This window comes from Salmonella sp. SAL04162 (assembly GCF_046551535.1).
GTDB lineage: Bacteria > Pseudomonadota > Gammaproteobacteria > Enterobacterales > Enterobacteriaceae > Salmonella > Salmonella enterica.
Window position 1 is genome coordinate 1 of record NZ_JBGDVX010000001.1, and the last position, 115,343, is coordinate 115,343.

A 115,343-nucleotide genomic window follows, 5' to 3' on the forward strand; every position below is an offset into this window, starting at 1 on the left:
GATAACCGCCGCGGCGGGGAGCTGCTGCGCCGGCTGGTGAGCCGCGACCACACGGATATCCGGGTGTTAAGCCTGTACGCGTTCAGCGCCTTTGAGCAGCAGCGCTTTGATGAGGCGGTGGCGGCCTGGGAGATGATGCTGAAGTTACTGCCGGCGGGTGACGCCCGGCGGGCGGTGATAGAGCGCAGTATCCGGCTGGCGCAGGAGAAATAATGCCCTGACGGCCCGGTGGCGTGGCGCCATCGGGCCTGACTTGTTACTGCATTCCGCGTGTTTGTAAAAATAGAATGGTCGCCGCGACGCGCGAGCGCACGTTTAGCTTGCGAAGCAGATTACGAATGTGCACCTTAACCGTCTGCTCAGAAATATTCAGTACTGACGCAATCTGTTTGTTAGAAAGCCCCTGCGCCAGCTCATGCAAGACATCTAACTCTCGTTCGGTCAGGATACTAAAGGGATCTTCCTGCGCGCCAAACCGTTCGCGCTCACGCAGATATTCATTGACCCGATAGCTAAAGACTTTACCGCCGTTAGCGCCTTTGCGAATGGCCTCCAGCAGCACTTCCGGATCGCTATCTTTGAGCAGATAACCGTCGGCGCCGGCGTCGATCAGCGCGTAGATGTCGCTGGCGGAATCCGAGACGGTAAGAATAATAATTTGCGCCGTCACACCATCCCGGCGTAGCGCGTTCAGGGTATCTAACCCGCTCAGACCTTTCATATTCAGATCCAGCAGGATCAGATCGGGCTCAATGCGATTCGCCAGATCGATCGCACTCGCCCCGTCACCCGCTTCGGCAACGACATAAAAAGCCGGGTCCAGTTCCAGTAATTGACGAATACCTCGCCGCATAAGTGGATGGTCGTCCACAATAAGCACCTGAAAAGGTGTTACTTCAGGCATGCTATATCTCCTGAGTTTTATTAGAATGATTATTGTTTTCAGCGCGGAAATCGTCCAGATTTGCCACATTGTCAAGCGCGTAAATTTTACCCTAATTAGTGCATGGGTAAGTAGTAAAACCTGTGACAGGCGAGTAATTAGCTGAACGATAGAAAGGATAAAACAACCCGTTGTGAGAGAAAACAGAATACTCCCTGAGGTTGAATACTGGTCTGGACGCTTTTTTCGGACAATGTGACATAACAGAAGTATGGCATATGTAGCTGCGCCCTTGCACCCGTAAGCCCAGACTATCTTTACTGGCAGGAAATTCCTTATTAAAAGTCATAGTGTCTAAAGTTTGTCATTATTAACAAATTATTTTAATTGAATTTATTTATTGTTTTATTAATGTCAATGAAATACATCTGAGCAGAACGAATAAACCGCGACATCTGTTAAATTAAATATCAAGTCAATAGTAGAGATATTTTTATGCGATAAAGAGATTCTGACGATATTCTTATCATAAATGAAAATGTGGTCAGGAATGAGAGTCGTTCACTTATAACTTATCCTGGATGTGCCTGAACAACACTCGCGGCGTTTTGAGCACCCATTGGGGCGACTCAAGGGGAAAGCGTAGTGAGTATGTTTTGATTTCTGCACACAGCCCATGTCCAGCCTGTTTGCATCAAAAATGCTGGTTGGAGTAATTATGAAAATAATATTAATACTGGATGCTATATCAGCCGTTTCTGTGAGCGTAAGTGTGGCGTAGAAAATTTTAAATATATTAGTCGGTTAAAAATAGCTATTGACATTGAAATGGTGATGGAGTGTATATGAAGAGAATATTTATATATATATTATTACTTTGTGCATTCGCATGTTCTGCTAATGATAATGTTTTTTTTGGTAAGGGAAACAAACATCAGATCTCTTTTGCTGGGGGAGAAAGTATAAGGAGAGGAGGGGTTGAGCACTTATATACGGCTTTTCTGACATACAGTGAACCCAGCGATTTTTTCTTTTTACAGGCAAGAAATAATCTGGAGTTAGGAGGATTTAAGGCTAAGGGGAACGATGATTGCAGTAAACATTCTGGCAGCGTTCCCTGCAATAAATATAACCAGGGCGTATTGGGTATCTCGAAGGATGTGGCGCTGGTTCATTTCGCTGGTATCTATACCGGTATTGGTCTGGGGGCTTATATAAAATCTAAGTCGCGAGATGATATGCGTGTCAATTCTGCATTTACCTTTGGGGAAAAAGCGTTTCTTGGTTGGAACTTTGGGGCTTTTTCTACAGAAGCTTATATTCGGCATTTCTCGAATGGATCACTCACGGATAAAAATTCAGGGCATAATTTTGTAGGTGCTTCAATTAGTTATAATTTCTAAAGTTGAATAACAATTAGCGAGTTGCTGGCTGAAGGAGTAATTAATCACGGTACGTTGTCTACAAAAACGTGTTGTGACTAGCCGATCGTTATCGGCCCTATGGCGACAGGGAGGCTAATTGTTAGTGACAAAGAAGTGGTAAGCCATTTACCTTACCAGAACGTTTTATTATTGCTGCGACAGATTGCTTACTCATTTACCTGCCACTGCGAACATTTCTTCCAGCATAGGGTGTAGATGCGCTTTTTCTGTTTTAGTACAAACATGGTTTACGTTATTTGCCTGCATTGACTTTACTGTGACCACTGCACAGGAAAGATGTCCGATCAGTTCATGCAAAATCAGGTCATGCAAAATAACGTCTCTGGCATCAGCTAACTTTTTAATTGCAGGCATAAAAAAACCAGCCCTGAGAGGCTGGTTTTTAAGGGGAATTTTGGTCGGCACGAGAGGATTTGAACCTCCGACCCCCGACACCCCATGACGGTGCGCTACCAGGCTGCGCTACGTGCCGACTTGTGGGTGCTAATACTACCTCTTTCCAACGCGAATGCAAGGGGAAACGGTGCTAACTGATTTATAATTAATCAGTTAGCGATAAAACGTTTCTCTTCTGTTAGCACTTGCAGCAGCAGACTGAGCTGCGGCTTCTGATCTTTGATCTTCTCGCCGTGTAAGTCATAGGTCTGATAATGACCGTTATTATTGAGCACCAGGGTCATTTGCGGCGTCGTGATTGCCAGCGTACTGCCATCTGCCGCCGTTACCCAGTTATGGCGACGTGGAACGGTAAAGATGTCCTGGCCCTGTGAATATTCGTTCGCTGGCGTGCTGACATGTAACAGGCGTTGCATCAACGTGGTCATTACATCGGTATGATCGGTAAGCGCATTAATACGCTGCGCAGGCGTCCCCGGCCAGTGGATCACCAGCGGTACTTGCAGATGACCTTGCGACCAGTCGAAGCGATTTTCTTCCGGCGTCAACGGTATGCCGCGTCCTGCGGTAATGATCACGACGGTATTGTCGAATTTACCGGCCTCTCGCAGCGCGTTCAGAACCCGATTGATTTGCGCATCCACGTCGCTGGCGGCGCTGGCGTAACGCTTAACAAAATTCTTCTGATTACTGTCATCAATGTTAGTACCGTTAAACGATACCCATGAGAACCAGCGGTTATCTTCCTGTGCGTAGCGCCCAAGCCAGTCTATCCACTGGCTGGCCGTTTGCGCATCAGACTGCGTCTGCGCTGCCGGCATCGAGAAATCGGACAGTAATGCCTGACGGTAAAGCGGGCTGGCGAAACCATCCGAAGAAAACAGTCCCAGTTGGTAGCCTTGCTGATTCAACGCGGTAATGAGCGCCGCAGGGGTTCTGGTGGATAACACGCCATCCATATAGCCTGGCGATATGCCATAGAACAGGCCGAAAATACCGTTATCAGTGGTATTCCCTGAACTCATATGACGGGTGAAGTCGATATTTTGTTCGGCAAATGTAGCCAGCTCCGGCATCTGCTTCTCAAAGCGAGAATAGTTCAGGCCGTCTACGGTAATGAGCAGCACATTCTGACCGGTGCCCATATCGCGATAGTGCAAATTGCTGAGCGGGTACTGTACGGAGACCGCTTCCGGATTGCCTTGCTCTACCAGACGGCGCTGATATTCCTGCGCATCCAGCAGACCGTGTTTTTCAAGAAAACGTCGCGCCGTCATCGGATAAGAGAGCGGCAGGTTTGCCCGCTGCATGGTAATCGGCCGGTAAAAATTAGCGTCTGCCCAGATGTAGATAAGATGCGATGCAATAAAGGAGACGAAAAAGAATGCCGCAAGCGGCCTTGCGAAATGGCGGCGGCGCGTGAGACTGCGCAGCTTTTGCCAACTCCATGTCGCAAATAGCATCTCAATCAATAAGATAACCGGCACGCTAATAAACATAAGCTGCCAGTCGCGCGCCGTTTCGTTCTGGTCAGGGTTGATGACCAGCTCCCAGACAATGGGGTTAAGATGCAGGTGAAAACGGGTAAAGACTTCGCTGTCGATAAGCAACAACGTCATACCCGCGGTCGCCAGAATGGCTGATAAAAACCGCATCAGCCGCTGGGACATCACGATAAACGTGAGCGGAAAAAGAATAAGCAAATAGGTGGCGAACACCAGAAAGCTAAAGTGCCCGACAATGCTCAGGTAGGAGTATATGCGACCCGCAAGCGTTGTCGGCCAGTCGGCGACAAACAGGTAACGGCTGCCGAGCAACGTAGCCAACAGTATATTGAACAGAGCGAACCAGTGCCCCCAGCTAACCATCTGGGAGACTTTTTCACGGTAGCGCTGACGATGAGTTACCATACCTGTCGCTTGTTTCTCCGGAGTCGGCTTTTTAGTGCGCGTTGTCTTCGCTAATCGAAGACTGCAAGGCGCGGGCAAAAGAGTTCGCAATCGCCTGGCGTTGAGCCGGCGCAACGCTGGTGTTGATAAGGTTGGTGACCATATTTCCCAGCACCATCAGGGAAAGATCGGTCGGCGCCTTATGTTTTTCCAGTACACTGAGCAGTTCGCTCAGCAGTTGTTCAACATGTTCATCACTATAGCGGGAGAGTTGTGGCATAAATCAAAATCTGTTTGTTCATGAAAGGGCAACATATTACCGTAGCAACAGTTTTTTTTCTGCATTTTTATCCCCTAAATCATTCGCGTTACGGATAACGCCTGAAATGGCAGGGCGATTGCTTGCGTCTTCCGGCAGGCGGTGGTTGAATACCGCCCGGTCTTAAAGGAGAGTTTATCATGAGTCTGGATATCAACCAGATTGCCCTGCACCAGCTTATCAAGCGCGATGAGCAAAATCTTGAGCTGGTCTTGCGCGATTCATTGCTGGAGCCGACAACCACCGTTGTCGAGATGGTGGCTGAACTGCATCGGGTCTATAGCGCCAAGAATAAGGCGTATGGCCTGTTTAATGAAGAGAGTGAACTGGCGCAAGCGCTGCGGTTGCAACGTCAGGGGGAAGAAGATTTTCTTGCCTTTAGCCGGGCGGCGACCGGACGCCTGCGTGACGAACTGGCGAAATATCCCTTTGCGGACGGCGGCATTGTATTGTTCTGCCATTATCGCTACCTGGCGGTGGAGTATCTGCTGGTTACGGTACTGAACAACCTGAGTAGTATGCGGGTCAATGAAAATCTGGACATTAACCCGACGCATTATCTTGATATCAACCATGCGGATATCGTGGCACGTATCGATCTTACCGAGTGGGAAACTAATCCGCAATCGACCCGCTATCTGACGTTCCTGAAAGGTCGGGTAGGGCGCAAGGTCGCTGACTTCTTTATGGATTTCCTCGGCGCCAGCGAAGGGTTGAACGCCAAAGCGCAGAATCGCGGCCTGTTGCAGGCAGTGGATGATTTCACCGCAGAAGCGCAGTTGGATAAAGCAGAACGTCAGAACGTGCGCCAGCAGGTGTACAGCTACTGCAACGAGCAGTTACAAGCCGGGGAAGAGATTGAGCTGGAATCGCTGTCTAAAGAGCTTTCCGGCGTCAGTGAAGTCAGCTTCAGCGAATTTACCGCCGAAAAAGGCTATGAGCTGGAAGAGAGCTTCCCGGCAGATCGCAGTACGCTGCGCCAGCTAACCAAATATGCCGGCAGCGGCGGCGGGTTAACGATTAACTTTGATGCGATGCTACTGGGCGAGCGGATTTTCTGGGACCCGGCGACCGATACCCTGACTATCAAAGGGACGCCGCCGAATTTGCGCGATCAGTTGCAGCGACGCACGTCGGGCGGGAAATAAAGTCGCTTGCCGGATGGGGGAGGAAACGCCTTATCCGGCAAGTGTGATTCATCTTTACCGCGAACTAAATTCCATAAAAAAACCCCGCCGGGGCGGGGTTTTTCTTCAACTTCCAGGCGATTACGCGCGAACGAAGTCGATGTGAGTCAGCTTCGGTTTGTAAGCGTGACGCTGTACAGCCTGAGCTTTAACTTTGACTTCTTTACCGTCAACAACGAGGGTCAGAACTTCGCTGTAGAATTCAGCTTTAGCTTGCATGTTCATCACCTGGTCGTGGTCCAGTTCGATAGCAATCGGGGCTTCAGAACCGCCGTAGATGATTGCCGGGAACTTGTTAGCGGCGCGCAGGCGGCGGCTCGCACCCTTACCCTGCTCTTTACGTACTTCTGCGTTGATAGTAAACATTCAAATCTCTCTTTAATAATTCCTGCTACAGGCGACCCAGCAACAGGTAAGTGATCTGCTTTGCGTATGCAAAGGCGGGCGGGATTCTATACTCAAATCGCCGTTACATCAATGAAAAGTACAATTAACCACGTAATTCGTGCGCCCGGCGGAAGCGGCCTTCATAGTCGAACACTTTTTCACGCATCTGCCAGTACTGGCCTTTCATCCGCGCGACCACAAAGTCGGGATGCCGCAACAGCGCCTGCTGCGCGACAATATCCGCCGCCGTGATCCAGCGTAAAGGAACGCCGGGCGTGCGGGTATGCGGGCGAATAAATAGCTGTTCGAAAGCGGTACGCTGGGCGGGCGTGTGCAAGCGGAAGCGCTCACTGACATCCGCGCCGTCCTCGTCATAGTAAGTGATTTTCAGCCATTCGCCTTTCTCATCCTGCCCATGCTGCATCGTCATTCCGCTACAGCGCAGGACTAACGCATCCTTGAGCCTGAGCGCCGCTTTTAACATATCGTCCGGGTCGACCAGAATGGCGTCACATTCCCGGCAGCGTCGGGCGGCAATATCGTTTTCGGCATTACACTGCGGGCAGTTTTTGAAGCGAAAGCGAAAATCGCACTGCTCGCGATGGCCGTCGTCATCGTCAAACCAGCCCTGGCAGCGACGGCCAAAGTGTTCAATCAGCGTGCCGTCGGCATTGGTTTTCCCCCAGAAGGTGTTGGCAAAGCCGCAGGCCGGGCAAAATACCTGGACAGGGACGTTATCGCTTTTTCCCTTCGGGCTACCGACCTCCGGGGCATACAGGTCGTGCGGGTTGCCTGCGTAATCAAGAATCAGGCAATCGGTCTTTCCCGGCGCAAGGCGCAGACCACGCCCGACAATTTGTTGGTAAAGACTAACTGACTCGGTGGGACGTAGAATCGCGATGAGATCAACGTGTGGGGCGTCAAAGCCGGTGGTCAGCACCGAGACGTTAACCAGATAGCGAAAACGCTGCGCCTTGAAATTATCAATCAGCGCGTCGCGCTCGGGCCCTGGCGTATCGCCGGTAATCAGCGCCGCGTCGTCCGCCGGAAGCAGACCGACAATCTCTTTCGCATGTTCGACCGTGGCGGCGAAAATCATCACGCCTTTGCGCGTTTGCGCAAATTCCATAATCTGGCTGATGATGTGCGGCGTAATCCGCTGCTGCTTTTTCAGCTCGCGGTTCAGGTCGGCTTCGCTGAACAGCCCATTGCTTTGGGCCTGCAGGCGGCTGAAATCGTATTGGACCACTGGCATATCAAGCCGCTCAGGCGGCGTCAGATAGCCGTGTTTAATCATATAGCGCAGCGGCAGTTCATAAATACAGTCGCGAAACAGCGCGTTGTCGTTGCCGCGCACCATACCGTGGTAATGAAATTGATAAATCCAGCCTTTTCCGAGGCGGAAGGGCGTGGCGGTGAGCCCAAGCAGACGTAAGTGAGGATTAACTTTACTCAGGTGAGTGAGGATTTGCTGATACTGACTGTCTTCATCGTCACCGATGCGGTGGCATTCATCGACAATCAACAGCGAAAACTCCTCCTGGAAGGCGTCAAGATTACGCGCCACCGACTGTACGCTGCCGAACACGACTTTGCCCTGACTCTCTTTACGTTTGAGTCCGGCGGCGAAAATATCCGCTTCCAGCCCCAGCGCGCAATATTTGGCGTGGTTCTGCGCGACCAGCTCTTTCACATGCGCCAGCACCAGTACCCGTCCGCGGGCGACGCGCGCCAGTTCGGCGATCACCAGGCTTTTACCCGCGCCGGTCGGCAGAACAATCACGGCGGGCGTACGGTGGCGGCGAAAGTGGCTGAGCGTGGCGTCTACGGCTTCTTGCTGGTAGGGGCGGAGTGTAAAAATCATGGTCTCACTACGTTAAACGGTTCCGGGAATAGTATGCCATGAATCATTTCCCTTGAGGGATATAGTTAGCCCGCTATACTGAGCGGATAGCAATTCCCTTTTTTCGGGTAGAATGCCCGATTTCCGTATTATTACAGGCTAAATCACACACATGCGACTTGATAAATTTATCGCTCAGCAGCTTGGCGTCAGCCGCGCTATTGCCGGGCGTGAAATTCGTGGTAACCGCGTTACCGTCGATGGCGACATCATTAAAAATGCGGCCTTCAAACTGCTCCCGGAACATGCGGTTGCGTATGACGGCAATCCCTTAGCGCAGCAACACGGGCCACGCTATTTTATGCTTAACAAGCCGCAGGGATACGTTTGTTCAACCGATGATCCCGATCATCCAACGGTGCTGTATTTCCTGGATGAGCCGGTGGCGTATAAGCTGCATGCCGCAGGACGTCTGGATATCGATACTACCGGTCTGGTGTTAATGACAGATGACGGTCAGTGGTCGCACCGTATTACGTCGCCGCGCCATCACTGTGAAAAAACCTATCTGGTGACCCTGGAGTCGCCGGTGGCCGACGATACGGCAGCGCAATTTGCGAAAGGCGTGCAGTTGCATAATGAAAAAGATCTCACTAAACCCGCTACGCTGGAGGTGATAACGCCTGTGCAGGTCCGTCTGACCATCAGCGAAGGCCGTTATCATCAGGTGAAGCGGATGTTTGCCGCAGTAGGCAATCGCGTTGTGGAACTGCACCGCGAACGGATTGGCGCCATTACGCTGGATGAGAATCTGGCTCCCGGCGAGTACCGCCCGTTGACTGAAGAAGAAATCGCCAGCGTCGGCTAACTATCTCGTTAAACTCAGGAGTTCGATGTGACCACCCGGCAGCACTCTTCCTTTGCCATTGTCTTTATCCTTGGCCTGTTGGCCATGTTAATGCCGCTGTCGATTGATATGTATCTTCCAGCGCTGCCGGTGATTTCTGCGCAATTCGGCGTGCCTGCCGGTAGCGCGCAGATGACGCTCAGCACCTATATTCTGGGGTTTGCGCTGGGGCAGCTTATCTATGGACCGATGGCGGATAGCCTCGGGCGTAAGCCGGTCATCCTGGGCGGGACGCTGGTATTTGCCGCGGCGGCGGTCGCCTGTGCGTTGGCGCAGACTATCGATCAACTGATCGTGATGCGTTTTTTCCACGGTTTGGCGGCCGCGGCGGCAAGCGTCGTCATCAATGCGCTGATGCGGGATATTTATCCAAAGGAAGAGTTTTCGCGCATGATGTCATTTGTCATGCTGGTCACTACGATAGCGCCGTTAATGGCGCCCATTGTCGGCGGCTGGGTGTTGGTATGGTTAAGCTGGCACTATATCTTCTGGATACTGGCCATTGCGGCGATTCTGGCGTCAGTCATGATCTTTGCTTTGATTAAAGAGACGCTGCCCGTTGAACGGCGTCAGCCTTTTCATATTCGTACCACAATAGGTAACTTTGCCGCGTTGTTTCGCCACAAACGCGTACTGAGCTATATGCTGGCGAGCGGGTTTAGTTTTGCCGGTATGTTCTCTTTTTTGAGCGCGGGGCCGTTTGTTTATATCGAAATTAATCATGTTCCGCCGCAGGATTTCGGCTACTACTTCGCGTTGAACATCGTATTTCTGTTTGTGATGACGATTATCAACAGCCGTTTTGTCAGACGGGTAGGGGCGCTAAACATGTTTCGGGCCGGGCTATGGATTCAGTTTGCGATGGCGGTGTGGATGGTTTTCAGCGCGCTGATGGGCATTGGATTCTGGGCGCTGGTGGTCGGCGTTGCGGCGTTTGTCGGCTGTGTGTCGATGGTTTCGTCCAATGCGATGGCGGTCATTTTGGATGAGTTTCCGCATATGGCCGGAACGGCGTCTTCGTTGGCGGGCACTTTCCGCTTTGGTATTGGCGCTATCGTCGGCGCGTTGCTGTCGCTGGCTACCTTTACCAGTGCGTGGCCGATGATCTGGTCGATTGCGCTTTGCGCCGCCTGTTCCATTCTGTTTTATCTCTACGCCAGCCGTCCCAAAAAACGGTGACGGGCGCGCTGTCCCTCAATGGCGCCGAAGAATGCGCAGGCGGCGTTGGGGGACGCTATCCGCTAGACGATGGCAAAGCCAAACGGCTTTCATAGTTGATGTATATCAATTACCAATTCATCATTTTCCTCCTTTATGTTTATTTTATGTAAAATCCATTTATGTAAAAAGTCACATCATTGTAGTTAAAAAGGTTGAGTTAGATCGCAGAAACGGGTACATATAGCCCGCCGCTATCTCCGCGTCGGTAAAACTATTTTAACTCCCGCTTGCTGTAGAGCCACTGACGGAGAGTAGGGCGTTAGCAATCTGTTTAAGGACGGGTTGTCAATGATGTGTTAATATAAATGTAAGTAAATTGTGAAGTAATTGTGCTTCCGGGGAAAGAAAGTGAATACATTACAGCTCTCAATTGTTCACCGTCTGCCGCAAAACTATCGCTGGTCGGCGGGTTTTGCGGGGTCAAAGGTTGAACCGATTCCGCAAAACGGGCAGAGCACCGAGAATAGTCTGGTGGCGCTTAAACTGTTGAGTCCGGCAGGCGATAGCGCGTGGTCAGTGATGCATAAGCTCAGCCAGGCGCTAAGCGATATTGAAGTTCCTTGCTCCGTGCTGGAGTGCGAAGGGGAACCGTGCCTGTTCGTTAATCGTCAGGATGAGTTTGCCGCCACCTGTCGGCTGAAAAATTTCGGCGTAGCGATAGCGGAACCTTTTTCTAACAATAATCCTTTTTAGGCGTCAGCTTAACGCGAGTAGCTGACGTGTATAGGCCTGTTGCGGTGCGGTAAACACGCGCTCGCATTGCCCCTGTTCAACCACCTCCCCCTGTCGCAGCACGATAACCTGATGGCACAGCGCGCGTACTACATGCAGATCGTGGCTAATGAAGATATAGGCCAGACGGTGCTTTTGCTGGAGCGATTTCAGGAGGGCAAGAATCTGCGCCTGAACGGTTTTATCCAGCGATGAGGTCGGTTCATCCAGAATAATAAGCGAAGGTTTTAAAATCAGTGCCCTGGCGACGGCGATACGTTGACGCTGGCCGCCGGAAAACTCAGCGGGGTAACGATGCCGCGTTTCCGGGTCCAGGCCGACTTCCATCATGACCGCTTTCACCTGCTGTTCGCGCTGCGCGCCTGAAAGCGTAGGCTGGTGGACGCGCAGGCCTTCTTCGATAATTTGCAACACGTTTAAACGCGGGTTTAGCGATGAGTTCGGGTCCTGGAATACGACCTGGATACGGTGGCGAACAGGTAAAAGCTGGCGGCGGTTTAACGTATCCAGCGATTGACCGTCAAACACGATGCGGCCTTCGGAGCGGATAAGCCGTAACAGCGCCAGACCGGTGGTGCTTTTTCCCGATCCTGACTCGCCGACCAGACCCAGCGTTTCGCCTGGATGCAGGGTGAAACTGATATTGTTAACCACCACATTATGATCCACGACGCGCTTCAGAATGCCTTTGCGGATCGGGAAGGCGACGCGCAGCCTGTCCACTTCCAGCAACGGCGTCTGCCCGGCGGGGAGCGGAACCGGATCGCCTGTGGGTTCGCTGTTGAGTAGTTTTTGCGTGTACGGATGGGTCGGCGCGGAGAGCAGCGTGTCGGCGCGTTGGTTCTCTACGCACTTGCCGTGTTGCATTACCGCCACTGAATCCGCCAGTTTTTTTACAATGCTGAGGTTATGGGTGATAAACAGCAATCCCATATTGAGCTCGCGCTGGAGTTCCCGCAGTAGAGATAAAATCTGCGCCTGTACGGAGACGTCGAGGGCGGTGGTCGGCTCATCGGCGATCAGTAATTCCGGCCGTGTTAACAGCGCCATGGCTATCATGACGCGCTGGCGTTCGCCGCCGGAAAGCTGATGCGGATAATCGCGCAGACGCTGGCTCGCCTGGCGGATACCGACCCGATCCAGACAACCGATCATCTCCGCCCTTGCCGCCTCCCGACGCATTCCCCGATGGAGCGACAGCACTTCATAGAGCTGTTTTTCCAGCGTATGCAGCGGGTTAAGTGAAACCATCGGTTCCTGAAAAATCATGGCGATTTTATTGCCGCGCACGCCGCGTAGCGTCTGCTCGCTGGCATGAAGCAATGATTCGCCGTGAAAGCGAATATCGCCGGAGAGGTAGACGGCGGGAGGGGTAGGCAAAAGACGCAGAATGGAAAGCGCCGTCACGCTTTTTCCTGACCCGGACTCGCCGACCAGCGCCAGCGTTTCCCCGGCGTTCACCTGTAACGAAATGGCGTTAACGACAGGACGTACGTGCTGTTGCTGACGGAAACCTACCGATAAATTTTCAATCGCAAGCAATGGAGATGTCATCTTATACCGCCTTAGCAGGATCAAAGGCGTCGCGTACCGCTTCGCCGATAAAAATCAGCAGCGATAGCAGAATGGCGACAGACAGAAAGGCGGCGATCCCCAGCCAGGGAGCCTGTAAGTTGTTTTTCCCCTGTAAAAGAAGTTCGCCGAGAGAAGGGGAGCCAAGCGGCAGACCAAATCCCAGAAAATCCAGCGACGTCAGGGTGGTGATGGAGCTACATAAAATGAACGGTAAAAATGTCAGGGTAGCGACCATCGCATTAGGCAACATATGGCGCAGGATAATGTCACGATCGCTGACGCCAAGCGCCTGCGCGGCGCGGATATAGTCAAAATTGCGGGTCCGTAAAAACTCGGCGCGCACCACGCCCACCAGACTCATCCAGCCAAACAGTACGGTTATGGCCAGCAGCCACCAGAAGTTAGGCTGCACTACGCTGGAAAGTAAAATAATCAGGAACAGGGTCGGCATCCCCGACCAGACTTCGATGAGACGTTGCCCCCATAAATCGACTTTGCCGCCATAATAGCCCTGTAGCGCGCCCGCCAGTACGCCCATGACGCTGGAGCAAATCGTTAACATCAGGCCGAATAAAATAGAAATGCGGGTGCCGTACAGGATGCGGGCGAAAACGTCGCCGCCATTCGCATCGGTGCCCAGCCAGTTTTTCGCCGAAGGCGGGGAGGGGAAAGGCTGCGTGGTGGCAAAATTAATGGTATTGGCACCAAAGCGTACGGGGGCCCACAACACCCAGCCCCGATTCTCAAGCTGCCGTTGTAGCCAGGGGTCCTGATAATCTGCCGTTGTCGCCAGCGGGCCGCCGAAATCGCGCTCGCTGTAATTTTTTACCAGCGGAAAATACCACTGGCCTTCATAGCGCACCAGCAATGGCTTATCGTTAGCAATCAGTTCCGCGCATAAGCTCAGGCTGAACACGATCAGAAAAATCCATAGTGACCAGTAGCCCCGGCGATTATGGCGGAAACGCGCCCAGCGGGCCTGATTGACCGGGCTTAATCGCGGCATTATCGTCCCTCAAAATCAATGCGTGGATCGACCAGCGTATAGCTGATATCGCTCAGGATATTCAGTAATAAGCCAATCAGGGTAAAGATATAAAGCGTGCCGAACATCACCGGATAGTCGCGCGAAACGGTTGCTTCATAACCCAGCAGCCCCAGGCCGTTGAGCGAGAACATGACTTCAATTAGCAGCGAGCCGGTGAAAAACATACTGATAAAAGTGGCGGGAAACCCGGCGATCACCAGCAGCATGGCGTTACGAAAAACATGTTTCCAGAGAATGTTTTTTTCACTCACGCCTTTAGCGCGAGCGGTAACGACATACTGTTTACGCACCTCGTCGAGAAACGAATTTTTCGTCAGCATCGTCAGGGCGGCAAAACCGCCGATGACGGTCGCCAGCACCGGCAGCGTAATATGCCACAAATAATCGGTGATTTTCTGGTACCACGGTAATGTGTCAAAGTTGGCGGAGACCAGGCCACGTAGCGGAAAAATATCGTAGTAGCTGCCGCCGGCAAAAAAGACGATTAATAAAATAGCAAACAGAAAGGCGGGGATCGCATAACCGATAATGATAAACGCGCTGCTCCACACATCAAAGCGACTGCCGTTATGGACGGCTTTGCGAATCCCCAGCGGGATAGACACCAGATAAATAATCAGCGTGCTCCATAATCCCAGGGTAATGGAGACGGGAAGGCTATCTTTGATCAGCGTTAGTACGGATGCGCTGCGAAACAGACTGTCGCCGAAGTCAAAAGAGAGATAGTCCCGTAGCATCTTGAAATAACGCTCATGCAGCGGTTTGTCGAAGCCGTAGCGATGGGTGATCTCCGCGATCACCTCCGGATCGAGTCCCCGGCCGCCGCGATAATGGCTGTCGCTGATATTGCCGACGCCGGTTTGCGCATGACTGGCGCGAACGCCTTCGCCGCTGGCGCCGGGCAACGCGCCGCCCTGGCCAAATTCAATCGCGGCAATCGCTTGATCGACAGGGCCGCCGGGAGCGATCTGCACGATAAAAAAGTTAATGGTAATAATGGCCCATAGCGTGGGGATCACCAGTAACAGACGGCGGATAAGATAGGCGCCCATTGATTCTTACTACCTCCTGGCTGCCGGTAGTTTGGCGGCTTTGTTGACATCATACCACCAGGTATCTAACCCGATGGTATATACCGGGCGAATCGCCGGATGGGAGAATTTATCCCACCAGGCGAGCCTGTCTTGCGCCATATACCACATCGGCAGCATGTAATAGTTCCAGGTCAGCACGCGATCCAGCGCCCGTCCCAGCGGCACCAGTTTCGCTTTATCACCCTGCGCTGCGATAATTTGCGCGATCAGTTTATCCACCACCGGGCTTTGTACGCCGGGAGCGTTATAACTGGAGTTAATGTATTCCGACGCCCATGAGATTTGTAGATCGGAGCTGGGCCAGGGCATCGCCCGCCATAGCCTCGGCATCATGTCATAGTCGCGGCTACGCATCCGGTTGGTGAGTTGAGAATTATCAACCTGACGGATAGTCATCGTAATGCCCAGACGCTGAAGATTATGCTGGAAGGGCAGAACCCACTGACTATTACTGCTGGCAGGAAGGAGAAGTTCAAACATCAGAGGCTTACCGGTGACGCTATTGACCCGTTGCTGTCCGTTGATCACCCATCCGGCCTGCGTCAACAAGGCGTCAGCTTTAAGAAGATTTTCGCGATCGTAGCCGTCGCCGTTAGAGACCGGCGGCTGATAGATCTGAGTGAAGACTTCAGGAGGAAGATCTTTTTTCATCGGCGCGAGTAATACCAGCTCATCGGCGTCAGGATAATTTCTGGCGGCGTACTCGGTATTCTGGAAGTAACTGTTGGTTCGGCTCCAGGCATTATAGAACAGCGCTTTATTCATCCACTCAAAATCGAAGGCCAGGGTGACAGCTTCACGTACCCGCCGGTCTTTAAATACCGGGCGCTGAATATTAAAAGCCAGCCAGCGTGTGTCCTGCGCCGACTCGTTTTTCTGCTCTTCTTTAATGATGTAATGATTATCGAAATTTTTACCGATGTAGCGCGTTGCCCAGTTTTTAGCGTCGTTTTCCAGCCGTAGATCAAATGCGCCCGCTTTAAACGCCTCGAAAGCGACATTGTCATCAAGGTAGTAATCGTAGCGGATAGTGTCGAGGTTAAAACGTCCACGATTGACCGGCAGATTAGCCGCCCAGTAGTTTTTGACGCGTGAATAGACAATGTACTGGCCCATTTTCCACTGAGTAATCCGGTATGGCCCGCTGGCTAAGGGTGGCGTTGAAAGCGGATCGCTGAGTTTGTGATTTTTCCAGAATTTTTCGGGCATGATCGGTAGTGAAAACAGACTAAGCATGTCTTCTTTGCCAGGCTTCGCCAGCTCAATTCGCACGGTTAAAGGCGCAATCGCCTTCACGGTAGTACCTTTATAGACCAGACGGAACTGCGGTACGCCTTCGGTCATAAACTTATGAAAGGTAAAGGCCACATCGCGGGCGGTAATGGGCGTGCCATCGTGAAAACGAGCGCGGGGATTAATCGAGATTTCCACCCAGGAATAGTCGGCGGCATAGCGGGCATGGTCGGCAATCAGCGGATAATAGCTTCCGGGTTCATCATCTGAGGTGGTAAAAAGCGTATCGTAAAGGGCTTCGGTACGTACGCCGGGATTGCCGCGCAGCGAATAGCGATTGAAATTATCGAACGTACCAATGGCGGAAAGTGTCATCTGACCGCCTTTCGGCGCAGCAGGATTCACATAATCAAAGTGATCAAAGTTAAAAGCATACTTAGGTTCGCCGAGTACGGCGAAAGCGTAGCTTTCTTTGATTTCCTGGGCCTGGGCGCCAGCGCTAACCAGTGCGACAAGCAGAAGCATTACGCGCGCAATCATCTGAAGGCGGTTTCCTTATCGTATTGCCCGCTGCAAACCGGCAGGCGTTTCGCTGAATAATAAGTGACGTTGCGTCTGATGTGAATCCGTTAAAACCGTAAGGGGACTACCATTCAGGCACGGAAGGCGCCGACATCCACAGCACGAAATCTTTTAGGGGTAAAGGACGGCTAATCCAGTACCCTTGCAAGTAATTAACACCGTGATCGCGTAGCCAACGGGCCTGCTCCGGCGTTTCAACACCCTCGGCCACCGTCAGCATATTCAGGCGTCTGGAGAGCGTCAGCACGGTATCCAGAACCGGAGACGTGACGGTTTCCGTGCCGATCGCCTGGATAAAGCCGCGATCGATTTTCAGATAATCTAAAGTAAATCGCTCCAGATAAATCAGGGCGCTATGGCCTGTACCGAAATCATCTATAGCGATTTCAAACCCGGCGGAATGCAGCCATTCGAACAGTTTGGCCGCTTCATACTGCTGGAGCATATCGCGTTCAGTGATTTCCAGCACGATATGAAAATGGTGCGCGGGCAGGGCGTCCCTGAGCCGGTGCATATCCTCTTTAAAACTGTCGCTGTACAGATGTTCCGGCGCGATATTAATGCCAAATTTGGCACCGACGGGCATCACCTTCTGTAGCGTGGGCGCGTCGCGGGCGATCAGCTCGAACAGATGCTGCGTTAACGGTACGATAAGTTGTTGCGCTTCGGCATAGTGGATAAAGGCATCCGGCGGAATCTCGCCTGCCGTAGGGTGACGCCAGCGCAGTAAGACTTCAAGCCCGGTGACGCTCAGCGTACGAGTATCGACGACGGGCTGATAAACCACATAAAACTGCTCGTGTTTGATCGCCGTTAAAATCTCTTTGCCCGGTCGCGTCCGGAGGGCATAGATAAAGTAACAGATAAACCCTGCTACGATGCCGCTAATGCAGCCCAGCATCAACGCATACCACAAGTCATTGTAGGTCCAGCTATCGGCATAAAGCTGTATTTTAAGCGGCAGGCCGTTGATAGTTGCCTGTCGTGATGGCGTGCCCGGCAGCTCCGCGACGGTCAGCAGACGCGAAGAAAAAGTCGACAGCGCGGTATTGCCGACAATCAGCGCGATGCCGTTAAAATCGTCCTGGCGCGTGGTATAGAGTAAGTAGGGCGTCAGGTTAATATTCAGCGATGTGAATACGCCGCTGTCATTTAATAATGGGTTCCGATACCAAATCACCATTGTCGGTTTGTTGGGCATCATTGGCGTGCCGGGCAGAATCGCCATAGCAACGTCTTTGCGGATATCTATATCCGGCACCAGTTGCTGAAGCGGCATATTCATGGCGCCAGTGGCGGAAGAGCAGAACACTTTTTTATCTTTAATCAATAAGAAGGCGCGGACATTAAGGCTAAAAGCGGCTCTTGAGGTGAGTTCTGCGCCAACCTGCTGACAGGTGTTGATCGTCAACGGCTGAAGAATATCGGTGGTGGCTTTCAGGTCGGCGAAATAGCTGGCCAGGTAATGTTGTACATCAGAAAGGAGCGTATTGTATTTAACATCCCGTTTATGCCACGACAGGAAAAATTGCAGGCTACCAATAAGTAATGCTGCTGCCATCCCCGTAATGATACAGGTAAGCAGGATTTTCCGACCGGAAGAGGAGTCGCGTGTAAGCATAATTCCTGGTGTGACCTGAAAAGGCGGATGCCGGTTAATCTGGTTGATTTATAAGACTATAGCCTGGATTACCCCGGATAGTCATGCTTTTCTGTGATGCGCAGGAAAGCGTATTGTCGCAGTAGGCGTTGGGGGAAACGACCTGAATGCCTGATGGCACTATGTTTATCAGGCCTACGTTCGTGTGTGGTAGGCTGGATAAGAGGCCACACGTCGCTATTCGGCAAAACGGGTTCAGAAGGGATAATAAGCAAAAGCACTGCCGAAGCAGTGCTTTTTATGTCGTCTCATCAGGTAAGCCAAGGGAGGTGCTGCCTGATGAAGATTAACTGCGGCTCAGAACTCGACGTGCTTCATTGTAGCGTTTTTTCCAGTACGGTTCGTTCATACTGGAGATAATGACGCCGCTACTGGTAGACGCATGGACAAACTGGTTATTGCCGATATAAATACCGACATGACGACCAGTGGAACCGGCGCGGAACAGAACCAGATCGCCCGTACGCAGGTTATTGCGTGAAACTGCTTTGCCCATTTCCTGCTGTTCATAGGTTGAACGCGGAAGCTCTAAACCAAACTGTTCACGGAAGGTGCGCTGTACAAAGCTGGAACAGTCGACGCCTTTCTTAGTGCTGCCGCCCAGGCGGTAACGCACGCCTTTCCAGTCAGCATACTGATCCATAATCCGCGACTTAACGTCGAGGTTACGCACCATATTTTCAAATTCATCCTGAGAGGCTTGCAGTGAAGAGCTATCGCTATTGCCCACAGCATGCGTCTCAGAATGCATATTCTTTGCGGTATTGGTGGTTGTGCTACAAGCAGAAAGCAGAACCGCAACTGCAATCGCAGGAATCCCGCGCAAAATATATCTCAAAATCGGTTGAGATTTGACCATGTTGTTTGTTTTCCCTTGAAGTCCTTAACGATAAATATCGTTATAAAAATGCCAAACGTGATGAGACTAATTACCTGCACAGCTTGAGACAATTCTTTGTGCACAAATCTGTGGCGGAACGCACAAATTTATTCGCAATGAGAATAATTATCTGGCGAGGCAAAACGAGTTTGAGATTACCCGATTGTTGCTGTCATTGCGAGCGATTTCGCGTGATTTTTTATAAGAATTTATGATACGAAAAGTGAACTATCAGCACGGGTCAAATTAAGCGCAGATCGTTTAAAAATCGTGCAACCTGTTCATTTTGCAGAGGAATAATATGACCGAAAAATGATGGGCTGGGGGAATATCATCATAAATTACCTTCAACGATGTAAAACTATCGCTGAAGGTAATGTTAATTACATGGGTTATTTGTTTAAAATTTGTTTATTTCCGCCCGGGAGATAATTCTCAAAAAGCGCTATCGCCCGGTCGCTGAGCGGGGTCATCAGCCACCAGGGGAGGCCAATCAAAATAACCGTGAGCGACCCGACCACAATATCGGTGAACCAGTGAGCGCCAATCATAACGCGCGGAAACGCGAAAACCACAAATATAATAAGGGCGATAATCCCCGCCGTTTTGCCGAAATAACGCAGCATAAAGGCGGAAAATATCAGCAGCATCATACCGTGATCGCCTGGGAAACTGTCTTTTGACGCGTCTTTTGTCGGGATGTGCAGCAACTCGCTGACGCGATAAATATGCTCAAAAGAGAGCGTTGGGCTGGCGCGCTTGACGGGGATCAGCGCCTGACCGAGTTGGTTAAGCACCACCGCTGTTAGCAGCATGACCAATCCGATTATCACAATGCGCCGCCGACCCGACGCGTCTTCTTTTAGCCAGAAACTGAGCATCAGTCCGCCCATCGCCAGCAGCGAACACCCATCAAACGCCCGATTATTGGTAATAGCGACCCACCAGAGGAACGCGTGGCTTTCCACCAGTTTCTGGTTAAAGAAGTGGAATATGCCGGAATCAATGGTGAACCAGAAACCGTGATTGACGGGGAGATACCATGACAAAAACAGCGCCAGACCGGCGGCATTAAGCAGAATTATCAAGGAATAGCGGGTTTTCATCGTCATTTCGCCATAGTTTTTAAACGGTGGCAACCTTACGCGTGCGTCGCTAAACGAAGCTTCAACAAGGCCGTCTGTAACGTATTCCAGTCGGTTTCTGTGCTTGAGATAAGTTCAACCCGGCTATCCGGCGGCGCGACACTCTGTGTTTCGATGTGCAGGTCATCGCCCTGGCGATTGATGCGTACCAGCCCCTCTTGTATGCGCATAACGCCTTTCACCCGACCCACCGGCGCCAGACGAGCCCATTCGAGGAGGCCAATGGTGTCAAACACGGTATCGGCATCGAAAATCCAGCCGCAGGCCTGATGACCTTGTCCGCTATTGAGGCTGCGTCGCCAGCGCTGCTGTGCGGGCAGATTTAGCGCGGCGAGTCCTTTTTTACTGGCATGAGTGTGAGAATGCGCGGTGCTGGCTGGCAGTTCCGCCAGATTTTGTCGCGGTAAATCCAGAAGCTTACCGTCTATCTGTCCATGTTCGGCATGAATCAGTTGGCGATCGCCGCCGTACTGTCGCCACCACTGTTGCAGGGCGGCATCGCTCTGCGCCGTGGCGCGATCGGTTTTATTGGCGATGATAATATCGGCTGAGGCGAGCTGATCGCGGAAATTTTCATTGGCGACGCTCTGTTGGTCCAGTAGCAGGCGAGGGTCAAGGATGCAGAGCGTAGCGCGTAAATCAATCCACGGCTCATAAACCGGCGCAGTTAATAAATCCAGAATCTGTTTTGGGTGCCCCAGTCCGGTTGGTTCAATCAGCAACCGGTCAGGTTTGCCCTGGCGTAGCAGCGTGTTGAGCCCCACCTGCATAGGCAATCCGTTGACGCAGCACATGCAGCCGCCGGGGATCTCTTTTAGCAGTGCGCCGCTGTCGGCAAGCAGCGCGCCGTCAATACCCACTTCGCCAAATTCATTGACCAGGACGGCCCACTTTTCAGCCGGATCTTTATGGGCTAATAAATGAAGGATAGAGGTGGTTTTTCCGCTACCGAGAAATCCAGTAATAAGATTGGTTTTGGTCACGTCAGCTCCAGAATATTGATACAACATAACAACTTTAATAATCCTGGCGAATAAACGTGAAAAAGAGAAGCGCTGAGTTGACGAAGTCGTGCTTCTGCCATCTTAAGAGCAGAAAATGTTAAATTTTTAACGTTTCTCTTTCCTGGCGCAGAACAGTCAATAAAGAAAAGGGTCAGGCTGCGCCCCAGGACGCAGCCGAAAAATGCGAAACTTAATCCGCGCGCCCCATATAACGGCGCTCTTCGATATGAATGCGGATTTTCTCACCTGCGCTCAGGTATTCGGGAACCTGAATCACCAGACCGGTGCTTAATGTCGCGGGTTTGTTACGTGCGCTGGCGGACGCTCCTTTAATACCCGGCGCGGTTTCGACGATTTCCAGATCCACGGTCTGCGGAAGCTCTAGCGCCAGCAGTTGGCCGTCCCAGGTCAGAACCTGCATATCCGGCATTCCGCCTTCAGGCATAAACAGCAACTCTTCTTCAATCTGATCTTTGGTGAAGGTATACGGCGTATAGTCTTCTTTATCCATGAACACATATTCGTTGCCATCGACATAAGAAAAGTCAACGCCGCGACGGCTCAGGGTGACGGTATCAACGATATCGTCGCCTTTGAAACGTTCTTCCACTTTCAGACCGGTGCGGACATCAGAAAAACGCATTTTATACAGTGTGGCGGCGCCACGGGCGGTAGGCGACTGAATGTCGATATCTTTCACAATCAGCAATTTGCCGTTGTAGTTCAGTACCATACCTTTTTTGATTTCGTTCGCTCTTGGCATCGAGGAGATCCTGTTGTAGAGATTATCTAAAATATCGCGTAAAACTACTCGCGCCGGGCCGTCCAGGCAAGTGGAATTGTCACTTTTGCTGGTGCAAAAAAGGTGATACTGTTCGCCCGCTTTCCGCCCCGCGTTCAACGAGAATAGGCGATGGCATGTCGCCTGGAGGGGGGAAGTGTGCTGTGTTGTCCCTTCTGTTTCCAGCCTTGTCTTCGGAATGTCTGAGGGCAGGCCTGATCATGATGACGTCCACATTTTAAATCTGGATTTTTCTTTGGACAAATTCTGTTATCTTTCATTTGGTTATAAATAGAGGGGCTGAGCATGGACTGTCGTAGCGGTTGTGGCGCTTGCTGTATTGCGCCTTCAATTTCGTCGCCGATACCCGGAATGCCGAATGGCAAGCCGATGAATACCAGATGCGCGCAGCTTTCGGAAGATAACTTGTGCCTTATCTTTGGCTCGCCTTTACGCCCAAAAGTGTGCTCTGGTTTGCAACCGACAGGGGACATGTGTTTAACGACCCGGGAAGAGGCCATTATTTATTTGCTGGAACTCGAACAGAAAACTTTACCATGAGCTAAGCCGCTTTTGATAAATGCGTAGGGGCTTATGTTATATCCCGAAATAGTCTGCAAAAGCTGCGCCTCAAATTACCTCCTTTTATCATTAAATAGCGTAATACATGATTACCTTATTTCGTGGCTTCTGAAGCGGTAGATGCCGCCGCCCAACCCCGTTGGTGCCTGAATGTGTACCGAACAAACCGTCACATAAAACAAAAACGATCAATTTTATTTATATGATAGCTTTTATCTATTAAAAAGAGGAATTTTGATCGATTTTAATTATTTATAACGATCGATATCATGAATTTGATAGTTTATATCTATCATTGATGTATTTACCGATCGATATAACCAGTGTGAATGTGTTGTTATTTTCCTTTAAAATACTCGAATTCTTATGTGTGGGTTTTATCTTATGAAGAAATATACGTTCGCAGCCAGGGCGTTTATTTTTACGCTGGTGTTGCTTTTTGTTATTTCAGTATTCGGGTTGACTATTAGCGTTTTAAAAGGGATGTGAAATGCGGGGAGAAAATAGTGAAATTGATTTAGTCGACGTTTCTTTATTCCTTATAAGAAAATGGCTAAGTATCATGATCGCTACCTTTATTTTTGTTGCCATTGGCTATGTTTTTGTGAGCGTGCAGCATGATACAAAGGTTGTGAGTATGACAATCAAACCTAATCTGGATACGCCTGCTACCTATGCGTTATGTGGCTATACTAATGATATTCAATGTAAAACAACGGTTATCCTTAACCAGTTTAGCCGTTTCTTGCCTGCGAACTATAAAAATAAAATAAGTTTTGACGCGAAAAATCAGCTTGTCCTTTTTAAGGCGCAGGGGAGAGAAGAAAGCGTCAATAATATTATTTCCACCCTGAAAAATAGTGTCGATAAAATGGCAGCATGGTATATCGATGATGGTGACATTAAACGTTATAGCGTGCATAAAAATATGTTACAAACGGAAACATATGCAAAGCTATCATTGTTGTCGGAGGCGGTTAAAAATAATGCTAACATTGAAGTGATAGATGTTGCTGTTACACCAAAATATAAGATGCGGCTGGTGCTGGTTCTTTGCGGACTGATGGGCGTAATTTTCTCAATAAGCGGTCTCTTATGTAAGAGGGCGCTAACAGAATATCGTATTGAGAAAAAGACAATGAATGACCGCGCATGAACATCGCGCAGAAATAAATTCTGCGCTGAAATGTGTCAAAGAGTAAAAGTATCAGGCTTGCAAGTTAAACATCTTTAATACGCGCCAGGCAGAACATGGTGGCGACAATCATGACTAACGCAAACCAGAAGACCGCATGATAATTCCAGATTTCTGCAGCGATTCCCGCCAGCGAACCGGCAATGATCCAGCCGACGCGAATGGTATTGGTATACAGCGTGGTGGCTGAACCCGCCTGGCCTGGCATGAGATCCTGAAAATAGAGCATGCCAATCCCGCCAAGAATGCCGATGTAAATCGCGTTCAGCAACTGCAAGCCGAGCAACGTCGCCGGTGCGTGCGCCAGCAACATACCCGCATAAAAGCACAGTCCGGCGACAACGGCGATGCACATTAACAGGCGTTTTCCCAACCGTTTGGCGAAGTAACCTGCAATCAGCATTGTGGGAATCTCCAGCCCGGCGGCGGTGCCCATCATCACGCCTGCAAGTTTTTCCGGAAGATGCAGCTCATTGATGATAAACAGCGGCATATTAATGATATACAGGCTGTTAGTTCCCCACATTAACGTACAGATGACAAACAACAACAGCGTATCGCGGCGATTACGACGCGGTGCTTCCAGCGTACCGGTTGCCAGCGGCGCATCTTTGCGCATTGACGGTAAAAAGAACCACACCATGACGCCGCAGACGATAAAAGCTACCGCCGCGCTCAAATACATCACCGTAAAGCTAAAACCCATCGCCAGCGCATAGGCCAGCGGCGGCCCAATGACCCAGGCCAATGAGACCTGGGCGCGGAGGATTGAGCTGAACATCACCGCTTCACGACCTGTACGATCGGCATGTTCACGGGCCAGCGCAAACATCTGCGGGTTGGCGGTAGAGCCGAAGCTACTGAGAAAGACGCCGATGAACAGCAAAATAAAGTAGTTGCGGTTCCAGGCAAACAATACGCAGGCCAACATGCCCAGCACGCAACAGAAAACGATCAGTTTTTTGCGATCGCCTTTTTTATCTGAGCGACCCGCCAGAAACTGGCTCACGATAATGCCGATAACCGCGCTGCCGGTAAAAAAGAATCCCACCATGCCGGGACGGGCGTGAACCTCATCCGTCAGAAAAATACTGAGCGTCGGCGTCTGTAACGCACCGGCAATACCGGTGAGAAAAGCGACGATCAAAAAGGCGGTAGACGTCAGGTCAAATGATTTAGGCGCAGCGGCGGCGGGACTGTTGTGCATGTTTCTATATCAGTGGTGTGAAGAGAGGCGGAGTTTACGCTGCCCGTCAGAAAATAAACAGGCGTCTGAATCAAAATCGACACGAAAAATCAAAATAGCATTCCAATTTGTTACCAGGGCGTGCTGACGCAAGCTGAAAGAAAAAAGCTGAAGCCTTTTATGCGTCAGCTATTGAGGGGCTGTTGGAGAAAAAATGTGCTTCACCTCAAAAAATTGCTACAAAACCGGTAACTTTTCTTGCGTGCTGAAGCAGAAAGATCCAGACTTCTTGAAACGTTTCAGCGCGATCTGGTTTTTTTGATAACTCAGATTGGCGCTTTTTTTCTCATAGTGGCTGAATCGTTTCAATTCAGCAGGAGAGGAGACACATGTTCCAGTTATCGGTTCAGGACATTCATCCGGGCGAGCAGGCCGGAAATAAAGAAGAGGCCATTCGGCAAATCGCCGCCGCGTTAGCGCAGGCGGGGAATGTGGCGGGCGGCTATGTTGACGGTATGCTGGCGCGCGAACAGCAAACCTCGACCTTTCTTGGCAATGGTATTGCGATTCCCCATGGCACAACAGACACGCGCGATCAGGTGCTGAAAACCGGCGTCCAGGTCTTTCAATTTCCGCAGGGCGTTATCTGGGGAGAAGGCCAGGTCGCCTATGTGGCGATTGGTATTGCCGCCAGTTCGGACGAACACCTCGGCCTGCTGCGTCAGTTGACGCATGTGCTGAGCGATGACTCCGTGGCTGAACAGCTGAAATCCGCGACAACGGCGGAAGAGCTGCGCGCATTGCTGATGGGCGAGAAGCAAAGTGAACAATTAAAACTTGATAACGAGACGATGACGCTGGATGTCATCGCCAGCTCGCTGGTCACATTGCAGGCGCTAAATGCGGCGCGTCTGAAAGAGGCGGGAGCGGTTGATGCGGCATTCGTCGCAAAAACGATTAACGACAGTCCGATGAATCTGGGACAAGGTATCTGGCTGAACGACAGCGCGGAAGGTAATTTGCGCAGCGCTGTTGCGGTAAGCCGTGCGACTCAGGCGTTTGACGTAGAGGGTGAAAAAGCAGCCTTATTAGTCACTGTCGCGATGAACGACGAGCAGCCGATTGCCGTGCTAAAACGCCTCGGCGACCTGTTGCTGAACAATAAAGCCGATCGTCTGCTGAGCGCCGACGCCGCGACGCTGCTGGCGTTGCTGACCAGTGATGATGCGCTGACGGATGACGTACTGAGCGCGGAATTTGTAGTGCGTAATGAGCATGGTCTCCATGCCCGTCCGGGCACCATGCTGGTGAATACGATTAAACAATTTAACAGTGAAATTACCGTGACAAACCTTGATGGAACCGGCAAACCGGCAAACGGACGTAGTCTGATGAAAGTGGTGGCATTAGGCGTGAAGAAAGGCCATCGTCTGCGCTTTACCGCGCAGGGTGAAGATGCTGAACAGGCGCTGAAAGCGATTGGCGATGCGATCGCCGCCGGTCTCGGGGAGGGCGCATAATGAGCAGGCGTGTTGCCACCATTACCCTTAATCCGGCTTACGATCTGGTTGGGTTTTGCCCTGAAATCGAACGCGGCGAAGTGAACCTGGTGAAAACCACGGGTCTGCACGCGGCGGGCAAAGGCATTAACGTTGCCAAGGTGCTGAAAGACTTAGGCATCGACGTCACCGTCGGCGGTTTTCTCGGTAAAGATAACCAGGACGGTTTTCAGCAATTGTTCAGCGAACTGGGCATCGCTAACCGCTTTCAGGTGGTTCAGGGCCGGACCCGCATCAACGTGAAGCTGACGGAAAAAGATGGCGAAGTGACCGACTTCAACTTTTCCGGCTTTGACGTGACCCCCGCAGACTGGGAACGCTTTGTTAACGACTCCCTGAGCTGGCTGGGTCAGTTCGATATGGTCTGCGTCAGCGGTAGCTTACCGGCTGGCGTGAGTCCGGAAGCGTTCACCGACTGGATGACGCGTCTGCGCAGCCAGTGTCCATGCATTATCTTTGATAGTAGCCGTGAAGCGTTAGTCGCCGGTCTTAAAGCTGCGCCGTGGCTGGTGAAACCGAATCGCCGCGAACTGGAAATTTGGGCGGGTCGTAAGCTCCCGGAAATGAAAGATGTGATTGATGCGGCGCACGCGTTACGCGAACAGGGTATCGCCCATGTGGTGATTTCGCTGGGGGCGGAAGGCGCGCTGTGGGTTAACGCCTCAGGAGAATGGATCGCTAAACCACCGGCAGTTGACGTGGTAAGTACCGTCGGCGCAGGCGATTCCATGGTTGGCGGATTGATTTACGGCCTGCTGATGCGTGAGTCCAGCGAACATACGCTGCGTCTGGCGACGGCGGTTGCCGCGCTGGCGGTCAGCCAGAGCAATGTGGGTATTACCGATCGTCCTCAGTTGGCCGCAATGATGGCGCGTGTCGACTTACAACCGTTTAACTGACAGCAGGAGAGGCATAATGAAAACGCTGCTGATAATTGACGCTAATCTCGGCCAGGCTCGCGCTTACATGGCGAAAACCCTGCTTGGATCGGCGGCGCATAAAGCAAATCTGGAAATTATCGACAATCCGAATGATGCTGAACTGGCGATCGTGCTGGGCGAATCTCTGCCGAACGACAATGCTTTGAACGGCAAAAAGGTTTGGCTGGGGGATATTGGCCGCGCCGTCGCGCATCCGGAACTGTTTCTGAGTGAAGCCAAAAGCCATGCGACCCCTTACAGCGCCCCTGCTGCGGCTGCTCCTGCGGCGAGCGGCGGTCCGAAACGCGTGGTCGCGGTAACGGCCTGCCCGACCGGCGTCGCTCATACTTTTATGGCGGCTGAAGCCATTGAAACAGAAGCGAAAAAACGCGGCTGGTGGGTAAAAGTCGAAACGCGCGGCTCCGTGGGGGCCGGCAATGCCATCACCCCGGAAGAGGTGGCGGAAGCGGATTTAGTGATTGTGGCGGCGGATATCGAAGTGGATCTGGCGAAGTTTGCCGGTCTCCCGATGTACCGCACGTCGACCGGCCTGGCGCTGAAAAAGACGGCGCAGGAGCTGGATAAAGCCGTAGCGGAAGCAACGCCGTATCAACCGGCGGGTAAGGCATCGCAAGCGGCGACCGAAGGGAAGAAAGAGAGCGCTGGCGCATACCGGCATCTGTTGACGGGCGTTTCTTACATGCTGCCTATGGTGGTTGCCGGGGGACTGTGTATCGCGCTTTCCTTCGCCTTTGGTATTGAAGCCTTTAAGGTGCCGGACACGCTGGCGGCGGCGCTGATGCAGATTGGCGGCGGTTCGGCGTTTGCGCTGATGGTGCCGGTACTGGCGGGTTATATCGCTTTCTCCATCGCGGATCGCCCAGGCCTTACGCCAGGTCTGATTGGCGGTATGCTGGCGGTTAGCACCGGTTCCGGTTTTATCGGCGGGATCATTGCTGGCTTCCTTGCCGGGTATATGGCGAAGCTTATCAGTACCAAACTGAAACTTCCGCAAAGTATGGAAGCGCTGAAGCCAATCCTGATCATCCCGTTAATTTCCAGTCTGGTGGTGGGGCTGGCGATGATTTACCTGATCGGTAAACCGGTTGCCGGGATTCTGGAAGGGCTCACCCACTGGCTGCAAACGATGGGGACGGCAAATGCGGTGCTGCTGGGCGCGATTCTCGGCGGGATGATGTGTACCGACATGGGCGGCCCGGTGAACAAAGCGGCGTATGCGTTTGGCGTTGGTCTGCTGAGTACGCAAACTTACGCGCCGATGGCGGCGATCATGGCCGCAGGTATGGTACCGCCGTTAGCGCTGGGTCTGGCGACGATGGTGGCGCGTCGTAAGTTCGACAAAGCGCAGCAGGAAGGCGGTAAAGCGGCGTTGGTGCTGGGGCTGTGCTTTATCACTGAAGGCGCTATTCCGTTTGCGGCGCGCGACCCGATGCGTGTACTGCCGTGCTGTATCGTTGGCGGCGCGTTGACCGGGGCTATTTCTATGGCGGTAGGCGCAAAATTGATGGCGCCGCATGGCGGTCTGTTTGTTCTGCTTATCCCAGGCGCAATTACGCCGGTATTGGGATACCTGCTGGCAATTGTGGCCGGTACGCTGGTGGCAGGGCTGGCTTATGCCGTCCTGAAACGTCCGGAGACGGAAGTCGCGGCAAAAGCGGCGTAAGAGAAACACGCTAAAAAAGGCAGAGCGCGCTCTGCCTTTTTTATTGCCTGAAGAACATTGCGCGTCAGGCCACCGCTTCGGCAATTTGCTGGGCTTTTAACCACGCAATCTCTTCCGCCCAGATATCAGGATTGATGGTCTCCAGTATCAGCGGAATACCGTCAAAACGCGCATCCTGCATAATCCAACGAAACGCATCGTGGCCGATATTGCCTTCACCCAGACTGTGATGGCGGTCAACGCGGCTACCGAAGGCGCTTTTGGCGTCGTTCAGGTGCATTCCGCGCAAATACTGAAATCCGACAATTTTCCCGAATCCGGCGAACGTTTTTTCGCACGCCTCTGGCGTACGCAGATCATATCCGGCGGCAAAGGCATGGCAGGTATCGATACAGACGCCAACGCGCGACTTATCTTCCACGCCGTCGATGATGGCGGCTAACTGTTCAAACTCAAACCCCAGATTACTGCCCTGACCGGCTGTATTTTCGATAACCGCCGTAACGCCCTCGGTCTGCGCGAGGGCAATATTGATGGATTCCGCGATCCGCGCCAGGCAATCCTCCTGTGCAATCTGCATCAAATGGCTACCGGGATGAAAATTAAGCAAGGTTAAGCCGAGTTGTTCACAGCGTTGCATTTCATCGAGAAAGGCATCACGTGATTTTTCCAGTGCTTCACTGACCGGATGGCCCAGATTAATCAGGTAACTATCGTGGGGAAGAATTTGCGCCGCCGAGAAATGATACTTTTCACAGGCGATTTTAAAGTCATCAATGACCTGGGGAGTAAGGGGGGCGGCACGCCACTGACGCTGGTTTTTTGTGAAAAGCGCAAAGGCCGTTGCGCCAATTTCAGCCGCGCGGGCAGGGGCGTTAGCCAGACCGCCAGCAGCGCTGACGTGCGCTCCGATGTATTTCATAAAAGACTCCTGTTAAACCCGCTAACGGTTCATTACGAACGCTATGATAACGGGTTAACAGGCGTGAAACGTAATAATTTATGCGATAAGGCTATGGATTAGGACGTTAATGGCGCCACCGCCAATAATCAGCCAGGCGAATAATGCCAGCGCCATCAGCAGCGGTTTCGCCCCCGCTTTTTTCAATGCGCTAACGTGAGTGGTCAGACCCAACGCCGCCATCGCCATCGCCAGCAGTACCGTGTCCAGCGTCACCAGCATATCCACCACGGCTTTCGGCAGCAGGTGGAAAGAGTTGAAGATCGCCACTACGATGAAGAAAATAGCAAACCACGGAATGGTAATTTTGCTTTTTTCCGCGCCGGTCGCCGGGGAAAGCTGTTTAACGCGTGCTGCCAGAATGATCAGGAACGGCGCCAGCATCATGACACGCAGCATCTTAGCGATAACTGCCGCATTTTCCGCATCCGGGCTAACGGCGTGACCCGCTGCGACCACTTGCGCGACTTCATGCATGGTTGAGCCGATATAGATGCCGTAAGTTTCCGGGCTGAACCAGTGCGCCAGCAGCGGATACATTGCCGGGTAAAGGAAAATAGCGATGGTGCCGAAAATAACGACAGTCGCGACGGCTACAGTAACCTTACTGGCTTCCGCTTTTACCACCGGTTCTGTCGCCAGTACCGCCGCCGCGCCGCAGATACTGCTACCGGCGCCAATCAGCCAACTGGTGTGCCTGTCCAGACCAAAGACTTTTTGGCCTAAGAAGCAGGCCAGCATGAACGTGCTGGAAAGCGTTAATACGTCAATCACAATACCGCTAATGCCCACATCGGCGATTTGTGAAAAGGTAAGGCGGAAGCCGTAAAGGATAATCCCTAAACGCAGCAGATGTTGTTTTGCAAACAGCACGCCGCCGTCGCATTGTTTCCATATTTGTGGATAGACGGTATTCCCGATAACCATACCCAGCAGGATAGCCAGGGTCAGGGCGCTGAACCCCGCGCCTGCAACGGCAGGGATAGCGCCGCCCCACAGGGCGACTCCTGTAATGACGGCGCTCAGAGCGAGCCCCGGTATAAAATGCCACATTGTACGACGATGATTCTGCAAGGTGAGTTCTGTCATAACCTTCTCCTGTATATGGACAATAAGGTTACGGTGATCTGGTTTAAAAATAAAATTGATTATATATTTATAATTAATCTTTATAAGTGGTAAGTGAAACGCTATCGGTGGGATACGACTATGCATATTACGCTACGACAACTTGAAGTGTTTGCTGAAGTACTGAAAAGCGGTTCAACAACCCAGGCGTCGGTCATGCTGTCATTATCGCAGTCCGCCGTTAGCGCCGCGCTCACCGATCTGGAAGGTCAGCTCGGCGTACAGTTGTTTGATCGGGTGGGGAAACGGCTGGTGGTCAACGAACATGGGCGCTTGTTATACCCGCGCGCGCTGGCATTGCTGGAGCAAGCGGTAGAAATTGAGCAGCTATTTCGTGAAGATAACGGCGCGATACGGGTTTATGCCAGTAGCACCATCGGCAATTACATTTTACCCGCCATGATTGCCCGCTATCGCCAGCATTATCCGGCCTTGCCGCTGGAACTCAGCGTGGGAAACAGCCAGGACGTGATTAACGCGGTGCTGGATTTTCGGGTTGATATCGGCCTGATTGAAGGACCATGTCACAGTACAGAGATTATCTCTGAGCCGTGGCTGGAAGATGAGCTGGTGGTCTTTGCCGCGCCGTCCTCGCCGCTGACGCAGGGGCCGGTGACGCTGGAACAGCTTGCGGCATCCCCATGGATTTTACGCGAGCGCGGTTCCGGTACGCGGGAAATTGTCGATTATTTGCTGTTGTCGCATTTGCCGCGCTTTCATATGGCGATGGAGTTGGGGAATTCAGAAGCGATCAAACATGCGGTGCGTCATGGACTGGGGATAAGCTGTTTATCGCGCCGGGTGATTGCTGAACAACTCCAGGCGGGAACCCTGGGCGAAGTCGCGGTGCCGTTACCGCGCCTGGTGCGCACGTTGTGGCGTGTTCATCATCGGCAGAAACATCTTTCTAACGCGTTGCAGCGTTTTTTGAGTTACTGTGAATAAAGGTGAAGAGGAGGGCTGCCCGGGCGGCATCGCCATTTTTAGTATCCGCTTACGTATACGTTATTCTCTGCTTTACTTATAATCCGTGGCCGGTCATGAAGGTCTCTTATAACCGCGCATTTGTGTCGGAAGGATAGTATTTCGTCTGTTACAATCGCGCCTCATTTTTTGGATGGATAGCATTTTCACATGGGTTCCAAAACTAAAACCACAGAAGCGCCCGCGCTACGTCGCGAATTAAAGGCGCGTCACCTGACGATGATTGCCATTGGCGGCTCCATCGGGACAGGTCTTTTCGTTGCATCTGGTGCGACAATTTCTCAGGCGGGGCCAGGCGGCGCGCTGTTTTCTTATATTCTGATTGGTTTGATGGTCTACTTCCTGATGACCAGTCTTGGCGAGCTGGCGGCCTATATGCCGGTATCTGGCTCGTTTGCGACATATGGTCAGAACTATGTGGAAGAAGGCTTTGGTTTCGCGCTGGGCTGGAACTACTGGTACAACTGGGCGGTGACTATCGCTGTTGACCTGGTTGCCGCACAATTGGTGATGGGCTGGTGGTTCCCGGATACGCCGGGCTGGATCTGGAGCGCGCTATTCCTCTGCGTCATTTTCTTGCTGAACTACATTTCCGTACGCGGTTTTGGCGAGGCGGAGTACTGGTTCTCGTTAATTAAAGTCGCGACCGTTATTATCTTCATCATCGTTGGCGTAGCGATGATTATCGGCATCTTTAAAGGTGTCGAGCCGGTCGGCTGGAGCAACTGGACGACGGGCGATGCGCCTTTTGCTGGCGGTTTTGCGGCAATGATTGGCGTCGCGATGATCGTGGGCTTCTCTTTCCAGGGAACTGAGCTGATTGGTATTGCCGCCGGGGAATCTGAAAACCCGGAGAAGAATATTCCGCGCGCGGTGCGTCAGGTGTTCTGGCGTATTCTGCTGTTTTATGTTTTCGCGATTTTGATTATCAGCCTGATCATTCCTTATACCGATCCAAACCTGCTGCGTAACGACGTCAAAGACATTAGCGTCAGTCCGTTTACCTTAGTGTTCCAGCATGCGGGCTTGTTGTCTGCGGCGGCGATAATGAATGCGGTTATCCTGACGGCGGTACTGTCTGCGGGCAACTCCGGAATGTATGCCTCGACCCGTATGCTCTACACCCTGGCCTGTGACGGTAAGGCCCCGCGTATTTTTGCGAAATTGTCCCGCGGCGGCGTACCGCGCAATGCGCTTTATGCCACCACCGTGATTGCCGGTCTTTGCTTTTTGACCTCAATGTTCGGCAACCAGACGGTCTATCTGTGGCTGTTGAACACCTCCGGTATGACGGGCTTCATCGCCTGGCTGGGGATTGCCATTAGCCATTATCGTTTCCGTCGCGGTTACGTGATACAAGGGTATGATGTGAATGATTTGCCGTACCGTTCCGGGTTCTTCCCGCTGGGGCCGATTTTCGCCTTTGTACTGTGCCTGATTATTACGTTGGGGCAGAACTATGAAGCGTTCCTGAAAGATACCATCGACTGGGGCGGCGTCGCGGCGACCTATATCGGTATTCCGCTGTTCCTGCTTATCTGGTTCGGCTACAAGCTGATAAAAGGCACGCATTTCGTGCGCTATAGCGAAATGCACTTCCCGGAACGCGTTAAAAAGTAACGCGGTATTCTCGTCATGGCCGGATAAGGCTTTATACCGCTATCCGGCACTGACTGCCTGAACCTGACCCTTCTAACCCTCTCATTCGAGAGGGTTTTTTGTTTTTTCTTCATGATTGGTTCAAATGACATAATTATTAACAATTAAATTGATAATTATTATCGTTTGCTTTATCGTTACGCTCGAAATCAGAAAGGATGAAGATTCGGGCGCGACCGTCACTCATGAGCCCGACTCGCCTGCATAAAAAGAGTTCGCCGTGATAACTGTTATCGCAGGCGAAACGTAATGCGTTGTGAGCGATAACCGATTTTTTTGTCGTATTTACCTCATGGAGAAATGGAATGTTTAGGTTTAACCCTTTCGTTCGGGTAGGGCTTTGTATGTCCGCAGTTACGTTGGCCTGGCCGGTTGCCGCGGCAACGGATGATGGTGAAACCATGGTCGTTACCGCGTCCGCTATTGAACAAAATCTGAAAGATGCGCCAGCAAGTATCAGCGTCATTACCCAGCAAGATTTACAGCGCAGGCCCGTGCAAAACCTGAAAGATGTCCTGAAAGAGGTGCCGGGCGTACAGCTCACTAACGAAGGGGATAACCGTAAAGGCGTGAGTATTCGTGGTCTGGACAGCAGTTATACGCTGATCCTGATCGACGGTAAGCGCGTTAACTCCCGTAACGCGGTCTTCCGCCATAATGATTTTGATCTGAACTGGATACCGGTTGACGCTATCGAACGCATTGAAGTGGTGCGTGGCCCCATGTCCTCGCTGTATGGCTCCGATGCGCTGGGCGGCGTGGTCAACATTATTACCAAAAAAATTGGTCAGAAATGGCACGGTAGCGTCACGGTTGACTCCACTATTCAGGAACATCGCGACCGTGGCGATACCTATAACGGCCAGTTCTTTACCAGCGGTCCGCTGATCGACGGCGTGCTGGGAATGAAAGCCTACGGTAGCCTGGCGAAACGCGGAAAAGACGAGCAGCAGAGTTCCGCCACCACCGCTACGGGTGAAACGCCGCGCATTGAAGGATTTACCAGCCGGGATGGAAACGTCGAGTTTGCCTGGACACCAAACGAAAATCATGACGTTACCGCAGGCTACGGTTTTGATCGCCAGGACCGGGACTCCGACTCGCTGGATAAAAACCGTCTGGAACGGCAAAACTACGCGTTGAGCCATAACGGACGTTGGGATCTCGGTAACAGCGAGCTCAAGTTCTACGGCGAAAAAGTGGAAAACAAAAACCCCGGCAACAGTAGCCCTATCACGTCAGAAAGCAATTCGATTGACGGGAAATACGTTCTGCCGTTAGCGTCTGTCAACCAGTTCCTCACCTTCGGCGGCGAATGGCGTCACGATAAACTGAGCGATGCGGTCAACCTGACCGGCGGTTCCAGTACTAAAACCTCCGCCAGCCAGTATGCTCTGTTCCTTGAAGATGAGTGGCGCATCTTCGAACCGCTGGCGCTGACCACCGGTATTCGTATGGATGACCATGAAACCTATGGCGATCACTGGAGCCCGCGTGCTTATCTGGTCTATAACGCAACGGATACCCTGACGGTGAAAGGTGGGTGGGCCACGGCCTTTAAAGCGCCGTCGCTATTGCAATTAAGTCCGGACTGGGCGACCAACTCCTGCCGTGGAGGATGCCGCATTATCGGTAGCCCGGATCTGAAACCTGAAACCAGTGAAAGCTGGGAGCTCGGCCTTTACTACCGTGGCGAAGAAGGCATACTGGAGGGCGTGGAAGCGAGCGTTACCACGTTCCGTAACGATGTGGACAATCGCATCAGCATTAGCCGTACCGCTGACGTTAACGCCGCGCCCGGCTATTCCAACTTTGTCGGTTTCGAAACCAATAGTCGGGGACAGCGCGTTCCGGTCTTCCGTTATTACAACGTGAATAAAGCGCGTATTCAGGGCGTGGAAACCGAGTTGAAAGTTCCGTTTAACGAGGCGTGGAAACTGTCGTTGAATTACACCTATAACGACGGACGCGACGTCAGTAATGGCGGGAACAAGCCGCTTTCCGATCTGCCGTTCCACACCGCGAACGGTACGCTGGACTGGAAACCGGTGCAGCTCGAAGACTGGTCATTCTACGTATCAGGGAATTATACCGGGCGTAAGCGGGCCGACAGCGCAACGGCGAAAACGCCGGGTGGGTACGTGGTCTGGGATACCGGCGCGGCATGGCAGGCGACGAAAAATGTTAAACTGCGTGCGGGCGTTCTGAACGTGGGCGATAAAGATCTCAAACGCGACGACTACGGTTACACCGAAGACGGACGTCGTTACTTTATGGCGGTGGATTACCGTTTCTGACAGAGACTGGCGACAGCCGCGTTTTGCCGCTGTCGCCAGAATGTTATAACCGATGCAGCCTGGAGAGCAGCGCCAGCGACAGAGTCGTTAACAGAATGGCGATTAACGCATAGATATAAACGCCCGACCACGCCCAGCTATTTTTCACCATAATTACCGGCACACCGGCCATTGCCGCGCCGACATAGCTGAACAATCCCCGAAAGCCGGTAATCGATCCCGCCGCATCCTTATGGGTCACATCCAGACAGCCGACGGCAAAAAGCATATGCGGTCCGTATAAGGCGAAGCCCATGATGGTGAACAGAATCGCGGTGAGGGTGTAAGAGGTATCCTGAACCAGCGGCACCAGCACGATGCATATGCACAGCGCTAACGCGAAGATTAACCCGGTCATCCAGCGGTTACTTTTGAACATAAAGTCAGACAAGTAGCCTGCCAGCAACCCACCTGCCAGTCCGCCCGCCTCAAACCAGGAAATAATCGAGTTCGCTTTTATCAGGCTCCAGCCGTGAACCTGCGAATAGTAAATCTGCGGCCAGTCGTTAAGGATGGTGCGCGCAATATAAACCGACATATCGCCGATAATAATGATCCATACCAGTGGATTGGTCAGGATATATTTCACAAAAATCTGCCAGAAGCTCAGGTTGACCGGGCTGGCCTTGACCTGGGCCAGTTCCGTCGGGTCGTTACGCCACTGCCCCACGTTGGGCAAACCTAACGTACCGGGACGATCTTTAATGGTAAATAGCGCCACTATCCCCATCAGCAGCGAAATGGCGCCGGGAACATAAAACCCCATTTTCCAGCTACCGCTAAAGGCGATAGCAAAACTGGTCAGCAGCGGCGCGAGGCTGCCGCCGATATTGTGCGCCGCTTCAACGATAGCCCACCAGCGTCCCCGTTCGTTTTTCGAAAACCACGAGGCCATAATTTTCGCCATCGGCGGAAAGCTGGTGCCCTGTAATATCGCGTTGAGGCTGTACAGTACGTAGAATGCCGCCACGCTATCGGAAAAGCCGAACAGAATATTTACAATCCCCACGCCAATCAACACCGGGCCGGTCATGGCCTTCGGGTTAATTTTATCGACCAGCATCCCGCCGACAAACTTCATCGCGCCATAAAGAATGTAAAAAATAGAAGACATAATGGCGAAGTCTTCTGCGGTCAGCGACGTTTCCGTCAGCATGGCCGGCATCGCGGCGGAGAAGTTTTTACGGGTAAGATAAAAGACGGCATAAGAGATAAAGACCGAGGCGATAATCTCAAAACGAAATTTTTTATAGGTCTGGTCTATCTCTTTTTTCTCTTTTACAATCGGCTTATCGGGCTGGCTGAAAATAAATGTTTTTATACTCATTTTAAAATTCCCTTCCGGCGAGGTGAGTCGCGTTATAATTCATCTTCAATAAGAAAAAGAAGCAATTCGAAACCGTGATAATTAATCTGATGGTGGATTTTTTCCCGTACAACCGGCTTCGCTTTCCAGGCAATACCGGTGCCAGCATGTTCTAACATCGGCAGATCGTTGGCGCCATCACCGCAGGCAATAATATTCTCCGTGGCAATATTTAACCGGGCAGCCAGGTCAACCAGCGTCTGTTTTTTGTTTGCGGCATTCATAATCGGCAAAGTAATGTTATCCGTCAGAACGTTATCGCGTATTTCAACCGTATTCGAAAAGGCATAATCCAGTTGATACCGTTCTTTTAGACGCTGGGTGAATATATCCAGTCCCCCGGAGATAATCGCGGTTTTAAATCCTTTGGCCTTGATGACTGGCAGAATAGTTAACAGGCCTGGCGAAAGGGTCATGCGATCGCATACGGCGTTCAGCACTGCTTTCGGTGTGCCTTTCAACATTCCGATACGTCGGGTAAAACTGGCGTTAAAATCAAGCTTGCCCTCCATCGCCTGTTGGGTAATGGCGGTGATTTGCGTCGACATGCCAAGCTCGCGGGCAATTTCATCCACGCCTTCTTCCGCAATAAATGTCGAGTCCATATCAAACGCGATAATACCGTTAGCAGGCAGTGGCTGCGGCTTAATAAAAAAATCAAACTGCCATTGCAATGAGAGTTCGCGTAAATAGCGATAAAATTCAGGCGTCAGACATTCCGCTGGCAGCGTAAGCTTTAAATAAGCAGTATTGATAAGCGCGGCATAACGTTTATCAAATAATAGCGGAAACGGCATGGTGACGGCATTAAATAACGTTTCCTGTAATTTTTTCTGAAACGTATCGATATCCTGTGTAGTAATAAAATAAATAATGCTCATATGATAACTCCCTTAATTTACGGGTATTATAATGACTCTTTTGCGGCGTGGAATCTCGTGCTATCACAGATATCACAGCCAGAAAAGGGCTAAAAAAGCGTTGTTTTTGATACCAGGTAAAGTTCAGACACAAAAGGTATCACTTTTGATATGCCAACTGTGCGAGGATGTTATTTATTACTGAACGCGAATGACACTGAAAGGATTGATATAACGATGGAGAGTTGCCTTGATATATTCAAAATAGTAATAGGTCCATCCAGCTCACGTACCGTAGGGCCGATGCGCGCCGCCTGTCACTTTATTTCATTGCTCAGAGAACAAGAGACGTTGCCGCTAATTCGGAAAATTGAAATCGAGCTGTATGGCGCGTTATCGTTAAGCCGCAAGTGCCACAATGTGGATACCGCCCTTTATCTTGGGCTGCTGGGTTGCCAGCCGGAGAATGTCGATCTCCGTTCGCATATGGCGGTGATTAAGCGTGCGGAAAATGAAAACAAAATCGAACTCCCGCTCTCTGACGCGGGCGGAATCACGATAAAAGTCAAGATTATCGCCAATCACCAGGCGCATCCAGGCCATCCTTATGCCATGACGTTTCGCGCCAGAGATGATTATTTCACTGTGTATGAAGAGACCTGGTTTTCGACCGGCGCCGGACAGGTTCGCAAACATGGCGAGCCGCTGACGCCATCGCTTCCTTTGCGTACAGTGTCGCCCTTTGAATTTAGTCATGCCGCGCAGTTGCTGGCGCTGTGTCGGCGTAACGGCCTGTCCGTGGCGGCGCTGATGATGAAAAATGAGCTGTGCCGCCACTCGCCACAGACGTTGCAGAATTATCTGGCGCAAATATGGGACGTGATGCAGCAGGCGGTTTATCGCGGCCTGCATACTGAGGGGGTATTACCCGGTCCCTATCAGGTACCGCGGCGCGCCTGTGCGTTACATAAGACGTTACAGGCTAACCGTTCCGCCAGCGATTTTTTAACCGCGCTGAACTGGGTCAATGCCTTCGCGATTGCGGTAAGCGAAGAAAATGCCAGCGGCGGACAGATTGTTACCGCGCCAACCAATGGCGCGTGCGGCATCATTCCGGCAGCGCTCTGCTGGTATGATAAATTTGTCACGCCGCTGGAGCCCGGTGCTCTGACCCGTTTCTTCCTGACCGCCGCCGCTATCGCGATGTTGTTTAAACAAAACGCCTCTATTCTGGGATCTGAAGTTGGCTGTCAGGGGGAAATCGGCGTGGCATGCTCAATGGCGGCGGCGGGCCTGGCTGAACTGATGGGCGCATCCGTGGAGCAAACGCTGAGCGCCGCTGAAATTGCCATGGAACATCATCTGGGATTGACCTGCGATCCGCTGGGCGGACAGGTACAAATTCCCTGCATAGAGAGAAATGCCATCTCTGCCGTGAAAGCGATAAACGCGGCGACGATGGCGATGAGTCGCGTAAGCGAACCCTGTATTTCGCTCGATGAGATCATTGCTGCGATGTACGAGACCGGTAAAGATATGAGCGCTAAATACCGTGAAACGTATCATGGTTCGCTGGGGAAAATTCAGCCGCGCAAGAGAGGGTAACAGCGTGAAATACAATACGATGAATAACGACGAGATTATCCTGTCGTTGTGCGCTCGCTTAAAGGAGACGCGTCTGTCTCTTTCGATGACCCAGCAGCAGCTTGCCGATCGCGCGCACGTTGGCATCGCCACCATCAAGCGTATCGAGAAGGGGGGAGGGCTCAATCTTGATACGTTAATTTCTCTCCTGCGGGCGCTGGATAAGTTGCATAATCTTGATGCGGTGCTGTTTGAATCCGAGCTGCGTAATTTTCACGAAAGTTATGAAGGCGGAGAGGGGAGCGGCCGCCTTCAGGTACGCCAGCAGGCCGCGGATTTAAATAATAAATCTTCCGCGCCGCAGTCGGAGGAGGTGAATTACAGCGCGGCGCTGGAAAATTCATTATGTTGGTGACGTCTCACGCTCGCCCCGTAAATACCGGGCATGAAAGCGCAGATGGTCCTCGATGAAGGACGCAATAAAATAATAGCTATGATCGTAACCGGGCTGGATTCGTAGCGTCATCGGCCAGGCGGTTTGCCGCGCGGCTTCCGCCAGTACGGCTGGCTGAAGTTGATCGGCGAGGAATTGATCGCTGTCGCCCTGATCGATGAGCACAGGAATGGCGTCCTGCGGCTGGCTGGCCAGCATTAATTCGCAGCTATCCCACTCAGTCCAGGCTGATTCATCTTCGCCGAGATAAGCGGTAAGCGCTTTGATTCCCCACGGCACGCGGCTGGGGTTGACGATGGGCGCAAAAGCAGAGACGCTGGTATATTTGCCCGGATTTTTCAGCGCCATGATTAACGCGCCGTGGCCGCCCATCGAGTGCCCGCTGATGGCGCAACGGTCGCTGACGTTAAACTGTGTCTGGATGAGCGCCGGAAGCTCATCGCGCAGGTAATCGTACATGCGATAATGGCTGGCCCAGGGCGGCTGTGTGGCATTGAGATAAAACCCGGCGCCGTGGCCTAAATCGTATCCGCTATCGTTGGCGACCTGTTCACCGCGTGGACTGGTATCCGGCATCACCAATACAATGCCCAGGTCTGCTGCGATACGCTGCGCGCCTGCTTTGGTGGTAAAGTTCTCATCATTGCAGGTCAACCCGGACAGCCAGTACAGTACCGGAGGCGGTTCATTATCCTGAGTCGGCGGAAGAAAAATGCTGAATGTCATGGCGCAGTTTAGCGTGGCGGCATGATGACGCCAGCGCTGCTGCCAGCCGCCAAAACATCGGTGCTCTTCGAGCATTTCCATGCGGGGGCTCCTTTTATAGTGAACCTGATAAGGTATGCAGATTCTTCATAATACAGATTATTCACCGCGTTGTGAGTAACTTTCACTTCCGTAATACATAAACATGCTTCATCATTTAAATAACGTTGCGTTAACAAATATGCCCTTTGTCCTGCCATCATTCCCGCACCGGAAAAGATGTCATGAAAGGCAGCGACAATTTCAACAATTATGGGCGTGAATACTGGATTATGTGCGCTACCTCACGCACAATAATCACACTGTCACAATATTGACAAACTTTGCCCCATGCAGGGCAGAGGCGCCACACCTGCAGGAGAACACGATTAATGCCATCACTCAGTAAAGAAGCGGCCCTGGTTCATGACGCGCTGGTTGCCCGGGGGCTGGAAACGCCGCTGCGCCCGCCTATGGATGAACTGGATAATGAAACGCGAAAAAGCCTTATCGCAGGGCATATGACTGAGATTATGCAGTTGCTGAATCTCGATTTGAGCGATGACAGTCTGATGGAAACGCCGCATCGTATCGCTAAGATGTACGTTGACGAGATTTTCGCCGGCCTCGACTATGCCAATTTCCCGAAAATTACCCTCATTGAAAATAAAATGAAGGTGGATGAAATGGTCACCGTCCGCGATATCACGCTGACCAGCACCTGTGAACATCACTTCGTGACCATTGATGGCAAAGCGACTGTCGCGTATATCCCCAAAGATTCTGTGATCGGCCTGTCGAAAATTAACCGTATCGTGCAATTCTTCGCCCAGCGTCCGCAGGTTCAGGAACGTTTGACCCAACAAATTCTGACGGCGCTGCAAACCTTGCTCGGCACCAATAATGTAGCGGTATCGATTGATGCGGTGCATTACTGCGTGAAAGCGCGCGGTATTCGTGACGCAACCAGCGCCACGACGACGACATCGCTGGGCGGATTGTTTAAGTCCAGCCAGAATACGCGCCAGGAGTTTCTGCGTGCCGTTCGCCATCATCCATGATTAAGGCGGAGACGATGGAGCGTAATGTCACGCTGGATTTTGTACGTGGCGTCGCTATCCTCGGTATCCTGCTTCTTAACATTAGCGCCTTTGGATTGCCGAAGGCGGCTTATCTCAATCCCGCCTGGTATGGTGCGATCGTTCCCGAAGACGCCTGGTCCTGGGCGATTCTCGATATTGTGGCGCAGGCTAAATTTCTTACGCTGTTTGCGTTGTTGTTTGGCGCGGGGCTACAAATGCTGCTTCCGCGTGGTAAACAGTGGATTCAGTCGCGCTTAACGCTATTGGTACTGTTAGGTTTTATCCATGCGTTATTCTTTTGGGACGGCGACATTCTGCTGGCCTACGGTCTGGTCGGGTTAATTTGCTGGCGACTGGTACGCGACGCGCCTTCGGTAAAAAGCCTGTTTAATACCGGCATACTCCTTTATCTGGTCGGGATTGGCGTGCTACTGCTGCTGGGTGTGGTATCGAGTAGCGAAACCAGCCGCGCCTGGACGCCGGATGCGTCGGCAATATTGTATGAAAAATACTGGAAGCTGAACGGCGGCATGGAGGCTATCAGCAACCGGGCAGAGATGCTGTCGAATAGTTTACTGGCGCTCGGCGCGCAGTATGGCTGGCAACTGGCGGGTATGATGCTGCTGGGCGCCGCGCTAATGCGTAGCGGCTGGCTGAAAGGTCAGTACAGTCTGCGGCACTATCGCCGTACCGGGATTCTGCTGGTGGCGTTAGGGCTAATGATCAACCTGCCTGCGGTCATCTTACAATGGCGGCTGGACTGGGCGTACCGCTGGTGCGCCTTCTTATTGCAGGCGCCGCGCGAACTGAGCGCGCCGTTGCAAACGCTGGGCTATGCCGCGCTGATGTTTGGCTTCTGGCCGCAGCTTAGCCGATGCAGACTGACGCTTGCCATTGCCTGCGTAGGGCGAATGGCGCTGACCAATTATCTGCTGCAGACGATCATCTGTACCACGCTGTTTTATCAGTTTGGCTTATTTATGGAATTCAATCGACTGGAACTCTTGTTCTTTGTCGTTCCGGTATGGGCAATAAACCTTCTCTTTTCCGTCATCTGGCTACGTTTCTGGCGACAGGGACCGGTCGAGTGGTTATGGCGTCAACTCACGTTGCGCGCGTCAGGATCGTTCAGATAACGATCTGGATCACATTCATTAACAAAATGGCTGTAACCGTTTCCATCCCTGTGATGTTTCTCACGCAGCCCTGGGCAGGGTGCTGACAAAATAGCCGCCTGCTAACGGGGCATTTGTGAGCATTTTTGAACTCAAACAGGGCAGTGAATATGATCACCATTCGTGATGTAGCGCGCCAGGCTGGCGTGTCTGTAGCGACCGTTTCCCGCGTACTGAATAACAGCGCGTTGGTCAGTCCCGACACCCGTGACGCCGTTATGCAGGCCGTCACCCTGCTGGGATATCGGCCAAATGCGAATGCGCAAGCGCTGGCCACCCAGGTGAGCGATACCATCGGTGTCGTGGTCATGGATGTTTCCGATGCCTTTTTCGGCGCTCTGGTGAAAGCCGTAGATCTGGTCGCGCAGCAGCACCAGAAATATGTTCTCATTGGCAACAGTTATCATGAGGCGGAAAAAGAGCGTCATGCGATTGAAGTCTTGATCCGTCAGCGTTGTAACGCATTGATTGTTCACTCAAAAGCCTTAACCGATCGCGAGCTGAGCGACTTTATGGATCAGATCCCCGGCATGGTGCTGATTAACCGTATCGTGCCGGGTTATGCGCATCGTTGTGTCTGTCTCGACAATGTGAGCGGCGCCAGAATGGCGACCCGAATGTTGCTGAATAATGGACATCAACGCATCGGCTACCTGGCCTCCAGCCACCGTATTGAAGATGACGCGATGCGCAGAGAAGGGTGGTTACACGCGCTGCAAGAGCAGGGGGTTGCTGCGTCGGAGAGCTGGATTGGCACCGGCACGCCGGATATGCAGGGCGGCGAGTCGGCAATGGTTGAGTTGCTGGGACGCAATCTGCAACTGACGGCGGTATTTGCCTATAACGATAACATGGCGGCGGGCGCGCTGACGGCGTTAAAAGATAACGGCATCGCCATTCCCTTGCATCTGTCTGTCATCGGTTTCGATGATATCCCTATTGCTCGTTATACCGATCCTCAGTTGACTACCGTGCGCTATCCTATTGCTTCTATGGCGAAAATCGCGACCGAGCTGGCGTTACAGGGGGCCGCAGGCACGCTGGATATCACGGCGACGCACTGCTTCATGCCGACCCTGGTACGGCGCCATTCGGTGGCGTGGCGACAGAATGCGGTACTGATCACTAACTGATTACGCACCGCATGTAACCGTTTTCAATCTGTGAGTAAATTCACAGTTTATTAACATTGTGATAGCTATGATGACAACGTTTGTCGCACTGTAACTAATGTGTAACAGTTAGTTGTCAGTTTTGCTGGGGTATTTCGCTTATAAAAACCGTTATCACAATATCCCGCGACTACCGGACAAAAATAAAGAGTTGAATAAGAGCCTATCCCATTAGGGCTATTTTACTTGCCATTTTGGACCTGGGCAGTGCTCGCCAAAACGCGTTAGCGTTTTGGCGAGCGCTGTCCGTGTCCAAACTGGCTGCGCCAATAACGCCTGGTGGGATAGGCTCTAAATACGCTTCGGCGTTCAGTAACACGCGTTAACGTGCTGAACAGCCGGGCATTTTTTTACGCTATACCCTACATAATAAAACCGGAGCTACCATGAATAAGAAGGTACTGACCCTTTCTGCCGTGATGGCAAGTCTGTTATTCGGCGCGCACGCGCACGCGGCTGATACTCGTATTGGCGTGACGATTTATAAATATGACGATAACTTTATGTCCGTGGTGCGTAAGGCTATTGAAAAAGATGGCAAATCCGCGCCGGATGTTCAGCTACTGATGAATGACTCGCAAAACGATCAGTCCAAACAGAATGATCAAATTGACGTTTTATTGGCGAAAGGGGTTAAAGCTCTGGCGATTAACCTGGTCGACCCGGCAGCCGCCGGTACGGTGATTGAGAAAGCGCGCGGGCAAAATGTGCCGGTGGTGTTCTTTAACAAAGAGCCTTCCCGCAAAGCGCTGGACAGCTATGACAAGGCGTATTATGTCGGGACTGACTCTAAAGAATCCGGTGTGATTCAGGGCGACTTGATTGCCAAACACTGGCAGGCGAATCAGGGTTGGGATCTGAATAAAGACGGTAAAATTCAGTATGTTCTGCTGAAAGGCGAGCCGGGGCACCCGGATGCGGAAGCCCGTACGACGTATGTGGTGAAAGAGTTAAATGCTAAAGGTATTCAGACCGAGCAACTGGCGTTAGACACCGCCATGTGGGATACCGCGCAGGCAAAAGATAAGATGGATGCCTGGCTGTCTGGCCCGAACGCTAACAAGATTGAAGTGGTTATCGCGAATAACGATGCGATGGCGATGGGCGCGGTAGAGGCGCTGAAAGCGCATAATAAATCGTCGATTCCGGTCTTTGGCGTCGATGCGTTACCGGAAGCTCTGGCGCTGGTGAAATCGGGCGCGATGGCCGGTACGGTACTGAATGACGCCAACAATCAGGCGAAAGCGACATTCGATCTGGCGAAAAACCTCGCCGAAGGCAAGGGCGCGGCTGACGGCACCAGCTGGAAGATTGAGAACAAAATCGTGCGCGTGCCTTATGTCGGCGTGGACAAAGACAATCTGAGCGAATTTACCCAAAAATAACTTTTCCGTCTGTGGGCGCAATTTTGTTGCGCCCTGAAACCGTGGAAGGGTGACGTGCCGCAGACCGGATAACGTATTTCTTTTGCCATCCGGCGCGGATAGTCATAATTAAAAAGGCCGACAGGGTATCATTATGGGCAGCACGATCTCTCCGTCGTCGGGTGAATATTTGTTGGAAATGCGTGGCATTAACAAATCATTTCCCGGCGTGAAAGCGCTTGATAATGTCAACTTAAACGTTCGTCCGTACTCTATTCATGCATTAATGGGCGAAAACGGCGCAGGCAAATCAACATTATTAAAATGTCTTTTCGGTATTTACCAAAAAGATTCCGGCAGCATTGTATTTCAGAGAAAAGAAGTGGACTTCCATTCGGCGAAAGAAGCGCTGGAGAATGGGATTTCGATGGTACATCAGGAGTTAAATCTGGTATTGCAACGTTCGGTCATGGATAACATGTGGTTGGGACGTTATCCCACCAAAGGTATGTTTGTCGACCAGGATAAAATGTACCAGGATACCAAAGCGATATTTGATGAACTGGATATCGATATTGACCCACGCGCGCGCGTAGGAACGTTATCCGTTTCGCAAATGCAGATGATCGAAATTGCGAAGGCGTTTTCCTATAACGCTAAGATCGTTATTATGGATGAACCGACCTCATCGTTAACTGAGAAAGAGGTTAATCATCTGTTCACCATTATTCGCAAGCTGAAAGAACGCGGCTGCGGAATTGTTTATATCTCGCATAAAATGGAAGAAATTTTTCAATTGTGCGATGAAATTACTATTTTGCGCGACGGTCAGTGGATTGCCACCCAGCCGCTGGAAGGGCTGGATATGGATAAGATCATTGCGATGATGGTCGGGCGTTCCTTGAACCAGCGCTTTCCGGATAAAGAAAATAAGCCGGGCGACGTGATTCTGGAGGTACGTAACCTGACCTCGCTGCGCCAGCCTTCCATTCGCGATGTCTCCTTTGATTTGCACAAGGGCGAAATTCTGGGCATTGCCGGTCTGGTTGGGGCAAAGCGTACCGATATCGTCGAAACGCTGTTTGGCATTCGTGAGAAGTCGTCCGGGACAATCACTTTACATGGCAAGAAAATTAATAATCACACTGCGAACGAAGCGATTAACCACGGTTTTGCGCTGGTGACGGAAGAGCGTCGTTCCACCGGAATTTACGCCTATCTGGATATCGGATTTAACTCATTAATTTCGAATATCCGTAATTATAAAAATAAAGTGGGGTTACTGGATAATTCCCGGATGAAAAGCGACACCCAATGGGTCATTGATTCCATGCGGGTAAAAACGCCGGGGCATCGCACGCAAATTGGTTCGCTTTCCGGCGGCAATCAGCAGAAGGTGATCATTGGTCGCTGGCTATTAACGCAGCCGGAAATATTAATGCTGGACGAACCGACCCGCGGCATTGATGTCGGCGCAAAATTTGAAATTTATCAGCTTATTGCGGAACTGGCGAAAAAAGGCAAGGGGATCATCATTATCTCTTCTGAAATGCCGGAGCTGTTAGGGATTACCGATCGTATCCTGGTGATGAGTAACGGTCTCGTTTCCGGCATTGTCGATACTAAAACAATAACGCAAAACGAAATTTTGCGTCTTGCTTCTTTGCACCTTTAAGATCAGGGGCTCCTTATGAGTGCGTTAAACAAGAAAAGCTTTTTGACCTGGCTGAAAGAGGGCGGAATTTACGTCGTTCTTTTAGTGTTGCTGGCGATTATTATTTTCCAGGACCCGACTTTTTTAAGTTTGCTGAATTTAAGTAATATTCTGACGCAATCTTCGGTACGTATTATTATCGCGCTGGGCGTGGCGGGACTCATCGTCACCCAGGGGACAGACCTGTCGGCGGGGCGTCAGGTAGGGCTGGCGGCGGTCGTGGCGGCAACATTACTGCAATCAATGGAAAACGCCAACAAAGTGTTTCCGGAAATGGCGACCATGCCGATTGCGCTGGTCATCCTGATTGTCTGCGCGATTGGCGCGGTGATTGGCCTGGTGAACGGCATCATTATTGCTTACCTGAACGTGACACCGTTTATTACCACGCTTGGCACGATGATTATCGTTTATGGGATCAACTCCCTTTACTATGACTTTGTCGGCGCTTCGCCCATTTCCGGCTTTGACAGCGGCTTTTCCACCTTTGCGCAGGGCTTTGTGGCGATGGGCAGTTTCCGGCTCTCCTACATCACTTTTTACGCCCTGATTGCGGTAGCGTTTGTCTGGGTGCTGTGGAATAAGACCCGTTTTGGTAAAAACATTTTTGCTATTGGCGGCAACCCGGAAGCGGCAAAAGTTTCTGGAGTAAACGTGGCGCTGAACCTGCTGATGATTTATGCGCTCTCCGGCGTGTTTTATGCTTTCGGCGGCTTACTGGAAGCTGGGCGTATTGGTTCTGCCACCAACAACCTCGGCTTTATGTATGAACTGGATGCGATTGCCGCGTGCGTTGTCGGGGGCGTATCGTTTAGCGGCGGAGTGGGTACGGTCTTCGGCGTGGTGACCGGCGTCATTATCTTTACCGTCATCAACTACGGCCTGACCTATATCGGGGTAAACCCGTACTGGCAGTACATTATCAAAGGCGGCATTATCATTTTCGCCGTGGCGCTGGACTCGCTGAAATACGCGCGTAAGAAGTAGTTATCCAGACCTATTGCCTTGCTTATCAGATAACCCGGCGCAGCGAAACTGCGCGCCGGGCTTCATACCGCGAGCTACAGCGTTAACGCGTGCTCTTTTTCGCCTTTTTTAAATTTGACCTCGCCTAAATCAATACAGGCGACCGGGCAGACATGACCGCACAGCAGACAACCGACGCATTTTTCCGTATTGCAATGCGGCGTGCGGCTGTGTTCATCCCACTCCATCGCCTGATGACCGCCGTCATAGCAGGAGATATAGCAACGTCCGCAGCCGACGCATTTCTCCTGATTAATCCGCGGATAGACGATATAGCTGCGATCCAGGTCTTCCGCCGGGATAATATTGCCATTCGCCAGCCCGATCATCTCCTGTAATGAGGCAAATCCCTGATCGGCCAGATAGTGGCTGAGGCCGCTCGCCATATCTTCTACAATGCGGTAACCGTATTGCATAATTCCTGTCGTCACCTGTAGGGTCGCCGCGCCCAGCAGCAGAAATTCGGCAGCGTCTTCCCAGGTTTCAATGCCGCCGATACCGCTAATCGGGAAATCGCGCAGTTCAGGGTGCATTCGCAACTGCTGGATAAAACGCAGCGCAATGGGTTTCACCGCTTTTCCTGAATAACCGGAGATGCTGGATTTACCGTTAACCACCGGCATCCCGATTTTGCGGTTCAGGTCGATGTTAGTAATGGATTTCACGGTGTTGATGGTGGCGATACCGTCGGCTCCGCCGCGTTTGGCGGCCAGCGCGACTTCGCACATATCGCCAATATTCGGCGTCATTTTCGCCAGCATTGGCAAAGATGAACCGCGTTTTACGGCGCGACAGTATTTTTCAACCAGCTCCGGGCTTTGCCCTACATCGCTTCCCATGGCGTGCGAGGTCATCTGCGGGCAAGAGAAGTTACACTCAATCATATCTGCGCCGGCTTCTTCAACCAGACGCGCCAGTTCCTGCCACTGCTGCTCATTTTCCCCCATGATGGAAGCAATCAGCACCTTATCCGGATAATCCTGTTTTAGCCGTCGAATGGCGGCCAGATTCTCTTCCAGCGGATGTTCAGCAATTTGCTCCATGTTTTTGAAACCAATAAAACCGGTATCTTCTTTCGTCAGGTGATCAAAACGTGGAGAGACTTCGTTGGCAATAAAAAAACCAATGGTTTTAAAAACGATCCCGCCCCAGCCGGTATCATAGGCTTTGGCGCACATCTCATAACAATTGCCTACCGGAGAAGAAGAAAGACAAAACGGATTGGGAAACTTAACGCCGCAAAAGGTAACAGACAAATCTTTTGTTAACATGAGCAGGCCTCCTCTAAATAATGATGAATAGCCTGAGCGGCTTCTTTTCCGGTTTTTACCGCATAAACGACGGTCTTATCGCCTTTAACAATATCGCCAGCGGCAAAGATCGCCGGGTCGTCGGTTTGATAATTGTGCGTGTCGATAATATTATGCTGCGCTTTTATCTCCGCAAAGGTATCCAGTCGCGCGTGCTGCCCCACGGCCAAAATAATATTTTCCGCTTCCAGCGTCAGTTCTCCTGAGTGGCGTACATGGTGGAAGGTCACTTTATTTCCGCTGACGGCGACAGGCGTAAAACCATCAATAATCGATACGCCTAATGCCTGCGTGCTGGTAAATTCTTTTTCGCTGGCGGGGAATTCGGCTAATTCTTCCCGCGCCACGCAGGTGACGGAAGGACAGCCGAGAATTTTTAACGTACTGGCGACATCCATCGCTACGTCGCCGCCGCCAATAATTAATGCGCTACGCGGAACGCTAATATCGCCGTCGGCCTGACGGGCGCGCTGTAAAAAATCAACGGCAATCTCTACGTGACTGGCTTGCTCAAATAACGGTAAATCAGATCCATAGGACATCCCGATGGTCATCAGCACGGCGCGATATTCGGCTTTGAGTTGCGCAAGCGATAGCGACCCGCCCACGTCACAATTACATTTAATATTGACGCCCATTTCTACAATGCGGGCAATTTCCTGATCGAGTACGCTTTGCGGCAGACGAAATGCCGGGATGCCGTGACGCAGCCATCCGCCGGGCTGCGGCTGTTTTTCGTAAATGGTGACGTCATAGCCTAAATGCGTTAGCGTCACGCTTGCCTGCAAACCTGCCGGACCCGCGCCAATAATCGCGACTTTCCCGCGTGTTTTACTCCCGGGCTGATAAATCTGCATGGCAGTCTGCTGTTCAAAATCGGTAATAAAACGTTGCAGGCGTGCAATATCAATAGGTTTATCTATTCCGGAACGTGTACATCCGCGCTGGCACAATTTTTCCGTCGGACAGACTCTGGCGCAGACGGCGCCAAGCGCGTTATTTTCCCGGATAGTTTCCGCTGCGCCTTTAAAATTGCGAAAGTAAATAGAACGAATAAATTTCCCCGGATCGGTTTGCGCCGGGCAAGCCTGACTACAGGGCGCATCGTGACATAATAAACAACGGGAAGCCTCTTTTATTGCCAGTAATGGCGTAAAACCAGGCGTGAGTTCATCCAGATAATTTTGTTGCGGCATATAATCTTCCTTAATGCTTGAATAAATTAAGGCGAAACGCAAATAACGCGTTTTAATGATCCAAAATCTACCGCCAGCCTAAGCATTGAAAGAAGGGTATTCTGTGAAAGAATTCACAAAAAAATGAAACCAGAATGCAAAACAGCATTTGTTCCTTATATCATAATAATAACTATTCTCAATTTTAAAGGAGTAATAAATAGATTAACGATAAAAAAGAAGATAAATAATCATTCCAGTAAATAAAAAACCGCAACCGGTATAAAGAAAAAGATAAGACCAATATTGTACGGGATCGGCATGGCGATAAACATAAACCGGTTTTCGCGCATTTTTGACAACTTTATCTACCGCGCCGGTTCGCCAGCCTTTCCAGGCCTCACGGAAGCAAAAAAGCGGGAGTAGCAGAAAGGCTAATATGACAAATATCGTCTGTACATCCATGATCATTTCCCTTTTTTCTTTTCCAGTTCAAGCAATTGTTCCGGCGTAACGGCCGGATACCCCTGGGCGTCATTCGGCACCTGATGCTGCGTGGGAATAGGTACCAGCGGGCCTAAAAAACGCGGTTCGCGTTTAAAAATATAGAGATCCGCCAGCGCGCTAAAGCGGGCGCCAAATTCGCGCAGGCGCACTGTCAGCATATTTTTGGGCGAAGGTACCGCGTAACACTGCGCCTGAATGCCCATATGCAACGCAATAAACAAGGCGCGTTCGCAGTGGAAGCGCTGAGTGATGATAATAAAGTCGTTGGTATCAAACACTTTGCGGGTACGCACAATGGAGTCAAGCGTACGGAAGCCAGCGTAATCAAGCACAATGTCCGCAGGATCGACGCCCGCCGCGATAAGGTCTTTGCGCATGGTCATCGGTTCGTTATAGCTTTGCAGGGCATTGTCGCCGCTGAGCAGCAGGTAATTGACTTTACCGCTATTGTAAGCGTTTAACGCGCCCTGGATACGATAACGATAGTACTGATTAATGACACCCTTGCGATAGTATTTGGCTGTCCCTAACACGACGCCAACCTGGCGGTAGGGGAGATCCTGTAGCTCGTCATAGATATAGGGCGCTGTTTTCCAGCTCATCCACCGATCGAGGCCAAGCACCGTCAACAGCAGCAAGCCTACCAGGACCAACAGGCTGTAAAACACGCGCTTTAACATGCAGGAAACTCGATACCAGGATGAAAGTACGATCAGGCTACTGTACCCGAAGACGTAGCGCAAGAAACCGCCGTCTGATTGCGGAGATTTTCAGCATGATTTCCCTTGTATCGGGTCGCGGGAGAGGAGAGTCAGGCCGGATAAGACGCCAGGGCGTCGCTATCCGGCACATTTGCTTAGCCGAGAAGCACGCGGTCAATATTATGGCAACCTAACGCTTTCAGCGTTGCGGCGGTGGCATCCCATTGAATTAATGCCGCATCGCCTTTTTCCGCCAGAATCGCGCGCTGAATATCCGCATAGTCATAGCCATTGAGACTCAGCAGGTTTAGCGCGCCTTGCAGTGGGGGAAGCGTAGGGTTAAAGGCGGCGTTTTCCGCATAGCTGCCGGTGAAAATACGGCCATCTTTACATTCCAGCGCCACGCCGCTCGGTGAGTGGCTATAAGGCATATGGCTCTTATTGGCTGCCGTAATCGCCGCTTGCGTTAGCGTATCGCCCGTTAACGTAAAGCCATGATCCTGCTCGTCCATCAGCAGCGTTTTGATCTCCAGATCTTTTGGCCCGAAAGCGTCAGGCAGATAATCGCGTAACGTATGCGGCGCGCGGCCCGGCAGATGAATGCGCAGATCCAGACCGCTGTTCAGCTCGTTCATAAACTGGCGACAGTGGCCGCAAGGCGTGTAGTTAACGGTGACGGCGGCGAGCCCTTTTTCGCCGCGTAGCCAGGCGTGGCTAATCGCGCTTTGTTCAGCATGCACAGTTTGTTGCATGGTGGCGCCCAGGAACTCCATATTCGCGCCGAAATACCAGTTGCCGCTAACGCCGCGCGCAATCGCGCCGACGTTAAAATGGGACAAATCGGTACGGGCGCAGGCCGCCGCCAGAGGTAACAGTGCGAAAGCCAGCGCGTCTTCGTCCAGTCCCGCCGTATTTTTAAGCGTCGAGACCTGCTCTGCGGTTAGCATGGCGGGAAAATGGTGGTCCGCCAGGATAGGGGCCAGCGCTGATTGCAAATTATCCGCAAGCTGGGCAAAAGCAGTTTGAAAACGTGGATGCATGGCGTTGCCTCATAACAATGTAATGGAACCGTAGTTTACGGGCCTGTTATGTCTTAATATGTGATCTAAATCTCATTGCTTATGCAACTTGTGAAACTTAAATGAAAAATGCGCGACGTATCGCAAATTTTAACCCGGTCTTTTGTCCCGTCGTTAGCGCATTACCGCCAGAATGAGCGGAAACAAAAAGGGCGCTACCAGCGAGGTAATAATGCCGCAGATCACCAGCGCCAGGGAGCTAAACGCGCCTTCCTGGTAATCCAGCTCGGCGCAGCGCGCAGTACCGAGCGCATGTGAGGCGGTCCCCATTGCCAGCCCGCGTGCGGCCTTAGTACGGATGTGCATCGCGTTTAACAGCGTGTGGCCAAACACCGCGCCCAGAATACCGACAAAAATTACGCATACCGCGCTGATCGCAGGGATGCCGCCGATGCTGCCGCCCACCGCCATCGCGATAGGCGTAGTCACGGATTTAGGCAGTACCGATGCCGCGATTTCAGGCGTTGCGCCCATCAGCAAGGCAACGGATGTCCCGGTAATCATCGCTACCAGACTGCCGACAAAACAGATGCTAATAATGGATTTCCAACGCGCGCGAATCTGGTGCAATTGTTCATAAAGGGGATAGGCCAGCGCCACTACCGCTGGTTGCAGCAGATCGTTAAGCACTTCGCTGCCTTTGAAGTAATGCTCGTAGGGAATACCGGTCAGCAACAGAAAAGGAATAATGACTACCATTGCCACCAGCAGCGGATTCAGCAACGGCATTTTAAAATGCGCCGCCAGTCTGCGGGCGGCGAAAAATACCGCCAGCGTCAGCGGTAACGACCACCAGATATATGTCATCATTTTTTCGTTCCCTTCTGCCCAACCACTTTACGCTCACCGTGTATCAGATGTGAACTCCAGCTTACGACCACAAAAACGACCAGCGTACTGATAGCGCAAGAGACCACCACCGGGCCGAATTGCGCGCGCAGTAAATCAAAATATTGCATGACCCCAACGCCAATCGGCACAAACAGCAACGCCATATAACGAATCAGCACATAGCAGCCGGGGTTAACCCACTTTGCCGGCAGAATTTGCAGCGCCAGCAACACAAACAGAATTAACATCCCGATAATGCTGCCGGGAATAGTGATAGGAAGCAGTGATGCAAGAAAAATGCCTGCGTACAAACAGGCATAAATCAATACAAAAGCGCGTATATATTGCCAGATAATATTCAGTGACTTACTCATGTTTAAAGCCCTTGATGAGATGGATTCATCATACAATTAAACGTTAAAACGTGCTACCGATCACATCATGAATTCTTAGCATAGTGGGTATAGACAGCAGGAACATCGGGCAATGCCCCTGGTCGGCGGCGTTAAACCTGGGCTAAAAAATACAAAAAGCGACTCAGGGCCAAAGACGGCGTCTCATTCTTACGCCAGAACATCCCTACGCTGCCTTTTTGCTCAATTTTTGGCAAGTTTAAAATCGCCAGTTGCCCCTGGCTGGCATAGCGTTGCGCCAGCCGTAAAGAAAGAATAGAGATCATATCGCTGCTTTGCAGCAAATTGGTGCTGACGTTCATTGACGCCGATTCAATGGTGTTTTCCGGGAGCATGACGCCGTTATCGACGAGGGCGTTATCAATACTGATGCGAATAGGGGTGCCGGTTGGCCAGACTATCCACCGCCAGTGCGCCAGATCGCTCCAGGCGATCTGCGCTCGCGCGGCCAGCGGATGGTGCGGACGCGCCACAAAGCAGACCGGTTCGGTATAAAGTACCTGATAATTAAGCGGCAGTTGCAGGGCGCGGCCGCCGACACGCCCTACCACCACATCCACCTGACCGGCAAGCAAATCGTGCAGCAGCGGCGTCATTACCTTTTCTTCAATATTCAGATGCAGCGTCGGCATTTCGTTAAGCAGGCTCAGAATCGCCTGTGATACGCAGTCAGTCGCCACGGGCGAACAGCCGATCTTCAGGCTGCCAACCAGGCCGCCCTGCTTGAAACGGGCGATTTCATACTGTGAACGCTCCAGATCGTTAATTAGGCGCTGGGCGTGCTGGAGAAGTAATTTACCGCCTTCCGAGGGCCGTAGCCCTTTACTGTGGCGCTCAAAAAGCGTGATGCCTATCTCATCTTCGAGTTGAGATAACCACTTCGATAGCGCCGGCTGGGAGATATTCATCATCCGGGCGACGTGCGTCAGGTTGCCCTGTTCGCCCAGCGCAACCAGCGTTTGCAGGTGATGTAATTTCAATTTCTGCGCCCAGTTCGCCATTCGCTATAACCTCCAGGTTATGTCTCTGCCTGAAAAGCCATTGTACATTTTATCGCTACCTCTACAAACTCGTAACATAGCAAACATAAAAACAACATCTATCTCCCTGCACTGAGGCATTAGCTATGACTCAACGACGTGATCTACAAGCCCTTATTGATGCCGCGCCCGTCGGCAAAATGCAGTGGCGCGTTATCATCTGCTGTTTTCTGGTGGTTATGCTCGACGGTTTTGACACCGCCGCGATTGGCTTCATCGCCCCGGATATTCGTACCCACTGGCAGCTAAGCGCCAGCGAACTTGCGCCGCTGTTTGGCGCAGGGCTGCTGGGGCTTACGGCCGGCGCGCTGCTATGCGGGCCGCTGGCGGATCGCTTTGGCCGCAAGCGGGTCATTGAGCTTTGCGTGGCGCTATTCGGCGCATTGAGCCTGCTTTCCGCTTTCTCGCCGGATATAGAAACCTTGGTGTTGCTGCGCTTCTTAACCGGTCTGGGACTGGGCGGAGCGATGCCGAATACCATCACCATGACGTCGGAATACCTTCCCGCTCGTCGACGCGGAGCGCTGGTCACGCTGATGTTCTGCGGTTTTACCCTGGGGTCGGCGATGGGCGGGATTGTGAGCGCGCAACTGGTGCCGCTGATTGGCTGGCACGGAATTCTGGCGTTAGGCGGCATCTTGCCTTTGATGCTGTTTTTCGGCCTGCTGTTCGCGCTGCCGGAATCTCCCCGCTGGCAGGTACGTCGCCAACTACCGCAAGCCGTTGTCGCCCGGACGGTCAGCGCCATTACCGGCGAGCGCTATCACGATACGCAATTCTTTCTGCATGAGACGGCAGCCGTCGCCAAAGGCAGTATTCGCCAGCTTTTTGCCGGGCGACAGCTTGTCATTACCCTGATGTTATGGGTGGTGTTCTTTATGAGCCTGCTCATTATCTATCTGCTTTCCAGCTGGATGCCGACGTTACTTAACCATCGCGGTATTGATCTGCAACAGGCGTCGTGGGTGACTGCCGCATTCCAGGTTGGCGGCACGCTTGGCGCGCTGTTACTCGGCGTGTTGATGGACCGGCTTAACCCGTTCCGGGTACTGGCGGTGAGCTATGCGCTGGGCGCGGTTTGCATTGTCATGATAGGCCTGAGCGAAAACGGCCTTTGGCTGATGGCGCTGGCGATTTTTGGTACTGGCATCGGTATTAGCGGTTCCCAGGTAGGGCTGAATGCTCTGACGGCGACGCTGTACCCCACCCAAAGCCGGGCGACGGGCGTGAGCTGGTCGAACGCCATTGGACGCTGCGGGGCGATTGTCGGTTCGCTCTCCGGCGGCATGATGATGGCCCTCAATTTCTCTTTCGATACGTTGTTTTTTGTCATTGCTATTCCGGCGGCTATCAGCGCGGTAATGCTTACCCTGCTGACGGTGGTTGTCCGCCTTTCGATTTCTGTACCTGACGACCTGCCGCGTGCCAGCGTCGTAAACGAATAAGGAGAATCTCCATGTCTGAAATAAATCAGAACGTAAAAGATAGCCGTCAGCAGTATTACCAGCATATTTCTGGGCAGAATCTGACGCCGCTGTGGGAATCGTTACATCACCTGGTACCGCAGACGCCAAACGCCAACTGCGCGCCGGCCTACTGGAATTATCAGGAAATTCGTCCGCTACTGATGGAAAGCGGCAATGTCATTGGCGCGAAAGAGGCGATCCGCCGGGTGCTGGTGCTGGAAAATCCGGCATTGCGCGGTCAGTCGTCGATCACGGCGACCTTATACGCTGGTTTACAGCTGATCCTGCCCGGCGAAGTCGCGCCGAGTCATCGCCATAACCAGTCGGCGCTGCGTTTTATCGTCGAAGGTAAAGGCGCATTTACCGCGGTGGACGGCGAGCGCACGCCAATGCATACCGGCGATTTTATCCTGACGCCGCAGTGGCGCTGGCACGATCATGGTAATCCGGGGTCAGAGCCGGTGGTATGGCTGGATGGTCTGGATCTGCCGTTAGTCAACCTCCTGGGCTGTGGGTTTGCGGAAGACTATCCCGAAGATCAGCAGCCGGTGACGCGAAAAGAGGGCGATTATCTGCCGCGCTATGCAGCGAATATGCTGCCGCTGCGCCACCAGCGCGGGAACTCGTCGCCGATTTTCAACTACCGTTACGACCGCAGCCGCGAGGCGCTGCACGATCTGACCCGTATGGGCGATCCGGATGAGTGGGAAGGTTACAAGCTGCGTTACGTTAATCCCGTCACCGGCGGTTATCCGATGCCGTCAATGGGCGCGTTCCTGCAACTGCTGCCAAAAGGCTTTGCCTCTCGTGTGGCGCGGAGCACCGACAGCACTATCTACCACGTCGTTGAAGGGGCAGGGCAGGTCACTATCGGCAACGAAACTTTTCATTTTTCCGCAAAAGACATTTTTGTGGCGCCGACCTGGCATGAGGTGTCGTTTCGTAGCAGCGAAGACACGGTGTTATTCAGCTTTTCGGACAAGCCGGTTCAGGAAGCCCTGGGGCTGTTCCGCGAAGCACGTTATTAATTAGGGAGAGAGAACATGACCAAATATGTATTCCAGCCGCAGGCCCCGGTGACAGTACCAGTGGCGGGCAGTGATGAGCAGTTTCCGGTACGTCGCGTTTACTGCGTGGGTCGCAACTATGCCGCCCATGCCCGTGAAATGGGCTTTGATCCCGATCGCGAACCGCCGTTCTTCTTTTGTAAACCAGCGGACGCTGTCGTCCCGGTAGTGGCGGGGGATACCCTGGAACTGCCGTATCCGGCGCAGACCGATAACTACCATTATGAAATTGAGCTGGTGGTGGCGATTGGTAAAAAGGGGAGCGATATCCCGCTGGAAAAAGCCCATGAATATGTCTGGGGATACGCCACCGGTCTGGACATGACGCGTCGCGATCGTCAGATGGAAATGCGTCAGATGGGACGCCCGTGGGAAATTGGCAAAGCGTTCGATCTCTCCGCGCCCATTGCGCCATTACACAAAGCCGCTGAAACGCATAATGTGGATAACGCCCCTATTTGGCTACAGGTTAACGGCGAAGACCATCAGCGCAGCGATATTCGTCATCTGATTTGGTCGGTGAATGAAACCATCAGCTATTTGTCCGGCTTTTTTGAATTGCAGCCAGGCGATTTGATTTTCACCGGTACGCCAGAGGGGGTGGGCGCCGTGGTGAAAGGGGATGTCATCACCGGGAACGTAGAAGGTCTGACGCCGATTGCTGTGAAAATTGTCTGAGGTGAACGATGAAGCTGTACAGTTTCTTTAATAGTTCGGCGTCTTATCGTGTACGTATTGCGCTGGCGTTAAAGGGGATTGATTACCAGACGGTGGGCGTCAATATTCGTATCGGCCAGCAGAATGCGCTGGCCTACCGACGGATGAATCCGGTAGGCCTGGTGCCGACGCTGGTCACTGATGACGGCGAATCGTTGGGGCAATCGCTGGCCATCGTCGACTGGCTGGACCGACATTTTCCGCAAACGCCGCTGCTGCCGACGAGCGACCCGGCGCGCAGCCAGGCGCTGGAAATTGTTTACGCTATCGCCTGCGATATACACCCAATCAATAACATGCGCGTGTTGCGCTACCTGACCGATGAGCTGAAGGTTAGCGAAGAGGATAAAAAACGCTGGTACGCCCACTGGATACAGCAAGGGTTAAGCGCGGTAGAGCAGCTATTGCGTAAAAGTCAGTCCGGCCGATTCTGCGTGGGCGACGCGCCAGGCCTTGCGGACTGCTGCCTGATTCCTCAGTGGGCGAATGCGCTCAGGATGGGCTGCGATTTATCAGGCTATCCGCGCTGTAAAGCCGTTTATGACGCCTGCGTACAGCTACCGGCGTTTATTGCCGCCGCGCCGGAAAATCAACAAGATAAAATCCCGGCCTGAAAAGGAGAATGACCATGACTCACGTGACAAGCGCAATTATTGTAGGTGGCGGAATCGGCGGCGCGGCGACCGCGCTGTCGCTGGCGCGCCAGGGAATAAAAGTCATGCTGCTGGAAAAAGCGCACGAAATTGGCGAGATTGGCGCGGGTATTCAGCTTGGGCCGAACGCTTTTTCGGCGCTGGATAGTCTCGGGGTGGGCGATGTTGCCCGCCAGCGTGCGGTGTTTACCGATCACATTACCATGATGGATGCCGTGAATGCCGAAGAAGTGGTATGCATTGAAACCGGACAGGCGTTCCGCGACCATTTTGGCGGGCCGTATGCGGTAATTCACCGGGTAGATATTCATGCAACGGTATGGGAAGCGGCGCTGACGCACCCTGGCGTGGAGTATCGTACCTCGACCCATATTGTCGATATCCGCCAGACGCCGGATGACGTTACGGTGTTTGATGAGCAGGGAAATAGCTGGACGGCGGATATTCTCGTGGGCTGCGACGGCGTTAAATCGGTCGTGCGGCAAAGTTTACTCGGCGATGCGCCGCGCGTAACGGGGCATGTAGTTTATCGGGCGGTGATTGATTGCGACGATATGCCGGACGATTTACGTATTAACGCACCGGTGCTGTGGGCAGGCCCGCATTGTCACCTGGTCCATTATCCGCTCCGTGGAGGCCAACAGTACAATCTGGTGGTGACATTCCACAGCCGCCAGCAAGAAGAGTGGGGCGTGAAAGACGGCAGTAAAGAAGAGGTGCTCTCTTATTTTGCCGGTATTCATCCCCGCCCGCGTCAGATGTTGGATAAGCCGACCTCCTGGCGCCGCTGGTCGACCGCCGATCGCGAGCCGGTCGCGAAATGGGGAACCGAGCGTATCACTCTGGTGGGCGACGCCGCGCATCCGGTGGCGCAATATATGGCCCAGGGGGCCTGTATGGCGCTGGAAGACGCCGTCACGCTGGGCAAAGCGCTGGAACGCTGCGACGGCGACGCGCAGCAGGCATTTGCGCTGTATGAGTCGGTGCGTATTCCCCGCACGGCGCGTATCGTCTGGTCTACCCGCGAGATGGGGCGTCTCTATCACGCCGCCGGGGTGGAGCGTCAGGTACGTAATCTGTTGTGGAAAGGAAAATCGCAGGAGGCGTTTTATCGCGGTATCGAATGGCTGTACGGCTGGAAAGAAGATAACTGTCTTGAGCCGCGTTGAGCGCTTTACGTGACGTAGCGTGGCGTTTGCGCCGCCACCCGGCAAAAAGTTTTGCTCATCGCAGAGAGGCGTTATGATAGCGCCTCTTTTTTTGCTGTGGATACCGATATGCGTGTTTTACTGGCGCCGATGGAAGGCGTGCTCGACGCGTTAGTGCGCGAGCTGCTGACCGAAGTGAATGATTACGATCTCTGCATCACCGAATTTGTGCGCGTGGTGGATCAGCTGCTGCCGGTAAAAGTGTTTCATCGCATCTGCCCGGAGTTGCATCACGCCAGCCGCACGCCGTCCGGCACGCCGGTGCGTATTCAGCTTCTGGGCCAGCACCCGCAGTGGCTGGCGGAAAACGCCGCGCGGGCGACGGCGTTGGGATCGTATGGCGTGGACCTGAACTGCGGCTGTCCGTCAAAAGTGGTGAACGGCAGCGGCGGCGGCGCGACATTGCTCAAAGATCCCGAACTCATCTATCAGGGCGCGAAAGCGATGCGGGCCGCGGTACCGTCGCATCTGCCGGTGACGGTAAAAGTGCGTCTCGGCTGGGATAGCGGCGATAGAAAATTTGAAATCGCCGATGCGGTGCAGCAGGCCGGCGCCAGTGAACTGGTGGTGCATGGCCGTACCAAAGCGCAGGGCTACCGCGCCGAGCATATCGACTGGCAGGCGATCGGCGAAATACGCCAGCGTCTGACTATTCCGGTTATCGCGAATGGCGAAATCTGGGACTGGCAGAGCGCGCAGGCATGTATGGCGGCCAGCGGCTGCGATGCGGTGATGATTGGCCGTGGGGCGTTAAATATTCCTAACCTGAGCCGGGTGGTGAAGTATAACGAGCCGCGTATGCCGTGGCCGGAAGTGGTTGCATTATTACAAAAATATACCCGACTGGAAAAGCAGGGCGATACCGGTTTATACCATGTCGCGCGTATTAAACAGTGGTTGGGATATTTACGTAAGGAATATATTGAGGCGACGGAACTCTTTCAGTCGATTCGGGCGTTAAACCGTTCGTCCGAGATTGCGCGGGCGATTCAGGCTATTAAAATCTAATCTCTACAGCGTCCAGAACGTGTGCCGGACAGATACTATCGCTGCCCGGCGCAGGAATCAGAAAATCATCTTAAACACGCCCGTTACCACCAACAGCCCAATCAGAAAAATAATTAAGATTGCCCATAGAAGAATTTTCATTGTTTGTCCCTTTATTGGTAAATACAAACAAAGTATAGGAAAGTATTAAGCCATCTGCTGCTTTGTTGGGCGCGGCGACGTTTAACTCATGAAGGCTGCTGGCGCGTATTGCAGCAAAATCGTTCATTTATTAACGGGTTAATGGGACTTTACATTGAATCATTACATTAAAAAATGTATCAGATGAAATTATTTGCTAATCATATAAATTTCAAAATATGTCTTTTGTTGTCTGATGATGTATTGCCACGCGTAACTAAAAAATAGATCGCCGTAAGACGTACTCTCTGCGCACCTTTTTTTATCAGAACACCTCCATGAATCGTAATTCTTTCCTTGCCGCGACAGCGAGCTTACCGCTTTTTATTTTGCTGGCGGGCTGCGCCCCTATGCACGATACCCGCCAGTCGCTGACCCAGCAGACGCCCTCTTCTCATGTTGATTCCAGCCTGCCGGCGGCATTGAAAAACGGTTGGCCGGATAGCCAGTGGTGGAAGGCGTATCACGATGCGCAGCTTGACGCGCTGATTGATAATGCCATACAGCATTCGCCGGATATGCAGGTGGCTGAACAGCGTATTCAACTGGCGGAAGCGCAGGCGAAAGCGGTTGAGGCGCAGGACGGCCCGCAGCTCGACTTTTCTGCCGACATTGAGCGCCAGCGAATGTCCGCGGAAGGGCTGATGGGGCCATTCGCGATTACCGACCCCGCGGCGGGAACGACCGGGCCGTGGTATACCAACGGTACATTCGGCCTGACGGCGGGCTGGGATCTGGATTTATGGGGGAAAAACCGCGCTGAAGTTACCGCGCGGATCGGGGCGGTCAAAGCGCGCGAAGCGGAGCAGGAGCAGACCCGACAATTGCTGGCAAGCGGCGTGGCGCGACTCTACTGGGAGTGGCAAACACAGGCAGCGCTGAAAAATGTGCTGATGCAAATCGAGCATGAGCAGCAAAACGTGGTGACGGTAAACCGGGAGCTGTATCAACACGGCATTACTTCTTCTGTTGAAGGGGTCGAGACCGATATCGACGCCAGCAAAACCCAGCAGCAGCTGAATGACGTTAACGGTAAAATGAAGGTGATTGAAGCGCGGCTCAGCGCGTTAACCAATACGCAATCGGCGGCGCTCAAGCTGCGTCAGGTGAGTCTCCCCGCCGTTGAAAGCCAGTTACCGTCGCAACTGGGGTATTCGTTGCTGGCGCGCCGGGCGGATCTACAGGCCGCGCACTGGTACATTGAATCCTCGTTGAGCAGCATTGACGCCGCGAAGGCCGCGTTTTATCCCGATATCAATCTGATGGCTTTTTTACAGCAGGATGCGTTACATCTGAGCGATCTGTTCCGCCATTCCGCACAGCAATATGGCATTACCGGCGGGCTGACGCTGCCGATTTTCGACAGCGGCAGGCTGAATGCCAACCTCGATATCGCCAAAGCGCAAAGCAACCTTTCTATCGCCAACTACAACAAAGCGGTGGTAGATGCGGTTAATGATGTGGCGCGCGCCGCCAGTCAGGTAGAGACGCTGGCGCAGAAAAATCAACACCAGCAGCAGATTGAGCATGACGCGCAGCGTGTGGTCGGTCTGGCGCAAGCGCGCTTTAATGCCGGCATTATTGCGGGTTCCCGCGTGAGCGAGGCCAAAATCCCGGCACTGCGCGAGCAGTGTAACGGCTTGCTGTTGCAGGGCCAGTGGCTGGATGCCTCTATTCAGCTTACCAGCGCGCTGGGCGGCGGTTATCATTCCTGATTTTTCCAGATGATTCAGACAGGGTTCCTATACTTAGGCTGTGTATGATTCATCCGGAGAGGAATATGACCAAAGTCGCAATTGTAACGGCATCAGATTCGGGAATTGGCAAAGCGTGTGCGTTGTTATTAGCACAAAACGGTTTTGATATTGGTATCACCTGGCATTCCGATGAACGCGGCGCGCAGGAGACGGCGAAAAAAGCGGCGCAATTTGGTGTGCGGGTAGAGACCATTCATCTTGACCTGAGCCAGTTACCCGAGGGCGCGCAGGCCATTGAACATCTTATCCAGCGCCTGGGGCGCGTTGACGTGCTGGTCAATAATGCCGGGGCGATGACCAAATCCGCGTTTATTGATATGCCGTTTACGCAGTGGCGGCAAATTTTTACTGTGGATGTCGACGGCGCGTTTCTCTGCGCGCAGATCGCCGCCCGGCATATGATTAAACAAGGAGAGGGAGGGCGCATTATCAACATCACCTCCGTCCATGAGCATACGCCGCTTCCGCAAGCCAGCGCCTATACCGCGGCGAAACATGCGCTGGGGGGATTGACTAAATCCATGGCGCTGGAACTGATTGAACATCATATTTTGGTCAACGCCGTCGCGCCAGGCGCTATCGCCACGCCGATGAATGATATGGATGACAGCGACATTGAGCCGGGATCGGAACCCTCGATCCCTATCGCCCGACCGGGTTCTACGCATGAAATAGCCAGCCTCGTCGCCTGGCTGTGTTCGGAAGGCGCAAGCTATACCACCGGTCAGTCGCTGATTGTCGACGGCGGGTTTATGCTGGCGAATCCGCAATTCAACGCAAAATAAACGCCGGGGCCGGATGGCGGCGTTATGCCATCCGGATACCATCGGGTTTAACGGGCCTCCGCTTTGCCGCGGCTTTTCAGCCACCAGCGCACGCCCACCACCAGGACGATGGCCAGAATCAGCCAGACCCCATGCCTGAGATGCTGATCGAGGTCGTGCAGCCATGGCGCGATCATCTCGCCGCCAAGATATCCCAGCGTGGTAAACAGCAGCGCCCAGATCAGCGCGCCTACAATATTCAGCGGCAGAAAAATTTTAGGCGGCAGGCGGCTGGCGCCAATCAGCAACGGGCCAACCACCCGGAAGCCATACATAAAACGCGTGCCGATCACAAACAGATACGGATGGCGTTGGATCATTTTCTGCGCGCGACGAATCTTCGTATGATAACGCGGGAAACGACGCAGGATCTTCCCGCCATAGCATCGTCCTAACAAGTAAAGTAGCTGATCGCCCATCATCCCTCCCAGCGCGACGGCCGCCGCCACCAGCGGAAACTTGAGCAATCCCTGATGCGCCGCGACGCCCCCCAACAGGGTAACGGTTTCACCTTCGGCCATACTGCCGATAACCAGCGCCGCATAGCCATAATGCGTAATAAGCGTGTTGATATCCATGCGTAAACCACCTCCGGCATTAAGCATACACCCTGGCAAGAGGCGTGCGTGGCAAAGCCGACGTTTTGCCGGAGACTATTTCGCTGTTGTTCATAAAATAACCAGAAACTGAATTATACTTGAACATACTGGCATCTGAGGCAGCAGAAGGGGGCAGTATGAACCATGTATGGGGGCTTTTTTCCCATCCCGATCGGGAAATGCAGGTGATCAAAAGCGAAAACGAAACCGTTTCGCATCACTATACGCACCATGTTTTGCTGATGGCGGCGATTCCCGTCGTCTGCGCCTTTATCGGCACGACGCAAATCGGCTGGAATTTTGGCGACGGCAACGTGTTACAACTCTCGCTGTTTACCGCTTTTGCGCTGGCGGTCTTGTTCTACGGCGTGATGCTGGCGGGCGTCGCGGTGATGGGACGCGTCATCTGGTGGATGGCGCGAAACTATCCGCAACGGCCATCGCTTGCGCGCTGTATGGTTTTTGCCGGCTATGTCGCGACGCCGCTGTTTTTAAGTGGTCTGGTGGCGCTCTATCCCCTGGTATGGCTATGCGCTTTGGTCGGCGCTGTCGCGCTCTTTTACACCGGCTATTTGCTGTATTTGGGTATTCCGACTTTCCTTAACATTAATAGAGAGGAAGGATTAAGCTTCTCCAGTTCGACGCTCGCTATCGGCGTGCTGGTCCTGGAGGTGCTACTGGCGATCACCGTGATCCTATGGGGATACGGCTACCGCCTGTTCTGATGCGAAAAAGGGCTGGCGCAAAAGCCAGCAATGCAGCATTTGCTGACGATTCTTCTGTAGCGGCAACGCTGTCGTGCCGCTATGATGCCACTGCTAGCTTGAGTATAATCTTAGCTCAGGCGGTGTGCGTTACGACGCGCGTGAATCATTATCAGAAATCTCATCATGCTGAAATTCCGAGCTTCATTCCTGAGCCTTGCTCTGATGTTGGCCGTTCCTTTTGCCCCGCAGGCCGTGGCGAAAACGGCAGCGACAACCGCGGCGTCTCAACCTGAGATTGCCTCCGGTAGCGCAATGATTGTTGATCTCAACACCAATAAAGTGATCTATTCGAACCACCCGGATCTGGTGCGTCCGATTGCTTCAATAACCAAATTAATGACGGCGATGGTCGTGCTCGACGCGCGATTGCCGCTGGATGAAATACTGAAGGTCGATATCAGCCAGACGCCGGAAATGAAAGGGGTTTACTCCCGCGTGCGCCTGAACAGCGAAATTAGTCGCAAAAATATGTTGCTGCTGGCGTTGATGTCATCCGAAAACCGTGCGGCGGCAAGCCTGGCGCACTATTATCCTGGCGGTTATAACGCGTTTATTAAAGCGATGAATGCGAAGGCGAAAGCGCTGGGCATGATGCATACCCGCTTCGTTGAGCCGACGGGGCTGTCGATTCATAACGTCTCGACCGCGCGGGATTTAACAAAACTGCTGATTGCCACGAAGCAATACCCGCTGATTGGCCAGCTAAGCACCACGCGCGAAGACATGGCGACATTCTCGCATCCGGCGTATACGCTGCCGTTTCGCAATACCAACCATTTGGTCTACCGTGATAACTGGAATATCCAGTTAACGAAAACCGGCTTTACCAATGCGGCGGGGCATTGCCTGGTGATGCGTACCGTGATCAATAACAAACCGGTCGCGCTGGTGGTCATGGACGCGTTCGGCAAATATACTCACTTTGCGGACGCCAGTCGCCTGCGTACATGGATTGAAACCGGTAAAGTCATGCCCGTTCCGGCTGCCGCGCTGAGCTATAAAAAGCAAAAAGCCGCGCAAATGGCGGCAGCCAGCGCCAGCGCCGGAGCGCAAACCGCACAGAACGATTAAGTCGCCGCAGGCCCGGCAGGCATCGCGCCGCCGGGCATTCACGGTAAACCGCACGGTGTTAATGCGTTTCGTCGGGCGTATTTTCCTGCCAGAATTTCCGCTTACTCGTTTTGCCGATACCGGGGTTCATACTGTTGGTCGGGTCATTTTGCCGATAAAAACGCGTCAGCGTTTCCGGCGCTTTATACAGATGTCCCACGTTGTGCTCCGCCGGGTACTGCGCCCCGCGCGCCTGCAATAGCTCCAGCATTTGCGCTTTCAGCGCATGGACGTCGACGCCTTTCTTCACGATATAGTCCTGATGAAAAACGTGGCACATAAAGTGACCGTAATAGAGTTTATGTACCAGTTGGCTGTCGATTTCCGGCGGCAGATGCTCGAACCAGTCGGTATCGTTGCGGCGCAGAGCGATATCCAGCGCCAGGATATCTTCCACTTCATCAGAGTGTACGGCCTGATAACGAATCGCCGCGCCAGCAGCGGCGAAGCGGTGCAGGAAGGCTTTGCTGCCTTCTTCCGGCGTACAGGTGAAGAAACCGCCCTCAGCGGATTTAAAAAATTCATTCAGCCAGCGTTGCGCTTCTGCGACGCCGTCTCCCGCCATTTTTAACAGCAGATGATGCTCATATTTATCGCGCCAGTTTTTCATTCGCGGCGGCAGATGGCTGGGAAACAGATGGCCGAATTTCTGCATCGCGCGGTCGGTGAAATGCGGACGGAAAAATTTTACTTTTTCCAGCATCGCATCGGTTCGGCCTTTTAGCGTGAAAAAGAATGGCATCTTGTCGGTGCCGAGTTTATCGATCATCAGAAAGGTATCTTTACCGTACTGCTCCGCAATATCGTAGATATCGCGATGCATATATTCTCCCGCCACTGGCAGATTGTCGAAGTTCGCCAGAATATGCCGACGGATTTCAGTCAGTACCGCGGGCTGATTGGTGCCGATATAAAAAACCTGCTGATTTTTTTCCGCTGCAAAGGTATCAAGGCGAACGGCAAAAACCGCCAGTTTTCCGGCGCAGCCGGAAGATTCAAACAAACGGTCCGGGTCGGCGTTATAGCGGGCGGGCGTATCGGCGTTGATATCTCGTACCCGCGTCACGTAGTCGTGATCGTGCGCATGACGACCATCGTGACGCACATCCTCATCTTTAATCCGTTCGTCATCCAGCTTGCTCAGGATCTGCTCCGGCGTATGCCCAAGATCGATACCCAGATGATTGACCAGTTGCAGTTTGCCTTGCTCGTCAATACGGGCAAAGAGCGACATCTCGGTATAGGCCGGGCCGCGCTGCACCAGCGAGCCGCCGGAGTTATTACAGATGCCGCCGATGACCGACGCGCCGATACACGACGAACCAATCACCGAGTGCGGTTCACGGCCCAGCGGTTTAAGCGCTTTTTCCAGCGCATAGAGCGTCGTACCGGGCCAGGCCAGAACCTGTTGGCCGTTATCCAGTAAGTGCAGCTTATCCAGCCGCTGGGTGCTGATAATCACAATATCGCGATCGTAGTCGTTGCCGTTCGGCGTGGAGCCTTCCGTCAGACCGGTGTTGGCGGCCTGCATCAGAATAATTTTGTCAGCGTTAACGCAGGCGTTGAGCACACGCCACAGTTCCAGTAACGAACCCGGGAAAACAACGGCCAGCGCGTCGCCCTGACCGGAACGGAAACCCTTGCGATAGCGGGCGGTTTTGGCGGGGTCTGTCAGCAGGTGAGAATGGCCTACCAGGCGGGCCAGCTCATTCAGGAACGTTTTATTATCAGTCATTGTTATGGAAGACATTCTCCACTCCTTGTGGTGGGACAAAATATCAGCGTTAAGCATAGCGCTTTGTATGACAATACGCTTTCTCATTCAAATTGTCTCTGTGTTGGTAGTATTCATTTGCCGCCTTGATACCATTTGCTGGCGGTTGCGTATTCGACTGTGCGGAAAATTAGGAGAATAACCTTCGCTTTCTTCTCCTCTCGCGTTTAGGCTTATGGCAAACTGCGGTTTTTATTCTGTTTTTACCGCCTCGTCGGGATAAAGATAAAGAGAGACTCAACATGAAATGGTTATGTTCAGTAGGTGTTGCTGTGAGTCTGGCGATGCAGCCAGCATTGGCGGAAAACCTGTTTGGCAATCACCCGCTGACGCCCGAAGCGCGCGACGCGTTCGTCACGGATTTACTCAAGAAAATGACTGTCGATGAAAAAATTGGTCAGTTACGTCTGATTAGCGTCGGCCCTGATAACCCGAAAGAAGCGATTCGCGAGATGATCAAAGACGGGCAGGTAGGGGCGATTTTCAATACCGTCACCCGCCAGGATATCCGTCAAATGCAGGATCAGGTGATGGCATTGAGCCGCCTGAAAATTCCTCTCTTTTTTGCCTATGACGTGGTACACGGCCAGCGAACCGTCTTCCCGATAAGCCTCGGTCTGGCTTCTTCTTTTAATCTGGATGCGGTAAGAACCGTAGGACGCGTATCGGCGTATGAAGCGGCGGACGACGGTCTGAATATGACCTGGGCGCCGATGGTGGATGTCTCCCGGGATCCGCGTTGGGGACGCGCCTCCGAAGGCTTTGGCGAAGATACATATTTAACCTCCATCATGGGCGAAACCATGGTGAAAGCGATGCAGGGCAAAAGTCCGGCGGATCGCTACTCGGTGATGACCAGCGTGAAACATTTTGCCGCCTATGGCGCCGTTGAAGGCGGTAAAGAATACAACACCGTGGATATGAGTTCCCAGCGTCTGTTTAATGACTATATGCCGCCTTACAAAGCGGGGCTGGATGCGGGGAGCGGCGCGGTGATGGTGGCGCTGAACTCGCTGAACGGCACGCCTGCGACGTCAGATTCCTGGCTATTGAAAGATGTCCTGCGCGATGAGTGGGGCTTTAAGGGAATTACCGTTTCCGACCACGGCGCTATTAAAGAACTGATTAAACACGGTACCGCGGCCGACCCGGAAGATGCGGTGCGCGTGGCGCTAAAGGCAGGGGTGGATATGAGCATGGCGGATGAGTATTACAGCAAATATCTGCCGGGTCTGATTAAGTCGGGCAAAGTGACGATGGCGGAACTGGACGACGCGACGCGCCATGTGCTCAACGTAAAATATGACATGGGATTGTTTAACGACCCCTATAGCCATCTGGGGCCGAAAGAGAGCGATCCGGTGGACACCAATGCCGAAAGCCGCCTGCATCGTAAAGAGGCGCGGGAAGTGGCGCGGGAAAGTGTGGTACTGCTGAAAAACCGGCTGGAAACGCTGCCGCTGAAAAAATCGGGCACCATTGCCGTTGTTGGGCCGCTGGCCGACAGTCAACGTGATGTAATGGGAAGCTGGTCTGCTGCTGGGGTCGCGAATCAGTCGGTGACGGTGCTGGCGGGTATTCAAAATGCCGTCGGCGATGGGGCGAAGATCCTCTATGCCAAAGGGGCGAATATCACTAACGATAAAGGCATCGTCGATTTCTTAAACCTGTATGAAGAGGCGGTGAAAATCGATCCGCGCTCACCGCAGGCGATGATTGATGAGGCGGTGCAGGCGGCGAAACAGGCCGATGTAGTGGTCGCAGTGGTAGGCGAGTCGCAGGGGATGGCGCATGAAGCCTCCAGCCGTACCAATATCACCATTCCGCAGAGTCAGCGCGACTTAATCACCGCTCTGAAAGCCACCGGTAAGCCGCTGGTACTGGTATTAATGAACGGCAGACCGCTGGCGCTGGTAAAAGAAGATCAACAGGCCGATGCGATTCTGGAGACCTGGTTTGCCGGGACGGAAGGCGGCAACGCCATTGCCGATGTGCTGTTTGGCGATTACAACCCGTCAGGCAAACTGCCGATCTCCTTCCCGCGTTCGGTGGGACAAATTCCGGTCTATTACAGCCATCTCAATACGGGACGCCCGTATAATCCTGAAAAGCCAAACAAATATACCTCACGCTATTTTGACGAAGCGAATGGCCCGCTCTATCCGTTTGGTTACGGTCTGAGCTACACCACATTTACGGTGTCTGACGTCACGCTCTCCTCACCGACAATGCAACGCGACGGCAAAGTCACGGCCAGCGTAGAGGTCACGAACACCGGTAAACGCGAAGGGGCAACGGTCATCCAGATGTACTTACAGGATGTCACGGCGTCAATGAGCCGCCCGGTGAAGCAATTAAAAGGCTTTGAAAAAATCACCCTCAAACCCGGCGAACGTAAAACCGTGAGTTTCCCGATTGATATCGAGGCGTTGAAGTTCTGGAATCAGCAGATGAAATATGACGCGGAACCCGGCAAGTTCAACGTCTTTATCGGCGTGGATTCCGCTCGCGTTAAACAAGGATCGTTCGAACTACTGTAAGCCTGCCGTCAACAGGGCGCGATAGCTGCGCCCTGTCTGGCAATGACTTTTCCTGTCCCCCCTTTTATTACCAGTCACGTCACTTACACTGGCGGAAAATCCCAGGTTAAACGCAGACTTTTCAACTATGCTTTTTTCTCAAGTCTCTGAAAAAGGCCGTAAAAGGATGAGGAAAGCATCATGACGATCTCAAAGCTATGGGTAAGTTCGCTGGCGTTGCTGGCGACGGTGAGTTTACCTCTACAGGCGGCATCGCCCGTGACGGTCGGGTCAAAGATTGATACCGAAGGCGCGCTGCTCGGCAACATGATTTTGCAGGTACTGGAAAGCCACGGCGTTAAAACGGTCAATAAAATTCAGCTCGGGACCACGCCAGTCGTTCGTGGCGCGATTACCGCCGGAGAGCTGGATATCTATCCGGAATACACCGGTAACGGGGCGTTCTTTTTTAAAGATGAAAACGATCCGGCATGGAAGAATGCAAAGCAAGGCTTTGAGAAAGTCAAAAAACTGGATGCGGAGCAGAATAAGCTGGTCTGGTTGACGCCTGCGCCGGCAAATAACACCTGGACCATCGCGGTACGCCAGGACATCGCGGAAAAAAATAAACTCTCCTCGCTTGCCGATCTCAGCCGTTATCTGAAAGAGGGCGGCACTTTTAAACTGGCGGCGTCTGCGGAATTTATCGAACGGGCGGATGCGCTGCCGGCATTTGAAAAAGCCTATGATTTTACCTTGAATCAGAACCAGCTCTTGTCGCTGGCGGGCGGCGATACGGCGGTCACGATCAAAGCCGCCGCGCAACAAACATCCGGCGTTAACGCCGCGATGGCGTATGGTACCGACGGCCCGGTCGCCGCGCTGGGTCTGCAAACCCTGAGCGATCCGAAAGGCGTCCAGCCTATCTATGCCCCCGCGCCGGTAGTACGTGAATCGGTGTTACAGGCCTATCCTCAGATAGCCGACTGGCTGCAACCCGTTTTCGCCAGCCTTGATGAGAAAACGCTGCAACAGTTGAACGCCAGAATCGCCGTAGAAGGGCTGGATGCGAAAAAAGTCGCCGCAGATTACCTCCGACAAAAAGGGTGGGTGAAGTAATCTGTGAGTGACGCTGCCAAAAAAATTACGGTTAATCGTGTGCTGTTGCTGTTGGTTGTTCTGACCCTGCTTGCTGTCGCGCTGCCTTTCATTAATTACGCCCCGAATCGTCTGGTGAGCGGCGAGGGGCGCCAGTTATGGGAGATCTGGCCGGCGACCATCTGGATGCTGACTGGCGCGGGATGCGCGCTGTTTACGCTGTGCTTTATACCCGGTAAACGCGGTAGCGTACTGACGCTGATGATGGCGCAGACGCTTTTTATTGTCATGCTGTGGGGAGTCGGCAGGGCGGCGACCCAGTTGGCGCAGGAGGGCAGTCCGCTGGCGCGTACCAGTCTGGGAAGTGGATTGTGGCTGGGCCTCGGTCTGATGCTGCTGGCCTGTAGCGATGCGATCCGCCGTATTACCACTGGGCCGCTGTGGCGCTGGTTGCTGCACGCGCAAATTGTCATTGTCCCGCTGGCGCTGCTGTTTTCAGGCACGTTCGACAACCTCTCGCTTCTGAAAGAGTATACCAATCGCCAGGATGTTTTCGATGCCGCGCTGGTGCAACATTTGATGTTACTGGCGGGCACGGTGCTGCCGGCGCTGGCGATCGGACTACCGTTGGGCGTCTGGTGTTATTTTTCCGCCTCACGCCAGGGGCCGGTGTTTACCGTACTGAATGTGATCCAGACTATCCCTTCCGTCGCGCTGTTTGGCCTGCTGATTGCGCCGTTGGCCGGGCTGGTGAAACAGTTTCCGTGGCTTGCCGCATTCGGCGTCGCGGGAACCGGCATGACGCCTGCGCTGATAGCTCTGGTGCTCTATGCGCTATTGCCGCTGGTGCGCGGCGTGGTCGCCGGGCTCAATCAGGTGCCGCGCGATGTGCTGGAGAGCGCAAAAGCAATGGGAATGAGTAGCGGCCAGCGCTTCAGGCATGTGCAACTGCCGCTGGCGCTGCCGGTCTTTTTACGTAGCCTGCGGGTAGTAATGGTCCAGACAGTAGGAATGGCCGTCGTCGCCGCGCTGATTGGCGCGGGAGGTTTCGGCGCGCTGGTGTTTCAGGGGCTATTGAGCAGCGCCATTGATTTAGTCCTGTTGGGCGTCATTCCGGTGATTGCGCTGGCGGTAGTGATCGACGCGCTGTTTGATTTATGGATCGCGTTTTTGAAGGGAGCAACCGATGATTGAATTTAACCATGTCAGTAAAACCTTCGGCGATCAACAGGCTGTTAGCGACCTCAATTTGCATTTTAGCGAAGGCAGCTTTTCGGTGTTAATTGGCACCTCCGGCTCGGGAAAATCGACCACTCTGAAGATGATTAACCGGCTGGTAGAGCATGATAGCGGAACGATCCGTTTTGCCGGGGAAGAGATCCGCAGCCTGCCGGTGCTTGAACTGCGCCGTCGCATGGGCTATGCCATTCAGTCTATCGGTCTTTTTCCCCACTGGACGGTGGCGCAAAATATCGCCACCGTACCGCAACTACAAAAGTGGTCGCGTGCGCGGATTAACGATCGTATTGACGAACTGATGGCATTATTGGGTCTGGAAAGCGCGCTACGCGATCGTTATCCGCATCAGCTTTCCGGCGGGCAACAGCAGCGGGTCGGCGTTGCGCGGGCGCTGGCTGCCGATCCGCAGGTATTGCTGATGGACGAGCCTTTCGGCGCGCTTGATCCGGTAACGCGCGGCGCATTGCAGCAGGAGATGACCCGCATTCATCAGCTACTGGGACGCACCATCGTACTGGTGACGCACGACATCGACGAGGCGCTACGCCTCGCCGACCATCTGGTGCTGATGGACGGGGGCCACGTTATCCAACAGGGATCGCCGCTTTCTATGCTGACCTCGCCGGAAAATGATTTCGTGCAGGCGTTTTTTGGCCGCAGCGAGCTGGGCGTAAGGCTGCTTTCGTTACGTAGCGTAGGCGATTATGTACGTCGGCATGAACAGCTCAGCGGCGACGCGCTGGTGGAAGAGATGACGTTACGCGATGCGCTATCGATGTTTGTCGCCCGCCGGTGCGACGTCCTGCCGGTGGCGAATCAGCAGGGCGAGCCCTGCGGTACGCTCCATTTCCGCGATCTGCTTTCGGAGACGTCCCCCCGTGAAACGACTGTGTGATCCGCTTCTCTGGCTTATTGTTCTGTTCTTGCTTCTGCTGTTTGGATTGCCTTATAGCCAGCCGTTCTTCGCCGCGCTGTTTCCCGATTTACCGCGCCCGGTCTACCAACAGGAGAGTTTTGCCGCCCTCGCGCTCGCCCATTTCTGGTTGGTGGGCATCTCAAGTTTGTTTGCCGTCGTGGTGGGCGTCGGCGCAGGGATTGCGGTCACGCGAGAAAGTGGGAAGGAGTTTCGTCCCCTGGTGGAGACTATCGCCGCCGTCGGGCAGACCTTTCCGCCGGTCGCGGTACTGGCGATCGCGGTACCCGTCATGGGTTTTGGTCAGCAACCGGCCATTATCGCCTTGATCCTGTATGGGGTGTTGCCCATCCTGCAGGCGACCCTGGCCGGGCTGGGCGCGGTGCCTGCCAGCGTGATGAGCGTTGCCAGCGGTATGGGAATGAGCCGTCGCCAACAGTTGTATCAGGTTGAGCTGCCGCTGGCCGCGCCGGTGATTCTGGCGGGCATCCGAACCTCGGTGATTATTAATATTGGTACGGCGACCATCGCTTCAACGGTGGGGGCCAGTACGTTAGGCACGCCGATCATTATCGGGCTTAGCGGCTTTAATACGGCCTATGTTATCCAGGGGGCGCTGCTGGTGGCGCTGGCGGCGATCATTATCGATCGCCTGTTTGAAAGGCTGACGCGCGCGCTTACCCGGCACGCAAAATAAAACTGTAACCTGCCAGCATCACGCCGCCGATACCGCCAATAGCCATCAGCAGGAAAAGGGCGATCACCCCGATTTTCGCTACGCGCATTATGTACTCCTTATGTTAATAAAAGGAGTATACATTAAAGCGAATTTGTTAGCTGCTGTTTAAACGCCAAGGGGATGAATGTCGCATCCCTGGGCGCGCCAGGCCAAAAGTTGCTGCTGCTGCGCCAGCGTCTGGTTTTCTCCGCACCATACCAGTAACGTCTTGCCGTCAAACAGTTCCGGGCGGAACTGGCTAAGCGAGTGCGCCAGCACGTCGATTCGCCATCCCTGTTGGCTGGCGACCCAACCTTCCAGCCACAGGCGGGTGGTATCATGGATATTCCAGCCGATCACCAACGCATCTTTTCCTTGTTTCTTACGCGCAGACGCCAGGCAGAGCGCAATATAGTTGATCAGGATACCGTCAAGAATGCCGAGCAGCGCCTGAAGGGCGGGTTGTTGGCACTGTAATCGTCGCCGCAGGGGGACGAACAGGTTAGTGGTCAATGTCTGGGCTGGATAATCCTGACCGCGTTCTTTGACCCATAGCCGTAAACTGTGCAGATTACTGCTTTGCAGGTAGTGCAGCAGGATCTCCTGCTGTTCGCGCCAGCCGTTAGGTTGTTCGCTACTGTCGCTACTGAGCAGCACTTTGACTTTGCTGACCTGGACGCCGTTATCTATCCAGCGCTTGATTTCGCGGATTCTGTCGATATCGGCATCGTTAAACAGACGATGACCGCCATCCGTTCGCTGTGGTTTTAAAAGTCCATAACGTCTCTGCCACGCGCGCAACGTGACAGGATTGATATCACAAAGCAAAGCCACTTCACCAATTGTGTAAAGCGCCATCGTTTCACCCTTGCTCGCGAGGTCCCGGTTTAACTTTAGACGCTCTTTTACTAACCAGGAAGTTTTGCCTGTTTTTTATGCATTAAAACGCGAAGTAGCGGGTTGCGGCGCGGCGTTTAAGTGATCGTATTCACGAATTCATATTTTTATGCAACAGTTCAAAGAAAGTTAATCGTACTCAATGTATGTTACGCGCTTTTAATTGAAGTGTGGTTTGCGGGTATGTACGAGTTTAATCTGGTGTTGCTGCTGCTTCAGCAGATGTGCGTGTTTCTGGTCATTGCGTGGCTAATGAGTAAAACGCGCCTGTTCATCCCGCTTATGCAGGTCACGGTTCGTCTGCCGCACAAGCTTCTGTGTTACGTCACGTTTTCTATCTTCTGCATTATGGGCACTTATTTTGGGCTGCATATCGAAGATTCGATTGCCAATACCCGCGCGATTGGCGCGGTGATGGGCGGCCTACTCGGCGGGCCGGTCGTCGGCGGGCTGGTCGGCCTGACCGGTGGGTTACATCGGTATTCTATGGGCGGCATGACGGCGCTGAGCTGTATGATTTCCACCATCGTCGAAGGGCTGCTGGGCGGGTTGGTACACAGCGTTCTCATACGTCGCGGACGCCCGGACAAAGTGTTTAGCCCGCTGACGGCGGGAGCAATTACGTGTGTTGCCGAACTGGTGCAGATGCTGATTATTTTATTGATAGCCAGGCCGTTTGACGATGCCCTGCATCTGGTCAGTAATATTGCCGCGCCGATGATGGTGACGAATACCGTTGGCGCCGCGCTGTTCATGCGTATTTTGCTCGATAAGCGCGCCATGTTCGAAAAATATACTTCGGCATTTTCTGCTACCGCGCTGAAGGTCGCCGCGTCAACGGAGGGGATTCTGCGTCAGGGATTTAACGAAGTGAACAGTATGAAGGTGGCGCAGGTGTTATATCAGGAGTTGGATATCGGCGCCGTCGCCATCACCGATCGCGAAAAACTGCTGGCTTTTACCGGTATTGGCGACGATCACCATCTACCGGGCAAACCCATTTCATCAGGTTATACGCTGAAAGCGATTGAAACCGGAGAGGTGGTTTATGCCGATGGCAACGAAGTGCCGTATCGCTGTTCGCTACACCCGCAGTGTAAACTCGGCTCGACGCTGGTGATCCCGCTGCGTGGCGAAAATCAGCGAGTCATGGGCACCATTAAATTGTACGAAGCGAAAAACCGGCTGTTCAGCTCAATTAACCGTACCCTGGGAGAGGGTATTGCGCAGCTTTTATCCGCGCAGATCCTGGCCGGGCAGTATGAACGGCAGAAGGCGTTGCTGACGCAGTCAGAGATCAAGCTGTTGCACGCGCAGGTGAATCCGCATTTTCTGTTTAACGCGCTCAATACCATTAAAGCGGTGATTCGCCGCGACAGCGAACAGGCCAGCCAACTGGTGCAGTACTTGTCGACCTTTTTTCGCAAAAATTTAAAACGCCCGTCGGAAATTGTCACGCTGGCGGATGAAATTGAACACGTGAACGCTTATCTGCAAATTGAAAAAGCGCGTTTTCAGTCGCGTCTGCAGGTACAGCTTGATGTTCCATCGACGCTTTCACGTCAGAAATTGCCTGCGTTTACATTACAGCCGATTGTTGAGAACGCCATTAAACATGGCACGTCGCAACTGCTTGATACCGGCAACGTCGCTATTCGCGCCCGGCGCGAAGGGCAGCATTTGATGTTAGATATTGAAGATAATGCGGGACTGTATCAGCCTTCCGCCGGCAGTAGCGGGCTGGGGATGAGTCTGGTGGATAAACGTCTGCGCGAACACTTTGGCGATGATTATGGTATTAGCGTGGCCTGCGAGCCGGACTGTTTTACCCGAATTACATTACGACTTCCACTGGAGGAGGACGCATGATTAAAGTGCTGATTGTGGATGATGAGCCGTTAGCGCGGGAAAATCTGCGGATTTTGCTCCAGGGGCAGGATGACATTGAGATTGTGGGAGAGTGCGCGAACGCGGTAGAAGCGATTGGCGCGGTACATAAGCTGCGACCTGATGTGCTGTTTCTGGATATTCAGATGCCGCGTATCAGTGGACTGGAGATGGTAGGAATGCTTGACCCGGAACACCGCCCGTATATCGTTTTTTTAACCGCGTTTGACGAATACGCCATCAAAGCCTTTGAAGAACACGCTTTTGATTATCTGCTCAAGCCGATAGAGGAGAAACGGCTGGAGAAAACGTTACATCGTCTGCGTCAGGAGCGCAGTAAACAGGATGTTTCGTTGTTGCCGGAAAACCAGCAGGCGCTTAAATTCATTCCCTGTACCGGACACAGCCGGATCTATTTGTTGCAAATGGATGATGTCGCCTTTGTCAGTAGCCGTATGAGCGGCGTTTATGTGACCAGCAGTGAAGGTAAAGAGGGGTTTACCGAGCTGACGCTGCGCACGCTGGAAAGCCGGACGCCGCTACTGCGTTGTCATCGTCAGTTTCTGGTGAATATGGCCCATTTGCAGGAAATTCGGCTGGAGGATAATGGGCAGGCAGAGCTGATTTTACGCAACGGCCTGACGGTGCCGGTAAGCCGTCGCTATCTGAAAAGTTTAAAAGAGGCGATTGGCCTGTAAAAGACTGTTAGAATATCGTTTTGCCATAGAAACGACCGAAGGCCTCATGCTGAGTAACGATATTCTGCGTAGCGTGCGCTACATTTTAAAAGCTAATAATACCGATCTGGCGCGCATCCTGGCGCTGGGTAACGTTGATGCTACGCCGGAGCAGATTGCAATCTGGTTGCGCAAAGAAGAGGAAGAGGGGTTTCAGCGTTGCCCGGATATCGTGTTGTCCTCATTTCTCAATGGCCTCATTTATGAAAAACGCGGCAAAGATGAGGCGGCGCCTGCATTGACGGCGGAACGTCGTATCAACAACAATATTGTGCTGAAAAAGCTGCGTATCGCCTTTTCGCTAAAAACAGATGATATCCTGGCGATACTTACCGGTCAGTTGTTTCGTGTCTCAATGCCAGAGATCACCGCGATGATGCGCGCGCCGGATCATAAGAACTTCCGCGAATGCGGCGATCAGTTTATGCGTTATTTTCTGCGCGGTCTGGCGGCCCGTGAACACGCGGCGAAGTAATTCTGCGGTATTGTTCCCGGCAGCGTCCTGTCTGACCGGGAAAACGCATTATTATACTAATTGATTCTATGATACCCGCTCTCTTCCAACAGTTTCTGCGAGCGAATCATTGACAGATAGTGCGCGGAACAGTTGTCAATTGATGATCCTGGCAATTTACAGAGGTCGCTCATTTTTGCCTGGGTAAAATCAATATTCACATATTCCGTAGCATAGCTATCATAATAGTCGATTCGTTCAGTCAAACCCGGCATACCCTGATAAGCTTCGCTGACTTGACTCAGCATTTTTTGTGCTTCTTCTTTATTATTGGCTTTCAGGGTTTTATAAAGTATTTTATTTTCAGATGCTTGACGTAAAACGATATCCCCTTTGTAGTAATAGGTTAACTTGATTTCAATACCGTTGAGATTACCTACATAGCGTTGTGTTTCCTCTGACTCTTTGTTAGCGGCTATCTTTTTGATAAACGCTGTCATGTTATTTTGCTTTCCCTGGAGAGTATCGTTTTTCTGATCGCAGCCAGTTATGCTAACCGATAGAGAGAGCGCGAATAGTGGCAGCGCCATAAGGCGTAGAATCCGCATAACAATTCCTTGTCGTTAAGTATTGGTGTAGCCAGGAATTCAGGGATTATAGGCTTTGGCGAGGGGACTTACAGCGAGGCTGTCTTTTTTCGGAATTCATAAAGAAAAGACGCTGCCGAAGCAGCGCCCTGAGCGACTTTACCAGTCGATGCAATACATTATGCCTGCCAGTTATTTCGCTTCTTTAAAACCAGCGGCTTCCAGCAGCGTCTGGGTTTGTTTCATGCTGATACCTTTGCTGGTATCGCCGGACACCATTGTCCCAGAGATTCCCTGTAACGCTTTAAAGTCCACTTTTTCCATATCCACAGAGACGTTTTCCTGGGCATAGGTATCTTCATAGGTTAATTTTTCTTCTACTCCGGCGATATTTTTATATTTCGCGCTCAGCGGATCGAGAATTTTGGCGGCATCTTCTTTCGTTTTAGCGCCTACAGTGGCATAGCTGATTTTACTTTCAGACGTCTGCTTAATGATTTTGTCACCTTTATAGGTGTAGGTAATTGAAATTTCTGTCCCCGCCAGGTTTGCGTTAAAGGTCTTTGATTCTTCTTTATCGCCACAGCCAGCAAGAGAGAACACCAGTACGGAAGCCAAAGCCGCGGACAATAACTTGCCAGAAATTTTCATCTAAAACTCCATTTTATATAATGATTGGGTTTTTAAAATAATTTCAATGAATTAATTTAACCCAGTAATAGCAATGTATCAGGGAGGGATAGAATATGACTTTTAGCCGTTATTTAGCAGTCCGGATATGGAGTCTTAGCGCTATTGCTTATTAAGGAAAAAGTTAAAACGCGCGGAGGGGGCGATATGCCAGTCAGGATTAAGCGGTTAAAAAAGCCGGAGCATGCTCCGGCTTGTTGCTTATTTCACCTGCTGGCCAGGCTTCGCGCCCTCATCAGGGCTTAACAGGAAGATATCTTTCCCGCCAGGTCCTGCGGCCATCACCATTCCCTCGGAGACGCCAAAGCGCATTTTGCGCGGCGCGAGGTTGGCGACCATTACCGTCTGGCGGCCAATCAGCGCCTGCGGGTCCGGGTAGGCGGAACGAATGCCGGAGAAGACGTTACGCTTCTCGCCGCCCAGATCCAGCGTCAGACGCAGCAATTTGTCAGAGCCTTCCACAAACTCGGCATTTTCAATCAGCGCCACGCGCAGATCGACTTTCGCAAAATCGTCAAAGGTGATGGTTTCCTGAATCGGGAAGTCGGCTAACGGGCCGGTAACCGGCGCGGTTGCGGCTTTCACCTCTTCTTTAGACGCTTCAACCAGCGCTTCAACTTGCTTCATGTCGATGCGATTGTAGAGCGCCTTAAAGGTGTTGACCTTGTGACCGAGCAACGGCTGTTCGATGGCATCCCAGTTCAGTTCGCTGTTCAGGAAGGCTTCAACGCGTTCAGAAAGCGTCGGCAGTACCGGTTTCAGATACGTCATCAGCACGCGGAACAGGTTGATGCCCATTGAGCAAATGGCCTGCAGGTCCGCGTCGCGGCCTTCTTGTTTAGCCACCACCCACGGCGCTTGCTCGTCAACATAACGGTTAGCGACGTCGGCCAGCGCCATAATCTCACGGATAGCTTTACCGAATTCACGGCTTTCCCATGCTTCGCCAATCACCGCAGCGGCGTCAGTAAAGGTTTTATACAATTGCGGATCGGCCAGTTCAGCCGCCAGCACGCCGTCGAAACGCTTATTGATAAAGCCTGCGTTACGGGATGCCAGGTTGACTACTTTATTGACGATATCGGCATTGACGCGCTGGACAAAGTCTTCCAGGTTCAGGTCTATGTCATCAATGCGTGAAGAAAGCTTCGCGGTGTAGTAGTAGCGCAGGCTGTCGGCGTCAAAGTGTTTCAGCCAGGTGCTGGCCTTAATAAAGGTGCCGCGAGACTTAGACATCTTCGCGCCGTTCACCGTCACGTAACCGTGAACGAACAGGTTGGTCGGCTTACGGAAGTGGCTGCCTTCCAGCATGGCAGGCCAGAACAGGCTGTGGAAATAGACGATGTCTTTGCCGATAAAGTGGTACAGCTCGGCGTCGGAGTCTTTTTTCCAGTACTCATCAAAACTGGTCGTGTCACCGCGCTTATCGCACAGATTTTTGAAGGAGCCCATATAGCCAATAGGCGCGTCCAGCCAGACGTAGAAATATTTGCCCGGCGCGTTCGGGATTTCGAAACCAAAATACGGCGCGTCGCGGGAGATGTCCCACTGTTGCAGGCCGGATTCAAACCACTCCTGCATTTTGTTCGCCACCTGCTCCTGCAGCGCGCCGCTGCGGGTCCACGCCTGCAACATTTCGCTGAATGACGGCAGGTCAAAGAAAAAGTGCTCGGAGTCACGCATTACCGGCGTCGCGCCGGACACCACGGATTTCGGTTCGATAAGTTCGGTCGGGCTGTAGGTCGCGCCGCACACTTCACAGTTATCGCCGTACTGGTCCGCGGATTTACATTTCGGGCAGGTGCCTTTCACAAATCGGTCCGGCAGGAACATGCCTTTTTCCGGATCGTAGAGTTGAGAGATAGTGCGGTTCTTAATAAAACCGTTCTCTTTCAGGCGCGTATAAATCAGCTCGGACAGCTCGCGATTCTCGTCGCTGTGCGTTGAGTGGTAGTTGTCGTAGCTAATATTAAAACCGGCGAAATCGGTCTGGTGCTCCTGGCTCATTTCACCGATCATTTGCTCCGGCGTAATACCAAGCTGCTGCGCTTTCAGCATGATCGGCGTGCCATGAGCGTCATCGGCACAGATGAAGTTAACCTCATGGCCGCGCATTCGCTGGTAACGGACCCAGACATCAGCCTGGATGTGCTCCAGCATATGGCCGAGGTGGATAGAGCCGTTGGCGTACGGCAGCGCGCACGTTACCAGAATTTTCTTCGCGACTTGAGTCATAGTGGGTATTACTTCTTCTGTTGTAAAAAAGGGCTTTGATAGTACCAAAATGGTAATTACTGCGCCAAGCGATAAGGGCATTTATCCGTAAATGAATAATTGTTACCGCTGGAGTAAACTACAAAGTTACAATCGTACTTTTCAGAACTACAAAAGGAGTCGGGATGAACGAACAATCCCAGGCCAAATCACCAGATACCCTGCGAGCGATGGTCGCCGGGACGCTGGCGAATTTTCAGCACCCAACCCTGAAGCATAACCTCACCACGCTTAAGGCGTTGCACCACGTCGCCTGGATGGATGATACGCTGCACGTTGAGCTGGTCATGCCGTTCGTCTGGAACAGCGCGTTTGAGGTCTTAAAAGAGCAATGCAGCGCCGATCTGTTACGTATTACAGGCGCAAAAGCGATCGACTGGAAACTGTCGTACAACATTGCGACGCTGAAACGCGTCAAAAATCAGCCTGGCATTAATGGCGTGAAAAACATCATTGCCGTGAGCTCCGGTAAAGGCGGGGTGGGTAAATCGTCCACGGCGGTAAACCTGGCGCTGGCGTTAGCGGTTGAAGGCGCAAAGGTCGGGGTTCTCGATGCCGATATTTACGGCCCGTCGATCCCAACCATGCTTGGCGCAGAAGATCAGCGCCCGACATCGCCAGACGGTACGCATATGGCGCCGATTATGTCTCACGGCCTGGCGACCAACTCGATCGGTTATCTGGTGACTGACGATAACGCGATGGTATGGCGCGGCCCAATGGCCAGTAAGGCGCTGATGCAGATGTTGCAGGAGACGCTGTGGCCGGATCTGGATTATCTGGTACTGGATATGCCGCCGGGAACCGGGGATATTCAGCTAACGCTGGCGCAGAACATTCCTGTTACCGGCGCGGTGGTGGTGACTACGCCGCAGGATATCGCGCTAATCGACGCCAAAAAAGGTATCGTGATGTTCGAGAAGGTGGAAGTGCCGGTGCTCGGCATTGTGGAAAATATGAGTATGCATATTTGTAGCAACTGCGGCCATCACGAACCGATCTTCGGCACGGGCGGTGCGCAGAAGCTGGCGGAAAAATACCATACTCAGCTTCTGGGTCAGATGCCGCTGCATATTAGTCTGCGCGAAGATCTCGATCGCGGTACGCCGACGGTGGTTAGCCGTCCGGAGAGCGAATTTACCGCGATCTATCGCGAACTGGCCGATCGCGTTGCGGCACAGCTTTACTGGCAGGGTGAAGTGATTCCGGGTGAAATCGCCTTCCGCGCGGTGTAATCCTCCTGACGTATTCTAAAGAGAATATGGCATTCACTGCATTAATATATATTGATGCAGTGAATGTATTAATAAAATAATAGCCCCCGCATTGTTAATTTCTGCTTAAACAGACAGGTGTTTATCTGAAATAATCGGCAAAAACATTATTTGAATTGATCATACCTATCCTACTGATTTATTTTTTCAATTGGTTTTAAGGTATCGATACGTTCATCCTGCTCATCAGGACGGCCTGCATACTGTTTGACGTTCACCAGAGGAACAATTGCTCACTATGAAAAAATATTTGCTGATGGGAATTATAGTTTCGGCTTATGGGATAAGCGTACCTGTTTTTGCCTCCGACACCGCAACATTAACCATCAGTGGAAAAGTGACCGCGCCAACGTGCAGTACAGAAGTGGTAAACGCACAGTTGCAGCAGCGTTGCGGCAACACTATCCACGTTTCAACGCTGCAAACACCCGCCGCTACGCCGATGAGAGGTGTGACAACGCAGCTATACACGGTGCCTGGTGATAGCACCCGACAGATTGTTGTTAATCATTACGACTAATTCTTATTAATTCCGCAGGCCCATATCATTGACATCAATGATATGGGCTTTTTTATTCGTTGTGTTTATATGTAAGGGCAGTAAATTTCGGAAATTAATAAGTTTACAAAATAATGATAAGCAATGATTATTTGTTGCAATTATATTGCAATCTGTAAATTGTTTTAAATCAACAAAACATCGCGTTTACATTGCGATAACTTCCTGTCTGTGAGAATTTTCTTTGCAAGGGTTAATAACTCTTAACAAATAGAAATTACTTCATTAAGGAAGAGATTATGAAACGTTCACTTATTGCTGCTTCTGTATTGTCTGCTGTATTTATGAGCGCTGGGGCTTTTGCTGCTGATGAAGATATGGGTGAATTAAAAATCAACGGAGAAGTGGTAGGAACATCCTGTACGTTCGAAGGCGCAAATAGCGCGACTATTGAATTATCCCAGGTAGGTGTTGATAGATTGACTGACTTAAACCCTGGCGATATATATACAGGATACACTAGTCCAGAAGCGATTTTAAAAGTAAAATGTTCGAATACAGCTAATCCACGAATTAGTTTTAACCGTTCTCAATTTGTGGATAATATGCAAATCACCAAAAATAATGCTACTAATAATGGTGCGGGCTTCGCTGTTTATCTTGATGGTATTCAGGTGAAACCTGATGAGTCGGGGAATTACACTCTGAATTCAAGTAAGTTTGAAAATGGTGTATATACCCTGAACTTTTCTGCCCGCTATGCCGCCGTTGAAAATACTGTAACACCAGGTTCTGTTGAATCTGTACTGACAATGACGGTATTAACTGATTAACAATCTTTTTTTGGCGGCTAAGCTTTTAGCCGCTTGTATCTCTTTTATAAGGTTATCGGCCATGAAACGGATGATTGCATTATGCCTGGCTTGTGCCGCTATGCCTGCGTGGAGCGGCATTTATATATATGGTACACGTATTATTTATCCGGCGCAGAAAAAAGATATTACCGTACAATTAATGAATGACGGTAAACGAAGTTCACTCATCCAGGCGTGGATTGATAACGGTGATACCAGCCTGCCGCCAGAAAAATTACAGGTTCCATTTATTATGACCCCACCTGTAATTAGAGTCGCGGCAAATTCAGGTCAGCAATTAAAAATAAAAAAACTCGCTAATAACTTGCCTGGCGATCGTGAAAGTCTTTTCTACCTCAATGTACTGGATATTCCACCAAATTCAGACGAGAACAAAGATAAAAACATTATTAAATTTGCGCTACAAAACCGGATAAAGTTGATCTATCGCCCACCGGGGGTGCAGAAAGTCGATAAAGCAACATTTTCCCGCTTGCAGTTGCTTCGTGCGCCAGGGAGTATTAGCGTGAAAAATAATTCCGCAAACTGGATCACTATTCCAGAAGTTAAAGCAAAAAGTAAAGTAAATAAAGAAACCTTATTACTGGCTCCATGGTCATCGCAGAGTATCACCACAACGGCAGTTGTAAATAGTTATACCGTGACGCTAATTGATGATTCTGGGAATTATTTAAACGAGACTATCAAAATAGAAAATTAAAAGCGGGGAATTAACCTAAGGATAGATAATGGAAAAGTTAAACGCCATCACGCTGTCACTTTTTGCAGCGTTGCTTACTTCACCCGCCTGGGCTGAAGAAGAAACATTCGATACTAACTTTATGTTCGGTGGGTTGAAAGGTGAAAAGGTGTCCCGTTATCAGATTGATAGCACCAAACCCATGGCTGGCGTTTATGAGATGGACGTTTATGTCAATAAAGAATGGCGTGGAACTTATGAGGTTAATATTCAGGATGACCCCGATAGTACCTGTATTTCTCCGGATCTGATCGCCAGCCTGGGAATTAAATTTACCCCGCAGAGTACAACAGTAGAAAATGAATGTATTGCGCTGAAAACGGTGGTTCATGGAGGTAGTGTTTCTTATGACACTGCCGCTTTTAACCTTTATCTGAGCGTCCCTCAGGCTTATGTGTTGGAATATGAAGCGGGCTATGCGTCTCCAGAGACATGGGACCGTGGAATTAACGCTTTTTATACATCGTATTATGCCAGCGAATATTACAGCCATTATAAAAGCGGCGGTAGTGAGAAAAATACTTACGCAAATTTTGTCAGCGGATTGAATCTGCTTGGATGGCAATTACATTCTAACGCTAATTTTTCCAAAAGTGACAATTCAGCTGGCAAATGGCAGAGCAATACTCTGTATCTGGAACGTGATTTCCCGGCGGTACTGGGGACAATGCGTCTGGGGGAACAGTACACTAGCGGGGATATGTTTGATACGGTGCGCTTTCGCGGGGTGCGCTTCTGGCGTGATATGCAAATGCTGCCGCACTCTAAGCAAAATTTCGCTCCGGTTGTGCGTGGCGTGGCGCAAAGTAACGCCCTGGTGACGGTTGAACAGAATGGCTTCATTGTTTATCAAAAAGAAGTTCCGCCTGGCCCCTTTGTATTTGAAGATCTTCAGCTGGCAGGGGGGGGAGCCGATCTGGACGTGAGCGTTAAAGAGGCTGACGGTACTGTTTCACGGTTTATTGTTCCGTATTCTTCCGTTCCCAATATGGTGCAGCCCGGCGTAGCAAAATATGATTTCGCCGCCGGACGAAGCAGAATTGAAGGAGCCTCTCAGCAAACTGATTTTCTCCAGGGAACCTATCAGTACGGGATCAATAACCTGCTAACGTTGTATGGCGGAACGATGTTAGCCAGCGATTATCGCTCATTTACCCTTGGCACCGGGTGGAACACGCTGATTGGCGCGGTATCTGTCGACGGTACGTTGTCTCATAGCAAGCAGGATAATGGCGATGTTTTTGATGGGGAAAGCTACCAGATTGCCTGGAATAAATATCTCCCGCAATCAGCCACCCATTTTTCTCTGGCAGCATATCGCTACTCATCACGTGATTATCGCACTTTTAACGATCATGTCTGGGCTAATAACCGGGACAACTATCGTCGCGATGATGACGATATTTATGATATTGCAGATTATTATGAGAATGACTTTGGGCGTAAAAATACTTTCACTCTCAATATTAATCAGACGCTACCCGATGGGTGGGGATATTTTACTGCCAGCGCCCTGTGGCGCGACTATTGGGGGCGTAGCGGTACAGGCAAGGATTATCAGTTAAGCTACAGTAATACCTGGCAGCGGCTCAGTTTTACGCTATCGGCAACCCAGACTTATGACAGCGATAACCGTGAAGATAAGCGCTTTAATATCTATTTATCGATTCCCTTAACATGGGGAGTAAAGGAGAATGGGGGAAATCGTGATATCCATTTATCGAATTCCACCACCTTTGACGATCAAGGTTATGAGGCGAATAACACCAGCCTTAGCGGCACGTTCGGTAATCGCGATCAGTTTAATTATACGACTAACCTCAGCCAGCAGCGACAGGAACACCAAACGACATTCGGGGGAGCAGTAACCTGGAACGCCCCGCTGGCGACGGTCGGCGGCAGTTACAGCCAATCCAATCAATATCATCAGGTGGGCGGAAATATTCAGGGAGGGCTGGTTGCATGGGCCGATGGCGTGCATTTAGCCTCTCGCCTTAATGATACTATCGCGATTATTAACGCGCCGTACCTGGAAGGCGCGGCGGTGCAGGGGCGTCCCTATTTACGTACCAATGCAAAAGGTTATGCCGTATTTGAAGCATTGACGCCATACCGGCAAAATTTTATCTCTCTTGATGTCTCCGAGAGTGAAAGTGATGTCGCTCTGCTGGGAAACCGTAAAGTTACAGTGCCTTATCGCGGAGCCGTAGTGGTGGTTGATTTTGAAACAGAGACCAGTAAACCTTTTTATTTCCTGGCGCGGCGCGCAGATGGCGAGCCTTTAACGTTTGGTTATGAAGTGGAAGATGACGAGGGAAATAATGTAGGACTGGTAGGTCAGGGGAGCCGGGTATTTATTCGTACTGAAAAGGTTCCCGTTTCGGTAAAAGTCGCAACAGATAAACAACAGGGTCTTTTCTGTAAGATCACTTTTGATAAACAGATTGATGAAAATAACGTTTATATTTGTCGGTAATCTTTAGGTGACGCCATGAAAAGACTACTATTTTTATTAATAATGATGCAGTTTACGCAGTTGGGTTACGCGGCGTGTAATGCGACCTTAACCAACACGAAGGATTATACGATTCAATCCGATAGCTTAATGCTGGGGGGGGAGGAGTCAGCCATTATTACAAATGGTTTCACTGATGCCAATTGTTCTAATAGTGATGTTGTGACTAAATTAGAGACATCCGATCATATTATTGGTATGGGGCCGAATGATAGTGTTAAGTTAAAATTAAAAGTTGAATGGCAAAGCAGTAGTGCGATAAATATGCGCAACCAAAACGGTGTAATTGAAGCCCCCTATAAGATAACGATTTCAGAAATAAACTCACTGGAGGCGGTGACTGTGTCTGCCAGGGGGGGATACTCGGTTACGATAGATAATATAACGGTGATGTCGGGTGCAAAGAATCAATGGAGCGGTAGCGATTGGGTGGTATTTATTTTAAAATATATTGGCTGTTGGGGGAATAGAGAGTGTGTTGCGAACGTTATCACTGATCTGAATGGGAAAGGCGTTTATAAAGCCAATTTAACGATAAATTACAACCGTAAAGAAACTACCTGCGCCCCCCAGAATCTCACCATCACGTTGGACCCGGTGCCTATGACTAAACTCCGCACTAAAGGAGAGGTTAGTGAATTTTCTAAGCAGGGTGATATTATTCTGGATTGCAAAAATCAGGTACGGAATGCGATGCTGACATCACGGCAAATAGCGGTGAATCTACGTAGTGATTTAGTCTGGGATGAGAATGAAGCAGTCCTGAAACCGGATAACGATAATGGCGTTGGGTTTATCTTAAGAGATTCAAATCGGAGCCTGCTTAAAATAAACAAAGGAGCAGCGATAAACAGTATTTTCAAAACCTATGCCAAAGGCAGTGCAGTGAATTCGGTGGAAGCTATTCCTGTCTTTGCCACATATTATGTTCTTGATCCTGCAAAAGTTAAAGCGGGGCCATTACAATCGAAAGCATTAATCGTGGTATCTTATAATTAATTTTATGCTGTACGCACTCTTTATACAAAGAGTGCGTATATCATTATCGATGATAAAAAATCTCGCCATCATAGGCTTTGATGATTTTTCCATCGGTATCGTTAATCAGTACATACGCGCCGCCCATATAGGTCCAGTGAGTACCGGCATCTGGCGCGGGCAGATTACGTAATTTCCACTGTTTAATATTATACTCATCGGTGCGGTACATCTGCGGAACGGTATCGCCGGGCTTGAAGTGGGTGAAGTCGGCGATAAAACTTTTTAACTCATATTGATCAATGCCCGTTGTCGCGGGGGCGGCCCATGCAAAACTGGTTGCAAGCAACAGCGCGCAAGGCAGCAACTTACTTTTCATACTTTTACCCTCCACATATGCGGGTCAGTTAACATCGTGTGTATCATTTCTGCTGGTGGCGTATCTGACAAGCGCTATTTTGTTATCTCACGCCCCTTTTCGTAAAAAGTGTAAACGAAAGCGTCGTGCAGCAACATATCCGCCAGCAAGTTTGCCAGAACCGAATAGGTTTTGAGAACTATCTGATAACGCTGAAATTATCGTCCGCCGCTGGCTGTAAATTTACATTGTCTGGCGCAGACAGTATGCTTAATAGCGAAACCCCGCTTAACACGGCGGGGCTTGACGACTCGGGGTGCCCTTCGTTGTGAAGGCTGAGAAATACCCGTACCACCTGATCTGGATAATGCCAGCGTAGGGAAGTCTGACACTGCTCGTGTCCCTTCTTCACGCGGGCAGGAGCTGAACCATGCAGCCTGACCTGCACTGCCGCACGCTTGCGGCGCATACGTTAAAACACTTTCGCGCGCTCTCCCCGCTTACGCACTGTATGACGAATGACGTCGTACAAACGTTTACCGCCAATACGTTGCTGGCGCTGGGCGCTTCACCCGCCATGGTGATTGATCCTGTCGAGGCCAGACCGTTTGCCGCCATCGCCAACGCCTTGCTGGTTAATGTCGGAACATTAACCGCCTCACGCGCTGAAGCGATGCGTGCGGCGGTAGAAAGCGCTTATGATGCCAAAACGCCGTGGACGCTTGATCCTGTCGCAGTAGGCGCGCTGGAATTTCGTCGGCGATTTTGCCTGGATCTCTTGTCCCTGCGCCCGGCGGCAATACGCGGCAACGCCTCGGAAATCCTGGCGTTAGCCGGCATGGCGCTGGGCGGACGCGGCGTAGATACCACCGAGGCGGCGTTGGCCGCACTGCCTGCGGCGCAGGCGCTGGCGCGTCAGATAGACTGCATCGTGGTGGTCACCGGCGAGGTAGATTACGTCACTAACGGTCAGCGCACGCTGAGCATTCCCGGCGGCGATCCGTTAATGACTCGCATTGTAGGCACCGGCTGCGCGTTGTCGGCGCTCGTCGCCGCCAGTTGCGCGTTACCGGGCGCCGCGCTGGACAATGTCGCGTCGGCCTGCTGCTGGATGAAACTGGCTGGACAGGCCGCGGCAGAGCGTAGCGAAGGACCGGGCAGCTTCATCCCGGCTTTTCTTGATGCGCTCTATCATCTGGATGTAGAGGCGGCCAATGAAGAGAATTAACGCGCTGACGATTGCCGGTACCGATCCCAGCGGCGGGGCCGGTATCCAGGCGGATCTCAAGACCTTTTCCGCGCTGGGCGCATATGGCTGTTCGGTCATCACCGCGCTGGTGGCGCAAAATACCTGTGGCGTACAGTCGGTGTACCGGATAGAGCCGGACTTTGTCGCCGCTCAACTTGATTCCGTGCTCAGCGATGTGCGCATTGATACCACGAAAATCGGGATGCTGGCGGAAACCGATATTGTCGAGGCCGTGGCGGAACGACTACAGCGCCATCATGTACGTAATGTGGTGCTGGATACGGTGATGCTGGCGAAAAGCGGCGATCCGTTGCTCTCGCCCTCTGCGATAGAAACATTACGCGTCCGGCTGTTGCCGCAGGTATCGCTGATTACGCCTAATTTGCCGGAAGCCGCAGCGTTGCTGGATGCGCCCCATGCGCGTACGGAACAGGAGATGCTGGCGCAGGGGCGGGCGTTACTGGCGATGGGGTGTGAAGCGGTATTGATGAAAGGCGGGCATTTAGAGGATGCGCAAAGCCCGGACTGGCTCTTTACCCGTGAGGGCGAGCAGCGTTTTAGCGCGCCGCGTGTGAACACCAAAAATACGCATGGGACGGGCTGTACGTTGTCGGCGGCGCTGGCGGCGTTACGGCCCCGGCATCGCTGTTGGGGAGAGACGGTAAACGAGGCGAAGGCATGGCTTTCGGCGGCGCTGGCGCAGGCGGACACGCTGGAAGTGGGGAAGGGCATTGGTCCGGTACATCATTTCCACGCGTGGTGGTAGTATACTGCCTACAGACCCGTCGTCAGGAAAGATAAATGGAACAAGCGCATACCCGGCTCATCGCGCAACTGAATGAACGAATTTCAGCGGCGGATAATACGCCGCTATACATGAAATTCGCCCAGACGGTAAAGGATGCCGTGCGCAGCGGTATTCTTGAGCACGGTAATATTTTGCCTGGCGAACGCGATCTCAGCCAGCTTACTGGCGTCTCGCGCATCACGGTACGAAAAGCGATGCAGGCGCTGGAAGAAGAGGGTGTCGTCACGCGCGCCCGCGGCTACGGTACGCAAATCAATAATATCTTTGAATATTCCCTGAAAGAGGCGCGGGGATTTTCTCAGCAGGTTGTCTTGCGCGGCAAAAAACCGGATACGCTATGGGTTAACAAACGCGTGGTAAGTTGTCCGGATGAGGTCGCGCAGCACCTGGCGATCCCCGCAGGCAGCGACGTCTTTTTACTCAAACGCATTCGTTATGTTGATGAGGACGCGGTATCGATTGAAGAGTCCTGGGTGCCCGCGCATCTGATTCATGATGTCGACGCGATTGGCATTTCGTTGTATGACTATTTTCGTCGCCAGCACATTTACCCTCAGCGTACCCGATCTCGCGTCAGCGCCCGGATGCCGGATGATGAGTTTCAGTCGCATATTCAAATGGATGGTAAAGTGCCGGTGCTGGTGATTAAGCAGGTGGCGCTCGATCAGCAGCAGCGGCCTATTGAATACAGCATCAGTTATTGTCGTAGCGACCTATACGTTTTTGTGTGCGAGGAGTAGCGCCTCGCGTGTGGGCGCGCAGTCGCCGCCGCGATGCCCGACCACCCAGCTCGCCACCGCATTTCCCAGCAGTACGGCATCCGCGAGCGACCAGCCTGACGCCAGTCCTGCCAGCACGCCGCCAGCATGGCTGTCGCCCGCGCCGATGGTATCCACCACGGTTGCCGGAAACGCTGGCACAACGCCGGAAGATTGCGCGCTAAAATACCACGCTCCGTCTTTATCGTGGCGCACTACCAGCGGCGCGGAAAAGCGGTTTACCCATGCTTCGCCGAAAGTGCGCGTATCGGTCGCAAGTCCGGCGCGTTCCGCGGCGATGATGGCTTCCTGGCGATTGAGGGAGACGATGGGCCGGCAGGCCATAATGCGCGCCATTGCATCGTCTGTAATATCACCGATTCGTGGGCCAAAATCGATAAAAGGCGTTACATCGTCGACGGTTTCCAGCCACTGGATCAGTGGCTCGCCACAGGACGAGGCCAGTTGATAGCCGGACAGGTAGACAAGACTGCCCCGCGGTGTCCTGAGCTGCGACAGCCAGTCCGCATTCCACTGGTTTTCCACGCCGCTAAAAGACATAAACGTGCGTTCGCCATCCGGTTCGACTAACGCCAGACACCAGCCGTTATCTCCTTCAACCGCGTCAATCACGCTGGATAATCCCTCTTTTGCCAGACGGCGGCGAATCCTCTCCGCCCACACGCCCTGGCCCAGCGGCAGCGCATTGCTGGCGTCAATCCCCAGTCGTTTCAACGCCACGGCAATATTCAGCGCACAGCCGCCGACATTGACGCTCTGTTGTTGCAGTTCAATATCGCCTCCGCGACGCGGCAACGTCCAGGCGTCGGCAATGATATCGATCACTGCCGCGCCGATAACGGTGAGCGGACGCCGGGTATGCAGGGTCGGTAATAATGTCAGCAACCGTGCGCCGCTCATAGTGCCTCCCGCCGTTGACGATAACTCGCCAGCGCAACGGCATAGCGCGCAAAATCCAGCTGATTAACCTCGTCCAGCGTTTGCTTTAACTGGGGGTTAATGGCGCTTACCCCGTGCAACGCGCCGCAAATGGCGGTAGCCATCGCGCCGATAGTGTCGGTATCGCCGCCGAGGTTAGCGCACAGCACGGCACAGCGGTTAGGATCGGTATTCGCCAGTTCCACCATGGCGATAGCGCAGGGAACCGATTCAATGGTGCTGGTTCCCGCGCCGATGATCTGATAGAGCTGTTCGCTGGCAGATTCGACGCCGTCGGCGCGGCGGACAATGTTTAGCGCCAGTTCCAGACGTGCCGATAGCGAGGCGCTAAACGTGGTAATACGCGCTGTCTGCGCCTGATGGGCGACGGCGGGGAGCGAGTCGGCAATACTTTGCCACGTGTCGCCGTTAACCGCTCGCGAGACGGCCCAGGCGACAACCACGGCGCCAGCCACCGCCAGATCGGATTTATGCGTCGGGCTGGAGGCTAACGCTACTTCTGCTATAAAGGCTGTCAGGTTAGTTGGCGGCAACAGGCAGCCCAACGGCGAAACGCGCATGGCCGCGCCGTTAGTCACGCCGTTATTTTCCAGCGCCGCGATGGGTTTGCCGTCGCGAATCGCATTCAGCGCAATTTTTGACGTCGGGCCGAGTACATTTTTATTGAACGCATCAAAGCGTTCCGCCCAGGCGAGGATGTTACGTCCAATAATCTCGGGATCAATACTGCCTTCGCATTCGAGTAGCGCGTCGGCCAGGCAGAGCGCCATTGCGGTATCGTCCGTAAACTCCGCGCGGTTAAAATAGCAGGCGGCATTATTCTCTTTTGGCCCGGGCAGAAAGCGGTCAATCCAGCCGAAATGCGCTTTGACGCGCGTTCTCGGCCACAGCTCAGAGGGCATTCCCATCGCATCCCCTAACGCTTGCCCGTAAAGAGCACCGAGAATACGTTCTGCTTTCATTTTACTTCCCCTTGTGTCAACGCAATATCGCGATCGTCAATAGCAGTGATCTCTTTGTCCGATTCGCGAAAGAAAATCATAAACAGTAGCGCGATGACGGCAATCATCACTGCGCCAAACGTCCACATGCCCGCCCAGTTGAATGTCAGACCGTTAACTGGTTGCGGATAAGCAAACATTTTTTCCATCATCACGCCGCCGAGACGATACCCCAGCAGGCTGCCGAATCCCTGACAGCAGAGGGTGATAAGCCCTTGCGCAGCGGTACGCATATGAACCGGCGCTTTTTTATCGACATAAATGTAGGCGGTGACGTAGTAGAAATCGTAACTTACGCCGTGCAGCAAAATACCGAGGAACAACAGGGCGTAAGTGAAGTACGTCTCCGCGCCGCCATAGACAAAAAAGCCGTAGCGGATCGCGGCGGTAATAAGACCAAGCAATAATACCTTTTTAATACCAAAGCGCTTAGTGAAAAAGGGCAGCGCCAGCATAAAGAAGATTTCAGAGAACTGGCCGAGCGTCATCCAGCCGGTGGCGTTTTTCATTCCCACTTCTGTCAGATAGCCGTTAGCGAAGATGTAGTAGAAGGCCAGCGGCATTGCAAACAGGAAGGAACAGAAGAAGAAAACGAGAAAGTTTTTATCGCGCAGCAGGACCAGCGCATCCAGCCCCAGCATCACTTTAATATCCATCTTGCCGGTGCTTTTTGGCGGCGTGTCTGGCAGACAGAACGCAAATACGCCCAGCAACGCTGAACTTGCGGCGGTTATGAGCAGTGGAATGTTGGTGGGGGAAATATCGTTATAGCCTAACATTTGCGGCAGGAATCCACAGGCGAGGCCGGAGGCAATCCACCCAATGGTTCCCATAACGCGAATGCGTGGAAAATCGCGTTCAACGTCCGGTACGTTAGCGAAGGCAATGCTGTTTGTCAGCGCGATGGTCGGCATATAGGTCAATGAATAGGCCAGAAGCAGCGGAAAGAATCCGGCGAAGGTGGTTTGCTGCGCCGCGAAATACATCAGTACGGCACCCGCAAACATCAGTACCGCCAGGACTTTTTGCGCCGAGAAAAAACGGTCGGTAACGGAGCCGACCAGAATCGGCGACAGGATCGCCGCAATGGCGGTACAGGCATAAGACCAGCCTATTTCACCGGCGGAAAACCCGCTTTTATTTAGCCATAGCCACAGGGGGACGAACCAGGCGCCCCAGATAAACCACTCCACGAACATCATGAACGACAGTTTAAAGGTCGTTTTCATTTTTGAATCCTTCATGACAGGTAAGGTACGCCACGACAATACCATTTAATAATACCTTTTAAATACCATTGAGCATTAATTTTGACCGATCTAACACTTTTTCGGACGTGAATCGAGTCAGCAGATAGCGCCGAAAAAATGCGCTAAAGTTGGCAAAAATGGTCGGTCAGTACCAGGCTTATTGCGACCCGCAATCTGCGGGGCAGGACTATTCACCTTCCGATACCCTATCGGAACTTACGGGAGCATAGCTATGACTGATATTGCGCAGTTGCTTGGCAAAGACGCCGACAGCCTTTTACAGCATCGTTGTATGACCATTCCTTCCGATCAGCTTTATCTACCCGGCAAGGATTACGTTGACCGGGTGATGATTGACAATAATCGTCCACCAGCCGTTCTGCGTAATATGCAGACGCTCTATAATACTGGACGCCTGGCGGGAACAGGATACCTTTCGATACTGCCCGTCGATCAGGGGGTGGAGCACTCCGCCGGCGCTTCTTTTGCGGCCAACCCGCGCTACTTTGACCCAAAAAATATTGTTGAATTGGCGATTGAGGCCGGCTGTAACTGCGTGGCCTCTACCTACGGCGTACTGGCCTCGGTTTCACGGCGCTATGCGCACCGTATTCCGTTTTTGGTCAAACTGAATCACAACGAAACATTGAGCTATCCGACAGAGTACGATCAGACCCTGTACGCCAGCGTTGAGCAGGCGTTTAATATGGGCGCCGTGGCGGTAGGCGCGACGATCTATTTCGGTTCGGAACAGTCTCGTCGCCAGATTGAAGAGATCTCCGCCGCTTTTGAGCGTGCGCATGAGCTGGGTATGGTGACCGTATTGTGGGCTTACCTGCGTAATTCTTCCTTTAAAAAAGACGGCGTCGATTACCATGTATCCGCTGACCTGACGGGGCAAGCCAACCATCTGGCCGCAACGATTGGCGCGGATATTGTGAAACAGAAAATGGCCGAGAATAATGGCGGTTATAAAGCGGTCAACTTCGGCTATACCGACGACCGCGTGTACAGCAAACTGACCAGCGATAACCCGATTGATTTGGTACGTTACCAGTTGGCGAACTGCTATATGGGACGCGCCGGGCTTATCAACTCCGGCGGCGCGGACGGCGGCGACACTGATCTCGGCGACGCGGTTCGTACCGCGGTGATCAACAAACGAGCCGGTGGAATGGGGCTAATTCTGGGACGTAAAGCCTTTAAGAAATCGATGGCTGATGGCGTGAAGTTGATTAACGCCGTACAGGATGTCTATCTGGATAGCAAAGTCACCATCGCCTGAGTTCAACGAAGAAAAGCCGGATGTGAGCGCATCCGGCCAGCGACAGGTGTTATTAACGTAGCAACGGGCAGTCTGGCGGCAGCCGACAGCGTAATGCGCCAGGTAGCACCTCAATATGAAATTCTTGTCCGCTGAGTGGTTCGCCATCCAGATTAAACGTGATTTCATGCGGTGCATGAATATCAAACCACGCCGAGGCGCCGTCAATAATATTCGGATTGTCATCTGACTGCGTGAGTGTGGAAAACAGCGCCGGCAGCAGCTCTTCGCCGGTAAAAATCCGTAGCTGTAACAGCCCGTCGTTAATCAGCGCGGTGGGACATAATTGCTGCCCGCCGCCGGCCTGACGACCGTTGCCGATGCCGATCACCAGCGCATCTCCCTGCCAGTGAAAGTTTTCGCCACGTATTTCGCAGCGGTCAGGGGTCAGCGTATCCATTCTCATCAGACCGTGGATAAGATAGGAGACGCCGCCCAACGCGGCTTTGAGTTTTTCCGGCGTTTCAGTGGTAATGCGGGTGCCAAAACCGCCCGTCGCCATATTGATAAAACAGGTTTTATCATTGACCCTGGCCATATCAATTTCCATCGCGTTTCCGGCAATCGCCAGTTTCAGCGCTTTGTCCAGCGCTTCAGGAATACCGGCGCTGGTGGCAAAATCGTTGGCAGTGCCGAGCGGCAAAAGGCCCAGTGCAGGGGCTACGCCGTCGCGGATCTGGATGAGCGCGGTAGACACTTCATTAATGGTACCGTCTCCGCCGCCGGCAATCACCGTTTCAACGCCCAGTCTACGGGCTTCATCAACGTAACGTTGCGCGTCGCCTTTTTCCCAGGTTACCCGAACGTGAATCTGTATACCTTCGTCGCGAAGTAGAGTAATGGCCTCACGTAGCGGCTGGTTATCAGCGCTTTTGCCATTGAGGATCAGTAAGCTGGCGGGAAAGTTAGCCATCCGTTATGCCTTAATAGGTTGAACAACAATCTCCAGAAAGTGTATAGCAGAAATGAAAAAGCGAGGTCAGAACAGGATGAAAATTGAAATGTTGCGCACTTATTGCTTTACCGTTTTTCTTCCTGCTGTACGCAGCGGTAAGTGAAGCATGGTTTAAGGCAAATGGCGACAAGAGAGATGCCGGTATGCGCATTGAGTAGTGCTTGTGAGAGTGCAAGGAAATCACAAGGGGGAGTCAGACGCTTTCCGATATAGCGCCTTTGATAACGAAACGGAGAATTAACAAGACGAACATACGTCAGTTATCAGTATTAATTTCAAACACCATAATATCAGATAAAAACCTGATATTTATTACCAAACATACTTTTTAATAGCATAAAATCGAAATGTTCTTTAGACTCTTTAGCAGAAACACGGCGCACTATTAGAAGCACGCTACTATATATCAAATAAAACCTATTTAGATGATGGCTTAGCGCGGTGTCCTATAGTCGTACCGTTGCCTGATGTATCGCTTTTCTCATAAACATAAACAGGCATGTGCATGAAGAGGTTTATATGAATGTCACTTCAGGCGTGAATGCGCAAACGCCATTGCTCCCTCCTTCTGAACGGTGTAATGACGAAAAACCAGTAGCTGAAATCGTTGATTTTAACGCTTACGGCAATAAACCCAGATGTTTAATGTGCCTGGGAACCACGGCATTGTTTACAGGTGTTTTCAGTGGGGTATGCTCAGGGGCTGTCGCCAGTGTCAGTAGTGGTACTGCATATACTACCGCCCTGACGGTTTTAGGCGCATCGTTTGGCATGGGGGGAATTGGTATGATGGGAATATGCGCCGGACTATACCTTAGCGCAAATGGCATCAGAGCCCGGCCAGCCTGGCCATAAATGAGCAAACACAGCAAGTCATAGGGAAAAGATGAATTCCGACGATGACACGGGGTGTTAAGCGTCCAGACAAGAGGCTTATGACTTATATAGAAACTCTTTAAATAGAGTATGGGGTGTTATGTATTCAAGAGCCGATCGCTTATTAAGACAGTTTTCACTAAAATTAAATTCCGATTCAATTGCCTTTGACGAAAACAGATTATGCTCATTTATTATAGATAACCGTTACCGTATCTTACTAACAAGCACTAATAGCGAGTATATAATGATATACGGTTTTTGCGGAAGACCTCCGGATAATAATAATCTTGCTTTTGAATTTCTCAATGCTAATTTATGGTTTGCAGAGAATAATGGACCACATTTGTGTTATGATAATAACTCACAATCATTATTACTGGCTCTCAATTTCTCACTCAATGAAAGTTCTGTAGAGAAACTTGAATGTGAAATTGAGGTAGTTATTAGATCAATGGAGAATCTGTATCACATTTTACAGGATAAAGGAATAACTCTGGATACCGATTATACGTGACGGTGGGAAGGGTGTTTGGTGATCTGGTGGTAATAGAGGATAATCAATCCCAGCAAAACTTACATGGCCTGATGAAGGTGGACTGAGCGTAGGTGCGATGGTTTGAGTATTACTTTGACATGAAATCAAACCTCTAATCCGGGAAAACATTATTTTAATCCTTGTAAAACCGGCATTAAAACGTGCCATAACTTTACACGCTTAAATTATCGGTTTTTAACCTTAATTTAATAACCTGGAAACTTTTTGTGTAAGTTCTCACAAAGCAGTTCTTGATTTAATTCACTGATTTTAAACGTAAATGTCAGAATGCTAAGTCCTGAGTCTGACCGGATGCGGGAGGATTGTGACTTGCTGGCTGGCAATGGATAGGGGAGGTCTCTAAACCAAAGCGCCCATTTGCGCTTTGGTTAGTGTGGTCAATTTTTGGATATGGCGGGAAGTACCACTTTTTTATTGATTATATGCAAAAAATAAGCCTGCGTAAGGGAGATTACGCAGGCCAAGGAGGTGGTTCCTGGTACAGCTAGCATTTATGGGTTATGTTTTTCAGCGCGTTGAATAATACCCGCATTGAGCGAAGCGGTATGTGATCAATTTCTAAGAATCTTCCCGCCATGAAAAAATAACCGCAATTAACTACTTAGCATGGGGGTTACGCGTTGATTCGCCTGAGAAATTACGCATCAATAGTGCGTAATCCAGCGTAACGTCCTGCGGGACGGGCATCCAGACGGTATAGCCATCGCCAGGTGCCACCGGCATAGCGTCTCCTTTGGCGTTCTCCATCTGTTCCAGGGTGAAATTGATATTTCCCTGCGGTGTCATCAGCTCCAGACTATCGCCAACGGAGAATTTATTCTTCACCGCCACGGCCGCCAGTTGGCCTTTACGCTCGCCGGTGAACTCGCCGACAAATTGCTGGCGTTCGGAAACGGAGTAACCGTACTCGTAATTCTGGTAATCGTCGTGCGTATGGCGACGCAGGAAACCTTCGGTATAGCCGCGATGAGCCAGACCTTCCAGCGTTTCCAGCAGCGTAGGGTCGAAGGGTTTACCCGCGGCGGCGTCGTCGATGGCCTTACGGTAGACCTGCGCGGTACGGGCGCAGTAATAAAAGGATTTGGTGCGGCCTTCGATTTTCAGCGAGTGGACGCCCATTTTCGTCAGGCGCTCCACGTGGGCGATAGCGCGCAAATCTTTTGAGTTCATGATATAGGTGCCATGCTCGTCTTCGAACGCGGTCATGTATTCGCCCGGTCTTTGGGCCTCTTCTATCATAAACACTTTATCCGTCGGCGCACCGATACCGAGCGTCGGCTCAACGTTCTGTACCGGAATCGGTTCGTGCTTATGCACGATGTTGCCGACAACGTCTTCTTTTCCTTCCTGCACGTTATATTCCCAACGGCAGGCATTGGTGCAGGTGCCCTGGTTCGGATCGCGTTTATTGATGTAGCCGGAAAGCAGGCAGCGGCCGGAATAGGCCATGCATAGCGCGCCGTGGACGAAAATTTCTATTTCCATATCCGGCACCTGCTGGCGAATTTCCTCAATCTCTTCCAGCGACAGCTCGCGGGAGAGAATCACACGGGTCAGCCCCATCTGCTGCCAGAATTTTACCGTCGCCCAGTTTACGGCATTAGCCTGTACCGACAGGTGAATCGGCATTGCCGGGAAGTGCTCGCGTACCAGCATAATCAACCCTGGATCGGACATGATCAGCGCATCCGGGCCCATCTCGACGACGGGTTTCAGGTCACGGATAAAGGTTTTGAGCTTGGCGTTATGCGGGGCGATGTTCACCACCACGTAGAATTTTTTTCCGAGCGCGTGGGCTTCGTTGATGCCAAGCTGCAAATTTTCGTGATTGAATTCGTTATTACGCACGCGTAAAGAGTAGCGCGGTTGGCCCGCATAGACGGCATCGGCACCGTAAGCGAAAGCGTAACGCATATTTTTCAGCGTTCCCGCCGGCGAAAGGAGTTCTGGTTTAAACATCATTTTCTCGTTCTGATGACAGGTCAGATCCGCCTCACCTGATGAGGCGGCTGGAGGAGAGTCCTCACTTTAAGGGCGGGCATTGTAGCGCCGTGGGAGAGGGGAGTAAACCACCTTACACCATTGAGTTGACCTGTCCCGGCAGCTCTGAATTCGGGATGCGGACGGTATACCAGGCGAAACGAAAGCGTTTCCAGAAAGAATCGAAATGCAGGTGGTCCAGGCAGTCCATAACGATTTCATTATCCGGATAAAGCGTGAAGGCAAAATGCGCCCAGCGTGCGCTTAGCTTCATATTAAACAGCGTTCGATCGTGTTTATTACCGTGCAGGCGCGATAGGGTCACCATAGCGTGTAGCGTGCCTTTGTTGGCCTCTTGTTGCACCAGTTCCAGATGCTTATGCGCCAGCGTAATATCCTTCACTTCAAAAATATTCAGCAGGAACAAGCCCCAGGCCTCTTTATGTCCGAACTGATGCGCCAGCCAGAGATTATCGAGTAGTTCTTTTTCATAAGCGGAACGTTTTTCGGTATCAAATTCTTGTTTACTCAGACGCTGGTTGCAGATGCCGATGCTGAAATGAATATTTTGCAGGTCATTTTCATAATCGGTATAGCCTCCGTTATCTATTAATTTGTACGGGGTGCTCTCGCGCAGCGCTAACTGCCGGTGCAAAATCTCCGCCGCGCGCTGAAAATACCCTAACGCGATGGCAGGATCGTAAGGTAGTAGGCCGTTGTTCTCTTTATTATTGTGTTCAAGGCCCAGCAGGTTTAGCGCGGCGGGGATATTTCTTTGCGCGCCCAGCTCTGCCAGCGACACGAAATGTTCCGGGAGCCCGAACCAGTTGAAATTTTTAATCGCCGCCCGCCAGTGATGGTTATATTTAATGTCGGCGACGCTATCGAGCCAGGCGAGGCCTTGCGCCTCATCCTTTTCGAAACCCAATAGCCCGGCGTACTGAACGTAGCCACGACGGATTTTCGGCACTGCGGATTCCGTTTGCTGCGCATTCTGACAGAGAAAATTATACATCCACCAGGTGTCAGGAAAATCGCGCAGGGCGAACTTTATCGTGTCATCAGAGAAATAATTGTTGAGCTTAACTTTTTCTACGATCGAACGCTGAAGGGTTCGCCAGAGCGCGTCATTATCGTCCAGATCGCTATAGCAGACCCGAAGCCACTCCAGCGCGTTGTGGCGAGATTCCTGAATATGCGCTCGCAGGCTAATCTCTTCGGCTTTGGCGATAATACGTTCCTGTTCTGCCGGGGAGTCAACCTCTTTGATGCGCAGATCGCGGTGATCGTCCCACCAGATTAATAGCTCCAGATGTTCACGTTCTGCGACAGAAAGGTGATCGCATACGCTTGATTCCAGAAATTCGCGGATTTCCTCGTGAGACCCTCTCCAGCGTGGCATACGAAACGGGATATATTCATCCAGCACGTAAAATGCCGTCGGGAAAATAGCCAGGCAGACGGCGAGCCAGTATTTTTGCCCGGCATCGTCATTGCACTCCGGCAGCACGGACGGGCGTGGCAGATTTGGGCAAACCGCGTCGGCAAACGACAGCCCGGAATGGGCCATCAGCGCGTCCACCTCCTGCGGTGAATGGCGATGATATTCAGCCAGATCTTCCATTAATGGCTGCCCGGCAACATCCGCGCCCACGAGGAACTCAACCAGCCAGTCGGGCTGGCCGAAGACTTTTGAGTTGGTGCTGGTCAGGGCCGCCGCCATCCACTGGCGCGGTTCACAGTCGATAGCATTGAGCGCGGCGATGACCATCCGTTCGTTGCAGGCGGCGGCGCAGATCCACATCGCTCGGGTGGTTTCTCTCGCCCAGCCATAGCTGCGGTAAAGCCACGCACGGTGATTCCAGTATTGCGCCTCGGCAAGCCAGGCGTGAGTGGAGCGGGGACGAGCGCGCTGCCAGTTTTTGATCAGCGCTAATCCTTGCGGCCCAGCCTCAACCAGCGTGTCCATATCGTAAAAAGGGTTGTCCATTTGATTCCAGGCGAAGAAATAGCGCTTTTCCGCTTCGCGGCTGGTAAAGCTCTCCGTCAGCGCCTGGTTGTAGAGTTCGTCCAGTTCGTCATAGCGTTCTTCGCGCAGCAGGCCGGGAATATCGGCGATATGCCACTCGCGTTGCCCGTCATTGAGGGGATTTTTGTGGTTGCACATCTCAAACATAGCGTTGAGCAGACGATCATCCTGTTCCATAAAGCGTCCTTTAAATCGGCTCGAAAATTTTGAATTCATTCCACGGCAGTTGTCGCCAGCGGCTGACAGGGTCTTGCAGATAATGGGTGGCTTCCTGTAAATCCCGTCCGGCAAGCGCTGTTGGCGTGTCACGTAGCGTGAGCCATACCCGGCGGGCGCGAACGTAGGCGGTGGCGTAATCCTCCCAGGAATCAAAACAGTCCTGAGCGCGCTGGGCGTTAAGTAATAACACCAGCCAGGCCTGATGTACGTCGCACCAGCCGAGCCCGGCGATACAGCGGGTCAGAAAGGCGGTGCGCATACAGTCGAAGGCCAGCGCGTCGCGGACCTGGCCCTGGGCCGCCAGATGATGATAAAACGTGCGCGGCGAGCTGCCGATGCCCGCAGGCCAGCGGCGTAAGATATCCTCAACCTTGTGGCGTAACGCCGCGCCGTCGAGGTTTTCGCTCAAGCCCAGCTCTTTTTTTACCTGCTGCGCCAGATAGCGGCGTTTGTCATCGTCAAGTTTGAAGACCAGCTCAACGCCTTTGGTCGGTAGCCCGTTGCGCCGGGCAAGGATATCAGCCAGCGCCAGCGCCCATTGACGCCGCCGGGTATCGCGACGCAGATCCTTCAGGCGATCTTTTTCTTTCTCCTCGGCGATACGGGACGCAATCAGCGGTTTGTTTTTTTTGTAGTTGCGCCAGCTAAAAAATAGGGCGGCAATAATAAGAACAATCCAGAACATTATTGCACCTCCTTGATGACAGGTAGGTAACGCGTGGTTTGTAGCGTCAGGCTTTCAATTTCGAAAGGTTCGCTACTGGTGTTTTTCCCGGCAAGCGTAGGATGCCATTCATGCTGCGGAAACAGCATTTCCGCAGCCGTCGCCACGTTAGGATCAACAACCTGAAGGTAGCGCAGCGCCTCCGGAGCGCTGTGTAGCAGCAGCCACTGTAAAGCTACCGGAGGCGTAGGGAAGTGCTCCATTAAATGAAAATTGTCATGCAGCACATTGAGCAGAAAATTGAGGTCATGAATATGAGTAATAAATTTCCAACCTGAATATTCCGGCGTTGCTTCATAAACTATTCCCATCTCTTCGCAATCGGCGTGGCGCTCAGGAAGTGGTTGCAGATGGCGTAACAGAGATAAAACATCGTTAGCATATTTCTTAATAGGATGGCGATTTTGCTTACCTTTAATCTGATCAATGCTCAGGCCGTTATTACCAACCACCAGGCTTATTGTGACGTGGGGAATATTATTGCCGTCGCGCAGGCTGAACAGGCGAAGTTTTTGTTGTTCAATTTGTCGGGCGTAGTAATCACCGTAGCCGCCGGAAAGCGCGCCTTTATTTTCAAAATCTCCGACGCAGTGTTGCATATGCCAGGATTCATACGCCATCTCACTGCGCAGGCCGGGGTTTGTTGCATCAAACTCAACCAGCACACCGTTATTCACCGCCATCACCGGTTTTAGCGCCTCGCTGTTGGAGGGATACCAACCTTGTTCACGCAGGCGCTGCATTTTTTGATGCTCCGCTTCGCGCATTACCAGCACGGTAAAGCAGTTGATGCGCTGTAGTTTAGTTTCCAGCCGCGTTCCTTCCTGCCGCGAAAGAAATTCCACTAAATCTCTTTCCATTGCCACGAGTTGCGGGTGCTGAACGTTAAGGTAGTAAAAGTGCTCATCGCCACCCAGCTTTGGCGCCAGCCAGGCGGGGATTTCTGCATCAGCGCTAAAATAAACGGCATAATCGGCGACGGAGCGCACAGGATAAACATGAGGAAAGTCACCGATGATCCAACGATAAAAATGGTTGCTTAACCAGCGCTGGATATTTTCGCTGTCGCCGCGTTGTTGGCTCCGGGAAAAAATAGATGATTTTACATTTGGCGCATTTATTATATTGCGTGGTTTATAGCGGTGAGATGACGTTTCTGTCATAAAAATCCATGTATAATTAAGCTGGTATTATGTTTATGTATTTTTAGATTCACTTAATGAATTAATGCGCAATAAGTTTAAAAAACTACTCACAGTATATCGGTAAACTAAAAAGAGCGGCCAAATAATTTATTGTCTCCGATCGCGTTCGTTGTGGTTTTCGGGATACCGCTCGGCCAAAGGAAAGAGGGCAGTGTGTTAATTCCGCCAGAATAGCGTTGGCGGAAAATATCGTCTTACGACCTTGTTATTGTTATGCCAATAATCATTATACCAGGCGACACGCATCCGCTTCCCAGCGATATCCCACCCCGTAGACTGCGCGTATAAATGACTGTTCGGCATCCAGCGATTCCAGTTTACGGCGCAGGTTTTTAATGTGGCTGTCGATAGTACGATCGGTCACCACACGGTAGTCGTCGTAGAGGTGGTTTAACAACTGCTCGCGGGAAAAAACTTTACCCGGTTCAAGCGATAAGGTTTTTAGCAGGCGGAATTCAGCGGGGGTTAAATCCAGCGCTTTACCACACCAGGAGGCCTGAAAGCGGCTTTCATCAATCATTAACGGGCTTTCGGCATCCTGCTGCTGGAGTTCGCGCTGCGGTTTACAGCGGCGCAAAATGGTTTTCACGCGGGCCACGACTTCGCGCGGGCTGTAAGGCTTACAGATATAATCATCGGCGCCGATTTCCAGCCCAAGCAGCCGATCGATCTCTTCGATTTTGGCCGTGACCATCACAATGGGGATGTCGGAAAAACGGCGAATTTCCCGGCATAGCGTCAGACCATCGGTACCCGGCAGCATCAGATCCAGCAGGATCAGATCCGGCGGCGTTTGACGCACATACGGCAGTACCTTGTCGCCATGATTGATGAGCGTGGGGGCGTAACTCGCCGCGCGTAAGTAGTCAATAAGCAGCTGTCCCAGCTTGGGTTCATCTTCAACAATCAAAATGCGCGGCGTGTTTTCATCAATGGGTAATTCAGTCATACTTCTCTCTGTAAATCGCGATCCAGCGGTAACTCTACTGTAATGCTAACCCCGCCAAAAGGCGAATGAGCGGCGTGAAGATGACCGTTATGCGCGTGTACAATATTGACGCATATCGCCAGCCCCAGTCCAGAACCGCCGCTGGCGCGGTTACGGGACACTTCCGTGCGGTAAAAACGGTCAAAAAGCTTTTGTAACTGTTCATCGCTGACGCCCGGTGCAGAATCGGCAAAGGTCAGGAATAATGATTTATCGCGTTGTTCGGCGGAAATATGCAGGCCGCCGCCGCTGTCGGTGTAGCGCAGACTGTTTTCCAGCAGATTATTAAACAGTTGCATCAGGCGATCCGGGTCGCCGAAGACGGTCATGCTATCCGGCAACGCGTAATGTAGCGTTAGCCCCCGGCTGGTAAAGCGTTCTCTGAACGCGCCGCCAGCGACTTCCAACAGGGGAACAAGATCGACGGTCGTTTTTTGGTAAGCCAGCGCGCCCTCGTCAGACAACGAAAGCTGATGCAGGTCGTCAACCAGTTTGGTAAGCGTACCGACTTCCGCCTGTAGGGAGGTAACCGATTCTGGCGTGAACTGGCGAACTCCATCCTGAATGGCTTCCAGTTCGCCGCGCAATACCGCCAGCGGCGTGCGCAGTTCGTGGGAAATATCCGCCATAAAGTCGCGGCGCATCTGCTGGTTTCTTTCCAGCGTGCTGGCAAGCTGGTTAAAGTCCTGCGCCAGTTTTCCCAGTTCATCAGCGCTGGTTGGGGTCACGCGCGTGGTAAAATCCCCCGCCGCCAGTCTGTGCGTACCCTCGACCAACCGTTTGACCGGGGCGAGCAGGCCACGCGCCAGCAAAAACGTCGCCAGCGCGGCCAGCAACGTTGATAACGCCACGATCATCCAACTGGCGCGCCGCTGCTGCATATCAAAATTAATATCCGTATTGCGCGTCAGCCGCTCGACAGGCGAGGCGATAATCGCGCCGACTTCGACGCCATTGACCAGAATGGGGCGGCGAGTACCGTCATGCGGCACCGGACCGCGTGGGCCGACCAGCACCTGGCCATTTTGATCGACGACCCAGAACTGGGTGCGCCAACCGTGCGGCGGCATACCGGGGCCGGGTTTATCCCGGTCGTTGTCATGCTCAAATGAACGCAGAATCTGGAAAACGAAGCGATCGTTGTTGCGTAAAAAACGCCAGTTGCCGTGTTGCTGGTACTGGTCGCCCAGCGCATCGCCCAGCATTTGTAGCCGCTGCTCGTTGCCGTGTTTGATATAGTCAATAAATCCGCGTTCAAAACTGACGCGCACGGCCCAATGCATACTGATCAGCAGCACGATGCAGGTGGCGAAAATCGCCAGAAACAGCTTGCCGGTGATTCCGGGCCGCCAGACTTTCATTACAGGCTCCTTTTACGCCGTGAAATGACCATGTTTTGCTGTGTATCGTTCGGCACGCGGGCAAAAATTATCGCCGGTAGCGCGATAATAACCGCCATACATAACCAGGTGTACATAAAGACGTGATGTGTGGCGCTACTGTCTATCCCGATATGCTGTTGGCCAAACATACCCAGCAGCATTCCGGCAATAGTGACGCCGATACTCATCGAGAGCTGCATAATCATCGATAATAAGCTATTGCCGCTGCTGGCCAGCGTATCGGGAAGGTCTTTTAGCGTTAAGGTGTTCATGGAAGAAAAGCGCGCCGAGTTCACCATTCCCTGCAAAAGCAGTACCAGCGGCAAGAGATAATACCAGCCGAGCAGCGCGACCGACATAAACAACAGGCTAACCAATGCCAGTCCGAGCGTGGTCGCTACCAGAACCCGACGATAGCCAAAACGGTTAACTATCTGCACCACAATCCGCTTCATTCCCATGCTGCCCAGCACCATGGGGATCATCATCAAACCGGCATGAAACGGTGAAAAACCAAGACCAATTTGCAAAAAGACCGGCGTCATAAACGGCAGCATACCGCTGCCGATACGCCCGGCAAAACTGCCCAGCAACCCCAGTGAAAACGTGGGCGTGCGGAACAATCGCAGGCTGAATAACGCGCCTGAGTTTTTTTTGGCATGGAAGAGATAGAGCAGAATGGCTGCCGCGCCGCCCGCAGCAAGTCCGGCTAATGTCCAGGGCGAGATCCCCATGCTTTTACTACCGTCCAGCGCCAGCGTGAGTACCGCCATGCCGATAGCTAACAGCAGGAACCCCGGCAGATCAAAGCGCCGGGTCTCTATGGTGTAGTTTGGCATCAGCATAAAGGTTGCCATAGCGCCGACAATTCCCACCGGGATATTGATCAGAAAGATCCAGTGCCATGAAGCATATTCCACCAGCACCCCGCCCAGCGCGGGGCCGAGTAACGGCCCGATCTGACCCGGCAGGGTGACGAAGGTCATCGCCGCCATATATTGCGCGCGCGGCACGATTTTCATGACCGTCAGGCGTCCGACCGGCACCATCATCGCGCCGCCTACGCCTTGTAAAACCCGCGCTAATACCAGTTGATTAAGCGTGCCGGAGAGGGCGCAAAACAGCGAACCCAGCGTGAACAGCACGATGGCGGCAAAGAAAATATTACGCACGCCGATTTTGTCTGCCAGCCAGCCGCTGGCGGGGAGCATCACGGCGACGGTAAGAACATATGACACCACTACCATGTGCATATGCAGCGGGCTTTCCCCCAGGCTTTTCGCCATGGAGGGCAGCGCAGTGTTGACGATGGTGGTATCCAGCGACTGCATAAAAAAGCCGAATGCCACAATCCAGAGTTGCCAGCGGGTGTTGTCAGGAAGTTCTGTCATATCTCTACTACCGGTTTGCTATTTTTACGCGAAAAACGCAGCCGCAGACGGTCGAAAAAGAGGTACACCACCGGCGTGGTATAGAGAGTCAGGAGCTGGCTCATGACCAAACCGCCGACAATGGTTATCCCCAACGGCTGCCGTAATTCCGAACCGTCTCCGCCAGATAACACCAATGGCAGTGCGCCGAACAGCGCCGCCAGCGTGGTCATCATTATTGGACGGAAGCGTAACAAGCAGGCCTGGAAAATGGCTTGTTCCGGCGTCAGGCCGCCGCTTCGTTGCGCTTCAAGCGCAAAATCGACCATCATAATGGCGTTTTTCTTCACAATGCCAATTAATAGCATGATCCCTATCAGGGCGATTAGGCTGAAAGGGGCATTGAAGAGCTCCAGCGCCAGAAGCGCCCCAACGCCTGCCGATGGCAGAGTAGAGAGAATGGTCAGCGGATGGACGTAACTTTCGTACAGTATCCCCAGCACAATGTAGACGGTAGCGATCGCCGCCACTATCAAAATAAGCTGCGAATTCATGGTCTGCTGGAAGACTTGCGCCGTTCCGGAAAAACTGCCGCGTACCGTCGGGGGGACGCCAAGCTGCGTTATGGTGCGATTAATGGCCTCCGTCGCCTGCGATAACGATGTGCCGGTCGGCAGGTTAAAGGCAATCGTGGACGCCGCGGAAAGTCCCTGATGGTTCACCGACAGCGGCGCATTGGCGGGCCGCCATTGGGCGAAATAAGAGAGGGGGATCGCTTTTCCGTCGCGGTTGATAACAAACATTTTCTCCAGCGCGCTGATATCCTGGCTATAGCGCGGATCGACTTCCATCACCACTTTATACTGGTTCATCGGCTGATAAATGGTGGAAATTTGCCGCTGGCCGAAAGCATTATTTAACAGACTGTTTGCGGCCTGAACATCAATGCCCAGTCGTGACATGGTGTCGCGGTCGTAGATAAGGTTCATCTCCGCGCCGTTATCCTGCTGGTCGGAGTTTACGTCCGCCAGTTGCGGCAGGGCCGAGAGCGCTTTGCGTATTTTCGGCTCCCACTCGCGCAGCGCCGCCAGAGAGTCAGACAGCAACGTATATTGGTAACTGGCGTTAGCCTGCCGCCCGCCGACGCGAATATCCTGTACCGCCATCAGAAACAGCCTGGCGCCGGGTTCTTTTGCCAGTTTGACCCGCAGTCGATCAATGATTTGCTGCGCCGTCTCTTTGCGTTCGCCGCGCGGCTTCAGCGTAATAAACATCATGCCGCTATTCACCCGCGAGCCGCCGGTAAAACCAGTGACATTATTCACCGCCGGATCGTCGCGAATAATTTTCATAAAATCCTGCAGCTTGCCGCGCATGGCCTGGAAAGAGATGCTCTGGTCAGCCTGAATACCGCCCATCAACACGCCGGTATCCTGCTCCGGAAAGAATGTTTTAGGGATGGCGATATAAAGCCAGATGTTCAGCGCAACGGTGCCAAGAAAAACCACACCGACAAGACGCGTATGGTTAAGCACCCATTTTAATGACGTGCCGTAACCCTGTTGCAAGGCGACCAGCAAACGGCCAACGCCCCGTTTACGCGGTTGGGTGCGCGGTTTGCTTGATTTAAGCATCCAGCCGCACATCATCGGCGTCAGCGTGAGCGAGACCACCAGCGATATGCCAATCGCCACCGAGAGGGTAACGGCGAATTCCCGTAATAAGCGTCCTGGCAGGCCGCCCATTAACAGCAGCGGCAGAAATACCGCCACCAGCGACAGACTCATGGAGATGACCGTAAACCCGACTTCCCGCGTACCCTGTAATGCCGCCTGCAAAGGTTTCATTCCCGCCTCCAGATGGCGGGCGATATTTTCCAGCACCACAATGGCATCATCAACGACAAATCCGGTCGCGATAGTCAGCGCCATCAGCGACAGATTGTTGAGGCTGAAGCCGCACAGATACATGGCGGCGAAGGTGCCGATGAGCGAAACGGGAACGGCGACGGCGGGGATTAGCGTGGCGCGCCCGGAACGCAGGAATAAAAACACCACCAGGATCACCAGCGCGACAGAGATAGCCAGCGTCTCTTCTACCTCTTGCAGCGATGCGCGAATCGTCGGCGAACGATCCTGGGCGATTTGTAAATCGATAGCGGCGGGGATCATTGCCCGCAGTTCCGGCAGTTTTGCCCGGATGCCGTCGACCGTCTGAATAATATTGGCCTCCGGCAGCTTGCGGATCATCAACAAAATAGCGGGGTTAGCGTTCGTCATCCCGGCGTTACGGACATCCTGCACCGAGTCGGTGACGCTGGCGACGTCGCCCAGGCGTACCGCCGCGCCGTTGTTATAGTGAATAATCAGCGGCTGATATTCGGCGGCGGTTTTCAGTTCGTCGTTGGTCTGGATTTGCCAGCGGTGGACGCTATCTTCAATTGCGCCTTGCGGTCGGCGTACGTTGGCGCTGTCGATCGCTTCACGGACCTCATCCAGCGAGACGCCCTGGTTAAAGAGCGCCTGCGGGTTTAAGCCTACACGTACTGCGGGCAGGGAGCTGCCGCCGACGTCAACGTCGCCGACGCCGTCAATTTGCGCGATGGTTTGCGCCAGTTGGGTAGAGGCGAAATCATACAGTTTGCCCTGTGACCAGCTCTCCGAGGTGAGCGTTAAAATCATAATCGGCGCGTCGGATGGGTTGGCCTTGCGATAAGTCGGGCGGCTGGGCATTCCGCCTGGCAACAAGCTTTGCGCGGCGTTGATGGCGGCCTGCACGTCGCGCGCCGCGCCGTTAATATCACGATCGAAATTAAATTCGAGAATAATGCGCGTACTGCCGAGCGAGCTGCTGGAAGTCATTTCATTGACGCCTGCAATGCGTCCCAAAGAGCGTTCCAACGGCGTCGCCACCGACGAAGCCATGGTTTCCGGCGAGGCGCCCGGCAGCGAGGCGCTAACCATAATCACCGGGAAATCGACCTGCGGCAGCGGGGCGACCGGCAACAGACGAAAGCCCAGAATGCCGCACAGCGTAATGGCGGCGGCAATCAAAATGGTGGCGACCGGGCGGTAGATGAAAAGGGCGAAAAAGCGCATCTACGCCTCCTCTTTATGGCGCGGAAAGCGACTTTTCACGTACAGCGACAGGCGGTCAAACAGGAGATAAATCACCGGTGTGGTAAACAGAGTTAATACCTGGCTGACCAGTAGGCCGCCCACCATCGCGATCCCCAACGGGCGACGTAATTCCGCGCCAACGCCGGTACTCAACATTAATGGCAATGCCCCGAGCAACGCCGCCAGCGTGGTCATCAGAATCGGTCGAAAACGCAGCAGACAGGCCTGGAAGATAGCGTCGCGCGGACTCATCCCCTGTTCGCGTTCGGCGGCGAGGGCGAAGTCAATCATCATGATGGCGTTTTTCTTCACGATGCCGATCAGCAAAATAATGCCGATAATGGCGATAATATCGAGCTCGCTACCGGCGATGATCAGCGCCAGCAGCGCGCCGACGCCCGCCGTAGGCAGCGTTGAGAGAATCGTGATCGGATGGATAAAACTCTCATACAGCACGCCGAGCACGATATACATCGCTACCACGGCGGCGACAATAAGCCAGACGGTGCTGCCCAGCGCCGCCTGGAAGGCGAGCGTACTGCCCTGAAACTGCGTTGTAATATCCGCTGGCAGGGCGAGCGTTTTTTCCGTACCGAGAATCGCCTGCACCGCATCGCCGAGCGAATAGCCCTCCGGCACGTTAAACGAAAATGTCGTGACCGGGAACTGATCTAAATGATTGATGGAGAGCGGGGCGAAGCGCTGCTCAATGCGGGCAATCGCGCTGAGCGGTACGGTGCCGCCGTCGCGGCTCGTCAGGCGAATCGTCTGCAGCGCCGCCAGGCCCGGCGTGCTGGCGGTATTATGTTCCAGCACGACGCGGTACTGGTTCGCCTGGGTATAAATCGTTGAAATCAGGCGTTGTCCGAACGCGTTGTAGAGCGCGTTATCCACATCCGCCATGCTGATACCCAGACGGCTGGCGCTGTCGCGGTCGACATTCACCCAGGCCGCTAATCCCCGATCTTGCCAGTCGCTGCTTACCTCAGAGAGCTGTGGTAACGACTGTAGCGCGTTCTGCAGTTTTGGCACCCAGTGGCTGAGCGCATCGAGCGTCGTGGCCTGCAGGGTAAACTGATACTGCGTGCGGCTGACCTGCGTGTCGATGGTTAAATCCTGCGTCGGCTGGAGATACAGCGCCACGCCGGGAATCGTCGCCACGGCGGTTTGCAGCCGGGAGATCACCTGCTGCACGCGGTCATCACGCGCATCCAGCGGCTTGAGGTTAATTTGCAGGCGCGCGCTATTCAGCGTGGGGTTAGCGCCGTCTACGCCAACAAAAGTCGTCAGACTTTGCACCGCCGGGTCCTGTAATATCCGCTCCGCCACCTGGCGCTGACGTTGCGCCATACTGGCATACGATGACGATTGCGGCGCCTGCAGCGTCCCCTGGATAATGCCGTTATCCTGTACCGGAAAGAACCCTTTCGGGATGACTATCCACAGCATAACGCTGAGCAGGAGCGTGGCGAATGCCACGCTCAATGTAAGCCACGGATGGTTGAGCACTTTCGCTAATCCGCGTCCGTAGCTGGCGATCACGCGGTCAAACATCCGCTCGCAGGCGCGGGAAAAGCGGTTTTGTTTACGCAGAGATTGCTGGCTGAGCATACGCGCGCACATCATGGGCGTGAGCGTCAAAGAGACGACGGCGGAGATTAAAATCGCTACCGCCAACGTCACCGCAAATTCGCGGAACAGTCGACCAACAATATCGCCCATAAAGAGCAACGGGATCAGCACCGCAATCAGTGAAAAGGTGAGGGAAATAATGGTAAAGCCGATTTCGCCCGCACCTTTGAGCGCCGCCGCCAGCGGTTTTTCTCCTTTTTCGATGTAGCGCGAGATGTTCTCGATCACCACAATCGCATCGTCGACCACGAAACCCGTGGCGATAGTGAGCGCCATCAGCGTCAGGTTATTAATGGAAAAATCCAAAAATACCATCACCGCAAAGGTGCCGATAAGCGACAGCGGTACGGCGACGCCGGGAATAATTGTGGCGGGAATGTTACGTAAAAACAGATAGATAATCATGACGACCAGCGCGATCGCCAGCATCAGTTCAAACTGGGTATCGCGCACGGAAGCGCGAATATTGGTGGTGCGATCGGACAGGACCGTGACCTTCACCGATTTCGGCAGGCTTTCGGTAAGTTGGGGCAGCATCTGGCGAATGCTGTCCGCTGTCGCAATGATATTGG

Annotated in this window: 104 protein-coding genes, 1 tRNA gene, 2 pseudogenes and 1 riboswitch (1 of these 108 running past the window's edge); of the genes and pseudogenes, 53 read left to right on the forward strand and 54 right to left on the reverse strand. The window is 52.4% G+C overall.

From position 1 onward, the window contains the following. On the forward strand, positions 1–213 hold a 213-nt coding region (locus tag ACLJRH_RS00005; protein ID WP_369529283.1), incomplete at its 5' end, for a tetratricopeptide repeat protein. A 43-nt stretch (positions 214–256) separates the two neighbouring features. Here ACLJRH_RS00005 and narP read toward each other — a convergent pair. Then, positions 257–904 carry a nitrate/nitrite response regulator protein NarP gene (gene narP, locus ACLJRH_RS00010; protein WP_023136910.1) on the reverse strand — a complete coding sequence of 216 codons (648 nt, stop codon included), beginning with the start codon at positions 902–904 and terminating at the stop codon, positions 257–259. Positions 905–1,722: 818 nt separating this feature from the next. Here narP and pagL point away from each other — a divergent pair. Continuing rightward, the gene (pagL, locus tag ACLJRH_RS00015; RefSeq protein ID WP_000281869.1) at positions 1,723–2,286 is read left to right on the forward strand and encodes a lipid A 3-O-deacylase PagL; all 564 of its coding nucleotides are present in this window, start codon (positions 1,723–1,725) and stop codon (positions 2,284–2,286) included. Positions 2,287–2,478: 192 nt separating this feature from the next. Here pagL and ACLJRH_RS00020 read toward each other — a convergent pair whose 3' ends face one another. The 5 genes and pseudogenes from ACLJRH_RS00020 to ACLJRH_RS00040 all read right to left on the reverse strand — a co-directional run bounded on the left by ACLJRH_RS00020 (position 2,479) and on the right by ACLJRH_RS00040 (position 4,893). Then, complete coding sequence (locus ACLJRH_RS00020; protein WP_023223163.1) at positions 2,479–2,682, reverse strand: DinI-like family protein; 204 nt, start codon at positions 2,680–2,682, stop codon at positions 2,479–2,481. Continuing rightward, positions 2,676–2,768, reverse strand: a pseudogene (locus ACLJRH_RS00025) (hypothetical protein); the annotation flags it as partial. The gene ACLJRH_RS00020 and the pseudogene ACLJRH_RS00025, both read right to left, overlap by 7 nt. Further along, a tRNA-Pro gene (locus ACLJRH_RS00030) sits at positions 2,724–2,800 on the reverse strand. The gene ACLJRH_RS00030 and the pseudogene ACLJRH_RS00025, both read right to left, overlap by 45 nt. A 73-nt stretch (positions 2,801–2,873) precedes the next feature. Next, positions 2,874–4,634, reverse strand: coding sequence for an LPS biosynthesis-modulating metalloenzyme YejM (gene yejM / locus ACLJRH_RS00035; RefSeq protein WP_001606361.1), 1,761 nt, complete (start codon positions 4,632–4,634; stop codon positions 2,874–2,876). Between the two features lie 31 nt (positions 4,635–4,665). Further along, positions 4,666–4,893 (reverse strand): YejL family protein, encoded by a 228-nt coding sequence (locus ACLJRH_RS00040; RefSeq protein ID WP_001135904.1) that lies wholly within the window; start codon positions 4,891–4,893, stop codon positions 4,666–4,668. Positions 4,894–5,072: 179 nt separating this feature from the next. Between ACLJRH_RS00040 and yejK the strand changes: the two genes are divergently transcribed. Then, a complete protein-coding gene (gene yejK, locus ACLJRH_RS00045; protein WP_000050806.1) occupies positions 5,073–6,080 on the forward strand; it encodes a nucleoid-associated protein YejK in 1,008 nt (335 codons plus the stop codon). 120 nt (positions 6,081–6,200) lie between these two features. Here the strand turns inward: yejK and rplY are convergent, their stop codons facing one another. Continuing rightward, positions 6,201–6,485, reverse strand: coding sequence for a 50S ribosomal protein L25 (gene rplY, locus ACLJRH_RS00050; RefSeq protein WP_000494192.1), 285 nt, complete (start codon positions 6,483–6,485; stop codon positions 6,201–6,203). A 124-nt stretch (positions 6,486–6,609) separates the two neighbouring features. Continuing rightward, positions 6,610–8,370 (reverse strand): DEAD/DEAH box helicase, encoded by a 1,761-nt coding sequence (locus tag ACLJRH_RS00055; RefSeq protein ID WP_023136909.1) that lies wholly within the window; start codon positions 8,368–8,370, stop codon positions 6,610–6,612. Between the two features lie 151 nt (positions 8,371–8,521). Here ACLJRH_RS00055 and rsuA point away from each other — a divergent pair, with 151 nt between their 5' ends. The 3 genes from rsuA (at position 8,522) to ACLJRH_RS00070 (ending at position 11,170) form a co-directional block, all read left to right on the forward strand. Next, positions 8,522–9,217, forward strand: a complete 696-nt coding sequence (gene rsuA / locus ACLJRH_RS00060) for a 16S rRNA pseudouridine(516) synthase RsuA (protein WP_001234836.1) — start codon at positions 8,522–8,524, stop codon at positions 9,215–9,217. 27 nt (positions 9,218–9,244) lie between these two features. Further along, positions 9,245–10,435: a Bcr/CflA family multidrug efflux MFS transporter gene (locus ACLJRH_RS00065; protein ID WP_000213349.1), complete on the forward strand. Its 1,191-nt coding sequence runs from the start codon at positions 9,245–9,247 to the stop codon at positions 10,433–10,435. Positions 10,436–10,825: 390 nt separating this feature from the next. Continuing rightward, positions 10,826–11,170, forward strand: a complete 345-nt coding sequence (locus tag ACLJRH_RS00070; protein ID WP_001094639.1) for a YejG family protein — start codon at positions 10,826–10,828, stop codon at positions 11,168–11,170. A gap of 3 nt (positions 11,171–11,173) precedes the next feature. Here ACLJRH_RS00070 and yejF read toward each other — a convergent pair whose 3' ends face one another. The 9 genes from yejF to yeiP all read right to left on the reverse strand — a co-directional run bounded on the left by yejF (position 11,174) and on the right by yeiP (position 22,193). Further along, positions 11,174–12,763 (reverse strand): microcin C ABC transporter ATP-binding protein YejF, encoded by a 1,590-nt coding sequence (gene yejF, locus ACLJRH_RS00075; RefSeq protein WP_000203619.1) that lies wholly within the window; start codon positions 12,761–12,763, stop codon positions 11,174–11,176. Between the two features lies 1 nt (position 12,764). After that, complete coding sequence (locus tag ACLJRH_RS00080; protein WP_001137748.1) at positions 12,765–13,790, reverse strand: ABC transporter permease; 1,026 nt, start codon at positions 13,788–13,790, stop codon at positions 12,765–12,767. After that, a complete protein-coding gene (locus ACLJRH_RS00085) occupies positions 13,790–14,884 on the reverse strand; it encodes a microcin C ABC transporter permease YejB (protein ID WP_000501623.1) in 1,095 nt (364 codons plus the stop codon). Before ACLJRH_RS00085 ends, ACLJRH_RS00080 begins: the two co-directional genes overlap by 1 nt. A 9-nt stretch (positions 14,885–14,893) precedes the next feature. Beyond that, the gene (locus ACLJRH_RS00090; protein WP_023136826.1) at positions 14,894–16,699 is read right to left on the reverse strand and encodes an extracellular solute-binding protein; all 1,806 of its coding nucleotides are present in this window, start codon (positions 16,697–16,699) and stop codon (positions 14,894–14,896) included. A gap of 106 nt (positions 16,700–16,805) precedes the next feature. Then, positions 16,806–18,362: a cyclic di-GMP phosphodiesterase gene (locus ACLJRH_RS00095; RefSeq protein ID WP_023136827.1), complete on the reverse strand. Its 1,557-nt coding sequence runs from the start codon at positions 18,360–18,362 to the stop codon at positions 16,806–16,808. A 325-nt stretch (positions 18,363–18,687) separates the two neighbouring features. After that, positions 18,688–19,260 (reverse strand): bifunctional murein DD-endopeptidase/murein LD-carboxypeptidase, encoded by a 573-nt coding sequence (gene mepS / locus ACLJRH_RS00100; protein WP_000241015.1) that lies wholly within the window; start codon positions 19,258–19,260, stop codon positions 18,688–18,690. A gap of 413 nt (positions 19,261–19,673) precedes the next feature. Further along, positions 19,674–20,393, reverse strand: coding sequence for a phosphatase PAP2 family protein (locus ACLJRH_RS00105; RefSeq protein WP_000178091.1), 720 nt, complete (start codon positions 20,391–20,393; stop codon positions 19,674–19,676). A 29-nt stretch (positions 20,394–20,422) separates the two neighbouring features. Continuing rightward, positions 20,423–21,409: a CobW family GTP-binding protein gene (locus tag ACLJRH_RS00110; protein ID WP_023136829.1), complete on the reverse strand. Its 987-nt coding sequence runs from the start codon at positions 21,407–21,409 to the stop codon at positions 20,423–20,425. A 211-nt stretch (positions 21,410–21,620) separates the two neighbouring features. Beyond that, positions 21,621–22,193, reverse strand: coding sequence for an elongation factor P-like protein YeiP (gene yeiP, locus ACLJRH_RS00115; protein WP_001136822.1), 573 nt, complete (start codon positions 22,191–22,193; stop codon positions 21,621–21,623). 324 nt (positions 22,194–22,517) lie between these two features. On the opposite strand from yeiP, the gene ACLJRH_RS00120 reads away from it, so the two are divergent. From ACLJRH_RS00120 to ACLJRH_RS00130, 3 genes are all read left to right on the forward strand, one after another. Next, positions 22,518–22,772 (forward strand): YkgJ family cysteine cluster protein, encoded by a 255-nt coding sequence (locus ACLJRH_RS00120; RefSeq protein ID WP_001528509.1) that lies wholly within the window; start codon positions 22,518–22,520, stop codon positions 22,770–22,772. A 387-nt stretch (positions 22,773–23,159) separates the two neighbouring features. Continuing rightward, positions 23,160–23,282: a membrane protein gene (locus tag ACLJRH_RS00125; protein ID WP_001519564.1), complete on the forward strand. Its 123-nt coding sequence runs from the start codon at positions 23,160–23,162 to the stop codon at positions 23,280–23,282. 1 nt (position 23,283) lies between these two features. Then, a complete protein-coding gene (locus tag ACLJRH_RS00130; protein WP_023136830.1) occupies positions 23,284–23,949 on the forward strand; it encodes a GNVR domain-containing protein in 666 nt (221 codons plus the stop codon). 64 nt (positions 23,950–24,013) lie between these two features. Here ACLJRH_RS00130 and setB read toward each other — a convergent pair whose 3' ends face one another. Continuing rightward, on the reverse strand, positions 24,014–25,195 hold the full coding sequence (gene setB / locus ACLJRH_RS00135) for a sugar efflux transporter SetB (protein ID WP_000551934.1): 1,182 nt from the start codon (positions 25,193–25,195) through the stop codon (positions 24,014–24,016). 368 nt (positions 25,196–25,563) lie between these two features. Between setB and fruB the strand changes: the two genes are divergently transcribed. Genes fruB through fruA form a run of 3 tightly spaced genes read left to right on the forward strand, consistent with a single transcriptional unit; the run spans position 25,564 to position 29,337 of the window. Beyond that, positions 25,564–26,694 carry a fused PTS fructose transporter subunit IIA/HPr protein gene (fruB, locus tag ACLJRH_RS00140; protein ID WP_000487280.1) on the forward strand — a complete coding sequence of 377 codons (1,131 nt, stop codon included), beginning with the start codon at positions 25,564–25,566 and terminating at the stop codon, positions 26,692–26,694. After that, positions 26,694–27,632 (forward strand): 1-phosphofructokinase, encoded by a 939-nt coding sequence (gene fruK, locus ACLJRH_RS00145; protein ID WP_000091249.1) that lies wholly within the window; start codon positions 26,694–26,696, stop codon positions 27,630–27,632. Before fruB ends, fruK begins: the two co-directional genes overlap by 1 nt. Before the next feature lie 16 nt (positions 27,633–27,648). Next, positions 27,649–29,337, forward strand: a complete 1,689-nt coding sequence (fruA, locus tag ACLJRH_RS00150) for a PTS fructose transporter subunit IIBC (protein ID WP_023136831.1) — start codon at positions 27,649–27,651, stop codon at positions 29,335–29,337. 64 nt (positions 29,338–29,401) lie between these two features. Here the strand turns inward: fruA and nfo are convergent, their stop codons facing one another. Further along, entirely contained in the window at positions 29,402–30,259 is an 858-nt protein-coding gene (gene nfo / locus ACLJRH_RS00155) for a deoxyribonuclease IV (RefSeq protein WP_000873912.1), read from the reverse strand. Between the two features lie 78 nt (positions 30,260–30,337). Continuing rightward, positions 30,338–31,387 (reverse strand): YeiH family protein, encoded by a 1,050-nt coding sequence (locus ACLJRH_RS00160; RefSeq protein ID WP_000137966.1) that lies wholly within the window; start codon positions 31,385–31,387, stop codon positions 30,338–30,340. A gap of 120 nt (positions 31,388–31,507) precedes the next feature. Between ACLJRH_RS00160 and yieE the strand changes: the two genes are divergently transcribed. From yieE to cirA, 3 genes are all read left to right on the forward strand, one after another. Next, positions 31,508–32,371, forward strand: a complete 864-nt coding sequence (gene yieE, locus ACLJRH_RS00165; protein ID WP_000548316.1) for a DNA-binding transcriptional regulator YeiE — start codon at positions 31,508–31,510, stop codon at positions 32,369–32,371. A gap of 189 nt (positions 32,372–32,560) precedes the next feature. Beyond that, entirely contained in the window at positions 32,561–34,030 is a 1,470-nt protein-coding gene (gene lysP / locus ACLJRH_RS00170; RefSeq protein WP_000534999.1) for a lysine-specific permease, read from the forward strand. 344 nt (positions 34,031–34,374) lie between these two features. Further along, the gene (cirA, locus tag ACLJRH_RS00175) at positions 34,375–36,366 is read left to right on the forward strand and encodes a catecholate siderophore receptor CirA (RefSeq protein ID WP_000488259.1); all 1,992 of its coding nucleotides are present in this window, start codon (positions 34,375–34,377) and stop codon (positions 36,364–36,366) included. Between the two features lie 43 nt (positions 36,367–36,409). On the opposite strand, the gene ACLJRH_RS00180 is transcribed toward cirA, so the two are convergent. Together ACLJRH_RS00180 and serB are read right to left on the reverse strand one after the other, a co-directional pair. Further along, positions 36,410–37,732 (reverse strand): MFS transporter, encoded by a 1,323-nt coding sequence (locus ACLJRH_RS00180; protein ID WP_000023806.1) that lies wholly within the window; start codon positions 37,730–37,732, stop codon positions 36,410–36,412. Between the two features lie 32 nt (positions 37,733–37,764). After that, positions 37,765–38,652: a phosphoserine phosphatase SerB gene (serB, locus tag ACLJRH_RS00185; RefSeq protein WP_000022914.1), complete on the reverse strand. Its 888-nt coding sequence runs from the start codon at positions 38,650–38,652 to the stop codon at positions 37,765–37,767. 216 nt (positions 38,653–38,868) lie between these two features. On the opposite strand from serB, the gene ACLJRH_RS00190 reads away from it, so the two are divergent. Beyond that, positions 38,869–40,236, forward strand: coding sequence for an L-serine ammonia-lyase (locus ACLJRH_RS00190; RefSeq protein ID WP_023136832.1), 1,368 nt, complete (start codon positions 38,869–38,871; stop codon positions 40,234–40,236). Positions 40,237–40,240: 4 nt separating this feature from the next. Next, entirely contained in the window at positions 40,241–40,630 is a 390-nt protein-coding gene (locus ACLJRH_RS00195; protein WP_000876817.1) for a helix-turn-helix domain-containing protein, read from the forward strand. Here the strand turns inward: ACLJRH_RS00195 and fghA are convergent. After that, complete coding sequence (fghA, locus tag ACLJRH_RS00200) at positions 40,619–41,476, reverse strand: S-formylglutathione hydrolase (RefSeq protein WP_000425479.1); 858 nt, start codon at positions 41,474–41,476, stop codon at positions 40,619–40,621. The two genes, ACLJRH_RS00195 and fghA, sit on opposite strands and share 12 nt — an antisense overlap. Positions 41,477–41,805: 329 nt before the next feature. Between fghA and folE the strand changes: the two genes are divergently transcribed. The 6 genes from folE (at position 41,806) to mglC (ending at position 48,907) form a co-directional block, all read left to right on the forward strand. Then, positions 41,806–42,474, forward strand: coding sequence for a GTP cyclohydrolase I FolE (gene folE / locus ACLJRH_RS00205; protein ID WP_001139611.1), 669 nt, complete (start codon positions 41,806–41,808; stop codon positions 42,472–42,474). A 14-nt stretch (positions 42,475–42,488) separates the two neighbouring features. Beyond that, on the forward strand, positions 42,489–43,631 hold the full coding sequence (gene yeiB, locus ACLJRH_RS00210) for a DUF418 domain-containing protein YeiB (RefSeq protein ID WP_001530341.1): 1,143 nt from the start codon (positions 42,489–42,491) through the stop codon (positions 43,629–43,631). Between the two features lie 149 nt (positions 43,632–43,780). Further along, a complete protein-coding gene (gene galS / locus ACLJRH_RS00215; protein ID WP_000628634.1) occupies positions 43,781–44,803 on the forward strand; it encodes an HTH-type transcriptional regulator GalS in 1,023 nt (340 codons plus the stop codon). A gap of 425 nt (positions 44,804–45,228) precedes the next feature. Then, the gene (mglB, locus tag ACLJRH_RS00220; protein WP_001036938.1) at positions 45,229–46,227 is read left to right on the forward strand and encodes a galactose/glucose ABC transporter substrate-binding protein MglB; all 999 of its coding nucleotides are present in this window, start codon (positions 45,229–45,231) and stop codon (positions 46,225–46,227) included. Between the two features lie 133 nt (positions 46,228–46,360). Beyond that, complete coding sequence (mglA, locus tag ACLJRH_RS00225) at positions 46,361–47,881, forward strand: galactose/methyl galactoside ABC transporter ATP-binding protein MglA (protein WP_023137554.1); 1,521 nt, start codon at positions 46,361–46,363, stop codon at positions 47,879–47,881. A gap of 15 nt (positions 47,882–47,896) precedes the next feature. Continuing rightward, positions 47,897–48,907 (forward strand): galactose/methyl galactoside ABC transporter permease MglC, encoded by a 1,011-nt coding sequence (gene mglC / locus ACLJRH_RS00230; RefSeq protein ID WP_001275101.1) that lies wholly within the window; start codon positions 47,897–47,899, stop codon positions 48,905–48,907. A 74-nt stretch (positions 48,908–48,981) separates the two neighbouring features. Here mglC and preA read toward each other — a convergent pair whose 3' ends face one another. The 8 genes from preA to ACLJRH_RS00270 all read right to left on the reverse strand — a co-directional run bounded on the left by preA (position 48,982) and on the right by ACLJRH_RS00270 (position 55,963). Continuing rightward, entirely contained in the window at positions 48,982–50,217 is a 1,236-nt protein-coding gene (gene preA, locus ACLJRH_RS00235) for an NAD-dependent dihydropyrimidine dehydrogenase subunit PreA (protein WP_000956095.1), read from the reverse strand. Continuing rightward, on the reverse strand, positions 50,211–51,452 hold the full coding sequence (locus ACLJRH_RS00240; RefSeq protein ID WP_001136398.1) for an NAD(P)-dependent oxidoreductase: 1,242 nt from the start codon (positions 51,450–51,452) through the stop codon (positions 50,211–50,213). The genes preA and ACLJRH_RS00240 overlap by 7 nt, the downstream gene beginning before the upstream one ends. A 204-nt stretch (positions 51,453–51,656) precedes the next feature. Next, positions 51,657–51,902 carry a DUF2542 family protein gene (locus ACLJRH_RS00245; protein ID WP_000605187.1) on the reverse strand — a complete coding sequence of 82 codons (246 nt, stop codon included), beginning with the start codon at positions 51,900–51,902 and terminating at the stop codon, positions 51,657–51,659. Then, positions 51,899–52,618 carry an outer membrane permeability protein SanA gene (sanA, locus tag ACLJRH_RS00250; RefSeq protein ID WP_000920081.1) on the reverse strand — a complete coding sequence of 240 codons (720 nt, stop codon included), beginning with the start codon at positions 52,616–52,618 and terminating at the stop codon, positions 51,899–51,901. Before sanA ends, ACLJRH_RS00245 begins: the two co-directional genes overlap by 4 nt. Positions 52,619–52,794: 176 nt before the next feature. Next, positions 52,795–53,679: a cytidine deaminase gene (gene cdd, locus ACLJRH_RS00255; protein WP_000553526.1), complete on the reverse strand. Its 885-nt coding sequence runs from the start codon at positions 53,677–53,679 to the stop codon at positions 52,795–52,797. A gap of 153 nt (positions 53,680–53,832) precedes the next feature. After that, the gene (locus tag ACLJRH_RS00260) at positions 53,833–54,528 is read right to left on the reverse strand and encodes a CidB/LrgB family autolysis modulator (protein WP_000989296.1); all 696 of its coding nucleotides are present in this window, start codon (positions 54,526–54,528) and stop codon (positions 53,833–53,835) included. Continuing rightward, positions 54,525–54,923 (reverse strand): CidA/LrgA family protein, encoded by a 399-nt coding sequence (locus ACLJRH_RS00265; protein ID WP_000045719.1) that lies wholly within the window; start codon positions 54,921–54,923, stop codon positions 54,525–54,527. The genes ACLJRH_RS00260 and ACLJRH_RS00265 overlap by 4 nt, the downstream gene beginning before the upstream one ends. A 131-nt stretch (positions 54,924–55,054) precedes the next feature. Further along, positions 55,055–55,963 (reverse strand): LysR substrate-binding domain-containing protein, encoded by a 909-nt coding sequence (locus ACLJRH_RS00270; RefSeq protein WP_000024658.1) that lies wholly within the window; start codon positions 55,961–55,963, stop codon positions 55,055–55,057. Positions 55,964–56,088: 125 nt separating this feature from the next. Between ACLJRH_RS00270 and ACLJRH_RS00275 the strand changes: the two genes are divergently transcribed. From ACLJRH_RS00275 to dusC, 6 genes are all read left to right on the forward strand, one after another. Further along, the gene (locus ACLJRH_RS00275; protein WP_000194222.1) at positions 56,089–57,447 is read left to right on the forward strand and encodes an MFS transporter; all 1,359 of its coding nucleotides are present in this window, start codon (positions 56,089–56,091) and stop codon (positions 57,445–57,447) included. 11 nt (positions 57,448–57,458) lie between these two features. Beyond that, entirely contained in the window at positions 57,459–58,496 is a 1,038-nt protein-coding gene (gtdA, locus tag ACLJRH_RS00280; RefSeq protein WP_001289857.1) for a gentisate 1,2-dioxygenase, read from the forward strand. Between the two features lie 15 nt (positions 58,497–58,511). Then, the gene (locus ACLJRH_RS00285; RefSeq protein WP_000170627.1) at positions 58,512–59,213 is read left to right on the forward strand and encodes a fumarylacetoacetate hydrolase family protein; all 702 of its coding nucleotides are present in this window, start codon (positions 58,512–58,514) and stop codon (positions 59,211–59,213) included. An 8-nt stretch (positions 59,214–59,221) separates the two neighbouring features. Further along, a complete protein-coding gene (gene maiA / locus ACLJRH_RS00290; RefSeq protein WP_000781183.1) occupies positions 59,222–59,866 on the forward strand; it encodes a maleylacetoacetate isomerase in 645 nt (214 codons plus the stop codon). Between the two features lie 14 nt (positions 59,867–59,880). Then, on the forward strand, positions 59,881–61,074 hold the full coding sequence (locus ACLJRH_RS00295) for a 3-hydroxybenzoate 6-monooxygenase (protein ID WP_000150099.1): 1,194 nt from the start codon (positions 59,881–59,883) through the stop codon (positions 61,072–61,074). 108 nt (positions 61,075–61,182) lie between these two features. Then, entirely contained in the window at positions 61,183–62,121 is a 939-nt protein-coding gene (gene dusC, locus ACLJRH_RS00300) for a tRNA dihydrouridine(16) synthase DusC (RefSeq protein WP_001264834.1), read from the forward strand. A 57-nt stretch (positions 62,122–62,178) separates the two neighbouring features. Here dusC and yohP read toward each other — a convergent pair whose 3' ends face one another. Further along, on the reverse strand, positions 62,179–62,262 hold the full coding sequence (gene yohP, locus ACLJRH_RS00305; protein ID WP_000698460.1) for a small membrane protein YohP: 84 nt from the start codon (positions 62,260–62,262) through the stop codon (positions 62,179–62,181). Positions 62,263–62,579: 317 nt separating this feature from the next. Between yohP and mdtQ the strand changes: the two genes are divergently transcribed. Both mdtQ and ACLJRH_RS00315 read left to right on the forward strand, forming a co-directional pair. After that, positions 62,580–64,016 carry a multidrug resistance outer membrane protein MdtQ gene (mdtQ, locus tag ACLJRH_RS00310; protein ID WP_001081457.1) on the forward strand — a complete coding sequence of 479 codons (1,437 nt, stop codon included), beginning with the start codon at positions 62,580–62,582 and terminating at the stop codon, positions 64,014–64,016. 65 nt (positions 64,017–64,081) lie between these two features. Continuing rightward, positions 64,082–64,843 (forward strand): SDR family oxidoreductase, encoded by a 762-nt coding sequence (locus ACLJRH_RS00315; RefSeq protein ID WP_000169617.1) that lies wholly within the window; start codon positions 64,082–64,084, stop codon positions 64,841–64,843. A gap of 47 nt (positions 64,844–64,890) precedes the next feature. Here ACLJRH_RS00315 and ACLJRH_RS00320 read toward each other — a convergent pair whose 3' ends face one another. After that, the gene (locus ACLJRH_RS00320) at positions 64,891–65,460 is read right to left on the reverse strand and encodes a DedA family protein (RefSeq protein WP_001530335.1); all 570 of its coding nucleotides are present in this window, start codon (positions 65,458–65,460) and stop codon (positions 64,891–64,893) included. 158 nt (positions 65,461–65,618) lie between these two features. On the opposite strand from ACLJRH_RS00320, the gene ACLJRH_RS00325 reads away from it, so the two are divergent. Both ACLJRH_RS00325 and pbpG read left to right on the forward strand, forming a co-directional pair. Then, positions 65,619–66,206: a Yip1 family protein gene (locus ACLJRH_RS00325; protein ID WP_001017057.1), complete on the forward strand. Its 588-nt coding sequence runs from the start codon at positions 65,619–65,621 to the stop codon at positions 66,204–66,206. 165 nt (positions 66,207–66,371) lie between these two features. Next, positions 66,372–67,319, forward strand: a complete 948-nt coding sequence (pbpG, locus tag ACLJRH_RS00330; RefSeq protein WP_000911551.1) for a D-alanyl-D-alanine endopeptidase — start codon at positions 66,372–66,374, stop codon at positions 67,317–67,319. A gap of 58 nt (positions 67,320–67,377) precedes the next feature. On the opposite strand, the gene dld is transcribed toward pbpG, so the two are convergent. Then, on the reverse strand, positions 67,378–69,108 hold the full coding sequence (gene dld / locus ACLJRH_RS00335) for a D-lactate dehydrogenase (RefSeq protein ID WP_000095235.1): 1,731 nt from the start codon (positions 69,106–69,108) through the stop codon (positions 67,378–67,380). 266 nt (positions 69,109–69,374) lie between these two features. Between dld and bglX the strand changes: the two genes are divergently transcribed. From bglX to ACLJRH_RS00360, 5 genes are all read left to right on the forward strand, one after another. Then, the gene (gene bglX / locus ACLJRH_RS00340; protein ID WP_000871560.1) at positions 69,375–71,672 is read left to right on the forward strand and encodes a beta-glucosidase BglX; all 2,298 of its coding nucleotides are present in this window, start codon (positions 69,375–69,377) and stop codon (positions 71,670–71,672) included. Positions 71,673–71,852: 180 nt separating this feature from the next. Beyond that, entirely contained in the window at positions 71,853–72,770 is a 918-nt protein-coding gene (locus ACLJRH_RS00345; RefSeq protein ID WP_000155876.1) for an ABC transporter substrate-binding protein, read from the forward strand. 3 nt (positions 72,771–72,773) lie between these two features. After that, the gene (locus ACLJRH_RS00350; RefSeq protein WP_023137004.1) at positions 72,774–73,943 is read left to right on the forward strand and encodes an ABC transporter permease; all 1,170 of its coding nucleotides are present in this window, start codon (positions 72,774–72,776) and stop codon (positions 73,941–73,943) included. Next, positions 73,936–74,883: an ABC transporter ATP-binding protein gene (locus ACLJRH_RS00355; protein ID WP_000569166.1), complete on the forward strand. Its 948-nt coding sequence runs from the start codon at positions 73,936–73,938 to the stop codon at positions 74,881–74,883. Before ACLJRH_RS00350 ends, ACLJRH_RS00355 begins: the two co-directional genes overlap by 8 nt. Next, positions 74,867–75,598, forward strand: a complete 732-nt coding sequence (locus ACLJRH_RS00360; protein ID WP_000824854.1) for an ABC transporter permease — start codon at positions 74,867–74,869, stop codon at positions 75,596–75,598. Before ACLJRH_RS00355 ends, ACLJRH_RS00360 begins: the two co-directional genes overlap by 17 nt. Here ACLJRH_RS00360 and ACLJRH_RS00365 read toward each other — a convergent pair. Both ACLJRH_RS00365 and mlrA read right to left on the reverse strand, forming a co-directional pair. Continuing rightward, on the reverse strand, positions 75,579–75,686 hold the full coding sequence (locus tag ACLJRH_RS00365) for a protein YohO (RefSeq protein WP_001261696.1): 108 nt from the start codon (positions 75,684–75,686) through the stop codon (positions 75,579–75,581). The two genes, ACLJRH_RS00360 and ACLJRH_RS00365, sit on opposite strands and share 20 nt — an antisense overlap. Positions 75,687–75,745: 59 nt before the next feature. Continuing rightward, complete coding sequence (mlrA, locus tag ACLJRH_RS00370; RefSeq protein WP_001240416.1) at positions 75,746–76,477, reverse strand: HTH-type transcriptional regulator MlrA; 732 nt, start codon at positions 76,475–76,477, stop codon at positions 75,746–75,748. Positions 76,478–76,699: 222 nt separating this feature from the next. On the opposite strand from mlrA, the gene ACLJRH_RS00375 reads away from it, so the two are divergent. From ACLJRH_RS00375 to ACLJRH_RS00385, 3 genes are read left to right on the forward strand one after another with little or no spacing between them, the layout of a single operon-like run. Continuing rightward, positions 76,700–78,385 (forward strand): sensor histidine kinase, encoded by a 1,686-nt coding sequence (locus ACLJRH_RS00375; RefSeq protein ID WP_000272850.1) that lies wholly within the window; start codon positions 76,700–76,702, stop codon positions 78,383–78,385. Further along, complete coding sequence (btsR, locus tag ACLJRH_RS00380; RefSeq protein WP_000598637.1) at positions 78,382–79,101, forward strand: two-component system response regulator BtsR; 720 nt, start codon at positions 78,382–78,384, stop codon at positions 79,099–79,101. Before ACLJRH_RS00375 ends, btsR begins: the two co-directional genes overlap by 4 nt. Before the next feature lie 46 nt (positions 79,102–79,147). Continuing rightward, positions 79,148–79,615: a DUF1456 family protein gene (locus tag ACLJRH_RS00385; RefSeq protein ID WP_000950413.1), complete on the forward strand. Its 468-nt coding sequence runs from the start codon at positions 79,148–79,150 to the stop codon at positions 79,613–79,615. Positions 79,616–79,671: 56 nt separating this feature from the next. On the opposite strand, the gene ACLJRH_RS00390 is transcribed toward ACLJRH_RS00385, so the two are convergent. From ACLJRH_RS00390 to metG, 3 genes are all read right to left on the reverse strand, one after another. After that, positions 79,672–80,202 carry a YehR family lipoprotein gene (locus tag ACLJRH_RS00390; RefSeq protein WP_023137005.1) on the reverse strand — a complete coding sequence of 177 codons (531 nt, stop codon included), beginning with the start codon at positions 80,200–80,202 and terminating at the stop codon, positions 79,672–79,674. Between the two features lie 171 nt (positions 80,203–80,373). After that, a complete protein-coding gene (locus ACLJRH_RS00395) occupies positions 80,374–80,832 on the reverse strand; it encodes a YehR family lipoprotein (protein ID WP_000703136.1) in 459 nt (152 codons plus the stop codon). A gap of 240 nt (positions 80,833–81,072) precedes the next feature. Then, complete coding sequence (metG, locus tag ACLJRH_RS00400) at positions 81,073–83,106, reverse strand: methionine--tRNA ligase (RefSeq protein ID WP_023137006.1); 2,034 nt, start codon at positions 83,104–83,106, stop codon at positions 81,073–81,075. 164 nt (positions 83,107–83,270) lie between these two features. On the opposite strand from metG, the gene apbC reads away from it, so the two are divergent. The 6 genes from apbC (at position 83,271) to ACLJRH_RS00430 (ending at position 90,046) form a co-directional block, all read left to right on the forward strand. After that, entirely contained in the window at positions 83,271–84,380 is a 1,110-nt protein-coding gene (gene apbC / locus ACLJRH_RS00405) for an iron-sulfur cluster carrier protein ApbC (protein WP_001005425.1), read from the forward strand. 277 nt (positions 84,381–84,657) lie between these two features. Next, on the forward strand, positions 84,658–84,939 hold the full coding sequence (locus tag ACLJRH_RS00410; protein ID WP_000760404.1) for a YehE family protein: 282 nt from the start codon (positions 84,658–84,660) through the stop codon (positions 84,937–84,939). A gap of 278 nt (positions 84,940–85,217) precedes the next feature. After that, positions 85,218–85,751 carry a fimbrial protein YehD gene (gene yehD, locus ACLJRH_RS00415; protein ID WP_000830680.1) on the forward strand — a complete coding sequence of 178 codons (534 nt, stop codon included), beginning with the start codon at positions 85,218–85,220 and terminating at the stop codon, positions 85,749–85,751. A gap of 61 nt (positions 85,752–85,812) precedes the next feature. Next, the gene (locus tag ACLJRH_RS00420; RefSeq protein ID WP_000827109.1) at positions 85,813–86,493 is read left to right on the forward strand and encodes a fimbrial assembly chaperone; all 681 of its coding nucleotides are present in this window, start codon (positions 85,813–85,815) and stop codon (positions 86,491–86,493) included. A 28-nt stretch (positions 86,494–86,521) separates the two neighbouring features. Next, positions 86,522–89,008 (forward strand): fimbrial biogenesis outer membrane usher protein, encoded by a 2,487-nt coding sequence (locus tag ACLJRH_RS00425; protein ID WP_023223162.1) that lies wholly within the window; start codon positions 86,522–86,524, stop codon positions 89,006–89,008. A gap of 15 nt (positions 89,009–89,023) precedes the next feature. Continuing rightward, entirely contained in the window at positions 89,024–90,046 is a 1,023-nt protein-coding gene (locus tag ACLJRH_RS00430; protein ID WP_000825909.1) for a fimbrial protein, read from the forward strand. Positions 90,047–90,089: 43 nt separating this feature from the next. Here the strand turns inward: ACLJRH_RS00430 and rcnB are convergent, their stop codons facing one another. After that, positions 90,090–90,404: a Ni(II)/Co(II) efflux transporter accessory subunit RcnB gene (gene rcnB / locus ACLJRH_RS00435; protein WP_000837534.1), complete on the reverse strand. Its 315-nt coding sequence runs from the start codon at positions 90,402–90,404 to the stop codon at positions 90,090–90,092. A 281-nt stretch (positions 90,405–90,685) separates the two neighbouring features. Next, a riboswitch (TPP riboswitch) is annotated at positions 90,686–90,782 on the forward strand. Between the two features lie 31 nt (positions 90,783–90,813). Between rcnB and thiM the strand changes: the two genes are divergently transcribed. The 3 genes from thiM to ACLJRH_RS00450 are packed head-to-tail and all read left to right on the forward strand — an operon-like array spanning position 90,814 to position 93,180. After that, on the forward strand, positions 90,814–91,611 hold the full coding sequence (gene thiM, locus ACLJRH_RS00440) for a hydroxyethylthiazole kinase (RefSeq protein ID WP_023137008.1): 798 nt from the start codon (positions 90,814–90,816) through the stop codon (positions 91,609–91,611). Then, entirely contained in the window at positions 91,598–92,398 is an 801-nt protein-coding gene (gene thiD, locus ACLJRH_RS00445; protein WP_000822248.1) for a bifunctional hydroxymethylpyrimidine kinase/phosphomethylpyrimidine kinase, read from the forward strand. The genes thiM and thiD overlap by 14 nt, the downstream gene beginning before the upstream one ends. Before the next feature lie 35 nt (positions 92,399–92,433). After that, positions 92,434–93,180: a GntR family transcriptional regulator gene (locus ACLJRH_RS00450; protein ID WP_000434062.1), complete on the forward strand. Its 747-nt coding sequence runs from the start codon at positions 92,434–92,436 to the stop codon at positions 93,178–93,180. On the opposite strand, the gene ACLJRH_RS00455 is transcribed toward ACLJRH_RS00450, so the two are convergent. The 3 genes from ACLJRH_RS00455 to ACLJRH_RS00465 are packed head-to-tail and all read right to left on the reverse strand — an operon-like array spanning position 93,154 to position 96,388. Continuing rightward, a complete protein-coding gene (locus ACLJRH_RS00455) occupies positions 93,154–94,119 on the reverse strand; it encodes a PfkB family carbohydrate kinase (protein ID WP_000012011.1) in 966 nt (321 codons plus the stop codon). The genes ACLJRH_RS00450 and ACLJRH_RS00455 overlap by 27 nt on opposite strands. Then, positions 94,116–95,120, reverse strand: coding sequence for an ADP-ribosylglycohydrolase family protein (locus ACLJRH_RS00460; protein WP_000642800.1), 1,005 nt, complete (start codon positions 95,118–95,120; stop codon positions 94,116–94,118). Before ACLJRH_RS00460 ends, ACLJRH_RS00455 begins: the two co-directional genes overlap by 4 nt. Further along, on the reverse strand, positions 95,117–96,388 hold the full coding sequence (locus ACLJRH_RS00465; protein WP_000858692.1) for a nucleoside permease: 1,272 nt from the start codon (positions 96,386–96,388) through the stop codon (positions 95,117–95,119). Before ACLJRH_RS00465 ends, ACLJRH_RS00460 begins: the two co-directional genes overlap by 4 nt. A 253-nt stretch (positions 96,389–96,641) precedes the next feature. Here ACLJRH_RS00465 and fbaB point away from each other — a divergent pair, with 253 nt between their 5' ends. Then, positions 96,642–97,694 carry a class I fructose-bisphosphate aldolase gene (gene fbaB, locus ACLJRH_RS00470; RefSeq protein ID WP_000129590.1) on the forward strand — a complete coding sequence of 351 codons (1,053 nt, stop codon included), beginning with the start codon at positions 96,642–96,644 and terminating at the stop codon, positions 97,692–97,694. A 52-nt stretch (positions 97,695–97,746) separates the two neighbouring features. Here fbaB and yegS read toward each other — a convergent pair whose 3' ends face one another. Next, on the reverse strand, positions 97,747–98,646 hold the full coding sequence (gene yegS, locus ACLJRH_RS00475; RefSeq protein ID WP_001273393.1) for a lipid kinase YegS: 900 nt from the start codon (positions 98,644–98,646) through the stop codon (positions 97,747–97,749). A gap of 561 nt (positions 98,647–99,207) precedes the next feature. Between yegS and steD the strand changes: the two genes are divergently transcribed. Further along, positions 99,208–99,543 (forward strand): type III secretion system effector SteD, encoded by a 336-nt coding sequence (steD, locus tag ACLJRH_RS00480; protein ID WP_031604500.1) that lies wholly within the window; start codon positions 99,208–99,210, stop codon positions 99,541–99,543. 121 nt (positions 99,544–99,664) lie between these two features. Further along, positions 99,665–100,081 (forward strand): CesT family type III secretion system chaperone, encoded by a 417-nt coding sequence (locus ACLJRH_RS00485; RefSeq protein WP_001543023.1) that lies wholly within the window; start codon positions 99,665–99,667, stop codon positions 100,079–100,081. A 9-nt stretch (positions 100,082–100,090) separates the two neighbouring features. On the opposite strand, the pseudogene ACLJRH_RS00490 reads toward ACLJRH_RS00485, so the two are convergent. From ACLJRH_RS00490 to mdtB, 10 genes and pseudogenes are all read right to left on the reverse strand, one after another. After that, positions 100,091–100,270: pseudogene (locus ACLJRH_RS00490) on the reverse strand (non-LEE encoded effector protein NleB); the annotation flags it as partial. A gap of 450 nt (positions 100,271–100,720) precedes the next feature. Continuing rightward, positions 100,721–102,082 (reverse strand): tRNA 5-hydroxyuridine modification protein YegQ, encoded by a 1,362-nt coding sequence (gene yegQ / locus ACLJRH_RS00495; protein ID WP_001517981.1) that lies wholly within the window; start codon positions 102,080–102,082, stop codon positions 100,721–100,723. Positions 102,083–102,197: 115 nt separating this feature from the next. After that, positions 102,198–104,309, reverse strand: a complete 2,112-nt coding sequence (locus tag ACLJRH_RS00500) for a DUF4034 domain-containing protein (RefSeq protein WP_023223161.1) — start codon at positions 104,307–104,309, stop codon at positions 102,198–102,200. Between the two features lie 10 nt (positions 104,310–104,319). Further along, positions 104,320–105,036 carry a DUF1266 domain-containing protein gene (locus ACLJRH_RS00505; RefSeq protein WP_000498594.1) on the reverse strand — a complete coding sequence of 239 codons (717 nt, stop codon included), beginning with the start codon at positions 105,034–105,036 and terminating at the stop codon, positions 104,320–104,322. Further along, entirely contained in the window at positions 105,036–106,238 is a 1,203-nt protein-coding gene (locus tag ACLJRH_RS00510) for a hypothetical protein (protein ID WP_023223160.1), read from the reverse strand. The genes ACLJRH_RS00505 and ACLJRH_RS00510 overlap by 1 nt, the downstream gene beginning before the upstream one ends. 268 nt (positions 106,239–106,506) lie before the next feature. Continuing rightward, entirely contained in the window at positions 106,507–107,229 is a 723-nt protein-coding gene (baeR, locus tag ACLJRH_RS00515) for a two-component system response regulator BaeR (RefSeq protein WP_000137854.1), read from the reverse strand. After that, a complete protein-coding gene (gene baeS, locus ACLJRH_RS00520; protein WP_023137010.1) occupies positions 107,226–108,629 on the reverse strand; it encodes a two-component system sensor histidine kinase BaeS in 1,404 nt (467 codons plus the stop codon). The genes baeR and baeS overlap by 4 nt, the downstream gene beginning before the upstream one ends. Next, entirely contained in the window at positions 108,629–110,041 is a 1,413-nt protein-coding gene (locus ACLJRH_RS00525; protein ID WP_000137818.1) for an MFS transporter, read from the reverse strand. The genes baeS and ACLJRH_RS00525 overlap by 1 nt, the downstream gene beginning before the upstream one ends. After that, entirely contained in the window at positions 110,038–113,118 is a 3,081-nt protein-coding gene (gene mdtC / locus ACLJRH_RS00530) for a multidrug efflux RND transporter permease subunit MdtC (RefSeq protein WP_023137011.1), read from the reverse strand. Before mdtC ends, ACLJRH_RS00525 begins: the two co-directional genes overlap by 4 nt. Next, positions 113,119–115,343, reverse strand: the 3' portion of a protein-coding gene (gene mdtB / locus ACLJRH_RS00535) for a multidrug efflux RND transporter permease subunit MdtB (RefSeq protein ID WP_023137012.1). Its footprint extends 898 nt past the window's final position; 2,225 of the gene's 3,123 nt are visible here — the last part of the coding sequence; its start codon lies off the right edge, out of view; it ends in the stop codon at positions 113,119–113,121.

Excerpts from the sequence above, each read along its gene's own strand:
- yeiB (WP_001530341.1), top strand. The coding sequence starts at position 42,489 with ATGGAGCGTAATGTCACGCTGGATTTTGTACGTGGCGTCGCTATCCTC.
- ACLJRH_RS00055 (WP_023136909.1), bottom strand. The coding sequence starts at position 8,370 with ATGATTTTTACACTCCGCCCCTACCAGCAAGAAGCCGTAGACGCCACG.
- ACLJRH_RS00460 (WP_000642800.1), bottom strand. The coding sequence starts at position 95,120 with ATGAAAGCAGAACGTATTCTCGGTGCTCTTTACGGGCAAGCGTTAGGG.
- ACLJRH_RS00275 (WP_000194222.1), top strand. The coding sequence starts at position 56,089 with ATGACTCAACGACGTGATCTACAAGCCCTTATTGATGCCGCGCCCGTC.
- mglA (WP_023137554.1), top strand. The coding sequence starts at position 46,361 with ATGGGCAGCACGATCTCTCCGTCGTCGGGTGAATATTTGTTGGAAATG.
- ACLJRH_RS00455 (WP_000012011.1), bottom strand. The coding sequence starts at position 94,119 with ATGAGCGGCGCACGGTTGCTGACATTATTACCGACCCTGCATACCCGG.
- ACLJRH_RS00125 (WP_001519564.1), top strand. The coding sequence starts at position 23,160 with ATGTGTGGGTTTTATCTTATGAAGAAATATACGTTCGCAGCCAGGGCG.
- steD (WP_031604500.1), top strand. The coding sequence starts at position 99,208 with ATGAATGTCACTTCAGGCGTGAATGCGCAAACGCCATTGCTCCCTCCT.
- maiA (WP_000781183.1), top strand. The coding sequence starts at position 59,222 with ATGAAGCTGTACAGTTTCTTTAATAGTTCGGCGTCTTATCGTGTACGT.
- serB (WP_000022914.1), bottom strand. The coding sequence starts at position 38,652 with ATGAGCATTATTTATTTTATTACTACACAGGATATCGATACGTTTCAG.
- fghA (WP_000425479.1), bottom strand. The coding sequence starts at position 41,476 with ATGGAAATGCTCGAAGAGCACCGATGTTTTGGCGGCTGGCAGCAGCGC.
- ACLJRH_RS00385 (WP_000950413.1), top strand. The coding sequence starts at position 79,148 with ATGCTGAGTAACGATATTCTGCGTAGCGTGCGCTACATTTTAAAAGCT.
- rcnB (WP_000837534.1), bottom strand. The coding sequence starts at position 90,404 with ATGAAAAGTAAGTTGCTGCCTTGCGCGCTGTTGCTTGCAACCAGTTTT.
- ACLJRH_RS00040 (WP_001135904.1), bottom strand. The coding sequence starts at position 4,893 with ATGCCACAACTCTCCCGCTATAGTGATGAACATGTTGAACAACTGCTG.
- ACLJRH_RS00485 (WP_001543023.1), top strand. The coding sequence starts at position 99,665 with ATGTATTCAAGAGCCGATCGCTTATTAAGACAGTTTTCACTAAAATTA.
- mdtC (WP_023137011.1), bottom strand. The coding sequence starts at position 113,118 with ATGCGCTTTTTCGCCCTTTTCATCTACCGCCCGGTCGCCACCATTTTG.
- ACLJRH_RS00420 (WP_000827109.1), top strand. The coding sequence starts at position 85,813 with ATGAAACGGATGATTGCATTATGCCTGGCTTGTGCCGCTATGCCTGCG.
- ACLJRH_RS00180 (WP_000023806.1), bottom strand. The coding sequence starts at position 37,732 with ATGAGTATAAAAACATTTATTTTCAGCCAGCCCGATAAGCCGATTGTA.
- yieE (WP_000548316.1), top strand. The coding sequence starts at position 31,508 with ATGCATATTACGCTACGACAACTTGAAGTGTTTGCTGAAGTACTGAAA.
- ACLJRH_RS00245 (WP_000605187.1), bottom strand. The coding sequence starts at position 51,902 with ATGATCATGGATGTACAGACGATATTTGTCATATTAGCCTTTCTGCTA.
- fruK (WP_000091249.1), top strand. The coding sequence starts at position 26,694 with ATGAGCAGGCGTGTTGCCACCATTACCCTTAATCCGGCTTACGATCTG.
- ACLJRH_RS00345 (WP_000155876.1), top strand. The coding sequence starts at position 71,853 with ATGACGATCTCAAAGCTATGGGTAAGTTCGCTGGCGTTGCTGGCGACG.
- yehD (WP_000830680.1), top strand. The coding sequence starts at position 85,218 with ATGAAACGTTCACTTATTGCTGCTTCTGTATTGTCTGCTGTATTTATG.
- ACLJRH_RS00095 (WP_023136827.1), bottom strand. The coding sequence starts at position 18,362 with ATGCTTACACGCGACTCCTCTTCCGGTCGGAAAATCCTGCTTACCTGT.
- baeS (WP_023137010.1), bottom strand. The coding sequence starts at position 108,629 with ATGAAAGTCTGGCGGCCCGGAATCACCGGCAAGCTGTTTCTGGCGATT.
- ACLJRH_RS00285 (WP_000170627.1), top strand. The coding sequence starts at position 58,512 with ATGACCAAATATGTATTCCAGCCGCAGGCCCCGGTGACAGTACCAGTG.
- ACLJRH_RS00390 (WP_023137005.1), bottom strand. The coding sequence starts at position 80,202 with ATGCGGATTCTACGCCTTATGGCGCTGCCACTATTCGCGCTCTCTCTA.
- lysP (WP_000534999.1), top strand. The coding sequence starts at position 32,561 with ATGGGTTCCAAAACTAAAACCACAGAAGCGCCCGCGCTACGTCGCGAA.
- galS (WP_000628634.1), top strand. The coding sequence starts at position 43,781 with ATGATCACCATTCGTGATGTAGCGCGCCAGGCTGGCGTGTCTGTAGCG.
- mepS (WP_000241015.1), bottom strand. The coding sequence starts at position 19,260 with ATGGTCAAATCTCAACCGATTTTGAGATATATTTTGCGCGGGATTCCT.
- ACLJRH_RS00425 (WP_023223162.1), top strand. The coding sequence starts at position 86,522 with ATGGAAAAGTTAAACGCCATCACGCTGTCACTTTTTGCAGCGTTGCTT.
- thiD (WP_000822248.1), top strand. The coding sequence starts at position 91,598 with ATGAAGAGAATTAACGCGCTGACGATTGCCGGTACCGATCCCAGCGGC.
- fruA (WP_023136831.1), top strand. The coding sequence starts at position 27,649 with ATGAAAACGCTGCTGATAATTGACGCTAATCTCGGCCAGGCTCGCGCT.
- fbaB (WP_000129590.1), top strand. The coding sequence starts at position 96,642 with ATGACTGATATTGCGCAGTTGCTTGGCAAAGACGCCGACAGCCTTTTA.
- ACLJRH_RS00450 (WP_000434062.1), top strand. The coding sequence starts at position 92,434 with ATGGAACAAGCGCATACCCGGCTCATCGCGCAACTGAATGAACGAATT.
- nfo (WP_000873912.1), bottom strand. The coding sequence starts at position 30,259 with ATGAAATACATCGGAGCGCACGTCAGCGCTGCTGGCGGTCTGGCTAAC.
- ACLJRH_RS00295 (WP_000150099.1), top strand. The coding sequence starts at position 59,881 with ATGACTCACGTGACAAGCGCAATTATTGTAGGTGGCGGAATCGGCGGC.
- dusC (WP_001264834.1), top strand. The coding sequence starts at position 61,183 with ATGCGTGTTTTACTGGCGCCGATGGAAGGCGTGCTCGACGCGTTAGTG.
- baeR (WP_000137854.1), bottom strand. The coding sequence starts at position 107,229 with ATGACTGAATTACCCATTGATGAAAACACGCCGCGCATTTTGATTGTT.
- ACLJRH_RS00325 (WP_001017057.1), top strand. The coding sequence starts at position 65,619 with ATGAACCATGTATGGGGGCTTTTTTCCCATCCCGATCGGGAAATGCAG.
- ACLJRH_RS00320 (WP_001530335.1), bottom strand. The coding sequence starts at position 65,460 with ATGGATATCAACACGCTTATTACGCATTATGGCTATGCGGCGCTGGTT.
- ACLJRH_RS00080 (WP_001137748.1), bottom strand. The coding sequence starts at position 13,790 with ATGCCGCGATTAAGCCCGGTCAATCAGGCCCGCTGGGCGCGTTTCCGC.
- mglC (WP_001275101.1), top strand. The coding sequence starts at position 47,897 with ATGAGTGCGTTAAACAAGAAAAGCTTTTTGACCTGGCTGAAAGAGGGC.
- cdd (WP_000553526.1), bottom strand. The coding sequence starts at position 53,679 with ATGCATCCACGTTTTCAAACTGCTTTTGCCCAGCTTGCGGATAATTTG.
- ACLJRH_RS00430 (WP_000825909.1), top strand. The coding sequence starts at position 89,024 with ATGAAAAGACTACTATTTTTATTAATAATGATGCAGTTTACGCAGTTG.
- ACLJRH_RS00105 (WP_000178091.1), bottom strand. The coding sequence starts at position 20,393 with ATGACGATGAAAACCCGCTATTCCTTGATAATTCTGCTTAATGCCGCC.
- ACLJRH_RS00505 (WP_000498594.1), bottom strand. The coding sequence starts at position 105,036 with ATGTTCTGGATTGTTCTTATTATTGCCGCCCTATTTTTTAGCTGGCGC.
- ACLJRH_RS00410 (WP_000760404.1), top strand. The coding sequence starts at position 84,658 with ATGAAAAAATATTTGCTGATGGGAATTATAGTTTCGGCTTATGGGATA.
- preA (WP_000956095.1), bottom strand. The coding sequence starts at position 50,217 with ATGTTAACAAAAGATTTGTCTGTTACCTTTTGCGGCGTTAAGTTTCCC.
- setB (WP_000551934.1), bottom strand. The coding sequence starts at position 25,195 with ATGCACAACAGTCCCGCCGCCGCTGCGCCTAAATCATTTGACCTGACG.
- metG (WP_023137006.1), bottom strand. The coding sequence starts at position 83,106 with ATGACTCAAGTCGCGAAGAAAATTCTGGTAACGTGCGCGCTGCCGTAC.
- ACLJRH_RS00265 (WP_000045719.1), bottom strand. The coding sequence starts at position 54,923 with ATGAGTAAGTCACTGAATATTATCTGGCAATATATACGCGCTTTTGTA.
- mlrA (WP_001240416.1), bottom strand. The coding sequence starts at position 76,477 with ATGGCGCTTTACACAATTGGTGAAGTGGCTTTGCTTTGTGATATCAAT.
- ACLJRH_RS00525 (WP_000137818.1), bottom strand. The coding sequence starts at position 110,041 with ATGACAGAACTTCCTGACAACACCCGCTGGCAACTCTGGATTGTGGCA.
- mdtQ (WP_001081457.1), top strand. The coding sequence starts at position 62,580 with ATGAATCGTAATTCTTTCCTTGCCGCGACAGCGAGCTTACCGCTTTTT.
- folE (WP_001139611.1), top strand. The coding sequence starts at position 41,806 with ATGCCATCACTCAGTAAAGAAGCGGCCCTGGTTCATGACGCGCTGGTT.
- sanA (WP_000920081.1), bottom strand. The coding sequence starts at position 52,618 with ATGTTAAAGCGCGTGTTTTACAGCCTGTTGGTCCTGGTAGGCTTGCTG.
- ACLJRH_RS00355 (WP_000569166.1), top strand. The coding sequence starts at position 73,936 with ATGATTGAATTTAACCATGTCAGTAAAACCTTCGGCGATCAACAGGCT.
- ACLJRH_RS00375 (WP_000272850.1), top strand. The coding sequence starts at position 76,700 with ATGTACGAGTTTAATCTGGTGTTGCTGCTGCTTCAGCAGATGTGCGTG.
- yohP (WP_000698460.1), bottom strand. The coding sequence starts at position 62,262 with ATGAAAATTCTTCTATGGGCAATCTTAATTATTTTTCTGATTGGGCTG.
- btsR (WP_000598637.1), top strand. The coding sequence starts at position 78,382 with ATGATTAAAGTGCTGATTGTGGATGATGAGCCGTTAGCGCGGGAAAAT.
- pbpG (WP_000911551.1), top strand. The coding sequence starts at position 66,372 with ATGCTGAAATTCCGAGCTTCATTCCTGAGCCTTGCTCTGATGTTGGCC.
- yejM (WP_001606361.1), bottom strand. The coding sequence starts at position 4,634 with ATGGTAACTCATCGTCAGCGCTACCGTGAAAAAGTCTCCCAGATGGTT.
- cirA (WP_000488259.1), top strand. The coding sequence starts at position 34,375 with ATGTTTAGGTTTAACCCTTTCGTTCGGGTAGGGCTTTGTATGTCCGCA.
- bglX (WP_000871560.1), top strand. The coding sequence starts at position 69,375 with ATGAAATGGTTATGTTCAGTAGGTGTTGCTGTGAGTCTGGCGATGCAG.
- ACLJRH_RS00395 (WP_000703136.1), bottom strand. The coding sequence starts at position 80,832 with ATGAAAATTTCTGGCAAGTTATTGTCCGCGGCTTTGGCTTCCGTACTG.
- apbC (WP_001005425.1), top strand. The coding sequence starts at position 83,271 with ATGAACGAACAATCCCAGGCCAAATCACCAGATACCCTGCGAGCGATG.
- fruB (WP_000487280.1), top strand. The coding sequence starts at position 25,564 with ATGTTCCAGTTATCGGTTCAGGACATTCATCCGGGCGAGCAGGCCGGA.
- ACLJRH_RS00085 (WP_000501623.1), bottom strand. The coding sequence starts at position 14,884 with ATGGGCGCCTATCTTATCCGCCGTCTGTTACTGGTGATCCCCACGCTA.
- yegS (WP_001273393.1), bottom strand. The coding sequence starts at position 98,646 with ATGGCTAACTTTCCCGCCAGCTTACTGATCCTCAATGGCAAAAGCGCT.
- ACLJRH_RS00260 (WP_000989296.1), bottom strand. The coding sequence starts at position 54,528 with ATGATGACATATATCTGGTGGTCGTTACCGCTGACGCTGGCGGTATTT.
- thiM (WP_023137008.1), top strand. The coding sequence starts at position 90,814 with ATGCAGCCTGACCTGCACTGCCGCACGCTTGCGGCGCATACGTTAAAA.
- ACLJRH_RS00270 (WP_000024658.1), bottom strand. The coding sequence starts at position 55,963 with ATGGCGAACTGGGCGCAGAAATTGAAATTACATCACCTGCAAACGCTG.
- ACLJRH_RS00130 (WP_023136830.1), top strand. The coding sequence starts at position 23,284 with ATGCGGGGAGAAAATAGTGAAATTGATTTAGTCGACGTTTCTTTATTC.
- yeiP (WP_001136822.1), bottom strand. The coding sequence starts at position 22,193 with ATGCCAAGAGCGAACGAAATCAAAAAAGGTATGGTACTGAACTACAAC.
- yejK (WP_000050806.1), top strand. The coding sequence starts at position 5,073 with ATGAGTCTGGATATCAACCAGATTGCCCTGCACCAGCTTATCAAGCGC.
- ACLJRH_RS00365 (WP_001261696.1), bottom strand. The coding sequence starts at position 75,686 with ATGCGCGTAGCGAAAATCGGGGTGATCGCCCTTTTCCTGCTGATGGCT.
- ACLJRH_RS00190 (WP_023136832.1), top strand. The coding sequence starts at position 38,869 with ATGGAGAGTTGCCTTGATATATTCAAAATAGTAATAGGTCCATCCAGC.
- mglB (WP_001036938.1), top strand. The coding sequence starts at position 45,229 with ATGAATAAGAAGGTACTGACCCTTTCTGCCGTGATGGCAAGTCTGTTA.
- ACLJRH_RS00240 (WP_001136398.1), bottom strand. The coding sequence starts at position 51,452 with ATGCCGCAACAAAATTATCTGGATGAACTCACGCCTGGTTTTACGCCA.
- gtdA (WP_001289857.1), top strand. The coding sequence starts at position 57,459 with ATGTCTGAAATAAATCAGAACGTAAAAGATAGCCGTCAGCAGTATTAC.
- ACLJRH_RS00090 (WP_023136826.1), bottom strand. The coding sequence starts at position 16,699 with ATGATTGCGCGCGTAATGCTTCTGCTTGTCGCACTGGTTAGCGCTGGC.
- dld (WP_000095235.1), bottom strand. The coding sequence starts at position 69,108 with ATGTCTTCCATAACAATGACTGATAATAAAACGTTCCTGAATGAGCTG.
- ACLJRH_RS00500 (WP_023223161.1), bottom strand. The coding sequence starts at position 104,309 with ATGGAACAGGATGATCGTCTGCTCAACGCTATGTTTGAGATGTGCAAC.
- rsuA (WP_001234836.1), top strand. The coding sequence starts at position 8,522 with ATGCGACTTGATAAATTTATCGCTCAGCAGCTTGGCGTCAGCCGCGCT.
- ACLJRH_RS00120 (WP_001528509.1), top strand. The coding sequence starts at position 22,518 with ATGGACTGTCGTAGCGGTTGTGGCGCTTGCTGTATTGCGCCTTCAATT.
- ACLJRH_RS00510 (WP_023223160.1), bottom strand. The coding sequence starts at position 106,238 with ATGACAGAAACGTCATCTCACCGCTATAAACCACGCAATATAATAAAT.
- yejF (WP_000203619.1), bottom strand. The coding sequence starts at position 12,763 with ATGACATCTCCATTGCTTGCGATTGAAAATTTATCGGTAGGTTTCCGT.
- rplY (WP_000494192.1), bottom strand. The coding sequence starts at position 6,485 with ATGTTTACTATCAACGCAGAAGTACGTAAAGAGCAGGGTAAGGGTGCG.
- ACLJRH_RS00160 (WP_000137966.1), bottom strand. The coding sequence starts at position 31,387 with ATGACAGAACTCACCTTGCAGAATCATCGTCGTACAATGTGGCATTTT.
- yegQ (WP_001517981.1), bottom strand. The coding sequence starts at position 102,082 with ATGTTTAAACCAGAACTCCTTTCGCCGGCGGGAACGCTGAAAAATATG.
- narP (WP_023136910.1), bottom strand. The coding sequence starts at position 904 with ATGCCTGAAGTAACACCTTTTCAGGTGCTTATTGTGGACGACCATCCA.
- ACLJRH_RS00020 (WP_023223163.1), bottom strand. The coding sequence starts at position 2,682 with ATGCCTGCAATTAAAAAGTTAGCTGATGCCAGAGACGTTATTTTGCAT.
- ACLJRH_RS00315 (WP_000169617.1), top strand. The coding sequence starts at position 64,082 with ATGACCAAAGTCGCAATTGTAACGGCATCAGATTCGGGAATTGGCAAA.
- ACLJRH_RS00465 (WP_000858692.1), bottom strand. The coding sequence starts at position 96,388 with ATGAAAACGACCTTTAAACTGTCGTTCATGATGTTCGTGGAGTGGTTT.